At 40.5% G+C, this 97,335-nt stretch carries 80 protein-coding genes and 2 pseudogenes; 33 read left to right on the forward strand and 49 right to left on the reverse strand.

Annotated features, from left to right (window positions below):
- Nucleotides 1-484 (reverse strand): annotated as a pseudogene (locus UYI_RS0123465) (hypothetical protein); the annotation flags it as partial.
- A 100-nt stretch (nt 485-584) separates the two neighbouring features.
- The gene (locus UYI_RS0123470; RefSeq protein WP_016869117.1) at nt 585-3,305 is read right to left on the reverse strand and encodes a DEAD/DEAH box helicase; all 2,721 of its coding nucleotides are present in this window, start codon (nt 3,303-3,305) and stop codon (nt 585-587) included.
- 816 nt (nt 3,306-4,121) lie between these two features.
- On the opposite strand from UYI_RS0123470, the gene modA (UYI_RS0123480) reads away from it, so the two are divergent.
- The 4 genes from modA (UYI_RS0123480) to modA (UYI_RS0123495) are packed head-to-tail and all read left to right on the forward strand — an operon-like array spanning nt 4,122 to nt 7,477.
- Complete coding sequence (modA, locus tag UYI_RS0123480; RefSeq protein WP_016869120.1) at nt 4,122-4,934, forward strand: molybdate ABC transporter substrate-binding protein; 813 nt, start codon at nt 4,122-4,124, stop codon at nt 4,932-4,934.
- Entirely contained in the window at nt 4,934-5,575 is a 642-nt protein-coding gene (gene modB, locus UYI_RS39200; protein ID WP_016869122.1) for a molybdate ABC transporter permease subunit, read from the forward strand. Before modA (UYI_RS0123480) ends, modB begins: the two co-directional genes overlap by 1 nt.
- Nucleotides 5,576-5,609: 34 nt before the next feature.
- Nucleotides 5,610-6,677 carry a sulfate/molybdate ABC transporter ATP-binding protein gene (locus UYI_RS39205; protein WP_016869123.1) on the forward strand — a complete coding sequence of 356 codons (1,068 nt, stop codon included), beginning with the start codon at nt 5,610-5,612 and terminating at the stop codon, nt 6,675-6,677.
- A gap of 17 nt (nt 6,678-6,694) precedes the next feature.
- A complete protein-coding gene (modA, locus tag UYI_RS0123495; RefSeq protein ID WP_016869124.1) occupies nt 6,695-7,477 on the forward strand; it encodes a molybdate ABC transporter substrate-binding protein in 783 nt (260 codons plus the stop codon).
- Between the two features lie 49 nt (nt 7,478-7,526).
- Here the strand turns inward: modA (UYI_RS0123495) and UYI_RS0123500 are convergent, their stop codons facing one another.
- Nucleotides 7,527-8,471: an arsenic resistance protein gene (locus UYI_RS0123500; protein WP_016869125.1), complete on the reverse strand. Its 945-nt coding sequence runs from the start codon at nt 8,469-8,471 to the stop codon at nt 7,527-7,529.
- 119 nt (nt 8,472-8,590) lie between these two features.
- Here UYI_RS0123500 and UYI_RS0123505 point away from each other — a divergent pair, with 119 nt between their 5' ends.
- The 3 genes from UYI_RS0123505 to UYI_RS0123515 all read left to right on the forward strand — a co-directional run bounded on the left by UYI_RS0123505 (nt 8,591) and on the right by UYI_RS0123515 (nt 11,632).
- A complete protein-coding gene (locus tag UYI_RS0123505; RefSeq protein ID WP_016869126.1) occupies nt 8,591-9,763 on the forward strand; it encodes an MFS transporter in 1,173 nt (390 codons plus the stop codon).
- 227 nt (nt 9,764-9,990) lie between these two features.
- The gene (locus tag UYI_RS0123510; RefSeq protein ID WP_016869127.1) at nt 9,991-11,145 is read left to right on the forward strand and encodes a substrate-binding domain-containing protein; all 1,155 of its coding nucleotides are present in this window, start codon (nt 9,991-9,993) and stop codon (nt 11,143-11,145) included.
- Nucleotides 11,146-11,218: 73 nt separating this feature from the next.
- Nucleotides 11,219-11,632 carry a Rossmann-fold NAD(P)-binding domain-containing protein gene (locus UYI_RS0123515; RefSeq protein ID WP_016869128.1) on the forward strand — a complete coding sequence of 138 codons (414 nt, stop codon included), beginning with the start codon at nt 11,219-11,221 and terminating at the stop codon, nt 11,630-11,632.
- Between the two features lie 75 nt (nt 11,633-11,707).
- Here UYI_RS0123515 and UYI_RS0123520 read toward each other — a convergent pair whose 3' ends face one another.
- The 19 genes from UYI_RS0123520 to UYI_RS0123610 all read right to left on the reverse strand — a co-directional run bounded on the left by UYI_RS0123520 (nt 11,708) and on the right by UYI_RS0123610 (nt 35,132).
- Nucleotides 11,708-12,535 carry a hypothetical protein gene (locus tag UYI_RS0123520; RefSeq protein ID WP_235148007.1) on the reverse strand — a complete coding sequence of 276 codons (828 nt, stop codon included), beginning with the start codon at nt 12,533-12,535 and terminating at the stop codon, nt 11,708-11,710.
- A 2-nt stretch (nt 12,536-12,537) separates the two neighbouring features.
- Nucleotides 12,538-12,993, reverse strand: coding sequence for a hypothetical protein (locus UYI_RS0123525; protein WP_016869130.1), 456 nt, complete (start codon nt 12,991-12,993; stop codon nt 12,538-12,540).
- A 364-nt stretch (nt 12,994-13,357) separates the two neighbouring features.
- The gene (locus UYI_RS0123530; protein WP_016869131.1) at nt 13,358-14,200 is read right to left on the reverse strand and encodes a hypothetical protein; all 843 of its coding nucleotides are present in this window, start codon (nt 14,198-14,200) and stop codon (nt 13,358-13,360) included.
- Nucleotides 14,201-14,228: 28 nt separating this feature from the next.
- Nucleotides 14,229-15,647: a DUF6884 domain-containing protein gene (locus UYI_RS0123535; protein ID WP_016869132.1), complete on the reverse strand. Its 1,419-nt coding sequence runs from the start codon at nt 15,645-15,647 to the stop codon at nt 14,229-14,231.
- A gap of 73 nt (nt 15,648-15,720) precedes the next feature.
- Nucleotides 15,721-15,921, reverse strand: a complete 201-nt coding sequence (locus UYI_RS0123540; protein ID WP_016869133.1) for a hypothetical protein — start codon at nt 15,919-15,921, stop codon at nt 15,721-15,723.
- 4 nt (nt 15,922-15,925) lie between these two features.
- Nucleotides 15,926-16,732, reverse strand: coding sequence for a hypothetical protein (locus UYI_RS0123545; RefSeq protein WP_016869134.1), 807 nt, complete (start codon nt 16,730-16,732; stop codon nt 15,926-15,928).
- Nucleotides 16,733-17,033: 301 nt separating this feature from the next.
- Nucleotides 17,034-19,544 (reverse strand): hypothetical protein, encoded by a 2,511-nt coding sequence (locus UYI_RS0123550; RefSeq protein WP_016869135.1) that lies wholly within the window; start codon nt 19,542-19,544, stop codon nt 17,034-17,036.
- 86 nt (nt 19,545-19,630) lie between these two features.
- The gene (locus UYI_RS0123555; protein ID WP_016869136.1) at nt 19,631-21,418 is read right to left on the reverse strand and encodes a type IV secretory system conjugative DNA transfer family protein; all 1,788 of its coding nucleotides are present in this window, start codon (nt 21,416-21,418) and stop codon (nt 19,631-19,633) included.
- Nucleotides 21,419-21,560: 142 nt separating this feature from the next.
- On the reverse strand, nt 21,561-22,973 hold the full coding sequence (locus tag UYI_RS0123560) for a hypothetical protein (protein WP_016869137.1): 1,413 nt from the start codon (nt 22,971-22,973) through the stop codon (nt 21,561-21,563).
- A gap of 6 nt (nt 22,974-22,979) precedes the next feature.
- Nucleotides 22,980-23,804 carry a hypothetical protein gene (locus UYI_RS0123565; protein ID WP_026086135.1) on the reverse strand — a complete coding sequence of 275 codons (825 nt, stop codon included), beginning with the start codon at nt 23,802-23,804 and terminating at the stop codon, nt 22,980-22,982.
- Nucleotides 23,801-25,630 (reverse strand): TrbI/VirB10 family protein, encoded by a 1,830-nt coding sequence (locus UYI_RS0123570; RefSeq protein ID WP_016869139.1) that lies wholly within the window; start codon nt 25,628-25,630, stop codon nt 23,801-23,803. Before UYI_RS0123570 ends, UYI_RS0123565 begins: the two co-directional genes overlap by 4 nt.
- A gap of 24 nt (nt 25,631-25,654) precedes the next feature.
- Nucleotides 25,655-26,431, reverse strand: a complete 777-nt coding sequence (locus UYI_RS0123575; RefSeq protein ID WP_016869140.1) for a hypothetical protein — start codon at nt 26,429-26,431, stop codon at nt 25,655-25,657.
- A gap of 13 nt (nt 26,432-26,444) precedes the next feature.
- Entirely contained in the window at nt 26,445-27,596 is a 1,152-nt protein-coding gene (locus UYI_RS0123580; RefSeq protein WP_016869141.1) for a hypothetical protein, read from the reverse strand.
- 70 nt (nt 27,597-27,666) lie between these two features.
- Nucleotides 27,667-28,398, reverse strand: a complete 732-nt coding sequence (locus tag UYI_RS0123585) for a hypothetical protein (protein ID WP_016869142.1) — start codon at nt 28,396-28,398, stop codon at nt 27,667-27,669.
- A 113-nt stretch (nt 28,399-28,511) separates the two neighbouring features.
- The gene (locus UYI_RS0123590; protein WP_016869143.1) at nt 28,512-31,340 is read right to left on the reverse strand and encodes a hypothetical protein; all 2,829 of its coding nucleotides are present in this window, start codon (nt 31,338-31,340) and stop codon (nt 28,512-28,514) included.
- Nucleotides 31,341-31,382: 42 nt separating this feature from the next.
- Nucleotides 31,383-31,718 carry a hypothetical protein gene (locus tag UYI_RS0123595; protein ID WP_016869144.1) on the reverse strand — a complete coding sequence of 112 codons (336 nt, stop codon included), beginning with the start codon at nt 31,716-31,718 and terminating at the stop codon, nt 31,383-31,385.
- Between the two features lie 93 nt (nt 31,719-31,811).
- Complete coding sequence (locus UYI_RS0123600) at nt 31,812-32,435, reverse strand: hypothetical protein (protein WP_016869145.1); 624 nt, start codon at nt 32,433-32,435, stop codon at nt 31,812-31,814.
- A 371-nt stretch (nt 32,436-32,806) separates the two neighbouring features.
- Nucleotides 32,807-33,373: a DUF192 domain-containing protein gene (locus UYI_RS0123605; RefSeq protein WP_016869146.1), complete on the reverse strand. Its 567-nt coding sequence runs from the start codon at nt 33,371-33,373 to the stop codon at nt 32,807-32,809.
- Between the two features lie 124 nt (nt 33,374-33,497).
- Entirely contained in the window at nt 33,498-35,132 is a 1,635-nt protein-coding gene (locus UYI_RS0123610; RefSeq protein ID WP_016869147.1) for an ATP-binding protein, read from the reverse strand.
- A 182-nt stretch (nt 35,133-35,314) separates the two neighbouring features.
- Between UYI_RS0123610 and UYI_RS0123615 the strand changes: the two genes are divergently transcribed.
- Nucleotides 35,315-35,893: a hypothetical protein gene (locus tag UYI_RS0123615; protein WP_016869148.1), complete on the forward strand. Its 579-nt coding sequence runs from the start codon at nt 35,315-35,317 to the stop codon at nt 35,891-35,893.
- Between the two features lie 50 nt (nt 35,894-35,943).
- Here the strand turns inward: UYI_RS0123615 and UYI_RS39810 are convergent, their stop codons facing one another.
- Nucleotides 35,944-36,075, reverse strand: a complete 132-nt coding sequence (locus UYI_RS39810) for a hypothetical protein (RefSeq protein ID WP_016869149.1) — start codon at nt 36,073-36,075, stop codon at nt 35,944-35,946.
- Entirely contained in the window at nt 36,072-36,665 is a 594-nt protein-coding gene (locus UYI_RS0123620) for a TetR/AcrR family transcriptional regulator (RefSeq protein WP_016869150.1), read from the reverse strand. Before UYI_RS0123620 ends, UYI_RS39810 begins: the two co-directional genes overlap by 4 nt.
- A 72-nt stretch (nt 36,666-36,737) precedes the next feature.
- On the opposite strand from UYI_RS0123620, the gene UYI_RS0123625 reads away from it, so the two are divergent.
- The gene (locus UYI_RS0123625) at nt 36,738-38,219 is read left to right on the forward strand and encodes an amidase (RefSeq protein WP_016869151.1); all 1,482 of its coding nucleotides are present in this window, start codon (nt 36,738-36,740) and stop codon (nt 38,217-38,219) included.
- 58 nt (nt 38,220-38,277) lie between these two features.
- Here UYI_RS0123625 and UYI_RS0123630 read toward each other — a convergent pair whose 3' ends face one another.
- From UYI_RS0123630 to UYI_RS0123670, 10 genes are all read right to left on the reverse strand, one after another.
- Nucleotides 38,278-38,646 (reverse strand): hypothetical protein, encoded by a 369-nt coding sequence (locus UYI_RS0123630; RefSeq protein ID WP_016869152.1) that lies wholly within the window; start codon nt 38,644-38,646, stop codon nt 38,278-38,280.
- Between the two features lie 183 nt (nt 38,647-38,829).
- Nucleotides 38,830-39,279, reverse strand: coding sequence for a hypothetical protein (locus UYI_RS0123635; protein ID WP_016869153.1), 450 nt, complete (start codon nt 39,277-39,279; stop codon nt 38,830-38,832).
- Between the two features lie 427 nt (nt 39,280-39,706).
- On the reverse strand, nt 39,707-40,309 hold the full coding sequence (locus UYI_RS0123640; protein ID WP_016869154.1) for a siphovirus Gp157 family protein: 603 nt from the start codon (nt 40,307-40,309) through the stop codon (nt 39,707-39,709).
- A gap of 96 nt (nt 40,310-40,405) precedes the next feature.
- Nucleotides 40,406-40,573, reverse strand: coding sequence for a hypothetical protein (locus UYI_RS38130; protein WP_016869155.1), 168 nt, complete (start codon nt 40,571-40,573; stop codon nt 40,406-40,408).
- Between the two features lie 134 nt (nt 40,574-40,707).
- Nucleotides 40,708-41,007 (reverse strand): HNH endonuclease, encoded by a 300-nt coding sequence (locus tag UYI_RS35205; protein WP_071524687.1) that lies wholly within the window; start codon nt 41,005-41,007, stop codon nt 40,708-40,710.
- A gap of 322 nt (nt 41,008-41,329) precedes the next feature.
- Nucleotides 41,330-41,869 (reverse strand): hypothetical protein, encoded by a 540-nt coding sequence (locus UYI_RS0123650; protein ID WP_016869156.1) that lies wholly within the window; start codon nt 41,867-41,869, stop codon nt 41,330-41,332.
- Complete coding sequence (locus UYI_RS0123655; protein ID WP_016869157.1) at nt 41,866-42,429, reverse strand: GNAT family protein; 564 nt, start codon at nt 42,427-42,429, stop codon at nt 41,866-41,868. Before UYI_RS0123655 ends, UYI_RS0123650 begins: the two co-directional genes overlap by 4 nt.
- A gap of 27 nt (nt 42,430-42,456) precedes the next feature.
- On the reverse strand, nt 42,457-42,978 hold the full coding sequence (locus UYI_RS0123660) for a hypothetical protein (protein WP_016869158.1): 522 nt from the start codon (nt 42,976-42,978) through the stop codon (nt 42,457-42,459).
- Between the two features lie 261 nt (nt 42,979-43,239).
- On the reverse strand, nt 43,240-43,710 hold the full coding sequence (locus UYI_RS0123665) for a hypothetical protein (protein WP_016869159.1): 471 nt from the start codon (nt 43,708-43,710) through the stop codon (nt 43,240-43,242).
- A gap of 225 nt (nt 43,711-43,935) precedes the next feature.
- Nucleotides 43,936-45,018, reverse strand: a complete 1,083-nt coding sequence (locus UYI_RS0123670; RefSeq protein ID WP_016869160.1) for a tyrosine-type recombinase/integrase — start codon at nt 45,016-45,018, stop codon at nt 43,936-43,938.
- A gap of 279 nt (nt 45,019-45,297) precedes the next feature.
- On the opposite strand from UYI_RS0123670, the gene UYI_RS0123675 reads away from it, so the two are divergent.
- On the forward strand, nt 45,298-45,792 hold the full coding sequence (locus UYI_RS0123675; protein WP_016869161.1) for a hypothetical protein: 495 nt from the start codon (nt 45,298-45,300) through the stop codon (nt 45,790-45,792).
- Nucleotides 45,793-45,824: 32 nt separating this feature from the next.
- On the opposite strand, the pseudogene UYI_RS40260 reads toward UYI_RS0123675, so the two are convergent.
- A pseudogene (locus tag UYI_RS40260) lies at nt 45,825-46,088 on the reverse strand (SAM-dependent methyltransferase); the annotation flags it as partial.
- A 149-nt stretch (nt 46,089-46,237) separates the two neighbouring features.
- On the opposite strand from UYI_RS40260, the gene UYI_RS0123680 reads away from it, so the two are divergent.
- The 4 genes from UYI_RS0123680 to UYI_RS0123695 all read left to right on the forward strand — a co-directional run bounded on the left by UYI_RS0123680 (nt 46,238) and on the right by UYI_RS0123695 (nt 57,397).
- Entirely contained in the window at nt 46,238-49,276 is a 3,039-nt protein-coding gene (locus UYI_RS0123680) for a hypothetical protein (RefSeq protein WP_016869162.1), read from the forward strand.
- The gene (locus UYI_RS0123685; RefSeq protein ID WP_016869164.1) at nt 49,273-52,944 is read left to right on the forward strand and encodes an ATP-binding protein; all 3,672 of its coding nucleotides are present in this window, start codon (nt 49,273-49,275) and stop codon (nt 52,942-52,944) included. Before UYI_RS0123680 ends, UYI_RS0123685 begins: the two co-directional genes overlap by 4 nt.
- A gap of 236 nt (nt 52,945-53,180) precedes the next feature.
- Nucleotides 53,181-53,624, forward strand: coding sequence for a hypothetical protein (locus UYI_RS0123690; protein ID WP_016869166.1), 444 nt, complete (start codon nt 53,181-53,183; stop codon nt 53,622-53,624).
- Between the two features lie 152 nt (nt 53,625-53,776).
- Nucleotides 53,777-57,397, forward strand: coding sequence for an ATP-binding protein (locus tag UYI_RS0123695; protein WP_016869167.1), 3,621 nt, complete (start codon nt 53,777-53,779; stop codon nt 57,395-57,397).
- Between the two features lie 237 nt (nt 57,398-57,634).
- On the opposite strand, the gene UYI_RS37140 is transcribed toward UYI_RS0123695, so the two are convergent.
- The 4 genes from UYI_RS37140 to UYI_RS0123710 form a co-directional block, all read right to left on the reverse strand.
- Nucleotides 57,635-57,940, reverse strand: coding sequence for a DUF3155 domain-containing protein (locus tag UYI_RS37140; RefSeq protein ID WP_157226384.1), 306 nt, complete (start codon nt 57,938-57,940; stop codon nt 57,635-57,637).
- Nucleotides 57,909-58,241, reverse strand: a complete 333-nt coding sequence (locus UYI_RS0123700) for a GIY-YIG nuclease family protein (RefSeq protein WP_326930439.1) — start codon at nt 58,239-58,241, stop codon at nt 57,909-57,911. Before UYI_RS0123700 ends, UYI_RS37140 begins: the two co-directional genes overlap by 32 nt.
- Before the next feature lie 53 nt (nt 58,242-58,294).
- Complete coding sequence (locus tag UYI_RS0123705) at nt 58,295-59,404, reverse strand: hypothetical protein (RefSeq protein ID WP_016869169.1); 1,110 nt, start codon at nt 59,402-59,404, stop codon at nt 58,295-58,297.
- Nucleotides 59,405-59,476: 72 nt separating this feature from the next.
- On the reverse strand, nt 59,477-60,067 hold the full coding sequence (locus tag UYI_RS0123710; protein ID WP_016869170.1) for a hypothetical protein: 591 nt from the start codon (nt 60,065-60,067) through the stop codon (nt 59,477-59,479).
- 305 nt (nt 60,068-60,372) lie between these two features.
- On the opposite strand from UYI_RS0123710, the gene UYI_RS0123715 reads away from it, so the two are divergent.
- The 5 genes from UYI_RS0123715 to UYI_RS0123735 all read left to right on the forward strand — a co-directional run bounded on the left by UYI_RS0123715 (nt 60,373) and on the right by UYI_RS0123735 (nt 66,353).
- Entirely contained in the window at nt 60,373-61,317 is a 945-nt protein-coding gene (locus UYI_RS0123715) for a hypothetical protein (RefSeq protein WP_016869171.1), read from the forward strand.
- Between the two features lie 20 nt (nt 61,318-61,337).
- Nucleotides 61,338-62,138, forward strand: a complete 801-nt coding sequence (locus UYI_RS0123720) for a hypothetical protein (RefSeq protein ID WP_016869172.1) — start codon at nt 61,338-61,340, stop codon at nt 62,136-62,138.
- 14 nt (nt 62,139-62,152) lie between these two features.
- Nucleotides 62,153-63,001, forward strand: coding sequence for a hypothetical protein (locus tag UYI_RS0123725; protein WP_016869173.1), 849 nt, complete (start codon nt 62,153-62,155; stop codon nt 62,999-63,001).
- 399 nt (nt 63,002-63,400) lie between these two features.
- Nucleotides 63,401-64,375, forward strand: a complete 975-nt coding sequence (locus UYI_RS0123730; protein ID WP_016869174.1) for a hypothetical protein — start codon at nt 63,401-63,403, stop codon at nt 64,373-64,375.
- Complete coding sequence (locus UYI_RS0123735; protein WP_016869175.1) at nt 64,365-66,353, forward strand: RecQ family ATP-dependent DNA helicase; 1,989 nt, start codon at nt 64,365-64,367, stop codon at nt 66,351-66,353. The genes UYI_RS0123730 and UYI_RS0123735 overlap by 11 nt, the downstream gene beginning before the upstream one ends.
- A gap of 109 nt (nt 66,354-66,462) precedes the next feature.
- Here UYI_RS0123735 and UYI_RS0123740 read toward each other — a convergent pair whose 3' ends face one another.
- The 3 genes from UYI_RS0123740 to UYI_RS0123750 all read right to left on the reverse strand — a co-directional run bounded on the left by UYI_RS0123740 (nt 66,463) and on the right by UYI_RS0123750 (nt 71,325).
- Nucleotides 66,463-69,297: a DEAD/DEAH box helicase gene (locus UYI_RS0123740; RefSeq protein WP_016869176.1), complete on the reverse strand. Its 2,835-nt coding sequence runs from the start codon at nt 69,295-69,297 to the stop codon at nt 66,463-66,465.
- A gap of 342 nt (nt 69,298-69,639) precedes the next feature.
- A complete protein-coding gene (locus UYI_RS0123745) occupies nt 69,640-70,131 on the reverse strand; it encodes a PIN domain-containing protein (protein WP_016869177.1) in 492 nt (163 codons plus the stop codon).
- Between the two features lie 108 nt (nt 70,132-70,239).
- On the reverse strand, nt 70,240-71,325 hold the full coding sequence (locus UYI_RS0123750) for a helix-turn-helix domain-containing protein (RefSeq protein ID WP_016869178.1): 1,086 nt from the start codon (nt 71,323-71,325) through the stop codon (nt 70,240-70,242).
- Nucleotides 71,326-71,544: 219 nt separating this feature from the next.
- Between UYI_RS0123750 and UYI_RS0123755 the strand changes: the two genes are divergently transcribed.
- Genes UYI_RS0123755 through UYI_RS0123765 form a run of 3 tightly spaced genes read left to right on the forward strand, consistent with a single transcriptional unit; the run spans nt 71,545 to nt 73,452 of the window.
- Complete coding sequence (locus tag UYI_RS0123755) at nt 71,545-71,826, forward strand: multiubiquitin domain-containing protein (protein WP_016869179.1); 282 nt, start codon at nt 71,545-71,547, stop codon at nt 71,824-71,826.
- Nucleotides 71,801-72,985 (forward strand): ThiF family adenylyltransferase, encoded by a 1,185-nt coding sequence (locus UYI_RS0123760; protein WP_016869180.1) that lies wholly within the window; start codon nt 71,801-71,803, stop codon nt 72,983-72,985. Before UYI_RS0123755 ends, UYI_RS0123760 begins: the two co-directional genes overlap by 26 nt.
- Nucleotides 72,982-73,452, forward strand: coding sequence for a DUF6527 family protein (locus tag UYI_RS0123765; RefSeq protein WP_016869181.1), 471 nt, complete (start codon nt 72,982-72,984; stop codon nt 73,450-73,452). Before UYI_RS0123760 ends, UYI_RS0123765 begins: the two co-directional genes overlap by 4 nt.
- A gap of 222 nt (nt 73,453-73,674) precedes the next feature.
- Here UYI_RS0123765 and UYI_RS0123770 read toward each other — a convergent pair whose 3' ends face one another.
- From UYI_RS0123770 to yhhA, 5 genes are all read right to left on the reverse strand, one after another.
- Nucleotides 73,675-74,238, reverse strand: a complete 564-nt coding sequence (locus UYI_RS0123770; protein WP_016869182.1) for a hypothetical protein — start codon at nt 74,236-74,238, stop codon at nt 73,675-73,677.
- Nucleotides 74,210-74,686, reverse strand: coding sequence for a GNAT family N-acetyltransferase (locus UYI_RS0123775; protein WP_016869183.1), 477 nt, complete (start codon nt 74,684-74,686; stop codon nt 74,210-74,212). Before UYI_RS0123775 ends, UYI_RS0123770 begins: the two co-directional genes overlap by 29 nt.
- Nucleotides 74,687-74,707: 21 nt before the next feature.
- Entirely contained in the window at nt 74,708-75,739 is a 1,032-nt protein-coding gene (locus UYI_RS0123780; RefSeq protein ID WP_016869184.1) for a hypothetical protein, read from the reverse strand.
- Between the two features lie 130 nt (nt 75,740-75,869).
- Entirely contained in the window at nt 75,870-78,038 is a 2,169-nt protein-coding gene (yhhB, locus tag UYI_RS0123785; protein ID WP_071588873.1) for a cyclophane-forming radical SAM/SPASM peptide maturase YhhB, read from the reverse strand.
- A 16-nt stretch (nt 78,039-78,054) separates the two neighbouring features.
- Nucleotides 78,055-78,261: a YhhA family cyclophane-containing RiPP gene (gene yhhA / locus UYI_RS37770; protein ID WP_016869186.1), complete on the reverse strand. Its 207-nt coding sequence runs from the start codon at nt 78,259-78,261 to the stop codon at nt 78,055-78,057.
- A 514-nt stretch (nt 78,262-78,775) separates the two neighbouring features.
- On the opposite strand from yhhA, the gene drmD reads away from it, so the two are divergent.
- The 5 genes from drmD (at nt 78,776) to UYI_RS38450 (ending at nt 87,199) form a co-directional block, all read left to right on the forward strand.
- Nucleotides 78,776-81,925 carry a DISARM system SNF2-like helicase DrmD gene (gene drmD, locus UYI_RS0123795; protein ID WP_016869187.1) on the forward strand — a complete coding sequence of 1,050 codons (3,150 nt, stop codon included), beginning with the start codon at nt 78,776-78,778 and terminating at the stop codon, nt 81,923-81,925.
- 41 nt (nt 81,926-81,966) lie between these two features.
- Nucleotides 81,967-82,449, forward strand: coding sequence for a hypothetical protein (locus UYI_RS0123800; RefSeq protein WP_016869188.1), 483 nt, complete (start codon nt 81,967-81,969; stop codon nt 82,447-82,449).
- A 77-nt stretch (nt 82,450-82,526) separates the two neighbouring features.
- Nucleotides 82,527-83,117, forward strand: a complete 591-nt coding sequence (locus UYI_RS0123805; protein WP_016869189.1) for a hypothetical protein — start codon at nt 82,527-82,529, stop codon at nt 83,115-83,117.
- Nucleotides 83,118-83,184: 67 nt separating this feature from the next.
- The gene (locus UYI_RS39215) at nt 83,185-86,835 is read left to right on the forward strand and encodes an Eco57I restriction-modification methylase domain-containing protein (RefSeq protein WP_235148009.1); all 3,651 of its coding nucleotides are present in this window, start codon (nt 83,185-83,187) and stop codon (nt 86,833-86,835) included.
- Complete coding sequence (locus UYI_RS38450) at nt 86,819-87,199, forward strand: hypothetical protein (RefSeq protein ID WP_199332317.1); 381 nt, start codon at nt 86,819-86,821, stop codon at nt 87,197-87,199. Before UYI_RS39215 ends, UYI_RS38450 begins: the two co-directional genes overlap by 17 nt.
- Nucleotides 87,200-87,229: 30 nt before the next feature.
- On the opposite strand, the gene UYI_RS39220 is transcribed toward UYI_RS38450, so the two are convergent.
- Both UYI_RS39220 and UYI_RS39225 read right to left on the reverse strand, forming a co-directional pair.
- Nucleotides 87,230-87,508 carry a DUF4351 domain-containing protein gene (locus tag UYI_RS39220; RefSeq protein WP_016869190.1) on the reverse strand — a complete coding sequence of 93 codons (279 nt, stop codon included), beginning with the start codon at nt 87,506-87,508 and terminating at the stop codon, nt 87,230-87,232.
- Complete coding sequence (locus UYI_RS39225; protein ID WP_026086138.1) at nt 87,493-87,717, reverse strand: hypothetical protein; 225 nt, start codon at nt 87,715-87,717, stop codon at nt 87,493-87,495. The genes UYI_RS39220 and UYI_RS39225 overlap by 16 nt, the downstream gene beginning before the upstream one ends.
- 65 nt (nt 87,718-87,782) lie before the next feature.
- Between UYI_RS39225 and UYI_RS0123825 the strand changes: the two genes are divergently transcribed.
- The 6 genes from UYI_RS0123825 to UYI_RS33305 all read left to right on the forward strand — a co-directional run.
- Nucleotides 87,783-88,037, forward strand: coding sequence for a UPF0175 family protein (locus UYI_RS0123825; protein ID WP_016869191.1), 255 nt, complete (start codon nt 87,783-87,785; stop codon nt 88,035-88,037).
- Nucleotides 88,027-88,509 (forward strand): DUF3368 domain-containing protein, encoded by a 483-nt coding sequence (locus UYI_RS0123830; protein ID WP_016869192.1) that lies wholly within the window; start codon nt 88,027-88,029, stop codon nt 88,507-88,509. Before UYI_RS0123825 ends, UYI_RS0123830 begins: the two co-directional genes overlap by 11 nt.
- Nucleotides 88,510-88,627: 118 nt before the next feature.
- On the forward strand, nt 88,628-90,754 hold the full coding sequence (locus UYI_RS0123835) for a UvrD-helicase domain-containing protein (protein WP_016869193.1): 2,127 nt from the start codon (nt 88,628-88,630) through the stop codon (nt 90,752-90,754).
- Nucleotides 90,755-90,804: 50 nt separating this feature from the next.
- Entirely contained in the window at nt 90,805-94,908 is a 4,104-nt protein-coding gene (drmA, locus tag UYI_RS0123840; RefSeq protein ID WP_016869194.1) for a DISARM system helicase DrmA, read from the forward strand.
- 86 nt (nt 94,909-94,994) lie between these two features.
- On the forward strand, nt 94,995-96,881 hold the full coding sequence (drmB, locus tag UYI_RS0123845; RefSeq protein WP_016869195.1) for a DUF1998 domain-containing protein: 1,887 nt from the start codon (nt 94,995-94,997) through the stop codon (nt 96,879-96,881).
- Nucleotides 96,878-97,335, forward strand: a 458-nt coding sequence (locus UYI_RS33305) for a hypothetical protein (protein WP_026086139.1), incomplete at its 3' end; no start/stop codon positions are given. The genes drmB and UYI_RS33305, both read left to right, overlap by 4 nt.

Raw genomic sequence — 97,335 nt, forward strand, 5'->3', positions numbered from 1 at the left:
CTATTGCCATTGCTCTCACAGTTGGGTTATCTAATTTCATTAGGATATCTGGTAAGTAATGACATTGTTTGGCAATTACTTCTCGTGCGTAATTTATCAGCCAATACTCAGCTTCTCTTAAAAGAGCTTTTGATTCAAGATTTTGGCACACTTCATAGTAAACCTTAGACATTAAATATGCCCTTTGTTCAAAAACCATCCCATTAGTTCGCAGTTTTAAGTCTGATGGATAATTAATTATCAAATCGGCTAGTTCATCACTGATTTTGGGAAGAGGATATATATTATATTGTTGGGTTTCAGGATGGGATATTTTCACCTGATACCCTAGATTTACAGCATAATTTATAATAAAATCAATATTGTTAGACTCGACAAAATCTCCTATTTGAAAATTTGTTTCTATAAGTAAATATGATGGTGCATGAATAATTTGAAACCTTTTGGGGTTTGGATTTGAATCAGCTAATAGTTCGACGTACATCGCTTATTCTCAAAACTTTCATCAATCTTGTGCGTAAGCGATGTATGTGGTTGAATTACTAAAAAAATAATCCTACCCAAGCTGGATAGGATTATCTTAACTATTGATTAATAGTTCTTGTCTCTGTTGGATTGATTATTTCCTTTAGTAGAGATAGCCCAACTGATTTAAACAGTGCTTCGTTATCATCAGGGCAGCGTTGAATTGTTGTACAAGAAGAGCAGCCGTATTTACAAGGACAATTATCGACTAGAAACTTTGCTTTAATAAAGGCAGTCTCTAAATATTTGATGAGGGTATCGCACATACCTGTACCATGTTCACAAGTATCAAAGAAATAGCCAACTATTTTAGTATTAGACGGCACTTCTACTAACATGAAATCTATATCTCGACTGTTTGCTCCATGTTCGACAAGTGGTAAACTGAGTATAAGGTGATGAGCGAGAGTATGAACGCAAATTTGGGTTTCATTGCTTTCAAATAGTTGTTTCTCCTCATTGGTAATATATTTCTGTTTATTAAGTATCTCTTTTCTGTGATTTTTGACCACAACTGAAAAATATTTTCGTGCATCAGCGTTAATTTCAACCCTAACGCAGAATGTATTGTAGTTAAGAGCAAGTGATTCCTCGTATTTATTTTCCTCCAATAGTTCTACGAATTCTCGTTCAATCAGTTGGATTTTACAAGCAGGGCAAGTTTGTAAGTGTCCAGGTAAATTTAAATTGAAGTTGCGACATCTGTTATTAGTGCAAGTCCATTTTTGTTCCAGCCTGTACAAGTTGTAGCCATAAATTTCTTCTTTGATTTTGGCTGAAACAGGTGTAAATCTAGCAGCCCCTTGGGGAAGATGGATAATTTTGGCTTCCCCGATAATTTTAATTTCCTCGAAATTTAGGCTTCCTTCAGGACGACTAAATAAATTGGTTGCTTCAATTGGCTTGAGAATGGCTTTCCCTTCGGTTAAATTTAGCTCTTGTGATTTATACTGTACGGGGTTGCCATCAAAGTCTTGAGCAAGATATATAGCACCAGGGTAAACTTCTCTTAGTGCAGAAGATGCCGAACTTTCCTCAAACTCTTCTGAGCTATCTTGATTGATATAACTGATGTTTTGGTCAGTGTTGCCTCTAACTTTAATTTTTGAGTGGACATAACCGAGGTTTCGATTAGTTGTCAGTCTTTGATTGTAGCTGAAGATTAGTTGATTATCACCGATTAACTGTCGGGCGATCGCATTACCAGAACTACCAAAATGTCGGGCAATTTGAGCTTGTGTCGGTTTACTTTCTTTGCAACAAGCGAGAATATGCTGCTCCAAAGTTGTTTCATAATTGTGGTTAAAGTTGATAATTTCTGGAGGATCAGATAAAAGGCGTTCTGGGTAATTGGCGTAGTAAGAATCCATAATCGACCTTTTTGACGGAATAAACACCAATAGTCCTGCTTCCTGTCTCCCCGCACGTCCTGCCCTTTGGCGAAAGGCAAGAATTGAGCCGGGGTAACTATGTACGATAGTTGCATCAATAGACCCAATATCTAGACCCGCCTCCAAAGCACTTGTAGATATAATGAACTTGACCTTCCCGCTTTGTATATCTGCAATAATTTTGTTACGCTGATTTGCCTTCATGCTCCCATAAAATGCTGAGATGGTTTCTCCCAGGTGGGGCAGTTGCATCTCGATTAAAGCTTTACGTATGGCATTAGTTAAAACCTTAACTAGTTCCCTACTATCGCAGAAACAAATCCCGACTATGCCTTTACTTACGAGCATGGCTGCGACTTGGGCAGTTTGGTAAAATGTATTATTTCGTGGTTTGAGGCTAATAAAAGTAGTCTCTGAGCGTTTTGCCCCACTTTGGTCAATAATAGCAAGGTTACTTTGTTCTTCTCGATTAGATATCTTCTGGGCAATTTCGCTGCTGTTACTAATTGTTGCAGAAGCGAAGATGTACTGTAATTTTGAAATATCATTGCCGACAGATTCTATCATGAGTTGAGTTCGCCGATTAAGTAGTGCAAAATGCGAACCAAATATGCCTTGGTAAAAATGCATTTCGTCACAGACAATGATTGAAAGTTTTCTGATAGTTTCTCTAAATCCCCAATTTGAGTCAAATTGAAAGTTGTTAAGCTCGTGGTTCCATACATCAGGAGTCACGCATAAAATTGAGGGTTGATTGCTGTAAAGTTGTTTGCGCTCTTGGGGAGGAATATCACCATTAATATTGAGAATTTGGGGGCGAATATTTTCATCTAAGTGGCTAACAAAGGAACGTATTTTCTCTACCTGGTCAAATGCAAGTGCTTTCAAATTAAAGAATACTAAGGCTGATTTACCCTTTAGACACTCGTGAATGATTGGAATGAGAAAAGAGATACTTTTACCACTGCTGGTAGGAGTTTGGAGAATTATATCTTCTCCTTTTTTGTAAGCTTGCCATGCCTTGACTTGATGAGAGTATAGTTGGGTGATTCCTGACTTACTTAAAGCCAGTTTAACTAGAGGGTGAATATCATCTGGGATGGGATAAAGTTTAGCTTCTTGAGCAGGAATTACTTCACAGTTTTGTAGTTTTCCAGATCCATCAAGGATAGCAGCTACCTCTTGGTAGAGAATGCTTTTACCTGTTGGTGCTTGGTTTAGAGGTAATAAATTACCGCTATTTACCTCATGCTCCCAGTCAAAAATAATTTGGTTTAAACTACCCTTTTTAAAGTAAAGGTTTTTCTCAATGATGGCGGCGATATGGATAACACCATGTTCTTTGGAATAAACCTGCTTGTTTGCTTCTAACCATTCAGGCTGGTTCATAAAAAATTACCTACTTGCTGTTTTAGCAGGTAGGCGTTAGTCAAAAGTAGTGGTTTTAATTATTTATTAACTATAGAATCTGATTTTAGTTTCGCTAATTTATAGTGATAACCAATGTTACAATGTTATAACGCAGTTAGGCGTTTATTAAGACTTTATTGAATTGCTAGATTATTTGCTCAACGCGTTTATACTGGAGCAAAATTCATTTGGCTAAATTTTAAAAACGATATAATATCGCTAGTGAATAGCAATTCGTCATTTCAGTATTTTTGAAATTTGATATAAGAGCAAGTTTCTTAGAAAACAGGTTTTTGCTAAGTTTTAAATATATGATATTAGACCTTTGTTAATTATCAGTCACATATAACCACAAAACCGATCATAGTTGTTATCTATTTCTTTGCTATTATGACGCAATGATTTATCTGAAATCTATGTTCAAGTATGGGTTTTAGTGAATGTTTAAATTATTGCCTCTGCTTGTTAGCGTTTATCAATTAACTCTGATATATGGTTTTTCGCTAAGGCTTTAATACCAACTAAATAAGTAATATTAACTTAGTTATCAAGTTGATACCAATTAAGTAGGTATATTTGCTCTAACCATATATAGCCAAACAATAACTTGATAAAAGCTTTAGCTTTGTAATCTATGCGGGTGATTTTCCCTTTACTTAGCCAAAAGTGGTGAATCAGACTTGATTTTTTGTGCAAGCATTCTGTCATAATGTTAGTTACCTTTGCTACAGAATGTAAAATTACATTCATGTATCAATATCAACTAGCAGCCCGTTAGTCATAAACAACACTTGCATGAAAATCAAAAGACGGTATTTTCTCCTGTCAAGCCTAGTAGCAGTTCTAGTCACATCCTGGGGATTATTCCTCAATCCAGCACCAGCAAGCCAGACGCTATTATCTCAAAGGCCAGTTACACTCACCGTATCTGCGGCGGCGGATCTTAACTATGTGTTTAAAGAAATCGGTGCTTTATGGGAGAAAGAGACAGGAAACAAAGTCACCTTTAACTTTGGTTCTACAGGACAACTGGCTCAACAGATTGAACGAGGCGCACCAGTAGATTTATTTGCGGCTGCCAATAAGTCATTTGTGGAAGACCTTGACAAAAAAGGGTTAATAGTATCCAATACCAAAGCCTTATATGGACGGGGACGAATTACTGTGTGGACAAAAGAAGACAGTAAACTCAATCCCAAAGACATTAGAGAGTTAACCAAACCAGAATATAAAAGAGTTGCGATCGCCAATCCGGATCATGCTCCCTACGGTATCGCCGCCAAAGAAGCATTTCAGTCAGTGGGTATCTGGGATGTAATCAAGCCGAAACTGGTACTAGGCGAGAACATCCGCCAAACTCAACAATATGTGGAAACTGGCAACGTTGATGTCGGTATCGTCGCTTTATCTTTAAGCGTCAATAGACCTGGAAAATGGGAATTAATTCCCGAAAATTTACATAAACCCATTGACCAAATGTTAGCCGTAGTCAAAAAGAGCAAGCATCAGACACAAGCTAGACAGTTTGCCCAATATGTTAACGGTCCAAAAGGCAGACCACTAATGAAGAAATATGGCTTTGTTTTACCTGGAGAGGCGGCAAAGTAATGGATTGGTTTCCTTATATATTGTCATTGCAAGTCACAGCCCTAGCTACAGTATTGCTGTTAGTTTTTGGACTGGGACTAGCAATTTTCTTAGCCCGTGTTCGCTTCCCAGGGGAACTAGTGGTATCAACAGTGCTGAACTTGCCCTTGGTACTACCTCCCAGTGTGATCGGTTTCTACCTATTGTTAGCATTAGGTCGTGGTAGTCCGATACTAGAATGGTTCGGTATAGATATTTTATTCACATGGCAAGCAGCAGCGATCGCTAGTGCAATTGTCGCGTTACCTCTAATTGTAGAAGCAGCTAGAGCCGCAATTGTGGATGTCAATCCTGAACTGGAAGCAGCAGCACGTACTCTCGGTGACTCAGAGATACAAGTGCTGTGGCGAGTCACACTACCTTTAGCTCGTTCGGGAATTTTAGCAGGCTTTATTTTAGCAGTCGCCAGAGCTTTAGGTGAATTCGGTGCCACATTGATGGTGGCAGGAAACATCCCCGAACGCACCCAAACATTACCCCTGGCTATTTATGATGCTGTGCAGAACCAAGAGTATGGCAAGGCTAACTTGATGGTACTGGTGATGACCTTTTGGGCATTTCTGTTGTTGTTGTGGGCGCGTAGTCTAGAACAGCGTAGGTAAAAGCGTTTTACTGAGAAAATAATCAAAACTAAGAATGCAACTTTTAGTAGACATTCACAAACAACTAGCCAGTTATCCTCTAGAAGTGAAATTTAATCTAGAGGGGCGAGTCCTGGGAATATTGGGTGGTTCTGGTTCCGGCAAAAGTATGACTTTACGTTGTATCGCGGGGCTAGAGACTCCTAATCGTGGTCGCATTGTCGTTAACGGACGGGTTTTGTTTGACTCCACCAAACGAATTAATCTACCAATTCGCTCACGCCGTGTGGGTATTGTGTTTCAAAACTACGCCCTATTTCCGCATTTGACAGTCGCCCAAAACATTACCTATGGGTTACAAGATTTGTCGGGTGCAGAACGTCAGTGCCGATTGGCAGAACAAATTACCCAGTTACAACTTTTTGGACTAGAGAATCGCTACCCACAGCAGCTATCTGGCGGACAACAGCAGCGCGTAGCTTTAGCGAGAGCTTTAGCAGTAGAACCAGAAGTCTTGTTGTTAGATGAACCTTTTTCGGCTCTTGATACCTACCTGCGACACCAGTTGCAAGAACAACTGATTGAGACACTGAGTAGCTATCAAGGGGTAACGCTATTTGTCACCCATAATTTAGAAGAAGCTTACGAAATTTGTGAACAACTTTTAGTTATATCTGAAGGGCAGGCGATCGCCTACGATAGTAAACAAAGCATTTTCCAACATCCAGCTACTTATACTGTCGCCCAGCTAACTGGTTGTAAAAATTTCTCGCAAACCAGGGCAATTTCCCCCACCCAAATAGAAGCCAAGGACTGGGGCTGTACTCTCAAAGTAATCGAGTCAATTCCTGAATCATTAGCTTATGTGGGAATCCGCGCCCATCATCTCACCTTTACCAATGACCCCAACGCTGAAAATACCTTCCCCTGTTGGTTAGCACACACCAGGGAAACACCCCACAGAATGACACTTTACCTGAAGCTACATAATCCAGCAACTCAATCCAACGATTACCACATCCAAGCGGAAGTATTCAAGGAAAAATGGTCAACTATCAAAGACCACCCTTTCCCTTGGTATGTCAAGTTAGATCCGCTTAATCTATTTTTAATGCAAGTATAAACAACTGCGTCTTGTGTATGAAATTAAACAAAAAACGCTTTTTTACCCTAATTGTGTTGTTTTTAGCAACTCTAGCATTTGCCACAACAACAGCAGTTGCACAGCAAAGAGTATCTTTAACGGTATCATCTGCGATCGCTTTGCGTGAGCCTTTACAAGACATCAAAACAGCATACCAACGTCAACAGCCAAACACCAATATCACTTATAACTTCGGTGCTTCTGGTGCTTTGCAACAGCAGATTGAAAGTGGCGCGTCTGTGGATGTTTTTATCTCCGCAGCCCCAAAACAAATGGATGCGTTAGAAACCAAAGGACTTTTACTAGATAATACTCGCCGCAATTTAGTAACTAACCGCATTGTGTTGATTGTGCCAAAAGCCTCTCAAGGGATTTCTAACCTACAAGACTTGACAAAATCCCAAGTTAAAAGAATTGCCATTGGCAATCCTAAAAGTGTACCCATCGGTCAATATTCCGAAGAAATCTTCAAAAATCTTGGCATGACGGAGAAAATCAAATCTAGACTTGTATTTGGTAACACTGTCCGTCAAGTCTTAGGTTATGTTGCATCGGGCAACGTCGATGCTGGTATAGTTTGGGTCACTGATGCTAAAACATCAGACAAAGTAAAAGTCGTAGAGATGATAGCCGAAAATCTACACTCACCAGCAATTTTTCCGGTCGCGGTTGTGAAAAATAGTCAAAATCCTAATGCGGCTCGTGCTTACGTGCAGTTTTTATTCAGCAACCAAGCCAAAACTATATTTACAAAATACGGATTTCGTATAGCTTCTTGATCACCTACGGTAAGTAAAAATTTTGATGCAATCATAAACACCTAGTTTACTACTGCCATTGCCCTCGCCGTCGCATTAAGAGCAGTAGCTGAGAAATTAAAACCATAACAGGTAACTCAATCAAGGGGCCAATGACTAAAACAAGAGTAATTAAAGGACGATGGGGAAATGCAGAAGCAGCAATTGCTAGAGACAGTGGGGAATTACGAGCCAACGTAGTGCAGCTAAGACAAGCAACCTCTTGGTAGGAAAACTTTAAGTAACGTCCTATCAATTGACCTAAGACAAAATTAACCACGAAGAACAGAACAACAGGGATAAAAAGCTGAAATATTAATTCTGGATGCTGTATGACTACCTTTCCTTGTGAAGCGAAGATGGTAGCGATCGCTAAATTAAGGCAGATTACTTGAAATATTGCCATCTTTGCCACCACACCTTGCCATCTGAGGATGAATTGTCGGGAAATAGTTGCTACCAACAAAGGTAAAAATAATACCCAAAACAAACTCTCAAAAAGTTGAATTAGGTTGATTTCTACCAATGTCCCAGCAAAAAGCAATAGATACACTGGTAGCAAAATAACTTGTAACACTAAATTTAGTGGTAGTAGGGCAGTTGCTAAAGCCACATCTCCACGGGCTACACCTGTAAAAACAAGATACCAATCAGTACAAGGTGTGACCATCAACATAATTAGCCCCACCCTTAAATCGGGGCTATCTTGCAAAAATAGATAACCATTAATCCAAGTGAAGATAGGAGTCCAGAAAAAGTTAATGATCAAGCTTGTTGATGTCACTTTAAAATTCCGTAACCCCCGTCCCAAGCCCTTTAAAGGTATTGGTAGGAAAGTTGCATACAGCATCAAAGCCAATAACGGCACAATTATCTTTGGGGCTATATTCGCAAACCATCCTATCTGAGCTAATGCCAATCCCACAAAAACTGAAAGCATTACTAAAAATGGCTGCACCTTATCAAATAATGGCATTACTCTACTTTGGAGCTAATTACAGCTAATAGTAAAAAGATATCACTCAATCACGGCTACAACCTCGCCAGTAAAGAGGCTGTTCGTAAAAATAAGCACACTTAAGCAACGTAATAACTATGGCACAGGGTACATCTAATAAATCTGCTCTCAAATTTGTAGTGATCTTAGGTATAGTTAGCCTTTGTGCAGATGCTACCTATGAGGGTGCAAGAAGCATTACAGGCGCGTATTTAGGAGTTTTAGGGGCTAGTGGTTTTGTAGTTGGACTAGTAGCAGGTTTAGGAGAATTAATCGGCTATTGTTTTCGTCTTTTTATTGGCTATCTCAGTGACCAAACCCGTAAATATTGGCGAATTACCACCATTGGTTATGCACTCAACACCGCAGTTGTACCACTCTTAGCCTTAGCGGGAACTTGGCAAGTTGCGGCTTTGTTGATGATTGGTGAACGCACAGGCAAAGCAATTCGCACTCCACCTAGAGATGCGCTGCTGTCCCATGCGGCTTTGAGACTGGGAGGGGGTTTCGGATTTGGGCTACATGAAGCACTTGACCAAATTGGTGCAGTGATGGGGCCACTGGCTGTAGCGGCTGTAGTTTATTATCAAGGCGGGTATCGAGGTGGTTTTGCAATTCTGATCGTACCTGCTGTAGTTGGGATGATTGTGCTTTTGGTAGGACAGAGGATTTACCCAAATCCCCGTGATTTTGAACACCAAACCCCTACATTAGCGGACAAAGGACTACCTCGAAGATTCTGGATTTATTTAGGGGCTGTAGCATTTATGGCTGCGGGTTTTGCTGATTTCCCCTTAATTGCCTATCACTTTCAAACAACTGCGCTCGCCACAGGCAATACAATTCCCTTATTGTATGCTTTGGCAATGGGGGTAGATGGCATTGCTGCACTGGTATTTGGACGTTTATTTGACCGTTTTGGTATATCTATCTTAATTGTTGCAGCTGTTTTATCTTCCATGTTCGCACCCCTAGTCTTTCTCGGCAACATCAATCTAGCAGTATTAGGAATGGTGTTGTGGGGAATAGGCATGGGAGCGCAAGAATCAATTTTAAAAGCCGCAGTTGCCGCAATGATACCAATTGAAAAACGTGGCTCTGCTTTTGGCATATTTAACACTGGCTACGGTATATCTTGGTTTCTAGGTAGTGCTTTGATGGGAATTTTATACGATAGGTCAGTGAATACTCTAATTCTTTTCTCAGCGATCATTCAGCTTGCTGCTATTCCGATTCTGCTGTTTGTTAATAGGAGTGGATCGAGAAATTAAAATCATTGCTAATATTTTCGTATAAAATCTAACCATGATTGTGGTTTTTTAGTATTGCATTGGTACTGCGATCGCTAGTATAAATTGGGAATCAGAATCAGCGATCGCGTAGCGACTCCCCTAGAGTATTGCTTTCGTTAACTCGACTAAAAATCGAAATTTTACCTAAAATACTAGTTTGATTTACCCTGATTATATAATTTCAAAAAGACAATAACCAAGATGTGGTGAAACAAGAAGTTCTTCGTAATAACTTAAAACAAATTAGAACCCGCTTGGGGATGAACCAGCAGGATTTGGCTAACTTAGCTGGGGTGACTCGTCAAACTATTAGCGGCGTAGAGTCAGGACAATATGCTCCCTCAACCACAATTTCCTTACGTTTGGCGAAAGCTCTTGGCTGTCACGTCGAAGACCTGTTTTGGTTAGAGGAAGATTTACCAGAAATGGCAGCTGTGCCTGCTCAAAACTTACCAGTAGGACAGGACTTGCGCGTAATTTTGGCACGGGTAGGGGGACAATGGGTGGCACATCCTCTGATTGGCAAAGATGCCTTTCGGACTGAGATGATTCCTGCTGATGGTGCAGCAAATCGCTTGTCTTTAATGGATACTGTTCTGGTCAAACTTTTAGATGACCCCAAAAAGTTGTACAACACCGTAGTTTTGGCTGGTTGCTCCCCTGCACTCTCTCTATGGGCAAGAGCCGCCGAACGCTGGCATCCAGAATTACGGGTACACCTGACTTTCGCTAACAGTATGATCGCCTTAGAACGCTTATACCGGGGTGAAGTTCACATTGCGGGGATGCACCTATACTGTCCGCAGACAGGGGAGCATAATACGCCTTTTGTGCATCGTGTATTAAAAGATAAAGCAGCAGTGCTGATTAACCTTGGTGTTTGGGAAGAAGGACTTTTAGTACAACAGGGGAATCCCAAGCAATTAAAAACCATTGCTGACTTAGCACAACCCGGAGTGACGATAGTTAACCGCGAACAGGGTTCTGGTAGCCGGGAGTTACTAGAGAGGAAGCTTCAAGAGGAAAAAATATCTTTTACTGCTGTACAAGGATTTGATCACATCGTCAATGGTCATCAAGATGTAGCATTAGCTGTAGCTACAGGAAAAGCAGATGCAGGTGTGAGTTCAGCATCTATCGCTACTGCTTTTGGACTAGAATTTATTCCCTTACATCAGTCACGATACGACTTGGTAATTCTCAAGCAATATTTGGAAGAAGCACCTGTACAACAACTACTCAGTACTTTGGGACATCGACAGGTGATTTCACAGCTGCAAGCACTCGGTGGTTATGATACCAACTTGACTGGCGAGGTTGTAGCCACAGTAGAGGCTGCTACTAATGGTAAGCACAATTAGTAAGATAAATTTTCTACATTCGCTTGAACTGCTGGTGAGTATTGGTGTTTGGTGTCAATATTGAAAAACCACTATGACAAATTTAAATCAACAACAGCAGGCTGAATTAATTATCCAGCAAGCTTCCAAAGAAAATTTTACTGATAGCGAGACAGCTATTTACGATGACTTTATTCTGGAAGCGGGGGTAAAAAATCCAGCTAAGATGACTGAGGCTACTGCTGATGCTTTGATTCGATACCTTAATGGCTGCGAAGCATCTAACGAGTTTGTTGCTAATGTAGTTAATCGCCTCGCGCAAGTTGCCCCTGCTCATATCATGACCAAGATTCTTCTCAGCGATAATGATGGTGATGGTGTGCCTTTATACCAAGAACTCAAACTTGGTACAAAGGCTACTGTATTTAATACTCCGTCAGAAATAGTTGCTGCACAGCAAAAGCAATATCAGTTTTTTCCTATTCAGAACAGCGATATGGAATTGTAAGTTTAAGCCACCAATAAATTTTGACAGCGATCGCACTACTCCCAGCCTAAATAATCAGGCGATTCCCCTGTAACTTTAACTTTGGAAAATTACGCCAGTATCGTTATCTTCATCCCAAAACCACCAACCTTGAGATAATTCACAAAGAACGCGCATTAGTGCTAATTGTTGATGTGTGATTTCCCCACTACCGTAGCTGACGTTACTAGTGCCGTCCCATGATTTAAGAATTAATTCTAAATTGTATCCATTGCCCATAATCCAACTGGCGTAGAAGCAGTCTTTGGATATTTCTTCCATAATGGCCAGTAGTTCGAGTGCGGCATCAGGATTGGGTGATTTCATGGCTTCAAGTGCAAGGCGGAGGTTTTCTTCTCTGTCTGCAATAAACTCTGAAAAAGCTGCTCTATTTGATGGTAAATTGTCCTTTTCAAGTGTGATTAATTTTCCATTTACAATCTTGACTGGAGTTATATTTGAGTAGTCAGTTTGGTCATCTTCACTTGTCTTTTCTTTTATAGCTAAAGGATGCCAATGGATACGTTCAATTTTATTAGTCTGAGGATTTTTCCATGCCCAGAATAGTTTGTGAGATGCAGCACCCTTAACTGTAAGATAAGTTCTTTTATGTCGAATGGGATAGTCTACACCTTCTTCTTTTTTCGCTTGTAAAAATGCTTCTATTGACGGATATTCTTCATTGGGATAAGCCATTATACGTGGTGCTATCGCATGTGTGTAACCTGATATGCTGCTATCACCATTTTTACATGGTAACAAATTCCATTTTTCGTTTATTGGATTCTGTATCCAAAACTCAACTGATATTGTCTGTACAAACTGATCTAAAATCTGAACTACACAAGGATAGTAAAGTGTGAGTTGTTGGTTGCTATTAGTCATTATTATTCCATCCATTCGATAGGGGATATGGTTTCCTTTTTGGCGGGAAGTATTTTGACTTCATAGCCATAAAGAATTAATTCGTGCAAAGTTGCTAGTAGTTGCTTGAGTGATATACTGTCCCATTGGCTGCACTCTAATATATGTTTCAATACCTGAGCGGGAGCATTAACTACCCAAAGACTATGAATTCTTTTGTTCCTAAATCCAGCACATAATTGAACAATTGGTTGTAACTCAACTGTTATTTTTGGTATATGAATAATTGCTGAACTTATAGGGATTACTGGTTTATCTTCTAAATTTTTAGATTGTGAAAAATAGGGGTCACTGTACCATTGTCCGTCGATTTGGTATGCAATCATTAGGTATGGCAATGCTTTAATCGCATTTATAGTTCCCCATCTAGCAGTTTGTCCTGCATGAAACCAGATATAAGAGCCGTTGTGTATTATCATGTGCAAGTTTTATAATTTTGACTTGAGGCTTTGCTTGTTCAGCTAATTGATAACTTCGTCTGTGGTAGAAAGTTTAGTTACTTTGTCTACTGAACAATGATTTCGTATTTGTATGGATACGTGGTTTCAAATTGCAAATATTATTCATTGCAGTAAACTTTATACTCAGCTACAACACTTTAGATATTAGTGATTATTTCCTAAATTACTAATCATCAATGTCTACCTTGCTGATGTGTGTAACAATTGTGGTAATTAATCTACTATCAATTTGATGTGCTTTTTAAAACTAAATGCTTGCTATAAAATAAAAAGTGCGCCTTTTTAATTCGATGGCGCACTTTTATTAAAAATAAATTGATAGTTAAACGTGGTGAAGGATAATATTTATTGCGTCTTGAGTGCTAATTTTATATTGTGTAGCAAGTTTATTCATGTTGGCTTCACCATTTGCATGATCTTTGATGATTGCTCGAACAATGTTTGGTGAAACATTAATCTCACTATTGCTAACGACTGGTTTAGGTAAAGTTTGAGAAATAAAGAATTCTTTTCTTCTTAATACATGTATTTGACGATAATGTTCTTTTCTGGGTATCCACAGACAATTACCAGGGGCAAAGTCACTCTCTTGATCAATACGAGATATAACTGTTCCTTCCGGTGCTAATCCCATATCTTTTAGAAATTGGGTAAAGTTATCACGCCAGGATGCATCAACTTCAATTCCGCACCCGCCATGATATTTGTACTGATGGTGGTTCTTGTTATAGCAGATGCGCTTGATGTGTAACCAGGAGTTATACTCGTGGCTTTTGCAGTGACCGTGGATAGTTTTATCGGTCTTGAGGCTGTCCCGTTGCAAACATCCGCAACTTTGCGTAAGCCCTCTTTTTAAGCTATTTTTACTAACATATTTTTGGGTTCCGCATCTGCATAAGGTAAGGAGGAGTAGTTCACCTCTTTTCCCCTTAACTTCTACATCAGATATCACTGTTAGTCTCCCAAAATTTGCACCAACTGGGATAGATTCTTTTCTTTTCTTACAACCACAGTTAGTAGAGCGACCATTGGTGAGAGTGTGACTGTAGACAAGTTTTTGAATTCCACAATCACACTGACATAATACTTGCTTTCCTTGTTTTTCTAATACAGTCCAACTACCGAATTTTCCACTTATATTAATTACTCGCTTTGTAGTCTCCATAAATTATTTTGGTGTTATTACTGCTGGGTCAAATATTCAAAACAAGCTGTTTTTCTTGCTCCAGTTTCTTCTTTATCCAAGCAAGTTGCTGTCCAATGGCTAGGTGCTGCATGGGTACTTTTGTATCGTATCCCTTCGCTTGTAAAATGGGTGTTACCTCCTGTCTGTAAAGCTTGCCCGTCAAGAATACAAACTCTATTTCCAAAGGCGCAACTTGTATGAGTTTTTCTGCTACTTGTTGCGCCCATAGTATACGTTCCTGATGTGATAAGGAATAGGGGGATTTATCGTAGGGCTTGATGATTGTTTCTGGGTTAAGAACTTGATGTAAAGGTGACAGGATATACCATCTTGATTCTTTTTCTTCTACGTAGCGACGGCAAGCTTGAAAGTGCTGCGAACAATATAAGTCTTTGGCGGCAGCAGAGTAAGGAAGCTGCTTGCCACATCCAGCAACCAGGTAGATTTTTTCCTTGGGAATGAATTTTCTGTAAGTGCCGATCGCCAGATTGAGGTTGTGGACGATTCTTCCCATAGTAGGCGTCCGTCCTTTGTTTGTTAGCCGAGGGTCAATCCTATGTCGGTGGAGAACCCTGCAAACATGACAGTTGCACTTTGGCGTGCAGTAGGCTGGCATCCGAATTAATTTTTCCTCATGACTGACGAACATCCCACCGCCTAGCCCTTCTCGGATAAAAGTTGAACCATCAAAGGATAATCCCATCTGAGTAAAAGCTTTGGCATACTGGGGCGAACATAGTCCAAAAACGTGTAGATGAACATTTGGCTCGTGCGATACTCCTGTGGAGTCGCTGTGCGATCGCGAAACGCTCGCCTTGTCCTGTCGGACACGCTTCGCGAACGGCGATACTCGTTCCGAGTGACTTCGTGAACGCACAACCTCAGTGATTGTTTTGATAATGTGCAAGTTAGTTGAATACTCCCTCGCCTGGGAAACAAGCCCACCGATACCGAGATGGCGGTATCCTAGTCCCAGAAGATATTTAGCTACTTCAAGGCGTTCACTAAGAGACTGCCCGTGGATGACTGCTAGGGGGATTCTATTAGGAAGATAACTTTTAGCAAGTTGGATAAATGTTTTTGCTTGTTGAAGGTTATATTCTTGCCGTTCTCTAATATTTTTTCCTACAAGTAAATGGTCAGGACAAACAATAATATCGCCAACTTTTGAACGTTCTCGATATCTATGAATAGACCAATGAGCATCAACATATTTACCGTTGAGAGTAGGAATATCTTGGTCACGGTAGTTAAACGACCCACAGTCATGAATAATCAGACTATCTGGAACAATTTCTGCTTTTGTAGCGAGTGAGTATAGCCAGCCCGCAGGTTGATATTCAAGCAACTGCCAAATCGGGATTTTTTCACCCTTGATTTTGAGAAAATCACTCTTACCCAATACTGGATAGAAACATAATTTCATAATATTTAAACAAGCAAATTTTGAATTTTAATCGTTAAATTAACCCTCTGCTTGGAGAGGGCTAATTGTTCGATTACTTTCTGTATTTATTTGCAATACTTAGAAGATACTGCCGCCAACGATTAGAGATTTTAGTAGCAAGAGTTATAATATCACTTGCTGCAATTTCTTCTGCTTCAGTTTCAAAAGCATCATCAAAGTGAATCTTGGCGTGATACTCCTTGCCATCAAAGTAAATATTGAAGCTAGGGTTAAGTTGAAAATCTTGAATCATCTTTTTATCCTTCCTGGGGAAGATATAAACACTTATTCTGTTCTGCTAGTCTATTTGTTTCATAATTATCAAGAATCATTTTCTTAAATTCTTTCCTTGTTGCTCGCAAGTCGCGGAATATTTTGTTAGTAGGATAGAAGAATACCGACTGTTGACGACTGTAAAACCAGACTAGTTGATTGATACGATAGGTGTCATTGCTATCAAGCAGAACATAACTAATTTGTTGGTAAAAATTTTCTAAAGAAAAGGGACGCTTCTTGGCAGTTGTTCGTACATCAATAAGAGTATTTCCAGCGATTATCTGGCAATCAGCACCTCCAAGATATTCACTTAAAGGGTATGAAGCATTGCAGGTGATATTTCCACTTACTTGATTAGCTACAGTTTGCCAAGTACCGGCTAAAATACCAATAATTTGAGATGTATCTTGAATACTAGGAAGCCATTTTTTGAAATATTGTGGTTCAAGTTGAAGGGTTTTTTCTCCTTGTAGAAAGGGTTGAATAATTTCATGTATGTTACGGCTACGTGCATAATTCTCTAATGCACCCAGCAGCATACACTTTAGAGCTTCTTCTTCAAGGGAAGTTGAATTTGTAATGCAATAGTCGAAAGCATATTCTATTTTGAGGACTTTGGCTCCAACCTGAGCAAGACAATTAGTAAACCATCTTTTATCTTCATAGATGCTTCCTAGATACTTAGCAAGTGCTTTGGCGATCGCATTTCCTACCAATGGAAAATCTACACCATCAACTGGTCTGATAATTTCTTGATTTTCTAATAGTTGATTATGGCTAGTAATCATTTTAATAACTGTCTGGTTTAGTCTAGAGTCAAACCATGCCCTTATAGGTGAATTTCTATTTTTTAATTCAGATGTTAAGCTCACTTTTTGATTTTTCGCTTGAAATACTACATTGAGTATCTGCGTGAGCTTTGCGTAGTAATTTTTAATTAAATTGTGTTATTTAAAATAATTAACTGAGCCTTTAAATAAATAAAAAGATTGTTGAATTTGAAATTTGCAACTGAAGTAAATTTGCCTAACTTCTAAACCCAAGTTTTTATATTGTCAATGCTACTTTGCAAACTTGGTGACGGGTAATTTATAGTTCAATTTCTCTTGACTTGGTTTTAGGTGCAGCAGCAGCGACAGTTTGCTTTTGAGGGGAGGGTATGCGTTCAGTAGGGGTATATTGCTGCCGAATTTCTTCTCCTCGCCATACTTGTAAGTCATTCATAATATCTTTAAGCGGAACAAAATCGACGACTGTTTCTCCTTGCTTTTGTGCCTCAGTTGCTTTGTAGGTCATAATCTTGAAGTACATCTCTCGCTGGTCGGCAATTGGTAACTTGCCGTTGTTCTCATTTATCCGTTGTAGAATTTCTTCATTGCCTTGATTCATTGCCCCTCCCCAGTCAGGGCCACCATGCTTGACCATATTTGCCCATTCCTCAGCGATGTAAGGGTGAACTGTGACAGGCAAATCGCCAACTGCTTGTATTACTCGTTTTTTGGGTGTATCTGCGTTTGTGGAAGTAGATTGTTCGTTACCAAAGATTTGTTCCAAGTTGAGTTTGCTGGCGTTTTGGGCAATAAACTTAATTTGGTTGATATCGTACTCAGAGATGTTCATCTTGCTGACTTCTTTGGTAATGCCAGCTTCGGTTTTAGTTAGGTCAAACCGGACAAGTTCCTGAGTACTTTTTTCTTCAGTAGTTTTAAATAATTGCAAGCTGGCTCGATTTTTTTCGGGGTTGCGCGATCGCTTGATGGTAAATTCACCTATTGTAAGTTCTTCCTTATCAGCCTGGATGAGGACATTATTCAGGGTGTGCAACATCTCATTTTGTTTAAATACTTCCAGCGTTTTAATCGTGCCGGCAGGTGCAAGACTTCCCAAGCTGTTTGCTACATCACGGATATCGGCAGTGTTGAGGTCAGGTAGCTTGCCATTGTCGCCTAAGTATTCTGCCACAATGAGAAACTCCTGACGTTCAACAGGTAACATCTCTGTAGGCTTTTTCGTGATTTTGGGTTCCTCTTTTTTGTTGAGTTTAAAATCCATCAAAGAGTTCTCCCACCCAAATAATTCATCACTGCGGCGGTGAATGCTAAGAGTGTCTGCCTGTTGGCGAATCACATATGTATCGCTACGGTAAATACGTGAACCATCTTGTTCAAGAGTGCCGTATTTTTTTAACATTGCGATCGCAGTTTCAGCAATGTCTTTATTTTCCCCCTTGTAACGTTCCTCTCGCGCTTGTTTATCATTAATTTGATAAATAGGTACTTCAACCTGACGCGCCCACTGTTGTGCTGCTGGCTCTACATCTTGAGAATTAGCTACTTCTTGATAGGTAAATTCAGTTGCATATTTTTTTCGATTATTAGTTGCTTGTTCCTCTGGCTCTTGTGCAAAAAAATGATTGGGAGTTACATTTTTATTTACCTCCTCTTCAGCTTGATTTTGAGATTGATAGTTACTAGTAACTATCCGTCGAATTTGAATAGTTTCTTCGGACTGTGCGATTTCTTCTTGAAGATTATTGACGACATCATCTTCAAACCTGTTATCTACCTCTATTTCAACAGATAAGTTGATTTCTTGATTTATAGACGAACTGTTTTCGCTGTTTTCATCTTCTATGAATTGCTGTGAAGTATTTGATTCGACTGCTTGAATGTTTGTTTCAGATTGTTCGCTAAGTGTCTGCTCTACTGCTTCAGAATAGTTTTTGACTACAGGAGATTGATAATAATCTATATCTGGTGGGGAGTCAAAGTCGGGTGGATTACTAATATCGATATCATCTAGAAAACCTACCGCAGCTTCCTCTTCTTCGTAACACAACTTAACTGGTGTGGTTACAATTTCAGAATTTAATGGTTGATTATCCTCGTTCAGTGTTACTGATAAATTATTTACTGGTGGAGTTACTTCTGTGACATCTGAGTTTCCATTATCAAATAATAACTCTTTTGTATCTTTATGATTGTTAATAGTGTCAGCAGATGGAGATAGTAGCTTAACTAATGGTTCACTTGCCACATCTATTATTTCATCTGGAGTAAGTATTTCAGTGATCAGATTAGTTGTACATTTACCTTCGCTATTTTGTTCGTAGATAACGATTTGTTTTTCTGAACCATCTGACTCTAGATAAGCTGTAATTTTCAGAGTATTATCACTTGTTTGCTGATAATCACTATTGAAATTGGGTACATCCTCTACTAATCTTGCAGCAATTGTTTGTGCTTGATAGTCAGTAAAAGGTTCAGTTTCTATTGTGTATTGACCTTCTATCAATAAATCGGGCATTAACACAATATTAGTTTCTTGATTGCTTTTTATACTTTGGCTGGTTAAATCTACCTTTTCCCATTTATATGCACCAGGGGTAGATTCATCAGGTACAAGATTGTAGATATCTTTGCCAACTTCAACTGCAATTTTACTTGCTTCTTGAGCTTCTTTGAGTTTTTCGAGAATTACTTTAGTTATCTTAGTAAGTACATTGATGAGGCTTTTACTTAATTCTCGGCTTGTTTGAATTGCAGTATCGGCTGTACTTAAATATGATTCATTAATTTGAGTGTGCCTAGAGTCAAACATATATTAAATGTGGTGAAAATAATCTATAAATTCAAACAGTCTGACTGTGCTTTATAAAAACCAGTTGGTCATTAAACTTAAAGTTTTCAGAAAAAGCTCTTGTACGCATCAACAGGCAAAGGTGCATTGCCCGCTTGTACGGGTGCTTGTGGGATAGGGAACTTCCGATCTACTTCCTTGACTCGTAAATCTAAATCTTCCTGTGTGGGTTTTTTCTGGGTACTTTTCCTAGCAAGCTCTTTGATGAGTTTATCCCAGCGAGCGTCATTGTCTTGTTCTAATCCAATGATATATTTGGGTATTTTGATGTTTTTTAATAGTGGTACTGAACCCTCATTTTTATTACTATAAGCTGGGTTGATAAATAGACATTTACCAGGTGGTAATTTGAGGAATTGGGCTGGCTCGAATAGCTTGCGAGTCCGTTCTTGTTCGCTGATAGATGTGCTGGCTTTACCCCCTCCCGTTGAGCGAGATTTTTGTTTATATTTAATTTCCTCTTCACCTAAATATGCAGAAAATAATCGTGCTGATTCTTCTTCACCAGGATTAAAAACAAATTTTGTACCGCACGCGCCAAGGATAGCTTTAGAGATTTCTTTACCATAAATCTTTTCAAGCTGACCCATATTTTGCCAACCCAGGATACCGCAGAATCCTTCGGAACGAGATTCGTTAAGCCATCTAAATAAATCTGGAAGGAAGATACTTGGCAACTCGTCAAGACACACCACTAATGGGCCGTCTTCCTTGCGTTTTTTGGCAATACTGCGGGAAACTACCATGTGAAGAATACTGGTCATTAGGGGGCTGACAGCATCGCGGCGTTCGCGGTCTAACCCGAAGATAATCATCTGTTTGCGTTTTACCTCCAGGGGCAAGGTTGTTTTACCGACAAAGCATCCTAATGTACCCCTTGCCATGAACCGAGTGAACATCAATGAAGCACTACCAGCAATACCCGCTATAGTTTTCTCTGAGCCAGCCGAGCTAAATAATTGACCAAAAGCTATTCTAATCCAAGGGTTTAGTTCGGCTGCCATCAAGCGTTCGACCATCTTCTCGCTAGAAAGTATTGCCGCAGCCGTCATAATATCAGCGCGATGGCTATGCCCGCCGGAGGCATCGCCAAACTCTTTAGTTAGCATTAAAATAGCCTGGGTCAACTGGTCGCCGGCGGGGCCAAAGAAGGCATCCTCAGACGCATTACCTAACAGGCGGAAGTTTTTGTTAATTACCGTAGCTAACTGCCGTGCGGTTTCAGCATCGCTACTGTCGCGCAAGAAATCGATTGGGTTACATACCTCTGATTCGGGAAATCCCGGTGCAAAGATATGTACGTCATACCCCTTAGATTTGGCATAACTGGCGATTTTGGCTTGACTGGCATACTTAAAATCGTATAATACTATACCAAAACCTTGGTCAATTGCAGAGTAAATCATCGGGTTGATAGCCGAGAATGATTTACCACTACCAGGTGCGCCAATTACAGCAGTTCCCCGTTGGACATCGGGTACATAAACTGGAACTCCGCCACCCCCCTTGGGTAGTTTTTGACCCTTGTATTTGTGTACTCCAATATATAAACTGGCACTATCACATTTAGGAGCGACGATTTGCTTGAGGGCTTTTTTCTTAGCTTGGGCGGTTTCCTTTGCTCCACCCCAATAGCTAGTAGCAAGCTTGCCTTTTTTACCATTACTAAAAAGCTGTAAAAGCAATAATAAGCCAATTCCCCCGGCCAGTGCCAAACCTTGAGGTGACATGAACTTATCTGTATACTTACTAAAGTCAGTATTGCTATTTTTATGAGCAGCTTTTACTTCTCTAACTGTCTTAGTTGTAGCAGTTGCAAACAGATAATTATTCATATTAATCTGTATTAATTGTATGAGGAAATCGAAGAAATATGCGGTGAAGTGAAGTTGCATATTTCTTCATTAGTTATTTGGTGTGTCCTCTCAAGTCAAAAGTTAAAGAGGATAAATTCTTCTATGATTGCCTTTTTACTTGTTAATTTTTAGGTACGGTGAGGGGTGTACCAAGGATAATTGGGTCTATCTCGCGGTAGGTGAAGAAGGGAACTGGGCCAATGAAGTAAGGCGAGCAACCCAAATCAACCCATCCCCGCTTGCAGATACGGAAGAACATCGCGGTGGTGATACTGCCGTCCGCTTCGTTAATATCCCAGATGACTTGTTTAAATGATTTCCCAAAGGGGTGGCGACCTGTAGGTTCTTTTCCACCGTTGAGGCTGCCCAAGATGCCAAATCCGCCTTTAACTTTTTGGTCTTTGCCGGACATCCATTGTGCGCCAGTCACAATATCGCTTCCCGAAACTTCGATGTGACCACAGGTTTTCTCGCACGGGACATTAAACCCAGCTTGGTAACTACCACTTATTGACTTCCAACGTCCACTTTCAAGGGAACCGAGGGGTAAGTCTACTTTGCCGATAAAGCTAACATCGGGGATGGGAACACTGGGGAACCGATCGAACGGTACATCAGCTAATCCCGGAACCTTACCAATTGTTGTGTTTTGCCAGTTAGTAAAGTCTTTTAGCTGTGCATCCTGAATACCAGGGATGCTGGTTAGTTTATATTTATCAAGTTTGACATACTCACCAAGTTCCACTTCTCCCAGTTGGGGATAATTGTCCAGCACCTCACCAACAGTTTGGTAGCCTGCGGTGCTGCCCGTTACTTTGGTTACTAGTTCTTCAATTGGTGGGATGGCTCCGACTTCTGAATCTTCTAAATTAGGAATTGCTTCGGCGAGGTCTTCAAGTGTTTGCCAATCGAGTGTTTCAAAATCTGACAGTTTGAGATTTTTGAGTTGAATGCCCGTGATGTCAGCGATATCTTCAAGGGTGAAATCTTCAATATTGAACTCAGTTGCTTCAAAATCACCCAGTTCCATGACTTCAGCAAGGCTTTGCCCAGCACTCCAGGTGCGTGTCTCCTTCATACCAGGGTTTTTGATATTAGGGAATTCGACACTGCCAGCACCGCCAAATTTCATGTTTCTGAACGTGATACTGCTCCAATCGGGAGTAGGTGCGCCATTGACATATTTAGTTGCAACGGGCTGTGGTTGTTTGGTTTGTTTTGTCTTATCTATCGAAGTGTTCAAATTTGAATACTTCGATGAAACTGTTTGAGCTACAGCTTTATCGCCGAATAAGAGACTGCCGATATTATAGCTACCTCCATATCGGATTAACCCATGTAGAGCAAGTCCAGCAATAAGTCCTGCAACCATTAGGTAGCGTAATTTATTAAATTTTTCCATCCGATACTCAAGCCCTCGGTTGGTTTTGTTGTGAGTGCTTTCCTGGCTTGCAGCTCTCACTGGTACAATCGCAGTGACCTCTGCTGTAGTATCTAAAATTTGGTTGTTAGTGGCCAGATGTTCGTTATACATCACTATTTATTTAAAACTTGATTTACCTAGATTTGTTGTTGTGAGAGGGTTATTGCGCTGTGGTGGTATTTCTAATAAGCGCTTTCCACCCAACAGCATGAGTTTTTCAACCAATTGCATTGATACTCCAGTGGTGCTGGCGGCGACGACAAGTTCCTCTCCTTGCGATCGCAACTCCACAAGTTGGTTCAGACGCTTCCAAAGCTTGCTGTCTGTCGTAACCCACTGGTTTTTTAAGGCAACTTGCATTCCTTTGGCGATATGTCTGCTATCAGATAATGCGGTGTAACTAACCTTTGGTTTTACTTGTTCAGGTTTGCTGGGAGTGTCGCCAATAATTTCAATTTGACTGTACTCTGGTGTGCCACTGCCCGCTACAATCCGGAAGTGATAGCTTTTCCTTGTTGAACCAGATTCGGTAATCACCGTCATGTGCGCCCCGTAAGGAGCTTGTGGTAAACCGGGGATTTTGACTGTCTCAATGCGGCGAATGTGAATTAGTCCAGCACCCGTGCTGCTTCCAGAACACTTACCCAAACCTTCAAGACATCCGTCTACATCAAAAACAAACCTAGATGGGTCATCCAGCCAGATTTTCTTGATAATTTCTCTAGTGTTGTAGAACGATATTGATACCCCATGTCCAGGCCAGACCTTAACTGTCTGCAATTGGGCATTTTCCCCTGACACCTGAGAGGCTGCAACTTGACGGATAGTATTTGCTAGTACAAGTTGGTTTGGTGCAAGCACGGAGGTGATGGTGAGGCATCCGCTAAAGGCGATCGCCCAAGGCATCCTTAAACTAAAATCTGCTATATCTCTTAGTTTCACAGCTTGATTGACCTATCGACTTTGATTGTGATTTTGGTGTCTTTAGGCACATACCAAACATTGGGACGGCGGTTGATTTCGTCAGTAGCACGTTCTGTACGCTTGCTGACTGTTTCGCCAAGTTTACCAAAGGCACCTTCAAGGAAAGCAGCTGCCAGGTTGCGGTTGTTATTGCGGCTGCGAGTTCTTGTCCCACCTAAAGGCAAATCTTCTGTGACTTCTTCATCCGGCTGGTTGATAATTTCCCCTACCTTGGCAAGACCAGCTATAGTTCCCAAAGTGGCATCATATTTGGCAATTTCAGATCCCTTGTCGTCGTAGGGTCTGGCGATTAGGGGTGAACCCGCCTCTCCCAAAACCGATATCGTTCCAGGTGATAGAGGATATTCTGTACCGTCTTTGAGGATGGCCGTGACTTCGGCACGCACACCTGATGTGCTATCAACCGAAATCATAGCGATAGTTACCTGTGTTCCTGCGGGAATCGCTATTTCCCCAGTATTACTGTAAAGCGGCTCGTCCAACCGGGCGACAAACCGTAATGTATTTGTCTGTTCTTGGGAACGACTGTTATTACTGGTTTGGGGCATAACGAGCGGAGTTACCAAGGTTGCACTTGCAAACGAACCGACAACTAAATACTGTGGTTGTATTTCTTGGAGTATCTGCGCTTCTTCTGGCAGGTAGTTATTTGCAACTTGCTCAACTTGCAGAGTAGAGTTGTTTTCTTTATTACTAGCAAAACTGGATTCTACGGTCTTTTCTTTGTCAAGTTCTGAGCTGGTTTGTGGCTCTTTTAGCGAGAAGCTATAAATAACTGGCACGGCTGGATTGTTATCTTTGTCATCAGTATTGCCATACTCAGGAGTACTGTCATTTGTGGTTACAGGTTGCCAACGCGGGCGCAGTTCTTCAACTTGATTAGGAGTATTGGTAACTGTTTCGGTATTCTCGTTGCGTCGGCTACGGCGACGACGGGAGCGATCGCTATTTTGTTCTGCTGGGCGTAATGTTTCTTCAGTTTTAGCTGTAACTTCTTGTACTGTTGTGTTTGTAGGTTCACTGACAGTGGTACTGGCTAGCATATACTCAACTCGACCAACTGAACCCAGGTTACGCAGGCGTTCGAGTTCGGCTATTGGATCTTTGGCGACACTCTGGTTGCTGGCAACTGTTTGTTTGGCAAATTTTGGCAGAGGAGCGCTAGGACGCAGAGGTGGTATTGGCTGTGAAGCCACTACTCTACGTGTTGGTCTAACAGGTTCGGGTGTTACTTCCCGGTATACACGTCTTCTGGAAGTAGGGGTAGTTTCTTGAGCAACTACCCTTCGTTGTCGAATAGAACGGGTTTTCTCTTGGTTTTTGGCTTGTTCTCCTTCAGTAGCTTCTTTTTTCTCCTCTTTGTTTTCCGTATTAGCTTGACCATTTAGGGCATCCAGTTCTTCCTGTTGCTTGGCGAGGGCAAGCTTCGCATAAACATCGCCTTCTTTTTTCTCAGATGCGGCAACCGTGGGAGTTGGAGTAGTAGTTAATTCTGGTTTTTTGGCGTTTTTACCACCCCCATTCATCATGCCGTTGAGGACAACAAATATAACTAGAAACCCAGCACCAAATGCACCACCGATAATTCCTAATCTTGACCAGGGAGATGTAATAAAGTCGTGTTTAGTTTGGATTAACGCGGGGTCTTCTACTTCAGTTTCATCTTCTTCAACCACCTCAAATTGTGAATTTTCAACTTCATCTTCTTCTATCCTATCGATTGGTAAAAGACTATTTACGGAAGATATATGTTTATTGGAAGCCTCATTCTCTAGCTGTAACATAGTTCTATGCTTGATTAATAATTTTTATTTCTTACCGAGGTTATAATCAACAATTTGAGTAATTTCTAAACCTGGTTCTCGTACTAAATAAATTTTTTTATCGAGTTCAGTTGGCTTGTTTGGTAACTTAGGAGTATCGACAGCTTCGACAGTAATTGTTTTGTTAAAGGCGATTCCCTTGCCTTGGTTTTCGTTCCTATTAAAGCTTACGAGCGTAGCGATATAATCGACTTCCCACTGTCCATCCTTAATTTTTCTGGGTTCGGAGATATGGCGGGTAACGAGTGAAACTTGAACTTCACCGTTAAATACACCACTTGGAACGATTTCTGCTAATTTCTTGAGAAAGTTTGCTCGAAAATCTTGATTTTCAGATAGTGCAAATGCAGCTTCCCAGGCTCTAGTAGGAATTCTTTTTCTACTATTTTTTGTTGTTTGAATATCTATTCCCCTATCAGGTTTAGTAACATTTTCACCATTCTCTGTTGCTTCGATTATTCCGTTCCAGCCGAACATTTTAATCATGCTATCTGAGATAAAGCGTTTGATAGTTTCGGCTTCGCGTTCGTTGGGAGCAGCAAATTTACCAGGTGAAATAGACCCATCTTGGAGTTGAACTATCGTCATGCCTTTGACATGATGATTTGTGTTAGCACTCATGCCAATATTTATTATTTGCAATAGGGTAGATAAGATAGTTCCTCCTGCTGTTACGGCGATCGCCATTGCAATAGGTGTGGAGGTAGATTGCCCATAACTGAGGAGCCGAGCTAGTTGAGATTTAGACTTAGGTTTAAGCATAATTATTTGTTAATTACTTTCTAACTTTGATTTTGGAACTAACAAATTTGGTGGCGTTAACAGCAACCGTAGCAGTTGTACTTGCTCCACCTGTAGCGATTCCTGCTGCAATTTCAGAGCCAAATGCTACTGTTTTACCTAATCCTGTCCAAACAGCTATTCCACCACCTGCGGCTAATGCAGATGCAAGGATAGGAGAAACTAACCCAACAAAAAGCAGAAATATCATCGGTTGATTTTGTTCGGAATTAGCGATAAGTTGTCCGCACAAACCAATAATCATGTTGAAGCAGAGTTTCGCCATTCCAACGGTGAAATAACCAGTTAGCCAAGCGAAAATAGGTTTTGCGCCAAAGGGGAGTAGCGAACCGCCTATTGCCAACGGGCCAAGTAGGGCAGTTAAAAGCATCGTGAATTCGATACCCCACTGGTAAGCGTTATTGAGGGCGAGGAGGATCACTGCGACAAATCCGGTGATCATCGAACCGATTGTACTGGTGATAGTATTACCAATCTTTTCGGCAATTTGACCAGGGGAGAGATTTTCGAGCGCGTCTTTAGCATCAGATAAAGCCTGAAGTGGGTTAAATTCCCAACTACCGCTATCGGGGGCTTCTCCTTTAAATAGATCGGGCGCGGAGGTTTTAAGTTCTGCTTCTGCTTGTTGCAAACAGGTGATTGAATCTTGCGTGTTACCAGGGATGGAACGGCATCTTTCCATTGCTGCCCCTACTTGCTGCTGGAGGGCAATATTGCCGACTGCGCGGTTGAATGCTACTTCTAGGTTGGCTCCGGCAGCAGTAAATTCCAGGATGTCATTATTAACAGTATTAATGTATCCCCGGATGGCGAGTGTTCCACTTCTGAGTAAAGTGCCATTGTTAGCTAGTAGTCCGATCACCAGAATGGGCCATATCCAACTGGAGAGGGCTTTCATATCTTCTTGATTTATCCAGTTTTTGCCTAACTCAACCATAAAAAGGGTGAGTGTGGCGATCGCAAAAAACTGACCAACTTTGCACATCGAGCCGTACAAATTACCGTTGAGGGTTTCCTGCCAAAGTTCATTGAAACCTTCTGCTACTAGTTGCGCTCCAGCTGACGCATTTTCTAAAATGTCTTGCCCAAAAAATGGGTCAGTTGCAATTACAAGATGTTCTAACATGGTCTGTATTATGTACCTGATAGAGAGTTGGTCATCTCTGCAATTGAGATGACCAACTAATTAGGGTGAATTATTCACCGGCGGTAGTTTTGAGACTGCTAAACCCACTGATTTCGACATACTGGGCGCTAATACCGTCCATCATCAGGTTTTGACGGCGGCGATCGCTTGCCCCCTGTTCGGCAAGTTGAGATAGCATCAGGTTAGTTTGCTGGGCATCGTGCCGTGTTTGCAGTCCGTCAATGCGAGATTGACCCAACATTGAGACAATTTGCGAGTTTTGGGCAGCAATGACCTTGAGGATGTTTTGTGAAGCATCCATTGGTTGTGCAGATTCTGCGAGTTCTTTGGCCTCGGCTACAGTTTGTTCAGTTGCTTCTATCTCATTTTTGGTACGTTCCTGACCGACTTCCCCTAAGACGCTGGCGATCGTGGCGCGGGTGGTTTCTCTCTCCAGTTCGTTAGCTGCACTGACCGCAGCTTCAACTGTGTTGCTTTCATTCCAGTTACCCTTGCTCTTGAGTTGCTCTTTGAGCTTTTCGGCTGAGTTTACTGGATCTGGCATATCCATACTGCCAGTCTGAATAGCAGTTTTAGCTTCGCCTTTCATCCCACCCCATTTATTAGTTCCTGAAGTGAGTTCCTTTTTGGTTTCCTCAAAATAGTTATTGAATTTCCCTAAAACCTTGAAGAAGTCGTCAATTGAAAAGGCATAACTGGGTGCTGTACCGAGTAAAGTAACCAGACCAATTATTGACCCGATTATTACTCCTTTCTTAGTAAAGTTGAATTTTGGTTTCATACTTTTCGTGGATAAAATAATCAATGTGGCAATTTAAAGTTAAGCCACTTGTTTATGAGTTATTGATTCTTCTTGTTATAAATCCAGATTATTCTTAGTTTTTCTTCTATAATTTATGCTGACTTTAATTGCTGATTGTTATTGTTGTCCAGTAATTTTTGTGCTTCTTGACTTAACTCATCTCCCCGAAGCATCTGTATGTAGCTTTCTGAAAATTTCACCATACCCAGCATTGGATTATCGGCATATTTATTGAGAAATAGAGTGCGTAATTCTTGCTCATTCGGGTTATTTGCTACTGCTGCAAGTAAGCAATAAGCAGGATAATACCTACAGAAAGTTAGTTTGCCATTGTCATCAAGTAACCACTGTGAATAAATACTTTCGCGTTTTGGGAAGAATGCTTCGGTACTATTACGCGAGATAATTTCATAAGGGTATTTAAACCTGTTCACAAATGGGTCAACTGCCGATGTTTGAATCCGACCAATCAGGCGGGTTGTGATGTTAGCGAATATCTTGGAAGCAGACTTACTTTGGAAAATACTTTCTGGTTCTTGGGCAGATAAAATTACACGTATACCCGCTTTCGCTCCGTTAGCGCAGAGTCTACCAATTAGCTCGGCTATGCTCTCAAAATTGAATAAAATTGGTGCTTCATCTAAGAAAAATATTGATACTTTAGATGATAAAGCTCTACGTAAGGCTGCGGAATAGGCACTCAGGGCAAGGACTGCGGCATCGGCTTCACTCCCAAGCGATCGCAGCGCAAATACAAGCAATCGAGCATCAGTTCTAAAGCTAGATGGATTGGCGATTGATTGCCCAACTCGTGAATTTAGCCAAAACTTTAATCGCAATCTGATTTGGTCAAGGGCATCGAGAATTTCTTTACTATTATTGGTGATGGAATCGAGCTTGATAAATCCAGGCGAACAATAATTATAGAAATCTTTAAGTGTGGGAATATCTGCCCATTCAGGTGTTCCTAATCCATTTTCTAATGCTAGCTTGTACCGAAGTTTGATATCTTCATCGTTGTAAAAAGTTTCAATTGTGATTGTGATGATACTTTCAATATTTGATACTGTTGTCGGACTTACCCCTACAGGATTTGTCCCTAGTACCATAATCATTAATGTTGATTTCAAGAATTCCTTAAAATCGGTCATTCTCTCTTTAATAACTTCAGGCTCATACCCCCTTAAATCAGGTAATTCAAATAGATTGTTTGATTCTTTACTAATATCGAAATATGCCCCTTCCTCTCCCATAAATTTGGTGTAGTCGGTAAACGTACTAGTACCATCGGGTTTGGGATAATCAAGTGCAATTACGGGAATGTTTTGAGCCAAGGCAGGTGTTAATAGACCTGCTACTAAGACAGATTTACCCGCACGGGTAGTACCAAAAATGGCAAGATTTTTGTGCTGCTTGTACAAGTCAAGATGTACTGGGGTTCCTCCCTCTTCAGCAATTAGCTCAAACCCGGATTTATCTCCTGTAGCCGTTCTAACTATCGGCATGAGTCCGGGAACTTCTGATGAGAAATAAGGGAGGCGACGGTTAAAGGGTCTTGTGAGTAGATTTTCCCAAACAACAGGTACACATTGTAACCATGTTTTCCAGGCATACTCGATTTCTCGATCGACTACAGCAGGTCGCAAGAAGCAGCTAGAAAGGTATTGGCAAGCTTCATCAAGTTTTTGACGACTGTGACGATGGACACAAAAAACAACAGCAGTGTGGATGGGGAGACTGCCTCTGAGGATAGTTTCTTGTGCCTTAACTGCCTCCTCAATGTTCATATTGGCTTTTACGTCAATTGAACCCTTCTCAGAAGACATGGCGCTGGAGGTAATTGACTGTTTAGTAATTCGTTGCAGAGCAGTTTTGGCAAGTCCCTGGTTGGCTTTAGATAGCTGGCAGATAATCTCAGTGTCGGAGATTTTTTCTTTGGATATCACCTCCCAGAGGTATCGAAGCTGGGCGTATTCGTCTACCCAACCCTGGGGCTTTTCGCTAAACTGAAGAACGCCGATATACTTGTCTTGCAGTCTTACCCAGCTGCGATCGAGAAACGGGACAGATTTTTCATTCTCCAGCATCAGGTGGCGAATGTGGAAATCGCTAGTTTGAACTTCTCGAAGTCCCTCTTCATCTAATATGAGGGGATTGGGAACTTTGGGTGCATCGCTACGGTTAAATTGACTCCAAAGAATTGACCATACTTCCTCACTGGTGGCTGCTCGCACTGAAAGTCCCATCGAGTTTGTAAAAAGTTGTTCCCACCGTTGAAACCCAGAGGTAAAGCTATCCCGTAAGATTGTTTCGATTCTTTCTTGCCGAACACCGTGAATTTGTCCAGTAAATTGGAACCAGGCATTTTGCAATTGTTTGATAGTTTTTTCAATTGCATCATTTGAGCGACTGTCTTCAGAAGCCAGGACACTATAGGTACACCAGAAACGTAAAAACTTATTTTTACGAGTTCCTGCTTTAGTGAGTTCTCTTGCTCGCAGACGTTCCGATCGCACTAATAAAGTTAATTGCTCTAAGTCACATTTATCCTCTATCTTTTTTAGTTCCTGCTGCCGGAGAAAATCATCAGTGAACGAACCAAGATGAATTGTGAAGGTTTCGCGTTCGGGAAGTTCTTTGAGTCCACCCTCAATATTTTCAAAAATCGGGAGAATCTGTTCTTCTGGTAAAGACGGGTGGACTCCTTGTACGTCGAAGCAGAACTTAATTTGAATATCTTCTTTTTTCTGGAGGATGAGTGCGCCGATATCTCTACGACCAGCAAGCGAGATACTTGCAATCCCGGCTAAATGAGTAATATCCTCGAACGGTGTTAGGTTTTTGACAACACCTAATTGTTCGGTATCGAGGGATTTTTTACCAATTTTGTCCTTTATTTTCGTTGAGGCGGTCGAACTCATAGCCTGTAGTTTCGTTCGGTGATATTTTTTACTGGAGCAGCTTTATCTGCGTTTTTTCAGCTGGTGCTTTTTATGGGATTGAGGTTGTAAAGGATTAACGAGAGAAACAAAAGGTTTATAGCCACGGGTGATGCGCGGCGTGCCGACAAACTTACCAAAAAAAGCTTTGTTGGAACTTACCGTCCACCAAGTTGCCCATCCCCAAGCAGTTACAATTCCGGTTGTGAGCCAGGAAGCTTGCATAAAACCCTTGACTACCATGTAGGAGATGAGAGCGATCGCACTCCAGGGAACAATTTGGTCGGCGGGAAATGGCCCAAGGCGTGGCTGTTCTCCTAATACGCGGTTGACAGTACGAAATTCCCGTTCTCTGGCCATTATGACGAAAGACGAAAGTCAGTTTTTGAAATCTTGATGAGTGGCACTTGTGGAATTGTGCCACTCGTGGTGGCTTTTTTGACGAGTGACGTATCAGCCTGTTACCAGTCCTGCAAGCAAGTCTCCGACTACAACTGTGAGGGCAACGATAATTGGTGTACGGGCGATCGTTTGCCAATCTTCGTCGTTTCTGGCTGCTTGAACAACCCTAATAAGACCAATACCCAGGTAAATTAGGAACAAACCGCGCAGTACCGCAAATACGTACCTAATAATATCTTCATTGACACCAGTAAAGTATTCTGTGAAGAAGTCCTCTGCGTTTTGCATGAACTGGGCATTTGCGGGTGCAGTGGCGATATCCAACATAAATACTACACCTACCAAGCAGAACAGAACAGTATAAATATTGATGCCATACTTGCGCTGCCATTTCTCAAAGTTGGAAAGTAGCAAGTTTGCTTCCTTGGGTAGTAACGCTACAATACCAGTTCCAAACGCGAGTGATGCCATCACCATCTGGTGGAGTGAGATATCTGCAATCATCAAACCAGTACCAACTGCCATTAGTCCGGTGATGCTGGCGTTTTCTTTCCAGTTGCGACGGCGACGGCTGGGAGCGGGGTATCCGTATTCTTCGTAGGAAGGAACGCGATCTGCGCTTCGCAGCAGCGCTTCGCTATCGCTACCAAAATCAGATTCGTAGTCTGTTTTCATAAAAAGATTATTTCAGAAATTAGTGGATGAAACTTTGTAGAGTAACTAAGGTCGAAACACTGCTTTTTACCAAAGTTTTGATTGGAGTAAATATCTGCTCCAACTTCTCACTTGTGAAATTATTTTATGAGATTAATAACCGTGAAATCATCTAAAAATTTTCTATTTTTAGACACTATATTTTTCAGTAAATCATTCAATAAAAACTCAGACAAATTTGCTTGACAACTTCCAACAATTAAATCAGTGGTTTATTTCATAATGTTTGACCCCCGATATAGGCTATATCGAGGGTCAAAGATTGATATATGAGGTAGTGTAATTACGGTTATTTACCGCTAGGTTGTTGTGATGGATCAACTCTCCGTCAACTAATTCTGCATTATATTTGTGTTGAAATCGAGTTGGAGTTTCTTACCTACTTTGAGATTGAGGGTTTTAGTACTGTTAGCAGGTAGTTCAATAACCTGGTTAACAGGATAGACTGAATCGTACTTAGGACAGGTTTTGGTTTTGCAAGGGGGAGCTGCTTCTACAATTGATTTGATAACTCCATCTCGCAGGAATATCATATCTAAAGGAATATACGTATCCTTCATCCAAAGTTTAACTTTTTCAGGTTTGTTGAGGACAAATAACATTCCGTGATTTTCAGGAATCGAATTACGAAATTTGAGTCCGTGGGCATATTCCTTTCTATCGTCTGCTAATTCGAGTTGAACTGTTTGATTGTTACTGGTAAAGGTTGCGCCAATAGGTAAATACTGGGGCTGGCGAGTCCAAAAGTATAGCGGTAGGGGTGAGAGGGCAGCAGTAAAACCAGCAATTGGCCCAACAAATTTGATAAATTTGATGAATTTGTAAAATAGGCTTTTTTCTGGATTTTGTGCTTGTTTAGTTTGAATGTTGGTTTGAGCAGTTTGTCTTGTGACTTCCATAATTTTAGATAAATAAGGTAGTAAAGTGGTTAGAAATGGCGAGCATTATGAACTGTTGAAATGTTTTGGTTACATTTGCTTTCGTCCAAACATGATGAAACTTTAAATTGATTTATGAGGTGTGCTAGCTGAAAATATCAATGTTGCCAACAGCAAACTTGCTTTCGTCTAGGGGACTACTAGGTAAAGCTTGTTGGTCAGCTTTGTTACGCATCGATTCGACTCTATCGGCTTCGCGGATGGCAAGCGGGTTAATCTGACGGCGTTCTTCTAGTAATGCCTCGATTGTTAGTTCAAGTGTGGGGAGTTGGCTTTCTGAGTAGGTATCTTCTGTTATGGTTTCGCAGAATATGGTACTAGCGGCGCGTTCTACAATTGTCTGGATTTCTGCACCTACACAGCGATTGGTGGCTTTAAGAATTCTGCGCCACTGTTCCTCGCTCCAGGGGTCGCCGCCATTGCGAAAGCGTTTGTCAAATCGGGCAGCGTGCAGTTTGAAGATACTATATCTTTCCCCATTATTGGGCAGGTCTACTTTAAATAAATAGTCAAACCGTCCAGCACGGGTGAGTTCGGGTGGCAGCCATTCCATACGGTTAACTGACGCAATGACCAGTACATCTGACGTGCGCTCTTGCATCCACGTCAACAGCTGACCAGCCAGCCGTTTGGCGAGGTCATCATCCCCGGCGAAGCCTTTATCAAAGTCGTCGAAATACAAAATTACTTGATTGAGCCTATCTGCCAGTCGCAACAAGCGTTTGAGTTTCATTTCTGCTTGGTTGCCAAAACTTCTAAAGTTGCCCCAATCGACCATGATGAGGGGAATACCCATGTTCTGGGAACAAGCTTTTGCTGAGTGTGATTTTCCCGTCCCCGGTGGCCCCACAAGCATAATCCCCTTGGGTACGCGCAGATTGTATTGTTTGGCACGCGGGGTAAGCAATCGCTTGAACTTTTTGAATGACTGCTGCATGAGTTCTAACCCACCAAGTTGGACTTTTGGTGGAGGTAAGAATTCGATGTCATACAAGCGGTTAAGCAGTTGAATTTTTTTTGCTAGTAGAAGCTTTGCTATCTCACTGGAATTTCCTAAATCATGACTTTTTCTAATATCGGTTAGGCAATACATAATATCAGAAATATACAAACCAGCACTAGCGTTAGCAATTTCTAAATAGTCTTGATCCGTATATGTGAAAGAAAAATTTTTACTTTTAATTAAACTGTCAATAATTTCTTGTGCATCTGGTAGTTCTTGACTCCATAGGGGAATTTCTGCCGCTATTTCGCTTGCTATCTCGGCGTTGGCTCCTAGTAATATAGTAGTTTTACCACTATCTCTTGTATAAAATTTGAGATTGATTAACGACGACTTCATCCATTCTGATATAATAAAATCGATTTCTTTCGGTGTATCTTCTTTTATCCAAGGGAAGATATTCTCAATGATTAATACTCCCTTGCCAGAATAAATTTTCCAGAAATTGAGTACTTGAAAATAGTCTTCTTTATTTTGTTTTATCGAAGGTTTATAGTCGTCAAACTCTCGAAGAACGAGATTTTCTTCGGCGCTGACGGCTAGTTCTTTAATACTGTCCTCGCTGAGATTCCATATATAGGCTTTTTTGCCTGCTTGCTGACAGTAAGTAGTGATTCGGGTGAGGAGGCGGTGACGTTCTTGGAGGGGAGATTCGCAGGCGATGATTGGATAGTTGTCCGCAAGAAGGTCTTCTAGATAGTCAAAGCTAGACTTCATCTTAGTTGCTTGTAGCGTACTCAGAAGTAATCTTATCCAGAAGAGATGCTGTACGAGAACTGATAATTTTCTAATTCTTGCTTCCAAAAATTAGAAAAAAGTTGATTTACTTTCAGTATTTTGTTGATTGTGTAATCGCGTTGTGAATTTAGATAATTGCAGTATGAAGAGTTAGTGCAAGTATGGCAAAGACACCAGAATATCCAATTGTTGTTATCCCAGAGTTAGTTAAAGAAAAAAAACAGTTTACCCCTTTAGTTTTTCCTTCTGGACAGGGAGATGCACCAATCGGGGCAAGTGAGGGGCTGTTTGAAAATGTTCTCAAACACTATTTTGGTGAAATTGTTTCTCCCCAGCAGGTGATGCTTCCTCCAGGGCATCGACTACCATTTACGGCTGATTTTCTTATTATTGAACCAAATACTGGCTTACACATAGATTTGGAGGTTGATGAGCCAATTTCGTTTGCAACTCTTAAGCCTACCCACTCTATCGGCGAGGATGATTACCGAAACAAGTGTTTTGTCGATGCCAACTGGCTAGTCATTCGGTTTGCAGAGGAACAAGTCTCGTCTCAACCAGAACGCTGCGCTCGATTTATTGCTGGTGCGATCGCTCAACTAACGGGCAATGATACTTATCGCCAGAAGCTACTTCATGTGGAGAAAGTTACTCCTATGCGTCAGTGGTCAGCACGTCAAGCTTCCAAATTAAAGAAGAGTGATTACCGCCAAGGCTATCTTGTCCAAAGGAAGAACTAAGGATGTGAAAAAGTATTTCGAGACAATTTGATGAGAGCCATTAGCGTTCTTCAGCTTTGAAATTTATCGGTGAGGGTTTTGAGATTTTTGGTGGGGTGATCGCAAAGATCATCGAGTTGAGTTGTTAAGCTAGCCAGCAAAAAACAATTCAATGTCAGTTCAACTTGGTCGTTATATATCATGAGTCAACTTTTTGAATATGTTGGATTGCAACTACTAACGCGTCTATCATCACCTCATAACTAGCATCAGTAGAACGTTCTAATGTCATTAATCCAGCCTGTTCGATGGCGATAAAACCAGTAATTGCTGCGTTAACCATTCGCATTGCATCAATTAATTTTGTTTCACTGAGATTGTAGGATTGCAGCACACGTTTGAGGAAACGGAAGACTTCCTGAATCAGTGGTGCTGTTTCTGGATCTTGGAGATTGAGTTGAAATTGGGTCATAACTCGATAGCGGTTGGGGTAAGATCGCGCAAAGTCCCGCGTTGCCCGTCCTCCTGCCCGCAGTAATGCGTGGGGATCGTCCAAGCCATTGGTTCGTTGACGAGACCATTCAATATATTGCTGCCAAATGGTGAGTGCAACTGCCCGTCGCAAAGCTACATTGCCATCTAAATGCTTGTAAATCGCAGGAGGCTTAATACCCAATTCCCTTGCAACCCGATTCACACCTAAAGCAGCTTCCCCTTCTTGATCGAGACAGGCGATCGCAGCATTAATTACATGCTGCTGCGTCAAGGACTTTTCTTTGACTGGACGACCCATAAATAATTTAGTTAATGTAATTAACTAAAAGTGAATATAATTAACTTTATCAAGAACTACCTGTCTACGCGTATGAATAGCCTGACGTTTGCTCCTGCCCATCAGCTTGCGCGAATGATTCGCGATCGCGAAGTTTCTGCTGTCGAAGTTCTCAATGCTTACCTAGCTCAAATCGCCAAACATAACTCGAAACTGAATGCCATTTGCACGCTGGATGAAGACAATGCCTATCTTAGAGCCAGGCTTGCTGATGAAGCTTTAGCCAGAGGCGAAAACTGGGGTGCTTTACATGGCGTTCCCATCACGATTAAAGACATTTTTGAAACCACAGGACTGCTGACTACAGCGGGCTACATTCCCCTCAAAGACTACGTACCTCAACAAGATGCCACCGTCGTTGCCAGACTTCGAGCAGCCGGAGCAGTCATCCTGGGAAAAACAAACATGGCGGAACTGGCTGGTGATTACCAGAGTACGAATTCCCTCTTTCCACGGGTAAATAATCCTTGGAATCTTGACTACACTGCTGGCGGTAGTTCTGGAGGCAGTGCTGCGGCTGTGGCAGCAGGACTTTCAAGCTTGGATTTAGGTAACGATATCGCGGGTTCAGTGCGTCAGCCCGCTCACTTCTGCGGCGTGTATGGTTTGAAGCCTACGGATCGGCGCATTTCTACAGCAGGGCAGATTCCAGAAGTCCCTGGAATGCCAGTGTGTCTTCGGCAAATGATAACAGTAGGTTGTTTTGCGCGATCGCTTGAAGATATCCGGCTGTGCTTCTCCTTAATTGCAGGCTCTGACATTCGCCGTCCTGATGTGCCGCCAATTCCCCTCGATACCCCTTCTGGTAAGTCTTTGCAGAATCTCAAAATTGCTTGGATCGATGAATGGGCGGAGGTTCCTGTTGCGTCCGAAATTCGAGATGCAATGGCTGCGATCGCGCAGACCCTTTCTCAAGCTGGTGCCCAAATTGAACGCTGGCTTCCCAAAAACTTTGACCTATCAAAAACACTGAACCTCTACGGGCGGATGGCTGCATACATCAACATCTACGCTCAACCGATAGATCGATATAACGTGCGTCGCAGTTTGAAGCAGATTTTTCGTACTGCAACCCAAGGCGACAAAGAACTCCGCAAATTGGGGGATTTCAGCCGCCTTCTACCAGAGCTATTAAATCCACGCCTGAAAGGATATTTTGAGGTACTTACCGAGCGCGATCGCTTCACTGCCCAAATGGATGAGGCATTAGAACCTTGGAATGTGTGGCTATGTCCAGTTGCTGCAACCCCTGCCTTTACCCATCGTCCCGCTTGGAGTGCTATTGAGATTGATGGCCGACCCTACCCTCATGCAGTGGCAAACGGAGCTTACACCATGCCATTTAATCTGAGTGGACATCCTGCGGTAGTGATTCCGATTGGACAGACTCAAAATGGTCTACCGATTGGAATGCAAGTTGTTGGCAAACGGTGGCGTGAGATGGAGTTATTAGCGATCGCTCAGGAACTTGATAAAGTAATTAATGCTTTCCGAAGCCCATCTGAAATTATTTAACTAAATTTTATTTCTACGCCGACTCGTTTTCTTTTAGTTGGCTTCAGTTTATATTTTATTATGCTGACTGTTTAATCTCGGTTAAGGCTATTAACATTTCTTCTCGATTGAGATGTCGTTTCTTGCCTGTTTTAGATACTTGGATAGCGTAACTCCATTTTATTCCAGCCTGTGAGCATCTTTTTCTTAACTGTTGAACAGTGATATGTTTGTTTGTAGATCCTTGATTTTTGTTAGATATCCGAAGTTTGGATTTATCAGTTAAGTTTTCAATTTTACTTACAGTGGGTTTTATGGATGCAGTGCAGTTGCAGTGCTTTTCAAAAGCGATAGATATCTCTAGGAAGAATTGTAAAATGAAGAGAGTAGAAAATCCGTAAATAAGAATGTAGAGAAGCCCTGTTAGCATACATTGTGCTAATTCCATTGTTTTAACTCCTGTTGATATAATTAGTAACTGGCTATTTAATGAAGCGGTATACCAGCCTTCTATTTATATCAAAGCGTTAGCTTGTGTAAATTTACTCTGAATAAAAGAATCGATAATAAATTAATGGTGTAATAGTGATGAAATATCTTGGTCTTGGTTTGCTTAGATAAAGATGTCACTCTACATATATCTAACAACTGTTCTAATATTATCAACTAACTGTATTATCATATTCCAAATAGCTTTCCAGCCAAGTATCATTCCCAAAAATCCGCTAACAAATAGACCAAGTACTGATTTAAGGAAGATAACTCCCCTGTAATTTATCTCGACATTTGATTCGGCTCTGGCATAGATAACACCATCTCCAATTTTATTTTTCAAATTCCTCATTTTTTGCTCTTCTTCTCTAATTCTTCTTTCTTCTTGTACCTTCCAGCCCCAAGGGACAGATCCCAAAATGATCGAAATGGGAAGGTAGAATGGCCAGTTATATATATAGCCAAGGGAAGCATAGATGATGAAAAAGGTTAGCCCCAAACCAGTACGCCAAACTAAACACCAAATAATAAACAAACTGTTGATAATAGCGTTACGGATAACTATACTTCGATTTTGATGATATGACATTTGAAGATGTCTCCCGATGGCTAATATTTGATTTTTATTTATGGTAATTGCATACCTGAAGATTAACCTTAAAGCTAGTTTGAATTATCATCTGGTTAGTTGGAATTTATAAATACATAATCAATTACAATTACTTATTGAAATACACCAAATAATGTTGAATTTACCAAGCTATCATAACAATGTTTTTACTTAGTCCGGTATAGTTAATGTTGCTAACATTCATCTTTACTATTTTACCGATTATATCTTCACTGATTTTAAAATTAAGCAAAGTTTTGATGATTTTTTTAATAAGTTTAAAATTGAACTATAGTTTTTAGAAAAAATAAAAATGATTAAGATTTGACTCTTAACCATTTGCTGATATATTCTTAAAGTGATGGGATATACCTATGTTTGATTCACATGCTTGGGGCGTATGCCATTAGTTGTGGTTTTTCTTGTTGCGCCCCTTAGTAGCTGATTGCACCTTAAACCGTACCTGTTTCCCAATAGTTATCTCAGCAATATCGCTAATATCTTGACCAGATTTATAGGCTTCAAGAATTGCCTTATTATTAGCTTGGTACTTAATAACTCTAAATTCAGCAGGAAAATCTTCATCATCTACCTCTACTAGTAAGTTAGCGACTTTGGGCGGGTTATCCCTGATTTCAATTACCCTTTCCTTACCAATATTTTTGTCACTGATTAATCCAATCTCGTGTAGATGGATCAGGGTACGCTTGATTTGTTCAAGTTGAGTTTTACGACGTGAAATTACCTGGTCGTGGAGTTCGGCTACTCGTGCTTTTCTTTCTTCCCAGGTTTCAAGGTCAAGATTTAACTGATCTACTACCCAGGCGATCGCATCGATTTTGGTTTCGATACCATTTTGAACACCCATAAGTTCTTGTACGAGTTGTTCTACTTTACCTTCTTCGCCTAACTCGCTTACTTCTTCTATCTGTGACCAGAGTTTAGCAGCATCTAAGCTTAACTCTTTGAGCGTGAGTTGATTGATTTCGCGTTCAATTGCTTGAGTCATGATTTACTTTTTGATATGAAAAGCCAGTAGCAGTTAACTAGTTACCTGCTACTGCTTGTTGACTAGGAAGAGTTGATGCTTGAAGGGAGATTGAATCTAGTACCCGTACCGCAAGTGATAGTAATCTGACTTTTCTTGTGCTAATTCTGCTTCGTAGTCGTAGTAATCCGCCTCGCTTAGTAAGGTGCTTATTTGTTGAATTTGCTGGGCAGAGGTTACTAATTTTTTGTTAGCTTTTAGATTAGAATTAGTAGTAGTTTTCATGTCTATACAACTTCAATTTTTCAATGAAGTTATTGCGTCAGCAAATGTTGTGATCTTGACTTAGAAAGATAATATTTCTCTTTTACCTTTCTTATAACTATCTACTATTGATTTTTCTTTAACTACTGGCTTTTCTACCACAAAGATAGTTGTCCTGGTGATATGTTTCCCCGTCGTCGCGTATGGAACAGCAGATGACAAGCTGTGCATAAAGCCGCGAGATTCTCGACTCGATTATCTTCTGGCAGATAATTCCAGTGGTGAACCACTAAAGTTTTAATACTGCGTTCTCTACGATTTAACCCATCTCTTTTATCAGTTGGGCGTAAGCATTGTATACCACAGCGCGTGCATTTCCAGTCGGATTTTGATTTGACCTCAAGTGCGATAGTATCCCAGTTTGAAGAATAGCGACTGCGGGTTTTGCTAGTCATTAATCAGTCCTTTTGGGTTACACAAAAATAATTTTGATTATATCGTTAATGTTTATCATAATATACTTAATTTTTTTATATTCAGTTTGATTTATAAATTTATTTGCGTAGTTAGGGAACTCTTAATTTTTAAAAAAGGATAGATATGCACTGATTATTGTAATTGAATAACGCAGGTTATGCCAAAAAATAAAATATAAGTCTTTGATATCGGTATGGATTTCTAGCGGAGCAAGCTAATGATTGACGCAGAGGATCTACTACTTTTGCGGTTGCTCCTTTGATGAATTTAATGCAATATTGTTGTTTTTATATTGAGTATTTAAGCAGAAATTTTTTCGGAAAAATTCACCTGCGACATAACTTGTGCGCGTATTGAATTAGCAGCCGTCTCTGCAATTTCTGTTCTATCAGAATCAGTAAGAAGTACTGCAAGTAGCGATTTGAGAGCTTCGCGGTTAGATATAAACTCTTCACCGTATAAATCATCTTGCAGCAGTGTGGCTTCTAAGTAAGGTAATAGCTCAGGCGCAGGAGATAACAACCGTTCTTTAATGCGTCTCCTTGCAGTCTCTGTTGCCGCTTTTGTACCTACACCTAAATCCCATGTTTCAATTATTAGCCTGATTTCACGGTTAAGTGATACACGCAGCGTTGATAGGCGACCAAATAAAGGAAGGTTAAGCATTAAAGGTGGTAGTGCATTACCCCAATCCAAACCAGCACCAATAGTGCAATTGGCTTCATCTTCGATACGAACAGCTTCATCGAGCCATCCTTCACCAAAAAGTAAATCTATAGCTTCTTGGGTTGTTACTGGCTCATTCACCTGAGAATTATTATTTTGCTGTTGATGATTCATAAATTTTCCCCTGCTCTCCGTCTCAATACACCATACTCAAAGTAAACCAAATTATCGTATTCTTCTTCAGGCCCGCAGTTAAACATATTTTGTTTTTCGTAAAATCCTACAGACCTTGGTAAAGAATGTAACCCAACTCTACCTTCATACCCAAGCTCAACACTTCTAATTCTGGCAAAATTTAAAAGTGCTTGACCAACACCTTTGAATTGAGGCGGACGCTGAATTTCAATTCGGTTAGTGGGGGCAGTTGCAATACCATCAACATAAACTAGTCTCTTACCAATATTCAACCGGGAACCGTGCATTTGTGTTTCTATTATCATTAATCCTTGAGTTGTGTTTTCGCACTCAACTGCATAACCTTCAAGATTTGCTTGATTAGCAATATATCTTAATTTAAATATCCAGTCCCAGTATTTATCTTCTTGAGTAAATAACCTTAATTTTTCGACCCAATCATTTACATAATCATCAACGTGTCTTTGTCCTAAATCTACTAGATAGGCTTCAACAGGTGTATTATCAACACCCCTTTTTAACTCGATTTTTCGCTGCACCTAAAGCTCCTAATTGTCAACTGATTATTAAAGCTTGTGACTGCTATTTGACTGGTAGATAAAAGAGTAAATGTGAATGCGTATATCAATAGCTTTATGCCAACCAGCAAGCACAGCATCATCTGAAATGTCTCCAAGAACTACCAAACTATCTTCTCTATCCACATAGTAAGGTAAAGGTTCAGCCTCTAACCAACCATAAGCGATCGCTTGGGAGTTTTGCTCGTCAAAAACTGAAACTTTTAAGCACTGCTCGTACCTGAAGTAGTAATAGGGTAAATAGCAAGCTGGATATTCTCTTAAAGATTCGCGATTAACTGTGTATGATTGCCAACGTAGTCGCTCACCCTTAATTTCTTTTGGATTAGCTTCTAGCCAATCATAAAGTTTTTTAGCTTGCCGCAATGCGTGGTCTTTGCCTTCAAAAACAACGCTGGGAAGAAAAATCTCGCCGTCAAAATGTACCGCAACTTCAAATAAATCTTCATCCTCATCTTCGGCTTCGGCTTCTGTTACCTCAATGATTCCAGCCTTATATAGTTCAGTCATTTCCCTGCATTGCTTCGTCAGATATACCCCTACATTATTAAAATTTTAGCTTTCAGTTACAAAATAATCAGAACGCTCTGTTGGTTATAATCCCTTATCTGGAAGGAAATTTTGTTTGTGTACACCAGCCAGCACCGTAGTGTTAGCGCAGATCGGCATTATCTCCAGGAGGAACTAAAGCCCTATTCTTTTTCTTACCCGCGATCGCATTAACAGAGCGAATCAGTGTAAATTCAGAAATTCTTAAAATTAATAAAAATTTTAACTTGCCGGATGATATAACCCCGTATCCTGATTAAATTCCCATCCTAACCCGGCTCTATCCTTGCCTTTGCACCATCCCACAAAAAGCGGTGGTGGCAGATTAATTCGCTGCTCGCGTATAGTTTCTACACTTACACCAAGTCTTGAAGCTAAACCTTCTTCCGTTAGCGGTTGGATTCGAGGAGTTTGCCCTTGATAATATGAATTATTATTGTACGATTTCTTCTGCCGTTTCGGTTGGTTGTTGAGATAATTTTGAATTTTAATAATCGCCTCAGCAAATTGTTTCATTTGGGCTGTTATCTCTTCAGTTTTTTGTTCTAAAGAGTCCAAACGTTTATTTTCATTACCAGCAATTGCATCAAGGTCATCTAAAGAACCATCTAGGTATAGCTCAATAAAACGGGTGAGCGTCGCTGTTGCTGTCGTGCCTTTCGAGTTGCAACGGGCGATAAACTGCTCCCACATCTTTTGGTCACAGTTGAAAGATGCTAGCTTCTTTGTTCTCCCTGTATTGCTCATATCTAGGTAATATCTAGGTAATATCTAGGTAAACTAGTCCGCGGACAGGAACAACTGAGCGTGTTTCCATCTTGATAACTACCTTGACACTATCATGATGAGCGTATGAGTGCGATGGCCTAACCGCCCGGCGGAGGCGATACCTTCTGGAGGGAGACGCTTTTTTATTTTTTACCGATGTTTGCTTTTTTTACGCAGTGCGTGAGAAGTCCCAACACGCCCGACGTGGTGAATGTACTTTGCAGTTGTCGCCGGGGAAGCATGTCCCAAATCTGCTTGCAAGTCAAAATCAGAAGCTCCATTTTTCTTAGCCAGCGTCGCGTGAGTGTGGCGCAGAAAGTGGGCGCTGAACTTAATTCCCGCACAAGCAGAAATTTCCTCCATCATCAGTCGCAACCCGCGATCGCTTAAAGGTTTACCCCTGTCCCGCCGACTGGGACTAGGAAACACCGGCTGATCGTTGCCTGCATCCCCACGATAATCCAGTAGCACCTCACTAGTTTCCGGATCGAGGCTAATGGTTCTAGTTTTATTTCGTTTCCCCGTCACAGTTAACAATAGACAGTCCCCATCCTCCCGAAACTGCCGCCAAAATAATCCCGGCGTAATTACGCGCTTACCATAATCAGAAGTTTGCCGGGCAATTTCTCCTGCCCTCACCCCACTGTAAAACATGAGAGTAAACAGCAACCAGTGCATCTTATTAGTGTTGTGTTGCAAGTCTACTGCCATCGCCGCTTTTTCCAACTTAGCAATCTCGCGTTCCGACAGAATGCGCTCTGCGAGCTTATCGTCCCACTGGATGCTTAAGTCCTTGCCCAAGTCGATAGCAAAATAACCAATAGAAGCTCTAGTACCCCACTCCCACAAACTTTTAATCGCCGCCGTGTACTTAGCCGCAGTATTTTTACTAATTCCATAAGTATTTTTCTTTCCTCGTACTGGCTTTTCATCCTTGAGCCAAGCCAGATAAGCGTGTAGATGGAATAACGTTACCATCCTCAAATCAGATATCCCAAACCGCGACTGCATATAATCGACAAGCTCATAACCAATTTGCCGATATGCCCGTCGCGTTTGGTCGCTTTTGATAGTGACAGAATGCACCCATAGCTCAATTAGCTGCTGTGTGGAATTAATTTTCTGGCGGTTGGGAAAATAATAATCCACAAGCGCAACACGAGCTTCATCAAGCGGTAGAGTCACCACCTCCACAGCAAGTGATTCCACGCTTAGTACGGGTAAATTTTCCATAATAAAATTCCCCAACCCCCACTGATAATTATGATGCCGAGAACTGTAATTCCCGGTATCTTTATGATAGTTGTTTCCAGGACACGATTAAATTGCTCATCTAGAATCATCTATATCGTATATACGCGGATATCCCATATGCGATGATGGTAGTGAGAAGAGTAAGGGAAGTAGAGGTAGATGGGGAGGTAGGGGGAGTAAGTAAATATTAGAACTTGAAGCAAATGGTTAAAGAACTGGTTAGAAATCACTTCTCCACAACAAAAGCGCGAGGGACTGGTGGAATATCCGCAGATAAATATAAAACTTCTGTCTGAAGAAGACCGGGAGTTGGTGAAGCAGGCCAAGCAGCGTGCTGAGGAGTTGCGCCTCACTTTTAAGGAGTTTGTGCTGAATTGTATTAAACAAGCACTTGTGGAAGAGAGTCCCGATAGTGCAGATAGTGCAACTGCTGCCGAAATTGAAGCTTTGAAAGCTCAAATCGCCGCCCTGGAAGAGAAGGTGAATATTCCTTCTGCGACCAAATCGGAAGTACATACCCTCCAAGAGCGGTTAAATCAATTGCGGGTGGGGATTTCAAATGAAATTAAGAAGGATAGGGAGCAACTTGCTTCTTTAACGCTGGCGATCTCCCGACTTGAAAGCCAAATTGAACAGCTCATACCTTCCTTAAATCTTCAGGTGGATGGCGAAGGTAATGCCGACAGTGATAGCGACTGGATTTTTGGGGAAGGCTCAGGCAGTTTGGGAGGAGAAGATGTTGAGGGTTTTTGAAATTGGTCATAAAACAATTGTCTTGACCCAAAATAAGCCCTAATGAATTGAGACGCGCTAGTTTTAGTTGTGGATTTTCCCGTGATTGTTTTTTCCCACTCAGCCACAGATTCCAGAAACACTTTAGCACCCAACTATGTTTCAACTGACCAATCTTCGGCTAAAGCTTGTTCTGGATTGAGGATGTCAAACACAAAATGTCCACCTAGTTTTAAAACTTGTTAGACCTCAAGGATCGCAGCAGCCCAATATTCAAGTACAAAATAGCAACTAAATCAAGTGGCGATAGCTAAATCTGTCCCTACTTGCCTAGCATTGATTTCTTATGCTGTAATAGTGCAAATGTATTGCTTTTTAATGTTAAGAGCGCAGATGATGTAGTTTATATCGCCACTATCAATCAAGGCATTTTACACTATCTCAACCATTTGTAGGAGACATTAGGGTGAATATTATTTCTGAAGGTGACAATCATTTAGCTCCCTTAGATTACAGCAGTTTACTCAACAAAATCTTGGAAGTGCTGCCCAGTCAAAACCCATTCCAGTTCTCCCCAGATGACAGTCGATTGCGGATTAATATTGACAAAATCGCCGATCTGGTTGCTAATTCACAAGTGGAAAGCCCTTTGGCATCTGCTAGCGGGATTCGTTGTGCAACTATCAACCTTAGCGATCGCACAAGTAAAAATTTCCCAGAGCAAATCAGGCTAATCCGCGATCGTTTGCAAAACCTCTTGATTGCCGCATTACCACCAAACAAAACAGTAGAATCAGCGATTTCGCAATTACTGACAGATTTACAGTCTTTTCAAGGTACAAAGCCATCTCTGGGATTTACTTATCCTTTCGGAGAGTATACAGGTTTGCAAAAACAGCGGCTCAGTCTTCAGCGCCACCGTTCAGGCAGTGATTCTCTCTTGAAACTTCATAAACTAATCATCACAGTTAAAGATGTCAAGGGATTTGATTCTCAACTTTCTTCCAGTCTTGATAATTATATCCAACAAGAATTTAGCGAAGAAACTGAGAGTGATTTAGAGGAATTAAGCGACACACTAGAAGAACTGATTAAAAATCAAAAATCTGACTTTTACAAGCTCAAACGAGTCATGTATACCGAAGCTATTGGTATGCTCAAACGAGAGGCAAAAATCAGGTATTTAGAGTTTATTTTGGAGAATGTTAACGATAGTGTAGATGGCAAAATATATCTTCAAGATTTGATTCGACGGCTACGATTACTAGAAGAATATATCAATGATATCAACCGAGGGTATGGTCATTACCAAGTAAACTATGCCGGAAAGTCAGTCAACTACAGAGACTTATTTTCTCGTGCCGAAGCTTTAGATATTCTCCCCATTATTCCCTTAATCGAAGGGTATTTAGGAGAAACAAAAGATGATACTAAAGGAGAGCAGCAGTTTATTTTTGGTTTCAAACTAAAATTTGGCGGTACAGTTCAAGCTTACGGAGACAAGCCACTTTATGTACTGGATTATTACCTCAACCTAATCGACCCAGAAAGTCAGGAACATAAGGCGGGATTAGGGGACTCTTTTAAAAGTGATTATTTCAAAGAAAAAGTATTAAAAATAATATTTTTATACTATTTTATATTTGCTTCTAGGAGTAATCCTTTAGCAGATAACTACCAAGAAAATTCAGAGCTAAATTATGAACCTGTTTCGGTCTTTGAGCAACAGGTATTACCTGTACTCAAAGGTTCTGACGAAGAAGCTAAAAAGAAAATATTTGCCAAAATTAAGGAAGGAATTGAAAAATTTAACGTCAAAATAAAAATTGAAAAACTCAGGCAGTTACTTAAGGATTTGCTCAAAGATAAGCCTATTCTAAAAAGACGAGAGTATCCGCTTTATCTCGGCGTTAAAAGAGGCATTTTAGAGCGCGATTTAGACCGCATTTTAACTGATGTTACATTTTTCAAGCCTGTCTTTGGTGAGAGGTCACGAGAAGCCCTAAAGTATATTTCCATCAGGGAGCCTCATGTTGATAGCAGCTACCTTTGCAATCTTTCTGTCAGTATTGCAGTAGAAGATATTCGCTATTTCCCCACTGATGACCGCCAAATATTTAGCATGGCGTATGATATCACAAATATTAAAGCACTACCAATTCTTTTGGTTCCTTTTACTGAAGAAACCTGTCAGAACATCTACAATAATTCTTTCAAAGATCAAAAACCAATTTTATTCATCTACAATCATAAAAAGTTACGAGAGCAAATTTTCAACAATCCTGACTCCCCCAAAGCGTTTATTTACCGATTTACTTTTTCTCTGCTTATTTATATCTGCCTGAAAGTACTGCTTGAGTCTGTCAAAGATAAACTGTTTATTCCCATTGTGCGGTTACAACTGAATACTAAGCAGAACTCCACACCAGAAGAAGAATTTATGCGCTCGCTCTCTAAAACTTTATCCCACTTATTGAGCGAAGAACATCAATCCAGTACTCAAGGATTCTGTGTCAAAAACCTGAATCCTTACAAAATTGAAAATGGTCTAAGTTCTCTTTACTCTGTACTGCCCAAAAAATTTAAATTCAACGCTTCTTCTTACAACACCCAGCTAGACAAACTAGCAATTATTATAGTCTCCAGCCGTGAGAGTGATGCCAGTTGGCGAGGTGGAGAACGAATATCAAACTTGTTAGGAGAAGTTGTAGGAGTAGAGCGTCTACAGGATGGCACAGTTCGCTTAGAAAGGCTCAACACCTTCGCAGCAAACTATGAACATCAGCAGATGTTTCAAAGACCTACTATTGTCATTGATGAAGTGGACAAATTGTACCGCCAGGGCTATCGGCACTTTATGTATATTGCCAAGTCTCCATATTCTAGCACTCTCAATATGACTCAGAGTGATGAAGATGAATCACTATTTTTCATGTCTACACCTGTACTCAAGGCTTTAAAGGGAGATAGAGACGACATCAAAATATATCCAGTATTTTTTGATAAATATTATGTGGTAAATCTAGGGCAGACTGTTAGTTCTTTGTACATACAAGACACGCTTGAACTAACAGGCTTAGTTGAAGATCCCAGCAAGAAAGCTGTTGTCTTTTTCAATCTCTTCAATGGAATTAAAGTCGGTCAAGATGACGAGCGTTACTACAACGGGGTAATTTCCTACGCCACCTTGCTAAATGTCTATGATGACATTCTAGATGATGAAGATATCCGTAGGGGACTAATTTATGACCGCGAAAACAATCCTATCAAAAATGATATCTTGCAATATCTAACCTTATTCCACTTTTCGCGTTACGAAGCTGTTCCCAGAAAGAATCGGAACATTAGCTTTAAACTTGACCCTTACGAAAACATCATTGGAGATGATGCCGTTGGTAAATTATCAGTTTTCAAGCATACCACTAGGAGTGTAAGCTTTAACTCTTTGGCGTTTTTAACTGAAGTTAGACGTGCCTTGAATGTAGAAGGAGAGGAGCGGAAATGATTGCGGAAGATTTAGGAAGATTATTTGAAATCGGCTTCAATGTTGGCATCCTTGCTTATATTCAGCAAAACCAATTGAATCACCGATTCGGAGATTTATATCAATGTGACTTACAAGCATTGCGGTTTCCACAACTGCATCGACGTATAGTTGACCGCGCTAACGTAATTAATGATAGTGATAGTAAAATCATTGCTAAGTGGAGTATATTTTTTCTCCAAAAGGGGTTTTTATCCGGCTTAAATTTCTTTAGGGAGTACCTGGAATCAACAGGTTGGAAACAGCGAAAGCTGGAAATTTTATACTACCAGTGTAACTTTTGTGATGACAACAGCCTTGGTACTCTTGTTAAGGGTGAGGAACAAGTCTTTAGAGATATCTTGTCACAATTAGGAAATATCAAGGTTGATATCGGTCGCTATAAGCAGCAAGGAGAGTTTCTTAGGGCTGATACTTTAATGCTGCTGCACAACGGCAAACAGTTTCGTATTCTCTCAGTGGATTTATCAGTGTTCTCGATTAAGTCAGCTGAAGATATTAAAGATTTAGATAATGTAGAAGTTATACGGCAATTACTGCTCAGTGAAATTAGTTATTTACGCTCAAAAAGTGTTTTCTCTGGACTTAGTATCGATACGGGAACAGACACCACAAAACTTGGATTAACCTTTTCTGAAGGGATTGCTCGTTATTTCACAGCTTTCAAGCGCAAGGACAAAGAGAGTGTCAAATTAATCCAAGCAGCCAGTTATGCTCATAGCTTCTATGAGTTTTTACGACAGCACTCTCTTCTCCAAGAAGCTGATCCCGTGATGTTTAGCATTATGGGTTACACTGACCGAGGTGTTAGTGCGATGTCAGTAAATCGAGAAAATTTAGATATCTTAAATACCTGCCACCGCATTTATAAGCAGCAACAAAGTGGTCAAGCGATCGTCGAAGCTCGTCAACAAGTTCTCAGAATCGTCAAAAGGAAAGCAGCTGAGAGTTTTGTTAATGGCAAGACATTTATAAACTCTCTTTTAGCAGTACCACCTGATACAACTACTTTGGTTACTCACCAGGAGCGAGTAACAGGGTTTTTTAACTCAAGCGGGGAAGTGCCACCTCAATTAATGGCTCAACTCGGACTGAGTGGTAGTCTAGACCTACGTTCGGCTCACACCGCACTAATTAAAACTGCCCTGACTAATGACAATCCTTATCTTTTCTTAACTGGCAATCCTGGCATTGGTAAAACCACAACCATTGTAGAATTTCTCAAACAGCATCTCGACGATGGCTTTTTGTTCTTCTATGTCAGTCCCAGAAAAAACGTTAACAAGGACGTAATTGAGAAGTTCAAGAGTCAACCGGGAGAATCATTGGGCGGGAGCATTGCAGCACCATTGGAGAATCACGGACTGTTTTGCATCAATACCAATGCAGACATTATTCAAGCTAATGGTGGACACTGTACTGTGCAGTATTTCTCTGATTTACAAGAAGGGGACTTTACAGAACAAGCTGTTCATTTTATCGATGGTCAGGCTCTTATTGAGCGCAGTCTCTCTACTTCTCAAAGACTCCAGCGCAAAATGGAGGATTTAATTCAGGATGCTGGTGAGCAAACTAAAGGAGTTTTAGATAGCATTTGTGAAGCTATTTACACAATTATAGACCGTCAACTTTCCAATAATATAGTGGCAACAATTTCGCTGCAATCTTTGAAAAAAACGGGTAACGGTCAAGACACTCTCCGCCATTTTGAGAAGATATTTAGGAACGCCTATAACCAAAGTGAAGGTTCAGTCATTCCTGACCAAATGAAGAAAATCTCTCAACGCATTAAACATATATTCATCATGGTTGATGAGATTACAGGAGACCATAGCGGTGTAGAATTTTTAAACCGCATCAGTTCTATCCTTCGCCAATATGAGTTGACTAATTCCCAATATGGCTTTAATACCAAAATTATTGTAGCTGATGCTTCTATTGTTGACCCAGATGTCATTCAACAGCATCTTTCTACTACAGTTTCAGAACCAGACAAAATCTTTTATCGGCGAGCGTCAGAGAACGACTCACCCCTTTCAGTACAAAATTTTAAGTTTAAGGGATTAGGCGCAACTGTCATCAATTCTAACTCTTACCCTGCTCGTAGTTTAAACATTACTTACAAAGTATTTATTGACTCTTTTAAATTTAGCAATTCAGCTTTTTTAGAGAAAAACAATAGCTTAGTTAACCGTGTACAAGCAGAGATTGCTGAAGATATTAATTCTTTCTTGGATAACCCAGAAGCTGGACAGATAATTGTATATATCCAGGATAAGCAGAGATTAAAAGAATTGACTGAATATCTAAAAAAACATCGACGTAATTTTCAGTTATTTACGGATTATTTAGAAATTCACGCTAATATTTCAGAGCAGGAAAAAGAAGAAATCAAAAAATGTAATAACGAGGTGAAAGTGGTCTTTATGACCGCCTCAGCTAGTCGAGGGTTATCATTTCCTAAAGCTAAACATATTCTGGTTGATATCCCTCGCTTTGCCATTGAGCAAAACTTAATGGAAATTATTCAGGTAATTTACCGGGGTCGCGGTAACTACCTTGAAGATGGAATGACCAAAACCTTAGATAATGAGGAGAAAGATTTAATTCTTTACTTATCAGAGCGGGCTGTATATTACGCTGATGACCCGGAGCTTTCTTTACAAGAAAGTGTGCTGAGTCTTGTGAATATTCTATTAATTTTCAAGACATCTGTCATGACAAGAATTTCTGGGTCTGGGCAGATAGGTAAAGATCATTTTATGATGATTCCTATTGGGGGAAAGTCGGTATTTGCAGCAGGTGAAACCTTTACGGGTAAGATATCTGGTTTAATCAAAGAACTAAAGAAAGAGCATATTCGTCGTCGCAATGACAAACTTTTGAAAGAGGTTTATACGAGCCTAGAGCAACTGTTAGGTCGTGTAAAGATTATCTTGAGTGATTTAGACAATTCCCCGCCGACAAAAACCCTTTCTTATCTGTCAATGCGAGAGTCATTTGCAGACCAGTTTGTGAAGTTGGTAAGTAGTGGTTTGGATCAGCTATTAAGCTTTGGCCCTGTAGAACCCAGCCACATTAGTGGCAGTATGCTAGTAGTTTCTTTAGCTAATAAAGCACTTCAAGAAAACTATGAAATGCGTCTAGAGCGAGAACTCAAACCTTATGCTAATAATGAACTTTTAAAAAAGTTATATTCTATTAATTCTAATCAAGCCTATCCAGAAAATTTGCGTTCAGCAAGTTTTGGAGCAATTGAGCTAGTTAATTTACTTGGAAAACAAATGAGGCGGACACAGTGGTTTGAGCAAAATAGTCAGCGTTTTGACCAGTATTATGCAATTCCACTATTTATATTTACCAGCAATGAAGCGATTAAAGACTATTTTTCTAGGGGTGTAGAGGAGCCAGATGGAGAATCATTCCGAGATATTTTAGCTGAATATATCCGTTGTATGTTTCCTGTAGACAACATTTTGCCCATTAGCTCTCAGTACGGAGAATTTCCATTTGTTGTTTTTAGGAGCTATAGTTTAGGCGAAATTAGGGGTAAGTTATTCAAAGACAAGCAGCTTTTAACTTCCCGTGAATTGAATATATTAAATTTGATTCTTGCTCAAGAAGACTAAGCAACTTCTGTGATGCGGTTTCTTACTTAAAACTCGAAAGCCTGATACAGTTCGGGATTGGGAAGATAAAACTTTGCACCACTGTTACCCAGCATTCGCTCAAAGTGATTCTTTAGGGTTATGTTAAAAAAGCCTGTTTTGATAGTATTTCTATTTAGTTGCTACTATAGCAGGGTACTTGGAAATTACATAAATATAACTCTTTTCACATTTACTGTTCAACTGTCGGAGAAAACATGGCAATAGATGTAGCAATATTAACCAAAGAGTTAGTTGATTTCCTGGCTCCCATAATACCTTTTCTTGAAGAAACGACTAAGAGAGTTGTTGCAGGGGAGGCTATTAAGAGATTTGGTACTACAGTATGGGGGCAGGCTCAATCCCTGTGGACAAAACTCCAGCCTAAAATGGAAGCTAAACCCAGCTTGCAGGAAGCTGTAAAGGACTTAGCGCAAGATCCTGCTGACGAAGATGCTCAGGCTGCGTTGCGTCACCAATTGAAAAAACTGTTAGCTGAAGATGCAATCTTAGCCGAGGAAGTAGCGCGGTTTTGGCAAGAGGCAAAGCCAGCCAATGTATCTATCATTGCTAGTGGTAATAACTCCGTAGCTACCAGTGGTAGCGTAAGTGGCATTATTAACACAGGTGATAATAATACAAACGTTATGGGGACGAAATGAGCAATAATCGATGTTTGTGGCAATCATACTACAATAATGTAAATACGAACGCTACAATCAAAAGAATTCTAGCGATCGCCCAATAATTCCAAATCATGGTGTTCGCGACAACATAAGAACATCTGTAAGGCTTGAGCCAAAAGGCAGACTCTGTGACAGATATTAATGATCTGAGGAGAATCCTCAACCTACTAGCAGCAAACACTTGTAATAATGCTGACTTTGCGAGACTATGCCAAATCCTTGACAGTAAGCAGATTATCTTCGTTCCAGGTGAACGATCTGTAGGTGTGGGCGGCAGTATAAGTGATTCTGTGATTATTACTGGCGATAACAACGTGGTCTATAAAGGCCCTAATGCTGAAGTCGTTTACCAAATCGTTCAAGATGTTTTGGAATCGTTTAAGGTTTCTGCCTTACTCACACACAGCGAATTTTCCAAATCAGCGGTAATAACAGCGAAAAAGCTAGCTGGCTATTGGGAAGTTTTGGTAGGACGGGACGGATTACTTGCTCAGATTCAATCCCTCCTTGCTGAGTCACCAGATGTGATTGTATTGCATGGACCTGGGGGGATTGGCAAAACTCGTTTTTTGCTAGAGCTTCCTAAAATTATTCCTACTGGAACGTCTGTGCGGTACGTTCGCATTCGAGCCGAGTCTATAGAGTATGACCTAGCTTCATTGGATTGTAACAGTCGTCATGTAATTGTTGTAGATGATGCTCACCGCTTTGGACTTTTACACCAATTGGGAGAAATTTTGATAAACCCCGCACTAGCCGGCAAAGTCACACTTGTCTTAGCTACACGTAGTCTTTTCAAAGATTCAGTCATCTACAAATTAGGCTATTTGGCTGGCTATAAAGTCAATGAAATTGAGGTGCAACCTTTAGAAAACATTGATATAGATCAACTCCTACGAACCCCACCCTACGAAATTACTCACGACGATACACGCCATATTTTAGTTCGTATTGCTAAAGGAGATCCCCTGATTGCTGGTGTCGCTGCTCGTTTAGTTCAACGTGGTGAGTCAGTAATAAATCTCAGCCGCGAACAAGTACTTACCAGCCATTGTAATGACATCATCCGCGACCTTAAAGGTGAATTTAAAGATGAGTTTAAAGAGCAGTATTATATTGGCTATCTGGAGATTCTGGCGGCTTTAGGGACAATTGATCTAAATAATCAGGAGTTACGAGAGAAAGTTCAAAAAGTTGTGAATATATCGCAATCTGATGAAGACCGAGTAATTTCTAGATTAGTGGAAGCTGGTATAGTAGAACGTTACTGGAAGACTATAAAAATTACCTCCGAAGTTCTGGCTGACCATATTTTGCTTCACCATTTCTTCCAGACTAAACAAGCAGACTATCAAAAGAAAATTATTGAACCATTTTTTGAATTAAAACCTAAAGAGATTTTGACAACTTTAGCAGAAGCAGAAGTTAAAGGAGAGGCTCAAGCTGGTCTTTTACTAGATTGCAAATTAGATGAATTGCGTAAAATCTTAATTCAAGGAGACTACCTGACTCGACTGTCTGTTTTGGAATGGCTACAAGATTTAGCTTATCTGCGCTCCGATGATGCACTGTCGCTCGTAGCAGATATCGTGGATGAACCTGACAAGCCTGCTGAGTTTTATCAGGGTAGTTTTGGTGGGGATAAATGGGAAATTAAACATGATTGGTTGTTAAGTAAAGCTGTAGAAATTCTTCGTTATACCTACCTAGGAAGTCTGCAATATTCTATAGTTTACCTGCACAAACTGGCTAGATATCGACCATTAGCAACAGAGTATGCTAATGTTCGTGATAAAGCAAGTAAAGCATTAGTTGAAATTGCTGAGATTAAAGTTAATAAATTATATGATGTACAGTTAACGCTTCTTAAGAATATAGAAGTGTGGCTAAAACAAGATTTTACAAACAACTTAGAACTGAGCATTTCTTTGATTCAATCTATGCTCAATATGGTGGTTGATAATACAAAACAAGATGCCACCAAGTATATGCGAATAATTATACAGCGTGGTTGTTTACAACCATCTGAATCTTTACGGCAAGTTCGAGAACAAGCTTTAGAGATATTATACCAAGCATATAGTCAAGCATATAGCCTACCAGAGCGATTAAAAATTATCAAATCTCTAGAATTACAAATATTATTACCTCTTTCAACGGATTTTAGAGAAGTAACATCAGAAACTTGGGTTTGGCTAAAACCTGACTGTCAAAATACAGTCAAATTTTTCTTAAACATAGTGATTCCAAATGCTGAACTACCTATATTGGATGCTGTAGCAAAGTGGATACGTGATGCACTACACTTTAATCGTCACCAATTAGATGAATTGGAACTGTTAAGTCAGCAATTAAAAAATAATAATTTATATCAACTATATCTATCCTTATTTAGGAATAAGCTATGGGATGATTCCGAGGATGATTATCTAGATTGGAAAGCCCTAGAAAAACGCCATCAACAAGCAATTCATCATTATTTAGAAGGATTTTCTCCTACAACAATAGAAAAGGCAATCTGGGAATTAGAGTTGATGTTATCCCAATGTACAATTGCTGGGGAAAGTAGTACATCTTGGTTTGAAACTTTGTTTTATAAGGTGGGAGAAAATTATCCCGAACTTGTGCCGCAAATAGTAGAGAAGGCACTGTCTGAGAATTTAATCATTAAACAGCAGCTTGGTCGCTTAATTGGAGGATTATATCGAAATAATCTAGAGGCGGGTTGGTCTTACATACAATCATGGATTGATGGTGATGATCTAGTTTTGTGGCTGGCTGTAGCAGGTAGTTATCATTTTTTAGATTGGAGCGTGTTTCAGGATAAAGAATGGGAAGTTTTATACCGTCTTATAAATAAAAAATCTTCACAAGTTGATTTAAAAATTCTTGAGCTTATATCGCGGTTTGCACCACATAATCCACTACGTTCAATTGAGTTTCTCAAAATAATTGCTAATCGTAGTGATGAAAATGTCCTACTGCGTGTAGCGGAAGTTCTATCTTGGTCTTTTAAATATTCTCAAGATGGATGGGGGAAGCATTTCATAACATCTGAGGATTTGTTAAACATTGTTCAAAACTTTGAACGCCTTTCACGCCTAGACTATGCTGCTGAAGAGTGTTTAGCTATTATGGGTAAAATTGACCCCATGAATGTTATAGATTTTATAGAACGCCGAATTATAATTCAAGCTGAACAGCATAGAATAACTGAGTATTATGAGGCAATTCACTTACCTTATTCACTTGTTGCAAAAAGCATACAGTCTAGTACTGAATACTCTAATGTACTGCGTCGAGTGCGTGACTGGATGCTACGCGAGGATGTTTGGCTATATAAGGCTCCCAAAGTATTAAAGGAAATTGCTGGTAGTTTATCAGAGCCTTTATACAGTGTTTTAATGGAGTGGGTAAAATCGGGTGACGTTCAGAAACTACATGCAGTAGCTAAAATTTTGCGTGTTTTTAATAGTGGTCAACTTTTCTACTCTTTGAGTCGAGAAATTATTTGTATTACAAATAATGAAATCATACTGAGTTATATTAGTACTTCTATTAACTCAACTCCGGGAGTAATTGTTGGAGGATTTTCAAATCACCCCAGACAACGCCAAGAAGAAATTTCTTCTTGGTTAGAAGATGAAAATTTCCGCGTTCGGCGCTTTGCAAATAGAATGAAACAATCTCTACAGGAATACTTAGAACGTGAGTTGGAAACAGAAGAATTCGAGGAACGCAATTGGTAGAGACAATCAGCTTTCTGTGAAAATTTATTGTCGGATGAAATCTTAGAAAATTTGGAGAACACTAAGTTTGCAAACACGCGTATTATAATTCCTCAATCACTTTACCTCCTGCGGACTGCCGCCCCATCTTGAGTTTACGGAAGGTGCGTGAGTGAGTCATAATCTAGCTTAGATTCCTATCTAAGATATTCGCCTGCCATATTTGACAGGCTGTAGTAGATTCAAATTATAGCTGATTTAACTAGCGATTGACGCTATTTCTGGTGAGAATAATTTGTGATTCTCAATGGCATATTTATAGCTAAACAATCCATTGTTTGACAAGAAAAATTTTTCTTCACTACCCGATATCTTGAGTACGGTGATAACGCATGGTGGTTGAATATTATTATTGCGAATGAATTTCCTTGCAGTTGTACAGGTTTTTTCTTGATGGTTTTGTTGATAGCAACTAAAGCTTGTAACTTTTGATAGCAAAACTTTCCCACTTAACTTACGTCTCAAATGGTATCTACCTAGTTTTTGTCGAATTCGTTTTGGCATTTTGCATTCTCCTTAATAATTGTGCATGGTTCTTATATCGTTTAAGTTGAATTTCAAGCTGACGGGCTTCCTGTTTACTTGAGGTTTTCCATACGTAAACAATTTTGAATTCAATGCCGCGTTTTATCGCAGCACGAGTAAATGCTGCTCCAGATCCTTGTAGATGCTGCTGAAATCTTTTCTTGAGGTTCGCGCATGAACCTAAGTAGTAACGAGCTTGATGTTTCTCGTTCCCAAGCGGACGAGATAGCTCAATCATGTAGCAGCAAGGAATTGAGGGTATCTTTCCTGACAATTCCATTTATGGTTTTTTAGATTAATTTGAAAGCTGAGGCGTTAGCTGATTGTGGTGGTTTATGTTGTTACGCAGTTGAGCCTTTCTTGTTCTTGTACCCAACTAATTACATTGGATTTACTAATGCTTACAGGCTTATCTTCACCTGCAATAAATACTTGAAACCAGCCAGTTTCTAACTCATAGTAGTCAATAATTAAACCTGCTTTTCTGGCTGTTTGGAGAGCTAATACTTCCTGGGGTAACAATCTTTCAATTTTTAACTGTTCTTCTGGGGAAAGCTGCTTCCAAGCTTCATCTTTAACAACCAGATGCCTGTATATAGCAGTTCTAATTTGATAATAACTGGTAGCTGATTTGAGTTTTTCTGCCAGCATTAATACTTCTTCCCCAACTGGCTGCTGTTCTGTAGCGTTACTGGTGCTGGTTTGTTCCTTTTGTTTTAGCCTAGAGTTAACTTCTATAGCTTTTTCGCTCTCTGTTGGGGATGTTTCTAATTGTGGAAGCATACTCGACTCAACCACTTCAGATTCAGCAGTCTCTTCCTGCGGCTGCTCTTTTTCTTGGGATTTGATTTTGGCGTGATAGTCTGCGATCGCAGCGCGGAGAATTTGCTGGGGAAGTAGTCCATATCCATCAATCAATTCCTGTGTGAGTACTCCTGTTTGGTGATCTTCTTCCCACTGAGGAGGGAACTGACAGTAGCGATCGCCTTTTGGAGTTCTGCGCCAGATTGATATCTGTCTTTGTTGTTCCTGCTTTTGGGTTTTAAGGAGGGCTTTCCTTTCTTCGATTAACTCCAGTACCAGTTTGCAGGTCAATCCCCCAATTGGATAATCCTGTAGCTGGCTGATAATTGGTTTGTATTGAAGAGAACACAATCTGAGAAGTATTGTTACTGGAATTGCGGCTAGGTGTTGAGGACAAGTTAAAAATTGTTGGAAGTTTTCGGCTATTTTGATCGCTCGTTTTTCCTCAGAGCTTCCTTTATCCCAACCGTATGTATCGAGCAAGGTTCGGTATTCTTTCTTGCTGTAGGTGGTTTTGTATTCGTAGAGTAGGAAAGCGGCGTGCAAATATTCTAGACTGCTGGTTTCGATATGTGCGGTTGGATTCGGATCTAATTGATGTTTTTGGAGATAAGAGATTGATGTGATAGTTCCTGGCATGATAAAATTCTCTTTGCATTAATTTCGTTGGTCTTAAAAGACCACTTACCTATTTAATTCACTGCAAATAATTCAGGCTGCTTGTTTGTCCCAAGCTTTTGATGATTTAGAAATAGCAGCCAAGGCATAGCCCAAGGTGTGTTTGTGAATTTTGGGCATTTTGTGAAACGACATATCCTGACCCCAATCTTGGACTGACTTGGTGCCAATATGTAATACTTGCGTGAGAGTTTTGACACAAGTTGCGCGAAAATTGGCGTGAGAGACTGTTTGTAGTACTTGTTGTTCGCTTAACCCTTCGAGGAGTATTTTTTCTAGAAAGGTTTGAGCATTTACTTCTGGTGCGTTGTATTCTCCTCTCAAGATGCTCTTTAGCTGCTTTGGCACGATTTCGGCGGCATGAATGTAAGCAAGTGAAATTTTGCAGTAGTTGGGTATTCCGTCAAAGTTGAGATCGCTTCCCCACTTACGAACTGTCGGTCTTTGTACCCCTAAGACGGCACATAGTACGGTGATACATTTTTTGCGGTATTGCGAATCTGTTTCTTCTTCGAGAAGTTCTGGGGGGCTGAGTTCGGCTATACCGAAGCAGTAGCGTAGAAATTGTCTGGGTTCTAATCCTTGCTTTGGTAGTATTTCTACCACTTTGTAGCTCTTTTGCATCTTTATTAACTCTTACGGGATTTTTACCGAGTTAGCTTGATTTATCTCAAGCCCTTGTTTTGTGCTTTTTAGGTAAAGTTTACCGATTCGCAAAATTAGTGATGTATTAAGTTAATAATATTTAATATTTAATGATGCACTAAATTCAGTTAGTGCATCATTAAATTCAAAAGGTTTATTGAGGGTAAGTCATTTAGTTGTTGTAGTGATATGGGTTTTGATATAAAAGTTAATGTTTGTAACTAAAAACCCAGTTGTTTCTATAAACTGAAGAGAAACCTAGATAAACCAAGTTCAAAAAACGTGTGTCAAATCAGCGCGAACGCTTTTCTGGAGGGGATACTGACCGGGTATCCTTTACCCTTGCACCCGGTGTGCGGCAAAAGGTAGATGATGTACTGCCGATATTGGGTGGCACTTTAGCAAAAACTCTAAGGCGTTTAGTTGATTTGGGTTTGGATTTAGTTGACCTAGCTCAAAAAAGTGGTAAACCAGTTCCTCAACCGGGTAATTTGGAGCAGATGTTTTCGGGTTATACCTCTTTGGGTATAGAACTGATATTTGCGTGCGAATCCTTGGGTTTACCAGTACCTGAAGTGGGTCAGGTGGGAGTTTGGTTTGTAGATAATCTCTCCCTTGGTTTGGGTGATATTGAGGGGATTAAGAAAGATAATGATTTTAGGGCATCACGTATATTTCGTTTAAGTCGAGAAATTCAGAGGTTTTTTCAGCAGCAGCTTAATGTACTATCAGAAGATGAGTATGCTGCATTTTTGAGGAATTTGCATCGGGAAGCTATTATTGGGCAAGAGTTTGTAGCTGCTTGTCAGACGCTGGGTTTGCAGTTACCAGAGACAGGAAAACTACAGGAATGGTTACAAGATTTGGTGGAGCGATCGCGCAGCCTGTCTACAGTAGAATCGCAATTATCAAATGAGTTATTAGAAGAATGTGAGCGATTGGGGATAGATCCGCCAAAACCTGGTGAGGTTGGAGCGTGGCTACAAAATACCCGCCCTGCGGTATTTGAGGAGCCAATGCACGAACATAGGTTACCTTTTACAGATGATGGTTTGCCTTTAGGGGGGTCACAACCGTTTTTGGAGCATTTACTGACACTAAATGCACCGCCAACTGAAGATGAGGAGTATGACATTGCTCATAGGTTTGGTGTAGACCCAGCGCATCTGAAGGAACTCATATCCCGTATGAGATTTGACAGGAACGGACAGACAAATAATTGTCATTAATAAGCTTCGGGGATAAATGCATGGATGCCATTGAAGATGCCTCAACATTGTGGACTTTATTATCTAGACCTGGATGGGAGATTAAGCCGAACCCAGTAAAGCATTTACTCAAAATTAAAGCTCCTGACTACCAGGAAGCATTAATACTTTATACTAACTATCGAAAATTTCTAGCGACGTGGGCTGCATCCCTCAACTGTACCTGTGCTTTGATTGGAATTCAGGGGATGCGTGGGTCTGCATTCAAAATTCTTGCAGCAACGCCAGCATCGCAGCAGAAGTTATACGAAGACTTAATTTTTGCGAGCTTACAAAAGTCGGTTCGTTTTGAATTTAATGGACTGGCCGAAAGCGATCGCTACTTTGAGGATAATATCTACGAATCTCCAGGCTTTTACATTGCCGAAACTTTTTTGTACCCTGAACTCAGACCAATTGTTGATGAAGTATTTTCAAACCCAGAAAAGAAACTTGCTTTAACACGAATGTCTGACAATTTTCAATTGATCGTGTCTGCATCAGCAGCACGGGCAATGAGTTCTGACTCACAAGATGTGGTGCGTCGTCGAACCACAGATTTTTGGCACGCTAGAGACTACCAGATTTTCATACAGAAGTTTAAGCAAGATGGTAGCACAGGTTTTGAAATCACTTACCAGGCAACGACAAATTTGCCCAAGACTAATCCTTTAGCAGCGTGGGCACAGTTTACTACGAGTTATAGGTTTTTTGAGATTGATATAGGCGGACGCAGGGAAGTTTACCGTTTGGGTGAAGGTAAGGATATTACACCCATCAGTCGTCCCAAGGTTGTTTCATAAGATAGCGAGGTTTTATGGCAGTAAGATTCCTAGAAAACAAGGGCAGTGGCAATATCCTAGAGATTAGTAAAGCTAGGCTTTTAGAACTTACTCCTAATGTTTATCCCCTTACCTGGGAAGCCATTCTTTCAGGTAAAGGTGATAGTGTAGCTATCTTGGGTGCAGGTTTTGCTGAGCGAGAAGTTTTTTTTGGTTTTGAAGGAGTTGACCTAACGCGCTACCAACTTCCGACAATCGACTGTTACGACATTGCTACTAATCCGCCAGAAAAGTTTTTAGCTTTACGCAGCCAATACCCAAATCTACAGTTAAATTATTTTTGCGATCGCAATTTAGCAGAACTTGAACTGACAAAACTTTACGCTCCTAATAGCCTACGGCTAGTCTCAGTTCATGGAGTCTTAGATTACTTACAACCACATACAGTTACAAGAACATTACTTGATATTGTGAAAGTACAGCCAGAGGCAATATCGATACGCCTATTTTTAATAGGTAACCCGTGGTCGCGGAATTTTGCAAGTATAGAGCAACTGGCAATGGAATTAAATTCAATTGAAATGGCTATAAGTGGCTTAGTTAAGTCGATTGATTTTGATATATTGTGTCGTACAGGTATTGTGCAATTAAATATTTCAGACAAGGATAAAATTGAACATAATTTATTACCAAGTTACGGTGCATCTCATATAATGCCTGATAAATTAGTTGGTTATTTAATTAGTCAAGGTTATCAGCTTGTTGCGGCTGACGTGTACTCACTTTCAAATCAGGATTTACAAGGTGACGGCTCAAAAAATCATAGTAGTAAAAATGTATTTTTAGATAATCCACATGGAATGTTGTTATTTTTTAAAAGATAAAATGCTTATTTGAATCGAGCTAATTAATAAAGATAAAATTGTTGACAATAATAGTTAATAAAATAATGTTATTGCAAAAACGCTACATTGCTCAGAATAAAAGAATTTAACTACATTAACATTGCAGATAATGTAGTAACGAACTGAATCAAAAAATTAAAACTCCTACAAATATAGTATTGCTTTATTCCAAGAAGAGGCATAAAGCAATACTTTTGCTTACCAGCTTAAACTTGGCAGCGGGTGTTATATTTACTAAGTTTGTGGGAACACTAAGAATACGAGTTTTAATACCGTTATAAAAATATAAGCACAATTATTATACACAAACGATACGGCAAGTGTAAAAAATGGCCCGTGTAGCCAGAAGAAAATTAACTAAGAGGCAAGATATAGAATATGTATTATCCCAACGATATTGAAGAAATTTGTTACGAGCAAAATCATATTGAAAAGGTATGGGATGAAATGAAACAAGTTATCCCGACTTACTTTCAACAATATATTGATACAGAAAGTGGACACTCAATCCCAGAAAGCGAAATTGAAAAGCTCGCTGTTAAATTTGGTTCTACCTGCAAACTAAAAAGTAAGCTAAAAGATACAAAAAAAATTCTGGAAAGGCTTTTTAAAGAATCAATCAAGGATTATGAAAAAGACCGCCAACGTTATCAAGATATTCTTGATTTGGAATCATTGGCAGAATACAAATTCGATGTAAGTGCCTTCAAGAATACAATTTTAAGAAATCAAATTCCGATTATTAATAAAACACTGAAAAATATACATGCAAAGGAACTTGACAAGTTCCGTGCTGCATTTAATACTATACAACCAGGAGACTTGTTTAAAGTAATTTATAACATTGTTCAATTAGCAAATGAATGGCATAATGAGTGGTATAAAGAAAAAGAATTTGAAGAAATTGATACCTGCGATGGCTTGGAATATTATGAGTTAGATAAAGAAGCCTACATAGCATATGGAGTAATTGGCGGGGGAATTAAAAGTCATTTCATTTACAAGCTTTTTCCTGAAATGTATCCAAATAGAAGCAGAGAAGCTGTTTGGGCATTATATTATTTAAGCAGTAAGAAAAAGTTTGGTTGTAAAGAAGACTCTCAGTTTCTTATGATCAATGCGAGAGAAGGAACAACTCAGCAAAATTATTTTTATCCGTATGCCTTGTTTTCATTTTACGCTATTAGAATTTATCGGCAACTAAAAGAGCTTTATGCAAAGCATGGAGTAAGCTTACCTATTGAATATAGATTTGTTCTAGTGGATAGCTTTCTCTCATTTGTCGCAAGAACTCATCAGGCTGAAATTGACGATTTAAAGAAGAAAGCAGAAAGCTATCATTATGAATACTAAAGCAAAAGAAGTTTTTGAAAAAGAGTTTCCTGCTTTAGCAGGTGTGTTTTCTTTAAAACCATTTCAAGAGAAAGTAATTAACCATCTTATAGAGAATGGTTCAACATTAGCAGTAATGCCGACAGGTGGTGGAAAATCCCTCATTTATTGGGTTACTGCAAAAGCACTAAAAGGAACTTGTTTAGTTATTTCACCATTGATAGCACTTATTGACGAACAGGCAGAAAAACTTGAAAAAGAAGGTTTTGAAGTCTTAGCTATTCACAGTGGTATGGGAGCTTCAGAACAAATGAAGCAATTAAAAAAATTTACTCAAGTTGAATCTAAACCTGATTTCATTTTTGCTAGTCCAGAAAGGATGGCGACAGACGGATTTTTTGAATACTGTATTTCGTTGCAGATAAATAAAATCAAATTAGTCGTTATTGATGAAGTCCATTGTATAAGCCAATGGGGATTTGATTTCCGACCATTTTACAAGCATATACCAACTTTTCTTAATTCAGTTTTTTCAGATAAATGGCCAACAATTTTAGGTTTGACAGCCACAATAAATCCAAAAGAGCTTATCGATATTACTACTGATTTTAAAATTAAAAAAAGTTCTATCATCAAAGATGATGTATTGTTAAGATTTGATATTGATTTGAAAGTTGAGAAGTTATCAAACGAAGAAGAAAAGAAAGAGCGTCTTTGGCAAATAATAGATAATCACACCAACGAGAAAGTATTGGTTTATTTATATCGTAAATACCACAAAGGTGGTGTGGAAGATTTGTGTGAAACTGCAAATCAAAAGGGACTAAAGGCATTATCATTTCATGGAGATATGAGTAGCTCCGAACGGCAAAGTGTTCTAAACGAATTTAGAGATGGTTCAACCAATTTAGTTTTTGCAACAAATGCCTTTGGAATGGGTATTGATATTCCCAATATTCGAGTTGTAATTCATTTTATGATACCCGAATCTATTGAGCAATATTATCAAGAAATTGGACGTTCAGGAAGAGACCAAAATGGTGCTATTTCGTATATGCTTTATTCTAATAAAAATGTTCAGGTAAGAAAAACACACTTTATCGACAAATCATTTCCTCAAGGGAATCAAATCAAAGAATTGTTCAAAAAGGCAACCAACAATGAAGTTGGTAAAAAGACTTTGCAATATTTTGCAGAAGAAGAATTACAATCGGCTCTACCTTATTTTTTGAATTGCGGTGCAATTACAATAGAAGGCAAAGGCTTTACAGGCTTAAAAGTTTTCAAAACTAACTCAAACCCTATGTTGAAGTCAATAATTGAATCTTCAAGAACGGGAATGGTTGTTCCTGTATTGTTAAAACCCGAATTTTCAAAACTTACTTGTCGAGAATTTTTCAACATAACCTATAAAGCATTAGTTGATAATGAGGCAAAATTAGCTAAAAATCTTGACAAATGCTTAATTATCGAAGCAACAGAAGAATACCTTACTGATGAGCAAATTGAAACAATTAGTAATGAAACTGCAAGTAAAAGAGAGTATAAACATAATCTCTTAGATTATCTCGTTTATCTCCTTGATAACTTTGACAGTTCAATTTCAATGCACCAAGATATTGGAAGATATTTAGGCGTAAGTAAACATTCACTAAATAAGATACATCAGACTGAAAATGGTATTTGGGTTCGTTCAAAATCAGAAGTGATAATTGCAAATATTCTTTATCGTTCAAATATTGATTTTAGATATGAAGAAAAACTTTTTTATAATGAAACTCAATGGAAAGAACCTGACTTTACAATAAGACATAATAACAATGTTTGGTATTGGGAACACCTTGGGCTTTTGGGTAACGAGCAATATAACGAAAATTGGCAGGAGAAAAAGCAAATTTACAAAAAACTTGGAGTACTTGACAAAGTATTAACGACAAAAGAAAGTACGGTTTTGAGCAATCAAGTGAATGAGTTAATTAAAAAAATTAAAATGTCATAATAATAACAAAACCTAGAATTATATTTGGTAAATTTCTATATTTAGAAATGGTGGATTATTTGGTAAAATTAAATTTGTTTTTGTCAAGTCATATTAGTGGAATAGCTCTTTAGGTGTTCTGCGTTGCTTGACTTATCGCATCCAACAAAAATAAACCCAAATCTTTATGCAGTGCTTCATTGTGCTGCGGACAACCAGTTGAATGTAAACACCGTGGACAACCTGCTTCACAATCACATTCAGCTGCTAGCGCATATGCTTTAGCAGCGAAATTGCTCAAGTCAGAAAAGATAGCTTCTGCTGCTCCATTACCACCTTCACAAGTGTCAAAAAAGTAGCCAATTGTTCTAGTTTCTTTTTGCGTAACTATTCCATCCACATCTAGGCTAGAGGACAAAACTACCAGGGGTACAGCTTTTACTATCTGGTGTTGGATGCTATGGACTGCTGTAAAATCAGCACTACTAGTCCATAGTGTTTGATATTGTTCAGGAACTTCACCTCCTGTGGAGGTTATAATATCTTGTTTGTATTTGTTGACTTGTACTTGTATCGCTTTTTGTAGGGTTTCATTTATTTCTACCAGTACGCAGGGTGCTTGGTATTTTGTAACATATGGCTTTTCAAATGCTACTTCTGACTGAAGTTTTGTTACTTCAGCTGCTCCTAGAGGATGCCTACACAAGGAGCAAGTTTTCCCTTCAAGCGGTTTTTTGTAGTTACCACAACGCTGATTTTTACAAGTCATCCCGTAAGTGCGTTTCATCAACCGATAACCTGTAACAGAATTAGTAATTTCTCCCCAAACAAGGGTTAAACGCAACCGAGCATCTTTGATTTTGGTGGGGATAATTTTGGACTCCGCCAGTGTAGAAAGTGGTTGAATATCTAATTCTGATTCGGCTTCAGTAAATAAATCTGTATCTTTACCTAAATAAGCTAGTAATGCTTCTCCTTTCTCTTCATTTAGACTTTCGCTGCGGTAGGCTATTAACTCGCCGCTGTCATCTTGTACCATATATACTGCTTGCGGAAATACCTCCCGATGGGCAAGCGAAAGTGACATAATTTCTAAAATTTCGCCTGTGTGCTTCTCAATTAAGGAAATCGAGGTTTGAGGGCTGCTTCTGAGGTTGATGTCTTTGTGCGGATAACCTCTTCCCCAAAGTTTTCCATTATTACTCAGAAAAATTTTGTTTTGTTGTAAAAGAGAACCTGCAACTGCGTCGGCGGCTTTTCCGAAACGGCTATTGAGTTCCTTTAAAGCCAGGCTACTTTCAATGCAGCCGCATTCTAAATGTTTGCCTAGAATTGTGGGATAGTCTGGGTTAAAAGCAGCAGATTCAACTTCTCCCGATAGTAACTGTTCGCTATGCCGAGCGTAGAATACATCAATAGGATTTTGTCCCAAGGGTAGATAAATTACAAGTCCATGCTGCTTGCGTCCGGCTCTTCCTACTCGTTGCCAAAATGACATTAAACTACCCGGAAACCCACGCAGCAAACAGCAGTCTAGCTCAGGTAGATCAATTCCCGCTTCCAAGCTAGAGGTTGAGATAATTACTTTAATTTGTCCAGCTTGCAGTTTTTGAATAATTTCTCGGCGGCGATCGCCCGTTAAGGAACTGTAGAAGACTGCGACCTTGCTTGTTAAATAACCTAACCCAAGGCGTTGTGTTTCTCTTAGAATTAAGCCTAGTAAACCTTTGACAGCAGCACGGGAATTACAGAAGACAATACCACTGAGATTATGCTGCAACCAGGAAATCACAATTTTGGAAGCTTCAACATTAGCTGCACTATTTGGAGCAAGGCATAACAGGGTACGTCCTGCACTACCAGCGCCGCTGCGTTCAATTAAGTGTAGTCTTTGGGGTTGCTGGATTCTGCCACTAAAGCGCAACGCCATCTCTTGGGGATTGCCAATTGTGGCACTTGAACAGATAAATTGCAGTCTTTGGGAATTACCGCCAACAGCATCAACTGCTAACCTCAGCCGCCGCATCAAATTAGCAAAGTGCGCGCCAAAAGCACCAATATAGGTATGGCTTTCGTCAATTACACAATAACGTAACTGTCTTAAAAACTGCCGCCATCCTTCTCCCTCATCTCGACGGCGCACATTATAAAGATAGTGGTGCAACAAGTCGGGACTAACTGCCAAGATGTTTGGTGGATTAGGAATAAACAAACGCTGTCGTTCGGATGTGGGTGTATCCCCCGTCATTAATGCGAGTTTGATGCGGTTGTTGGGCATTGCCTTAACAAGCGATTGCAACTTTCGCATTTGGTCAAGGGCTAATGCCTTAAGTGGAAAAATATATAATGCCGTTGTTTGCGGTTGCTTGATACAGGATTCGAGGATGGCGAGATTGTAGCACAGCGTCTTTCCGCTGGCTGTGGGCGTGGTAATACTTAGGTCAAACCCAGCACGTAATTTTGTCAGAGCTTCTAGTTGATGAGAATAAATGTTGGTGATACCGTTATTTTGCAACGCCAAACGTAAAGCAGGCGGTAAATCGCTGGGTACGGGGTGAACGATCCCTTGGTTGGGATTTTTGATATCCACCGCCGTGATGCTTGCAATCAATTCTTGAGCTACAGACTGAAATGCCAGGTGGGGGATTTGGTGAATGCGTTCGGAAACTGTTGCAGCTCTTGTATTAGTTTCTTCAATCAACGTTGTGGAAGAAACCAAGTTAGCGTTACTTGATTGAATTGAGCCAATGGCGATCGCTTCTTCCCAATCGCCAAATTGAGTTGGAGTAACCTCTTCAACAAACTTAACAATTAACCGCCTGCCCAATAACGCCATAACTTCGCCTACTCCATACTCTGGGGAGTAAACTTGTTTACCCACAGTTAGCCATTCAGGTGGTTCTGGAACAGTTTGGTTAGCAGCGCGGATAATAGCGGCGTAATCAGTTGGTTTGTTGTTAGTCACAACACTAGGTTTTTGCTACTGGTGCTACCCACCAGTATAAAGCTAACGAGATTAGCCCAAGGCTACACTGATTTATATTTTGCTAACTTACTCAACTGGTTATTGACAGACTCGAATTTGCGCGATCATAACAAACCTGTCTTCTATCACGTTACCCTTTACTTCATCGATTTTTAAATGACAGTAGATATTTTTGACTGTGATTTCATTTGGCTGAAATTTAAACTGTCCTCGCTTAAATTGCACAAAGCAATGGAACTATTACAATAATTATTGCCCGATATAAAAATTTTTATATTATCAATAATCATATTTTTTACTTATTTTATAAAAGCTGATTTTTTACGTAATTTTAGATAAAAAATATTTTGCTTGCTCCCTTAACAAATAACAACGAGTCATTGCCTTAATATTGCATAATCCCTGTTGGAGAAAATCTAAAGCAATTACTTTACGTTCAAGCATTAACTCAAACAGAAAGCTTAGTAAATAATATTTAATTCCCTTTGTTTCAGCTAATTTTGCTAATTCAGGGTTAATAATCAAAAGGATAAAGTCTAATTTATGAGCTAAGGCAAAAGCATATTTTTCATCATAGCATAAATTTATATTTTTTTGACAATTTTGCATAGCCAAAGTTGCAATCTCAGAATCTAAAGATTGGATCTTTAAGCCTAATTTTAATAGTTTTTGCCCATCGTAGTCTCTTAGCTCACGTTCGTAAAGGAGATCCGTGACATTGACTTCGATAGGTAATTTGAAAAGTGGCTCAATTAACCCCGCTTGCTTTAACGCTATCAATATTGAAGGATTTGATACTAACAATCGAATCATATTGTAATTAAATTAATAGGCGTTATAAGAAAAATAAACATAAAACTTGTAACTGCTAAATAACCGTAAGTTTCACATAAATTGAACTAATCAATTAGCGTAAATTTATTAATGTATATCAAGATTTGAAATAGATTGTTCTTGAGCAGAATCCATCCTGTTTATCAAATCACACACCGATATATTCAATAATTCGGCTGCTTTGGCTTCAGAGATAGCATTTTCTGATAAAGCCCTAAAGCAAAGCCGTTCAAAGCGATGTGGTTGTTCTTTAGGTATCGGGAATGGTTCATAGGGAGGAGTTCGCCACCCTCTTCGTCCGAATTCAGCAAATAAAGTTTGGAAAGTTGTATGATCAATAATTTCTAATTCCTTACATCGATAAGTTAAAGCCTGCATACTAACGCCTAGTAACTGCTTTAGCCGAGAAAGTTCTGCAATTGTTAAGCGACTACGGTGTTTTCCAATTTCCATCCATAAAATTGAGGCTGGCATTAGGAATGCACTAGCAACTCGATGAGCAACTTTTTCTACATCAAGATCGGGGGCAGTAATCAGCACCATGTGTCCAAGTTCATGCACTAATGTAAAACGTTGTCGTTCACCGTTATCATTTGCATTAATTACAATCACTGGAACCTGCTCACGATTACGGCGTTTTACCCAGCAAGTTAATCCTGAAACATTATTGTCTAGAGGCAGAGACAAAATTTTAATGCCTTGAGATTCAAGTAATTCAGCCAAATTAATAATCGGGTCTGTCCCTAATTGCCAATGGACACGCAAGCGTTCAGCCACAAGTTCGGCATCGTTTAGAGAATTTACAGGAAATGGAGCTTCTCGTGGTGCTTCCCACTCCATACTTGGAGCATAAATAATTTCTTCAATTTCTAGATATCGCTCAACATGGCTTAGGACAGCTGCTACAACGTGAGTCTCTTCTCTTTTGCTAGTGATTTTTTTCTTTCTAAACTCTAAACCTTCAATTTCTAGTTCACTTTGTCCTAGTAAATAAGTTTCTGAAACTCCCAAAGCTTTGGCTAAAGCTATTAAGGTCGTCGAGTTGGGCATCATCTTGTCCTGCTCGTACTTTCCGATCGCCTGAGCTGACACTAAGTTTCCAATTTTTAACTCTAGTTCTCTTAATGACAACCCACTTCCTTGCCTGGCTAGCTTCAATCTCTTACCAATCATGTATTTATCCGTAATTCTACTAGTTTACATTTCAGGTTTTTTTGCACTATTTTGTAAACACGTTTTCTAAATTATCCAATAACTTTTTTTGGGTACTCTTGTCAACAAGATGGCGTACTGTGATTCAACTTAATTTACCTCAAGGAAGTTGTATGTTCACAGATCGTTATCAATAGAAATTTGCTGCTCCATTGAGTTAACTACTGTAAGAGGAAATAAATGAATAGCCCACAAGAAAACAAACACGAGGAAAAAGGGAGCAACAAAGACTTCACAATCATTGTGAATGCTCGCCAAAAGGTAGTAACAGCAAAACATTTGTCATTTACCGAAATCGTCGCATTGGCCTTTGACAACCTTCCAACAGGACCAAACATCGTTTTCACCGTTACCTATAGAAAGGGAGAAGGTAACAAACCTGAAGGAACACTTGTTGAAGGAGAAACAGTCAAAATCAAGGACGGAATGATATTCAATGTCACAGCAACTGATAAATCGTAGTCCCGATCTCCTGCGAATGCGAAACGAGGGCTATGACATCGAAGTTAGGTCTAACTATCTGATAGTCAAGAATGTTCCTTATGTAAACTCCAATAAAGAGATCAAACTTGGAACTCTCGTTTCAGAATTGAGTTTGGCTGGTGATGTAACAGTCACACCCAGTACTCATGTTGCTTATTTTTCAGGAGACCACCCTTGTAATAAGGATGGTTCAGAGATAAACAAGATTAAACACAACAGCACCCAGCAGCTATTTGCTCAGGATCTCGTAGTCCATCATTCATTTTCGAGCAAGCCGCTTAACGGTAACTACAAAGACTACTACGAGAAGATGACAACATACATTGCGATTATCTCCAGTCCGGCTCAATCACTTGATTCCAGCGTTACAGCAAAAACCTTTCCGATTATTGAATCCAGGGAAGAAGAATCGGTGTTCAATTATATTGATACGGCCTCAAGTCGGGCTGGGGTCAACGCACTCACCAAGAAATTGGAGATAGAAAAGATTGCAATTGTGGGCTTGGGTGGTACTGGATCTTACGTGTTGGATCTGCTTGCCAAGACTCCAGTAAAAGAAATCCATCTTTTTGATGGGGATAAGTTTTTACAGCATAACGCATTCAGATCGCCAGGCGCTCCGTCTGTTGATGAGTTGAGGGCAGGTTTACATAAGGTGTCCTACTATGCAAACCTGTATTCCAAAATGCGTAAAGGTATCTTCCCAAACCCTGTCTATGTTGATGCTTCAAATATTGCTCAGTTGGACAGAATGAATTTTGTGTTCCTTTGTCTTGATAAAGGTGGAGCTAAAAGGCTGATTGTCGAAAAACTAGAGGAGTTTGGTATCTGCTTCATTGACGTGGGTATAGGCTTAAATCTAGTTGATGATGCGTTGCTTGGCGTTATGAGGGTAACGACCAGCACTGTTGAACAGCGCGATCATGTCAGTGCTAAGAGCAGAATCCCTTTTTCAGATGGTGATGACAATAATGAATATTCTCGGAACATCCAAATTGTCGATCTTAACGCTCTCAATGCTGCGCTGGCTGTCATCAAGTGGAAAAAGATATGTGGCTTTTACGTAGATTTGGAGAAAGAGTATCACAGTACATACACCATAGATGGCAATATGTTAACTAACGAGGATCAGCTATGAAGCAAGAGATAGTCCTCACACACGAATTCGTTGAATACATTCCTAATGATTTAAAGGAGCGAACGATTTATGTGTCGATGGCTTTCGCGACAGTGGTCCATAAATGCTGCTGTGGATGCGGGAACGAGGTTGTTACTCCACTTTCTCCTACAGATTGGAAACTAATCTTTGATGGGCATTCAGTTTCGCTCCATCCATCGATTGGAAACTGGAATTTCGCTTGCCAGTCTCATTATTGGATAAGAGGTAATAAGGTCAAATGGGCATCACAATGGTCGCAAGAAGAGATTAACGCTGGAAGATTCCATGATTCCTTAGCCAAGGAAAAATACTTTAGCAGCACCAAGACCCTAGATGTTCATGATGCAATTGTCAGTAGTAGAGAAGTGGAAGCAGGAACAGGCAAACCAAAAAGGAGCCTTTGGCAGAAACTGAAGAGATGGTTGTTTAGGGCAAACGCATCTTAACTTTGTTTTATCAATCTGGAGAAGCTATTTTCTGAAAGCATCCGCAACTTTACAGTTTTAGTTTTTGGCTATGAATTTTAGTTTTTCTTAGAAAAGAAAGCTTTAAACCTTGATTAAATGAAAGTTTCAGAGGTGAGTGAAGTGATGATTTATGGTTCTTTGCTTCGTTTTATAATCAAGCAATTAGGTACTTAAAATTTACTTTGCCAATCAGCTTTCAGGTTAATCCAAATTAGTTTTTAACCAGAATAACCAAGGAGAAATAATTGCTTCATCATGATTAGCTTGTATGAAACTCAAAGCTTGTTCAGCTATTCTTAGTGACGCTAAACATTTTGCAGAACAAGGTAGATGACAAATTAATGACTTTCCATCTAAATAGCCGCTCGGGTTAATCAAACGGAAACGCCCAACAAATAACCACGTAGCAACTTCTGCTGCAATAGTATCAATATTTGCCTCACCAATTACGGATACAAAATTACAGCAACAAGCAGGATAACCCAGAAGCTTTCCAAGCCTTGATTCATGAGGCTCTAGGCTTCGATCAACAGAAAGGATCATGTTTGCCAAATGTATGTCACGTGCTACGCAAACATAGCCTTCATCATCCACTTGAAAGGCAAAGCTGTATTGTTCACACCAAGTAGCCAGTTTTGTCAAACCGATCGCCTGTTGCACCCTTACTCTAACGGCAGGTTTATTACATACGACAAAATGCAGAAAGTCAACAGTTGCTGAGGCAGGTAATACTTCTTTAGGAAATGAGCGTAGTGCTTGAAGCATAGTCATGTTTAGGTTCACGTCGCCAAATCATAGCTAGTTGTGGGATACTTGTATCCTCAACAACTTGAAAGTCAGCCGCCTCTGCTGCCCGTCGGGAAGCTATATTAGACTTCCGCATATGAGCAATCACTTCATTATGTTCACTCTGTTCACAGGCTTTCCGATATGCAACACGTCCGATGTGTCGTCCTTGATGTTGTGCGTTTACTTTAATTTGTAGCGAAGCATGGCGACCAAAAGGTGCTTCATCTATGATATTTATGTAAACATAGCCAACACGTTGGTCAATAACATTGATATGCCAGTACGCTCCTCCAGGATCTCCCCCACGACCTTTGCTACCTTTTCCTTGCACTAGGTGAATATCTTCTGGATGAACTGGCTCTTGTTGCTTTTTAGACACTGAATTGTGAGGTTTTCGTTTTGCCGAACGCTTTTGAGTTGCCATTAATAGTTTAACTTTGAAAGTTTAAGCAGCAGAATTTATCCCTAACTTGTCAATATGATAATTAATCCGCTCTGTTGCTTTCGACCAAAACTCTGCTGGAAAAAATCCAGGTGATAAAGCTACTGTTACATTTACAATTCGCTCAAGAACTCCTTGCAAATATAAGGCATCAAAAACCGAATCGATGTCCTTTAATATTTTGTGGATAGCAGGATCGTGACGAGAGCTATGCAGTTCCCAATCTGAATCACCATTAAAACGATTGTTAAAGTAATCTAAGTCAATATGTAACAGAGTGGGTACATTAGGCAAGCTATGCAACCAGTCTTCTGGTTTGGCACTTACAGAATATGTACTCAAGTTGCCAAGGTTATCGTTAATTGGCTCCAACATACCTTCTAAACGTACAGATGGTCTCAACATATTTGGATTTAACAATTCATCAACTTTAGTGGCTCGTTCAAGACGATACATACCACAACGACTAGAGCTATATCCTGTAGCACATAAATGACGAATATGCAGCCGAGGAATTTGGTAAAGCAGGGGAACAATAAAACTTCCAATCCCAATTGCTCCACTGTTAATTGCAGCAGAAACTGTTTCTGGCATCAATAAGTCTACACATTGCTGAGTAACAACATCGTTCCACCCACCTGGGTTGAACCACAGTCGGGGACTCATAAGATCGTCATGATCATCTACATGAAGCAGTACCACATCTGTCGGTAACGCATTATTAGCGGCACACACAGTTAGCCAACGACTCCATGAAAATAGTGTCCATGAATCATTCAGCGATAATTGCCATTGCCGCTCTTGCCTTACAGAAAAAGGAATATCTTCCACGTCTACATTTTGTGACCACCAATGCAATCCCTTTGTCAGGTTTGGATCAACATAAAATTCAGCAGTAGTGGGCCATTTAAGAGTAATCGACCAACCTTCATCAGTTAAAGTACTCGTAACAATTTGATTTGGGAAATAACTACGAAGAAGCTCAGCGCGAGCTTGTTGATCATCAGGTAATAGATGGTGTGGGACAACTATCATTAAAAAGTCTCAAAAGTAGTTTGTTAATGGTACGCGATAAGTATGGTTCTTTTCCTCGTGACATTATTATCTGTCCATGACAAAGGAGTAACTAGGAGAGTTTTGAAATCAAAGATCAGTGTTATGAATTTCACACTTTAATAGCTCCCATATTAGTTGTAAGTTCTTCTAATTGCTCAACCATCTCTCTACCTGCTGTGGTTAAATGAGTGCGCTTGAGTGTGGGTATTGCTACTAAAAGACGTGTGCGTATTGTTTCAACTTGATTTTTAGCACGGACTTTTATTTGATCTTGTCCTTCTCTAGACAAATAAGCCCAAAACTCCAACAAATGTGTGAACACAAAAATTGCATGTAATAAACCACTGGGAGGTCTTAAATCTTCCCGCCACGGAGAAGGTACAAGTGGTGCATCAATTTCGATAAGAGGAATGGAGCGTTGTAATAAGTAGAGCTTTTGATGCCGATGCTCGTGGATTAAAGAATCTGCAAGGTCGTATTGGTCAATATATCTGCTGCCTTGCCTGATTGACACATAAAGCGCACCCGGAACAGAATTATCACTAAATGACACTACTTTGTCTGGATGGGCTGTTGGGTCTTTAATAAATTGAATCTCTGGACTGATTGTTATAATTTCTGACAATAAGGCTGGCCGCCAAGATTCGATCAATTTTAGACTTTCATGCACAATAGTTGTGCCAATGTTTCCAACTTCATCGCTTTCAAATAATATTCGTTGACCAAATGGGAGTCGTAGCCAGAGATCATCCCTATTAATATAGGGTACGCCTTCATTTGGGGATTTCAGCGATTCCGCAAGCTCCTCAAGGTAGTTGATGTCTGGTGCAATTAATTCACCATCAATAGAATGTATTGTAATACCATTAGATGCTTGTAGCATCACGGTAGTCCATAAAACCACAGACGGACGAAGTACCAGTTTGTTCAAAATTTCAGGCGGACAAGTCTGAAATTGATTAATAATATCCCGTTTCCCTGGCTCCTTTTCAAGAACAGCCATCAGTGCTTTTTCAAATTCCTTTCGAGCATCGGCCGCCCAGTGTTCGAGAAGTTGTTGAATACTAGCACTTGATGTTAAAGGTGATTCAAACGCAGCAATATCAATAAAAGCAATCCCTTTAGTTTGGCGGTTAAGCTGCTGTTTCTCAATTTCATCATCCAACTGTTGCATTAATCGATTACGGGCGTGAGTAATGAGTGCAAACATTTCACGACAGTATACAGTTTGATGTAAAAAACCATCTGATCCGTATCGATGAGGTACTGAGCCTCCCCCACAAATTTCTACAACAGAACACTTTTGACATGTTGAAGCCAAATTCTCTCGACGCAACAGCTTCCTATGTTCTTGAAGTTGGGGCAAAGCGGCAGCATCAGCAATAGAAGCTGTTTCTAATCCAATCCCTAATGCTGTAGCTCCTTCTATTGTAATTTTTAATACATCTAAATCATGATATGTTCCATCGGTTTCTATTGTTAAAAGGCTGATATCACCCAACCCTAGTGCATCAGTTTCACTGGGTAGCCCGGCCAAGGCATTTAAGATAGCATCAAAACTTCTTATTGGTAGATGAGGATATTTATCAAACCAAAGGTCAAAAGCTTGAATTAACCACGATACGTATAGTTCAGGAATTTCATTTCGTCCTGGAGGTAATCGCAGGTAGTTCGCATCAGGCAAAAGAAAATCAAGACGGGGAGGCTGGTGGGCATTAAAAAATTCTAATAATTCCTGTGGCGACACTGCTGGATCAATGACAGCAATTAGCCCAGCATAAATTTGAGAATAATCTTTTAAACGGTTTAATGCTGCTTCAACTGCTCTAAATGATGACTTACCTTTATGATCGAGTCGGTGTAAATCGTTTACTTTTTCTGGCCCATCAAGACTTAGGGAGACACCGATATCCTCTGCTGCAAAAACGTTAAGAGATGCTTCATTAAGCAACACACCATTTGTCTGAAGCGAAAAGCTCACTTTGCAGAAGGGTGTTACCTCTGAGCGAATCCAACTAACTGTCTCGACAATCCGCTCAGCACCAGCTAAAAGTGGCTCGCCACCATGAAACACAACAGCAATTTCCTCTATATTCTCACTTTGAACATATTCTGCAATACGCTTAGCAAGTAGTTGGCGGTGTTTCTCCGACATAATCGAAGGTCGAAGTCGCCAACTCTGATCTGCATGACGATACATATAACAGTAGTCACATGCAAGATTACAGCGTGAAGCGATTTTGACTAAAAAACAAGTGAGACGAGGATTACTCTGCATTAGTGTTTACAAAGAGCTAAGAGCGATTATGACGATGATGCATCCGATCATAGCTAGTAATAGCAGTTTCAATTTTTTCAACGGCTAGCAGTTTAGCTCGAACGCGATTAAGTGCTGGGTGTTTAGGGTTGAGACTTTTTATTATTTGAGAAAATTCTGATGAGGTGGCATTATTTAAATTTTCTTTATGATTTGAATTGGATTGTGATGTCGTGTGCAACATTATTATCTTCTGGTTTATTTACTCAATTGATAAGTTTTATTCTACTTAAGTGGTCTCAACTTAATTTGTGTAAAACAAGACTTACGCTACTATAATAAATGCAATTAGCTTTGACTGCCATAGCAGTGATACTCATTATTTTTTGCTTGCTAGAGGAAAACATCTCAACTGGAACAAATAAGCTAAAGACGTTGGTCATTCTCCGTGCATAACGGCGAGATTAGATTTTGCCCTCCTGACTGACTTATGCAGGTGATGCCTACAACAGGCTGCACCTACGCAAACTTACACATAGCCCCACTAAGTAAAAAATCTAACGTAAATTCCACATTTTGATTTACTGCGTGTGTTTCCATAGCAGATGCTTTGCAACACTATTTTGAGAATACATCACAGAGAATTTTGACTGTATTAGAAAATAGCAGTAACAATAGTAACAATATAAAGCTGTCTTCGGGAACTGGTGATTGGTAATTACCTATTCCTCCTTACCTAATTCCTCGCTCCCCAAACTATGGCCATAGTCAGAGCTATCCCAGAACAAGGTCAACTGGTTAACGTTCGCTCCCGGCAGTTCGTTGTTACGGATGTGCGTAATACGACTTTACCCACCAATCCAATGCTGAGTGCAGTGGAAAAGACCCAGCATTTGGTTAGTCTATCCTCTGTTGAAGATGATGGTTTGGGAGAAGAATTACAAGTAATTTGGGAATTGGAGCCTGGGGCAGTAGTTTATGAAAAGATGGAGTTGCCCAAACCCACAGGATTTGACCCACCTGCAAGGTTAGATGCATTTCTCGATGCCGTGCGCTGGGGGGCAGCATCAACAGCTGATATTCGTACTTTACAATCCCCCTTTCGCAGTGGCATTGATATTGAAGATTATCAGCTTGACCCAGTAGTGCGAGCAATTCAAATGCCTCGCGTTAATTTGCTGATTGCAGATGATGTCGGATTGGGTAAAACCATTGAGGCGGGGTTAGTTGCTCAAGAATTAATTATCCGTCATCGCTGTCGGCGCATTTTGATAGTATGTCCATCTTCACTGCAAATTCAGTGGCGAGACCAAATGCGCGATAAGTTTGGTTTGGATTTCCGCGTCGTGGATAGTGCCTTAATGAAGGAACTGCGGCGGAAGCGGGGAATCCACGTCAACCCCTGGCAACATTTTCCCCGGTTGATTACTTCGGTAGATTTTCTCAAACGCGATCGCCCTCTGCGCTTATTGCGCGAAATCTTACCCGCAGAAGGCGAACCAATGTATCCCCGGCGATTTGATTTGCTGATTGTGGATGAAGCACATAATGTTGCTCCCTCTGGTGGCGGGAACTATGCTGTGGATTCCTTGAGAACGGCTGCTATTCGGTTTTTAGTGCCGCATTTTGAACACAAGTTATTTTTGACAGCGACACCACATAACGGCTATCCCGAAAGTTTTACTGCACTGTTGGAATTACTGGATAGCCAACGCTTTGCACGGGGAGTAGCACCAGACCGTAAGCAGTTACAAGTAATCATGGTTCGCCGTCTCAAATCGGAGATCAAAGGTTGGGACGGTTCTGACTTATTTCCACAGCGTTTATTAGAAGCGATTCCTGTAGATTATCCCGCAGCCGAACGCCAAGCACACGCTGCTCTCAAGCGTTATACCGAATTGCGCTGCAAGGGGGTAAAAGATAATACAGAAAAATATGCTACTGAATTTGTGCTGAAACTGTTAAAAAAGCGGCTGTTTTCCTCTCCTCAAGCCTTCGCTCTCACTCTCGCCCAGCATGAAGAATCTCTACAAAATGCCCGTCGCCGCAGTTCTAGCAGTTTATCTCGACCAACCGAAGGAATTTTACGCCGCCAGTTAGCACAAATTGAAGAAGATTTTGCAGATGATGAGGTTTATGAAGAATCGGCAGATGAGGCAATTACTAATACCACTCGGTTATTTAGAGAACTGAGTGCAGAAGAACAGACCTTGCTGCGGCAGATGCGAGAATGGGCAGAGACAACATCAAATACTTTAGATACCAAAGCTAGAGAATTACTGAATTGGATTAATACCTACATTAAACTAGGTGGTAAATGGTCTAACGAAAGAGTAATAATTTTTACAGAATATCGAGCTACACAGAAATGGTTATATAACTTATTTGCCACAGAAGGGTTAGTAGATGGCGATCGCCTAATGACGCTTTACGGCGGAATGAAGTCAGAAGACCGAGAGCAGGTAAAAGCAGCGTTTCAAGCATCCCCTGATATTTCCCCAGTCCGAATTTTGCTGGCGACGGATGCAGCGAGTGAGGGTTTGGATTTGCAGAATTTCTGTTCACGCCTCATTCACTACGAAATTCCTTGGAACCCGAACCGCATGGAACAGCGTAACGGACGAATTGATCGTCACGGGCAAAAAGCTAAAGAAGTGAGGGTTTACCACTTTGTGGGTAAAGATTATCAGCATAATGCAACGACTGGTCTACGTCCTGGGGAGTTGGAAGGGGATTTAGAATTTCTCATGCGGGCGGCGTTGAAAATTAACAACATCCGCGAAGATTTAGGTAAGGTGGGGCCAGTGATTGCGGCGCAGGTGGAAGAAGCGATGATGGGGTATCGCAGCGTTTTGGATACTTCAGTCGCAGAAAGGGAATCTGAAGTTGTACGGCGGATGTTAAAGTTTGAGCGTCAGGTGCGGGAGCAAATTGAGAAACTCAGGGAACAGCTAGATGAAACGCGCCAGCATTTGCGGCTGACACCAGATAATATTGAGGCGGTAGTCAAAATTGGTTTGGAATTAGCCCAACAACCAGCTTTGATTGCTACCGAGGTAGAGGGAGTAAATGGACAAGTATTTTACCTACCACCATTAAAAAGTAGTTGGGCAGTTTGCAGCGAAGGTTTAGCCCATCCCCACACTAAAAAAATTCGTCCGATTGTTTTTGACCCGGAATTAGCACATGGTAGAGATGATGTAGTGTTAGCACACTTAAATCATCGTTTGGTGCAGATGTGCTTGCGCTTGTTACGTGCTGAAGTTTGGTCAAAAGAAGGTAGAAAAGCTTTGCACCGGGTAACAGCGCGTTTAGTTCCAAATTCAGTGTTGGATACACCAGCAGTTATAGCTTACGGTCGATTGGTGATTTTAGGTAGTGACCAGCAACGATTACATGAGGAAGTAATTACGGCGGGTGGGTTGCTCAAAGAAGGAAAATTTAGCCGTTTGGGTGTAATGAAAATTCAAGAAGCTTTAGCAAGTGCCTTACCAGAATTAGCACCGGAGAATATCACGCAGAGATTAGCCCAGTTATGGGATAGCCACGCATCGGCTTTAATGCAAGCTTTGGAGGCGCGGATGCAAGACCGTAGTAAAAGTTTACAACGAGATTTAGGCGATCGCGCTGCAAAAGAGGCAGCTGATATTACGGCGATTTTGACGGAACTGCGCCAAAGCATCCTTAATGAATTGGATGAACCTGAGTTTAAGCAGTTGGAACTGTTTAACACCACAGAAAAAGAACAGTTCGAGCGTAATATTAACAGCCTTAAAGCCAGAGTTGAACAAATACCCGCAGAAATTGAGCGTGAGGTGGCTGCAATCCAAGCGAGGTTTGCTAACCCAACACCAAGATTGTTTCCTTTGGCGGTTACTTACCTAATTCCTCAAAAGTTAGCACGGTGAGTATAACTGTAAATATAATTACAAAGTAATTTTGTGCGAATATGGCCAAAACACATTCGTTTGCAATTCTTGCACCTGTTCCAGAAATGCACTTGCTTTCAGCAATGGAGACAATAACTCAATTAGAACGTGAACTAGGTAATGAAGCGGTTAAAACGGCTTTTGGTAGTATGGATTTTGAGTTATTTCGGAAAGTTGATGAGTTACGGGGGGATAAAAGTGTCGAAGTATTAATTTATGCTTCTCACTCAGATACAGATCAACCTTTGGACTCAGAAGTGTCTTGGAAAGCTTTATACATCGGTCATGTAAATTCTCGTAATGGTAGGTATCCTGGTAACGCTAGGTTTCGTCCACCATCTACTGCTAGTGATAAGCCCACTTGGGCTAGTTTTTGGGAAGTGCAAGATTTGAAACCACTAACTTCTCCTAAAAAAATTGGCTCTTTAAAAGGTTTAGGTAAAAAGTCGTACTATAATCCTCGCTTTATTCCTGAAAGACCATTGTTAATTGAATACCCCTGATATTCTTATGATTTAAATAGATAAATAATTCTAGTCCATATCAAGTTACTAACTAATAATATTAAAAAATTAAAAATATGAGTACAAAAGGACTTGTTGTTTTAGTACCTTACAAAACCGGACAAGAATTTTATTCCGACTATGAAGATGATTATGAATATGGAAATGAAGACGATGAAGAAAATGAAGAGTTTTTAGAAACGAATAAAGATGATGAAAACGATGAAGACGATGAAAAATTTTTAGAAGCGGATGAAGATGAGAATTTAGCTTATCTTCCTGTTTATGTTGAAACAGAGGATGAGGATTTAGCTTTAATGTCTGTCGCTTATGAAGCGTGTCAATGTAGATACGTAACTTTCTCATCATCAGTTACAACAGCACAAGAATGGGAAGATAGAGGTTATCCTGGAACGGTAGAAAATCCAGGAGTGGATTTACCTCCTAGCTACGAAGCCTTTGAAATTCCTGAACCTGGAGATTGTTTCTGTTGCGCTAGTATGGAAGATTACGAAGTTGTTACTCCAGAAGAAATGATCAAAAGATTAAAGATATCAAAAGCAGATTATATTCTCGTGTATTTAGAAGACGATGATGACTTATGGGAACAGTTCAATAATTGGTGTGTTAAATTTTTGAATTATTCTATTTTCCGACCTCACAAATAAATCTATTTAGGTAAATTTTCAGTTTAAAAACTAAACCCTATTCCCCATTACCCATTACCAATTCCCCATGTCTACCGCCCGTCATCACGCCGAATGGTTATCTTTAGTTGAAGCTTCTGGCCCATTTCTTAGTTTACCCGTACTGGTAAAAGCATTTCCTAATGGATTGGATGCTCACGATCCAGAACACTTGAAACTACTGCGGTTGGCTTGCGAGGAATGGCAGGATAACCAATTAGGCGCACGTCCTGACTCAGCGATTCATCGGGCTTGGGTGGATTTTGTGCTGCGGCAGACTTTGGAATTTACAGATGAGGTGTTGCTATCAGGGCAGCGCATTTCTACGGGGCTGGCTGCGACTATTGCAGAACATGGGGAAACCTTACGTCCTGACTGGGTGGTAGTAAATCCTACGGGAACACCAGACGCAGGGACACCTCGGTTGCTGGTACAAATTGTACCGCCTGAGCAAGATTTAGAAAAACCCCTGAAAGACCGTCGATGGAAAGCCAGCCCAGCAACGCGGATGATGGAGTTGCTGCACGCCTGTAATGTGCGGTTGGGGTTGGTGACGAATGGAGAACATTGGCTGCTGGTAAACGCGCCACGGGGGGAAACGACTGGTTTTATTTCCTGGTATGGGGTGCTGTGGCTGGAAGAACACATTACGCTGCGGGCGTTTCGGAGTTTGCTGGGTGTACAACGCTTTTTTGGGGTGGATGACTCCCAAACCTTGGAGACTTTGCTAAAAGAAAGTGTTACCGACCAGCAAGAAGTTACCGACCAACTTGGCTATCAAGTCCGCAAAGCAGTAGAGGTGTTGGTAGAGGCGTTAGACCGCATTGACCAAGATAGAAACCGCACTCTCCTGCAAGGTATTTCGGAAACCCAACTGTACGAAGCTGCGTTGACAGTGATGATGCGGCTGGTGTTTTTGTTTTCGGCGGAGGAACGGGGTTTGTTGCTACTGGGCGACCCGCTTTACGACCAGTATTATGCTGTTTCGACGCTGCGGGAACAGTTGCAGCAACGGGCTGATAAAGAAGGTGAGGAAGTTTTAGAACGGCGTTATGATGCTTGGTGTCGGCTGTTGGCGACATTTCGGGCAGTTTATGGCGGTGTTCAGCATGATACTTTGCAGCTTCCCGCCTATGGTGGTAGTTTGTTTGACCCTGACAGGTTCCCATTTTTAGAAGGTCGAATGACGGGGACAAGCTGGGAAGCAACTCCCGCCGACCCGATTCCAGTAAATAACCGGATTGTGCTGCACCTGTTGGAAGCTTTGCAAGTATTACAGGTGAAGGTGGCTGGTGCTGTAGAACCACGTAGGCTATCTTTCCGGGCATTAGATATTGAACAAATTGGTCATGTTTATGAAGGTTTACTCGACCATACAGCAGTCAAGGCAACTTCGCCTGTTTTGGGTTTAATGGGAACACGGTATCAAGAACCGGAAGTTGCTTTGGCAAGGTTGGAAGGGATAGAGAATGGGGAATTAGTTAAATTTTTGAAGGCGGAAACAGGGCGATCGCAGTCAGCTTTGCAGAAAGCGTTACAGCAGGAGTTGACACCCCATGAAGAACAACGTTTGTTAACGGCTTGTAACAATGACCAGGAATTATTTAACCGGGTGTTGCCTTTTGCTGGGTTAGTAAGATTAGATACTTTAGGTTATCCGGTGGTGATTCCCACGGGAAGCGTGTATGTGACGCAGGGAAGCGACAGGCGGGAGACAGGGACACACTACACGCCGCGCAGTTTGACGGAAGAAATTGTGCAGTACACCTTGGAACCGTTGGTGTATGAGGGTGTGGCTGAGGGTAAGCCGAAAGAACAGTGGAAACTCAAGTCAGCAGCAGATTTATTGAAGCTGAAAATCTGCGATATGGCGATGGGTTCGGGTGCGTTTTTGGTGCAGACTTGTCGCTATTTGGCGGAACGGTTGGTTGAGGCGTGGGAAAATGCGGAAAAGGCGAATCCTGGTAAAGTGGTGACAGCACCGGAGGGAACTTTATCTAAGTCGCGTCCAGAGGAGTGTGTAATTCCCAAGGATGCCGATGAACGGTTGATGGTGGCGCGGCGGATAATTGCGGACAGGTGTTTGTATGGGGTGGATAAAAATCCCTTAGCGGTGGAGATGGCGAAGTTATCGCTGTGGTTGATAACACTGCAAAAGAACTGTCCATTTACGTTTGTGGATCATGCCCTAAAGTGTGGGGATTCGCTGATTGGGGTGAGTTTGGAACAATTGCGTTATTGGAATTTGGACACGACTGGGACACCAGAGTTATTTGCCGATCAGATTCGGCGGGAAGTTGATAAGGTAATTGAGTTACGGCGAGAGATAGCATCGCTTCCAGTGTTGACGAGGGAAGACCAAAATCGCAAGGCATATTTGTTAGCCCAGGCGAATGCGAGAAGTTTTGATTTACGTAGAGGTTGCGATTTATTGGTTGGTAGTTATTTTAATGATTGGTCTGAGAAGGAACGGGAAGGTTTAAGGAAGACTTTGTTAACTACATTTCGGGATGGTGTAGATATTCCTGAAGGTATGGGTAAGGCTTTACCTGATTTTGAAAAGTTGCGTCCTTTTCATTGGGAGTTGGAATTTCCTGAAGTATTTATTGATGAAGAAAGACAGGGGTTTAATGCAATAGTTGGTAATCCACCTTTTATGGGTGGAACGCTAGCTTCTGCGGTGTTAGGTGAAAATTATATGCGTCACCTTCGCAACCAAAATCAACCTTGGCATGGGAAAGCTGATTTAGTTGGACTATTTTTAAGAATAGGCTTTCGCTTGCTTACAACAAAAGGTTTTATTGGAGTATTAGCTACTTCTTCTCTCACTCGTGGCGAAACTGTAGAAAGTACATTAGTTCCCTTACTACAAGCAAACTCTGTTATTTATCATGCTCGTTCACCATTTCCTTGGCCAGGTAAAGCACAGGTTAATGCGGTTATTGTATTACTTACAAATTCAAAATGGCAAGCAAGTATTATTTTGGATGAGTTGGAAGTCCCAAGTATTACTGCTGATCTTGAAGCAACATTTGTTAATAATTCGGAACCATACGAGCTTGTTGATTTTTATTTAGAAGGCTACATGGGTATAAAACTTTCTCCTAAAAATGTATCTCTTACTAAGAGCGATATAAATAAGCTACCACAAAGAATTTGCAAGGCTTTTTTGCCTGCTGTAGGAGGGGAAGAACTATATCAACTCATTGATCTTAGTGAAAGTCATTATTCATTTTCTTCTGATCTGTTATCACAGGAAGATTTGGAAGAATACTGTAAAATAACAGGGCAAAGTCTCTCTATCAATGATATTAATCACTCCCGTCCTGCTAAAGAATTGAGATTAAGGCTAAATATGAGCCAACTTAATTTTGCTTGTGCAGAAACAACTTACGGTCAATTATCTTTTGCAAAAATACCTAGTATTGGAATTATTCCTAAGCATAAGATTATAGTGTTTCCATGCCAAAGTTGGGCAAGTTTTTTAATATTGCAATCAAATGTTCATGATATTTGGGCTTGGAAATATGGAGTTAGAAGAGGCGATAGTTTAGGATATTCTCCAAAAAGATGTAGTAATACTTTTCCATTGCCACAAATATTATATGAAGAAGATAAAACAGTTGTGTATAAACAGCTTAATATAAGCGGTCAAGAGTATTATAACTTTAGATTTAGTATGAATGACAGCAAGGTCTGAAGGATTAACCAAAACCTACAACCGCTTCCACAACCCCGACGACACCGCCGCCGATATTCAACAATTGCGCGAATTGCACATAGAAATGGATAATGCTGTAGCTGCTGCTTACGGTTGGCAACATTTAGAATTATCTCATGGTTTCCACCAAACTAAACAAGGCTTACGCTTCACCATTAGCGAAACTGCACGGCGAGAAGTGCTAGATAGATTATTAGAATTAAATCACCAACGCTATGCTGAAGAGGTAGCACAGGGTTTACATGATAAAGGCAAGAAAAAAGCTAAATCTGGAGGTAAGAAAAAGGCGCAAGTACAACCTAAAAAACAAGATAATGATAGTGAGCAATTGAGTTTGTTTTAGGGAATAGGGAATAGGGAATGGGAGGATAAGCTAATAATTTCCTATCTTTTTTACAAAGCGATTTTCCCAATTTTTTTCATGTTCATATTCATCCAACCAAACCTTTAAATCAATTGCATCGGTAAATTCCATAAAAGCTATTGCAAACCCTTCCAACTGTTGCAGATTCAATCCGCTAATGCGTTCGGAGATTCCAGGTATTTCTTCCTCAAGTTCATCAAGAGTACCAAAGCGACTACGAAATAAACAAGTAAATAAATGATACGCACCAGGATATAAAATATCATCATTATTTACTGACTCTTGCATAATATCCTCTCTAAAAATTGCTGAATTAAATCTTTTTCAAACTTCAAACCTGCTAATATCTCTGTGTAAGCTGCGATATTCTGCTTTGTCTCCCTATCCGAAATTTTAGCAACACTTTGGGCAACCTGCGATAATAACCTCTGGGGTGAATCTGTCTGTGTTAAAGGTGCTAACGGTAATAATGCAGGATTATCTAGAAAGAACGCCAAATCTTCAACATTCTCACAACACGATAGCAGTGATGTGTCATTCTTACTAAACTGAGGAAAAATTTATGCGAACAGTACCAATCCAATTACCCGAAACAGTATTTTCAGCACTCCGCAAAAATCCTGAAGAATTTATTCAAGAAATGCGAATTGCAGCAGCAGTTAAATGGTATGAATTAGGCGAAATATCACAAGCCAAAGCAGCAGAAATTGCTGGACTAACTCGTGCTGAATTTATTCATGCTTTATCACGCTACAAAGTAGATTTTATGCAATATACTGCCCAAGAGTTAGCTGAGGAATTGGCAAATGTCGATTAATCGTGCAATTATTAATTCTTCACCGTTGATTGTGCTTTTAAAAAGTCAACAAGCGCAATTAATTCCACAATTATTCACAGAAATCTTAGTTCCATCGGGTGTTTTTGAAGAAGTCACCACAAAAGATGATGTAGCATCAACGCAATTACCTAGTATCTCTTGGATACAAATAGTAGAAGTTAATACTATTGCACCTGAAGTAGCAGCTTGGGATTTGGGAAAAGGAGAATCACAAGTATTGAGTTTGGCACTAAAAAATTCAGATTGTGCGGCTATTGTTGACGATAGGGCAGCACGGCGTTGTGGTCAAGCTTTAGGTGTTAGGACTATTGGGACAGGAGGTTTGCTGATATTAGCAAAAAGACGTGGACTGATCCCCAGCATATCTCCTGGTATTCAAGCTTTGCGTGACGCTGGGTTGTGGTTATCCGATACTTTGGTTAATTTATTGAAACAACAAGCTGGGGAATAGGGAATGGGTAATTGGTGATTGGTAATGGGTAATGGGTAATGGAGAAGTATATAACTAACCAGTTTCAGTTTTATTTTATACAATGAATTTAAGCCTTGTATAGAAATAGCCATTTACCATGACCTTCGAGATCATCCACAAACCCACCTTCACTAACCAACTCTTGGCTATTCCTAAAGAGTATGTAGTGCAAATCTTAGAGAAAATCGAAGTATTGCGCGATGATCCCAAACCCCACGGTAATTTAAAGAAGAAACTACACGGCTATAAGGGTGATGTCTATCGCCTACGTTCAGGAGACTATCGCATAATTTATACTTTTGGCGATAAATGGGTAGCCTTGCTGGGTGTTGATGCTCGTAAAGATATATACAAAGGTGATAAGCTCGTTGCTGAAACAACTGATATCGATATCAGCAACCTACCAGATGTAGAAGCAATGCTGACCGTTAAACCAACTTATACCCCAAGCTTTGCTTTACCTAATGTCTCCAGCACAGAAACGCCGCTACCTGTGGAAATTACAGAAGATTTGCTTCGTAGGTTGCGAGTACCGGAAGAATATTGGTCAACATTAACTGCTTGTCGGACATTAGATGATTTGATGGCAGTCAATTTACCCGGTAAATGGTGCGATACTCCTACGGAGTCGATTATCGAACGCATTTTTGATTGTATTGCTGAACCCAATTTTGACCAAGTTCTTAATCAACCCAGCTTTGTTACAGGTAGCACCGATGATTTACTGCGCTTCACTGAAGGTGAGTTGCTGGGATTTTTGCTGAAACTCAACCCTGAACAAGAGAAATTTGTCAGTTGGGCAATTAATGCCAGTGGCCCTACCCTATTAAAAGGTGGCCCCGGTACAGGTAAAAGTACCGTCGCACTTTACCGTGTTCGTGCGTTACTAGAAACACTTCAAGCCAACGGGGTCGAAAAACCCAAGATATTATTCACAACCTATACAAATGCGCTAGTTGCGTTTTCTCAACAACTTTTAGCAAGTCTCTTAGGCGAAGACATCCGGTATGTTGAGGTAAAAACTGCCGATGCCATAATAGCTTCAATAATTTCCCAAAGCACCGGAAAACCCAATATTGCTTCTGGTGAAGTTCTGCGAAGAACCATGAAGCAGGCGTTAAATAATACTATTGATTCTCTCGAAGGCAATCTACTACAACGTCAAGCCCAAGAACAAACGTTAAAACGCCTAAGCATCGATTATTTAATTGATGAAATCGGTACAGTTATCGAAGCACGCGAACTCAAAACCCTCGATGCTTACCAAGCAACACCACGAAACGGTAGAACAATTTCTCTTAATAAAACACAACGTCAAGCAATCTGGCATCTGCGTCAACAATTCTACCAGCTGCTAGAAAAACAAGAACTCGAAACTTGGCAGCAACTCCGTACCCGTGCTTTGTCAACATTGCAGGAGATGGATAACCCGCCAATTTATGATGCGGTAGTGATTGATGAAGCCCAAGATTTAGACCCCAACACTTTGCGTATCCTCACCCGGCTTTGCCGTTACCCTAACCGTCTGTTTATTACCGCCGATGCTAATCAATCCATATATGGTAGTAGCTTCCGATGGACTGACGTTAGCCAAGACTTGAAATTTGTTGGACGCACAGGAGTATTGCGTGTTAACCACCGCACTACCCGCGAAATTAACGAAGCGGCGATTTTGTACTTGACTAACGGTGCATTGGATGAAATTGAAAATACACGGGACTATATTCACAATGGCCCACCGCCGGCTGTCCGTGCTGTAAACAATCCTGGGGATGAAGCAGAATTGCTGGTACGCTTTTGTAAAAGTGCTGCCCGTGAATTTCGCTTGGGTATTAACGCTTGTGCGGTAATTGTGCCAACAGAGAGTGTTGGTACAAAAATAGCTGCTCAACTTTCATACTTAGGCTTAGAAGCGCATTTCATGACGAGCAAAGACTTAGATTTAAATAAACAAGGTGTTAAGGTTATTACGCTGAAAGCTGCCAAGGGGTTAGAATTTCCTATCGTAGCGTTAGCCGGATTTTTGGATTCACCCTATCCGACAATTGCCAAAGGCACACCGGAGGATGAAGTTCTAGAAATTTTGGCACGCGAACGCCGTACTTTGTTTGTTGGTATGACTCGTGCTATGAGGGCATTACTCATTATTGTTCCTGCAAGCAAATCCCCTGTTCTCCTCGAAAACTTTGATTCTCAATTATGGAATTTAGGGAATAGGGAATAGGGAGAAAACTAACTACTAATTACTAATTACTAATTACTAACAACTAACGAATGATTATCCAGCTACCTTCCGTACTTCCAGGTGAATTAGATTTACTAGATATCAACAAACAACTGCGGGAACATAAAATTCAGCTTGATTGGAGTGCGGTAGTGTCTGCACCGGAGCCTCAACTGGCGATTTTGCTCCAAGGACTCGACCTGACAAATGATGCAGATTGGTTGGGAGTTGAGGGTGCGATCGCTGATAATGTAGCTGCTGGCATTCTGCGTTATTTTGCACAGCACAAGCAACAAGCAAAGAAATCGCGTGCCAAGAAAAAGCCACAAGAAACCAAAGTTACACCACAAGTGTGGACGCAGGGGAATTTATTAGAGACACAATTTGTTCCCTCTCAAAACGAAGGTCAATTATTAAAAGAACAATTTATACCTGCTAGTAATAATTTAGTTGTTGAAGACCAGCCAGAAACAATAGAAGCTGAAGTTTCCAACATTCTTGAATCAAAGATACCTACGCCCTATGAAATCCGTGATGAATTAGAAAAGGCAGTATTGGCAGATTTACTGGGGCCTGCGGGTGGCGAGGAAGAAGAGGTAGATGAGGATAGTGTAAGCGATCGCTATCTTGTAGGGTTACTCGCACCACTACAACGCAGCATGAGTGCTGGGACTATTAATAAATCGGCTGTTGCTGGTAGCCTAGCGTCTCCTAGAAAAGGAACGGAAGTCACAGCACCTGTCAATTCCGAACTGCCAAACCCAGAAACCGAAATACAAGACGAACCCTTCAGAGAAGTTGACTGCCAACAACCAGAAAATCTCGATGAATTAGCTGTAGTTGGCAAAGGTACTGCGGAGGAAGGCACGACCGAAGTTAGTGTACCACCTGCTGAAACCATGTTTCCCTCTTCCTTCGGTATGACTTTCTGTGTTAGTGGTACAGCTAAAAAATTACAAATTAACGCAGGTTGGGGGCAATATAAACGCGAAAAAAGCGAAACTATTACTAAAAAAGATGACACACCCAAAATGGTGTGGAAACGCCAACAAATTCGAGAAAATTCACCTCCCATTTCTTTAGTTGAGGGAGACATTGCTACTTGGATAGTGCATCCTGATTATCCTCAAGTTTATGTCCAAGGAAAAATTCGCCAACAAATTAACGGAGATTGGATTGTTAGCTTGTTTTTAATTAACGGACAAAAAGAACCCGCCAAGTTACGTGATGAAGCGTGGTTATTTCAACCAGAATTAAGCGTACAATCAGCAGATCCTCAATATTACGACATTTTTCTCAAACGCAAGGAACCGCGTCAGGCAGGTAAGCTTGACCCGGTGATTTATGCTGAAGAAAAAGCAATGTCAATGCTTTATCGTAAACAAGTAGAATTCGCCATTGGTCATGGGGTAAGTGTCCACGCCGAAACAGCACAAAACACTAAAGAACGTGCTGTTAAATTATCTACCAGTGTAGTACCTGTATACGAAGTTCCCAAAACCTCTCCACCTCAAGCAGATGAAATCCCTGAATTAGCGGGACTGGTTTTAGATATGAAGGAATTGGGGGAAACTGCTACCCCAGATTTTATCAGTAAACTAAATCCCCTGGTCACAGCTTACACAGTCTGGATTCAACAACAAGCACAACGCATCTCTGACCCGAATGAAGGATTAGTGGATTACCAAGATGTTGCAAAAGAAGCGATTAAAAAATGCGATCGCACTCTGCAACGTATTCAAGAAGGTTTGACGCTGCTGCAAACTAACCCCCAAGCAGCTGAAGCTTTCCGATTTATGAATCAAGCCATGTACTTGCAGCGTCTTCGTTCCATTTACTCAGAACAAGTACGCCAAGGTAAAACACCAGATTTGGATAAAATACCACTACCTACTTGGTTTCCCTTCCAGTTAGCCTTTATTTTACTGAATTTACCCAGCATAACCGATTTACACCATTGCGATCGCAGTCATGAAACCGATGCTGTTGCAGATTTACTGTGGTTTCCCACTGGTGGTGGTAAAACCGAAGCTTACCTGGGTTTAACCGCATATACTATTGGACTGCGGAGGTTACAAGGGGTAATTGCAGGACGTTCCGGAGAATATGGCGTTGCAGTGCTGATGCGCTATACCCTACGCCTGCTTACCCTACAACAATTTCAACGCGCCACCGCCTTAATTTGTGCTTGTGAATCTATCCGCCGAGACAACCCAGCTAAATGGGGCAACGAACCATTCCGTATCGGTTTATGGGTAGGTCAGCGTACTACCCCCAACCACACTGACCAAAGCGAAGAATTTTGCAAGCAAGCGCGAGGACAGTACCAACAAAGTGCTAGCGGTTCCCCTCACCAACTCACAAATTGCCCGTGGTGCGGTTCTAAAATCGACCCAGGTAAAAATATTGAAGTCGAAGCTTTTAGTAAAGGTCGCGCCCGTACCCTAATATACTGTGGCGACTCTTTGGGGCGTTGCCTGTTTAGTAAAAAACAATCTTCAAACGAAGGTTTACCCATTCTCGTAGTTGATGAAGAAATTTACCGTCGCTTACCCACACTGCTAATTGCTACTGTAGATAAATTTGCCCAGATGCCTTGGAAGGGCGAAATTCAAATGCTTTTTGGACAGGTAGACGGTTACTGTGAACGGCATGGGTTTCGGACTTCGGATATTGAAGATACTGATTCACATAAAAAAACTGCGTATTTACCCGCAGCTAAAACAATTCCTAGCAACGCCCTACGTCCACCCGATTTGATCATCCAAGATGAGTTGCACTTAATTAGTGGCCCCCTTGGTACATTAGTGGGACTTTATGAAACCGCAGTAGACCAGTTATGTTCCTGGGAAGTCGATGGACAAAAGGTTCGTCCCAAAGTTATAGCTTCTACCGCCACAATACGTCAGGCAGAAACTCAGATGCATAACCTTTTTCTGCGGAAAGTACAAGTGTTTCCACCGCAAGGCTTGGATGTAGGAGATAATTTCTTCTCACGCCAGCGAGAACCAAATGAGACTAATCCAGGACGGCGTTATGTCGGTATTTGTGCCACAGGGCGACGGTTAAAAGCTGCATTAATTCGAGTTTATGTTGCTATCCTTGCGGCATCTCAAGACCTGTATGAAAATAAACAATATGGCAACCGTGTTGACCCCTGGATGACATTAGTTGGTTACTTCAACTCTATGCGGGAACTAGGAGGTATGCGACGCTTGGTAGATGATGACATCCGCATCCGCCTTGCCAAAATGGATAGCCGGGGACTAGCGAAACGCCTACGAATTAACTTAGAAGAACTAACATCTCGTAAGGATTCCACCGATATTCCCGTAGTTCTAGATAGACTAGAAACATCCTTCGATCCAGTGCGAGAAGCACAAATCAAAGCCAAACGCAAAGCTGGGGAAAAAGTCGAGCAGCTTGAACCACTGGATGTTTTACTTGCTACTAATATGATTTCCGTAGGTGTAGACGTGAAACGTTTGGGGGTGATGGCAGTTACAGGTCAGCCAAAAAATACCGCCGAGTATATTCAAGCCACCAGCCGTGTCGGACGGACATTCCCTGGTATCGTATTTACAGTTTACAACTGGGCGCGTCCTAGAGATTTATCACACTACGAACGTTTTGAGCATTATCACGCTACATTTTATCAACACGTAGAAGCGTTATCTTTGACTCCCTTTGCGCCTCGTGCCATTGACAGGGGATTAGCTGCATTGTTTATATCCCTTGTGCGTTTAGCGGGTAGAGAATTTAACGGTAACAGCCAAGCAGGACGAATTGAACGCAACCATCCTTATATACAATCTGCCATTAATACAATTTGCGATCGCGCTAATTTAATTGCAGGTACGGAAACCCAAAAACTTGTTAAACAAGCCCTGGAAGCTAAGTTAGATGTCTGGCTAAGTAAAGCACAAAACTTGATTGGGGGCGGTACTCTCAAATATCAAACAGACAAGCGCGATGGTTTGACCATTGAATTATTAGAGTCGGCAGGTCAAGGAATTTGGCAGGACTTTACTTGTTTAAACTCCCTACGAAATGTCGAACCGACAGTGGGCTTAATTTTTCAAGACCAAGTGCCGGATGATGACTTTAGTCGCTTGCCTCAACCAATGAAAGAAGAGGTAATCGGTAATGGGTAAACTTTCAATTACCAATTATCAATCACTAATCAGCAAACCCTAATCCCTGATTACCAATTACTAATCACTAATTACCCATTACCAAAATGAGCCAATCTAACTATAAATACAGAGTAGGTGAACTGCGACCCAGCCAAATTTTATTTTCCTTTGGTGTAGGTGCTGTACTCGACCTGCCCAATCTTTCAGTTATGGTTATGGGTTTGGAAGACTGGAATACACAACAAGGGGTAGTTGAGTTGGGGGAACAACGTCTCCTTGCAGCTATTCGCCGTGAATTGGGTCAACAAGTTAAAAAACTACTTGCACCTCCAATACCTGCTGAGGATGCTTCCTCCGGAAGCCCATTTGACGAATACGCCAGAACAGGAATTCCTGTTGCGCCCTTTCCTGGATGGATGGTATGCCCAAAATGTCGTTTGTTAGCACCTTTATATCCTTATTTCCAACTTAAAGAAAATCCTTATCGTCCAGACCAAACCCGTTATGTTCATCTCAACTGTCCCAAAAGTCAAAAAAAAGACCCAACAGCAATACCATCGCGCTTTCTCGTCTCTTGCGATCGCGGACATTTAGATGATTTTCCTTGGTTATATTTTGTTCATCGTGGCAATACAGCCTGCAAGGGTCCATTAAGGCTAGAGGAATACGGTGTATCTGGTTCCCCTTCAGATATTGTAGTTAAATGCAATGGCTGCAATAGTGAACGTCGATTGTCTGATGCCTTTGGTGAACTAGCCAAGAAAAATATGCCGCGTTGTCGCGGTCGTCATCCGCATTTACGCAATTTTGATGAAAGCTGTGATGAACAAATGAAAACCATTTTATTGGGGGCATCTAATAGCTGGTTTCCAATTACACTCTCAGCTTTATCAATTCCCATAACTTCAAATCAATTAGAGCAGTTGGTTGAACAAAACTGGACTGTTTTAGGAAAAACTAATAACCTAAACGCCTTAGAAGTATTATTACAAGCGTTCTCCGCTATAGGACAACTTCAGGAATTATCTAAGTACAAAACTGATAGAATTTGGTCAGTAATTCAACAAAAACAACTTCAGCAGCAGAGCAATATTGATGATGAAAGTGCCAGAGATTTGAAAACACCTGAATGGCAAGTTTTTTCATCTGCTGACCCAAATCTTAACACTCCAGATTTTCAGCTACGCCCTGTAAAACCACCATCCGGGTATGAAAATTACTTTTCGCAGGTAGTGTTAGTAGAAAGATTGCGAGAAGTGCGTGCCTTAATTGGTTTTACACGTATTCAATCCCCAGGGGACTTTATTGACTCTGGCGAAATTCTTACAGAACATAGAGTGCATTTAAGCCGCAGCAATCCTAAATGGGTACCAGCCAGTGAAGTCAAAGGCGAAGGTATTTTTATCCAGTTCCAAGAAACGACACTTCATCAATGGGAAAAAAATCCAAAGTTACAAGATTATAAGCTTCAAGCTATCGATGCTCATAGAAACTGGTGTAGAGTCCGTTCTCTCGATCCAGACAAAATTCACTTTCCTGGTGTACGCTACATTTTACTTCACTCCTTCGCTCATGCCCTAATGCGGCAAATGGCTCTTGAGTGTGGTTACAATGCTGCCAGTTTAAAAGAGCGAATCTATTCCAAACGTCCAGAAGATGAAGGTGGGCCAATGGCAGGTATACTAATTTATACTGCCGCACCTGATAGCGAAGGTACTTTGGGTGGTTTAGTCAGTTTGGGAGAGCCTAAAACACTTGGATATCATATAGACCAAGCTTTAGAACAAATGCGCTTATGTGCTTCTGACCCATTGTGTGCAGAACATACCCCATTTAAAGGAGCTACATCTTTGCATTGGGCAGCTTGCCATGCTTGTCTGTTTAGCCCAGAAACTTCTTGTGAACGCGGTAATAAATATCTTGATCGCGCAGTTTTGATTCCCACTGTCTTAACTACAGATTTGGCATTCTTCCCAGAGGTAAAAGTGTGAGTTTCTTGCCGCCGCTTTTATTAGCTCAAATTCGCACTTGTGCCAAACAACTTCCATATCCTGTTTTGGAAGCTGTGATTGATTTGTTGACAAACAGTCCAGCAAAATATTGTAATTTTGAATTGAAAGCATCTATCTTGAAACAATTGCCCAATGCTAACTTTCGCCGACTGGTAGGGGAATTGTTAGAAACTTGGTGCCGGGAAGCTGTTTATTTAGACAGTACTGCGATCGCTGCTGCCCTTTCTACAGCAAGCTACTGTGAAGTAGCAGCACGGGATGAGTTATCGGTTGAGTTAGTATGGACTGGGCCTGCGACTGAAGGAATGCCTCTACGCAGAACTGAACAGGTGTTGCTACAAATGATTCGGGAAGCCAAACAGGAATTTATCCTGATAAGCTTTGCCGTATATAAAATTCCAGAGATTACAAAAGCATTAGTAGCTGCTATTAA

Origin of the sequence: Fischerella muscicola PCC 7414, from assembly GCF_000317205.1 — a bacterium.
Lineage (GTDB): Bacteria > Cyanobacteriota > Cyanobacteriia > Cyanobacteriales > Nostocaceae > Fischerella > Fischerella muscicola.

Excerpts from the sequence above, each read along its gene's own strand:
- UYI_RS0123650 (WP_016869156.1), bottom strand. The coding sequence starts at position 41,869 with ATGAATCATCAACAGCAAAATAATAATTCTCAGGTGAATGAGCCAGTA.
- UYI_RS0123520 (WP_235148007.1), bottom strand. The coding sequence starts at position 12,535 with ATGACTAATAGCAACCAACAACTCACACTTTACTATCCTTGTGTAGTT.
- UYI_RS0123745 (WP_016869177.1), bottom strand. The coding sequence starts at position 70,131 with ATGATTCGATTGTTAGTATCAAATCCTTCAATATTGATAGCGTTAAAG.
- UYI_RS0123560 (WP_016869137.1), bottom strand. The coding sequence starts at position 22,973 with ATGTATAACGAACATCTGGCCACTAACAACCAAATTTTAGATACTACA.
- UYI_RS0123765 (WP_016869181.1), top strand. The coding sequence starts at position 72,982 with ATGAAGCAAGAGATAGTCCTCACACACGAATTCGTTGAATACATTCCT.
- UYI_RS39220 (WP_016869190.1), bottom strand. The coding sequence starts at position 87,508 with ATGCAAGAGTCAGTAAATAATGATGATATTTTATATCCTGGTGCGTAT.
- UYI_RS0123500 (WP_016869125.1), bottom strand. The coding sequence starts at position 8,471 with ATGCCATTATTTGATAAGGTGCAGCCATTTTTAGTAATGCTTTCAGTT.
- UYI_RS0123835 (WP_016869193.1), top strand. The coding sequence starts at position 88,628 with ATGACCTTCGAGATCATCCACAAACCCACCTTCACTAACCAACTCTTG.
- UYI_RS0123585 (WP_016869142.1), bottom strand. The coding sequence starts at position 28,398 with ATGAAACCAAAATTCAACTTTACTAAGAAAGGAGTAATAATCGGGTCA.
- UYI_RS0123735 (WP_016869175.1), top strand. The coding sequence starts at position 64,365 with ATGAATACTAAAGCAAAAGAAGTTTTTGAAAAAGAGTTTCCTGCTTTA.
- UYI_RS0123615 (WP_016869148.1), top strand. The coding sequence starts at position 35,315 with ATGGCAAAGACACCAGAATATCCAATTGTTGTTATCCCAGAGTTAGTT.
- UYI_RS0123620 (WP_016869150.1), bottom strand. The coding sequence starts at position 36,665 with ATGGGTCGTCCAGTCAAAGAAAAGTCCTTGACGCAGCAGCATGTAATT.
- UYI_RS0123690 (WP_016869166.1), top strand. The coding sequence starts at position 53,181 with ATGGCAATAGATGTAGCAATATTAACCAAAGAGTTAGTTGATTTCCTG.
- UYI_RS0123725 (WP_016869173.1), top strand. The coding sequence starts at position 62,153 with ATGGCAGTAAGATTCCTAGAAAACAAGGGCAGTGGCAATATCCTAGAG.
- drmB (WP_016869195.1), top strand. The coding sequence starts at position 94,995 with ATGAGCCAATCTAACTATAAATACAGAGTAGGTGAACTGCGACCCAGC.
- UYI_RS0123670 (WP_016869160.1), bottom strand. The coding sequence starts at position 45,018 with ATGGAAAATTTACCCGTACTAAGCGTGGAATCACTTGCTGTGGAGGTG.
- UYI_RS0123575 (WP_016869140.1), bottom strand. The coding sequence starts at position 26,431 with ATGCTTAAACCTAAGTCTAAATCTCAACTAGCTCGGCTCCTCAGTTAT.
- UYI_RS0123825 (WP_016869191.1), top strand. The coding sequence starts at position 87,783 with ATGCGAACAGTACCAATCCAATTACCCGAAACAGTATTTTCAGCACTC.
- modA (WP_016869120.1), top strand. The coding sequence starts at position 4,122 with ATGAAAATCAAAAGACGGTATTTTCTCCTGTCAAGCCTAGTAGCAGTT.
- UYI_RS0123720 (WP_016869172.1), top strand. The coding sequence starts at position 61,338 with ATGGATGCCATTGAAGATGCCTCAACATTGTGGACTTTATTATCTAGA.
- UYI_RS0123705 (WP_016869169.1), bottom strand. The coding sequence starts at position 59,404 with ATGCCAGGAACTATCACATCAATCTCTTATCTCCAAAAACATCAATTA.
- UYI_RS37140 (WP_157226384.1), bottom strand. The coding sequence starts at position 57,940 with ATGCCAAAACGAATTCGACAAAAACTAGGTAGATACCATTTGAGACGT.
- UYI_RS0123685 (WP_016869164.1), top strand. The coding sequence starts at position 49,273 with ATGATTGCGGAAGATTTAGGAAGATTATTTGAAATCGGCTTCAATGTT.
- UYI_RS38450 (WP_199332317.1), top strand. The coding sequence starts at position 86,819 with ATGACAGCAAGGTCTGAAGGATTAACCAAAACCTACAACCGCTTCCAC.
- modB (WP_016869122.1), top strand. The coding sequence starts at position 4,934 with ATGGATTGGTTTCCTTATATATTGTCATTGCAAGTCACAGCCCTAGCT.
- UYI_RS0123730 (WP_016869174.1), top strand. The coding sequence starts at position 63,401 with ATGTATTATCCCAACGATATTGAAGAAATTTGTTACGAGCAAAATCAT.
- UYI_RS0123555 (WP_016869136.1), bottom strand. The coding sequence starts at position 21,418 with ATGAATAATTATCTGTTTGCAACTGCTACAACTAAGACAGTTAGAGAA.
- UYI_RS0123580 (WP_016869141.1), bottom strand. The coding sequence starts at position 27,596 with ATGTTAGAACATCTTGTAATTGCAACTGACCCATTTTTTGGGCAAGAC.
- UYI_RS0123525 (WP_016869130.1), bottom strand. The coding sequence starts at position 12,993 with ATGATAATACACAACGGCTCTTATATCTGGTTTCATGCAGGACAAACT.
- UYI_RS39810 (WP_016869149.1), bottom strand. The coding sequence starts at position 36,075 with ATGATATATAACGACCAAGTTGAACTGACATTGAATTGTTTTTTGCTG.
- UYI_RS0123775 (WP_016869183.1), bottom strand. The coding sequence starts at position 74,686 with ATGGCAACTCAAAAGCGTTCGGCAAAACGAAAACCTCACAATTCAGTG.
- UYI_RS0123540 (WP_016869133.1), bottom strand. The coding sequence starts at position 15,921 with ATGATTCAAGATTTTCAACTTAACCCTAGCTTCAATATTTACTTTGAT.
- UYI_RS0123625 (WP_016869151.1), top strand. The coding sequence starts at position 36,738 with ATGAATAGCCTGACGTTTGCTCCTGCCCATCAGCTTGCGCGAATGATT.
- yhhB (WP_071588873.1), bottom strand. The coding sequence starts at position 78,038 with ATGCAGAGTAATCCTCGTCTCACTTGTTTTTTAGTCAAAATCGCTTCA.
- UYI_RS0123805 (WP_016869189.1), top strand. The coding sequence starts at position 82,527 with ATGAGTACAAAAGGACTTGTTGTTTTAGTACCTTACAAAACCGGACAA.
- UYI_RS0123545 (WP_016869134.1), bottom strand. The coding sequence starts at position 16,732 with ATGATTACTAGCCATAATCAACTATTAGAAAATCAAGAAATTATCAGA.
- UYI_RS0123535 (WP_016869132.1), bottom strand. The coding sequence starts at position 15,647 with ATGAAATTATGTTTCTATCCAGTATTGGGTAAGAGTGATTTTCTCAAA.
- drmA (WP_016869194.1), top strand. The coding sequence starts at position 90,805 with ATGATTATCCAGCTACCTTCCGTACTTCCAGGTGAATTAGATTTACTA.
- UYI_RS0123630 (WP_016869152.1), bottom strand. The coding sequence starts at position 38,646 with ATGGAATTAGCACAATGTATGCTAACAGGGCTTCTCTACATTCTTATT.
- UYI_RS38130 (WP_016869155.1), bottom strand. The coding sequence starts at position 40,573 with ATGAAAACTACTACTAATTCTAATCTAAAAGCTAACAAAAAATTAGTA.
- UYI_RS0123750 (WP_016869178.1), bottom strand. The coding sequence starts at position 71,325 with ATGATTGGTAAGAGATTGAAGCTAGCCAGGCAAGGAAGTGGGTTGTCA.
- UYI_RS0123800 (WP_016869188.1), top strand. The coding sequence starts at position 81,967 with ATGGCCAAAACACATTCGTTTGCAATTCTTGCACCTGTTCCAGAAATG.
- UYI_RS0123530 (WP_016869131.1), bottom strand. The coding sequence starts at position 14,200 with ATGGAGACTACAAAGCGAGTAATTAATATAAGTGGAAAATTCGGTAGT.
- UYI_RS0123710 (WP_016869170.1), bottom strand. The coding sequence starts at position 60,067 with ATGCAAAAGAGCTACAAAGTGGTAGAAATACTACCAAAGCAAGGATTA.
- UYI_RS0123770 (WP_016869182.1), bottom strand. The coding sequence starts at position 74,238 with ATGCTTCAAGCACTACGCTCATTTCCTAAAGAAGTATTACCTGCCTCA.
- modA (WP_016869124.1), top strand. The coding sequence starts at position 6,695 with ATGAAATTAAACAAAAAACGCTTTTTTACCCTAATTGTGTTGTTTTTA.
- UYI_RS0123505 (WP_016869126.1), top strand. The coding sequence starts at position 8,591 with ATGGCACAGGGTACATCTAATAAATCTGCTCTCAAATTTGTAGTGATC.
- UYI_RS0123590 (WP_016869143.1), bottom strand. The coding sequence starts at position 31,340 with ATGAGTTCGACCGCCTCAACGAAAATAAAGGACAAAATTGGTAAAAAA.
- UYI_RS0123515 (WP_016869128.1), top strand. The coding sequence starts at position 11,219 with ATGACAAATTTAAATCAACAACAGCAGGCTGAATTAATTATCCAGCAA.
- UYI_RS0123760 (WP_016869180.1), top strand. The coding sequence starts at position 71,801 with ATGTCACAGCAACTGATAAATCGTAGTCCCGATCTCCTGCGAATGCGA.
- UYI_RS39205 (WP_016869123.1), top strand. The coding sequence starts at position 5,610 with ATGCAACTTTTAGTAGACATTCACAAACAACTAGCCAGTTATCCTCTA.
- UYI_RS0123550 (WP_016869135.1), bottom strand. The coding sequence starts at position 19,544 with ATGTTTGACTCTAGGCACACTCAAATTAATGAATCATATTTAAGTACA.
- drmD (WP_016869187.1), top strand. The coding sequence starts at position 78,776 with ATGGCCATAGTCAGAGCTATCCCAGAACAAGGTCAACTGGTTAACGTT.
- UYI_RS0123605 (WP_016869146.1), bottom strand. The coding sequence starts at position 33,373 with ATGGAAGTCACAAGACAAACTGCTCAAACCAACATTCAAACTAAACAA.
- UYI_RS0123780 (WP_016869184.1), bottom strand. The coding sequence starts at position 75,739 with ATGATAGTTGTCCCACACCATCTATTACCTGATGATCAACAAGCTCGC.
- UYI_RS0123470 (WP_016869117.1), bottom strand. The coding sequence starts at position 3,305 with ATGAACCAGCCTGAATGGTTAGAAGCAAACAAGCAGGTTTATTCCAAA.
- UYI_RS39215 (WP_235148009.1), top strand. The coding sequence starts at position 83,185 with ATGTCTACCGCCCGTCATCACGCCGAATGGTTATCTTTAGTTGAAGCT.
- UYI_RS0123595 (WP_016869144.1), bottom strand. The coding sequence starts at position 31,718 with ATGGCCAGAGAACGGGAATTTCGTACTGTCAACCGCGTATTAGGAGAA.
- UYI_RS0123830 (WP_016869192.1), top strand. The coding sequence starts at position 88,027 with ATGTCGATTAATCGTGCAATTATTAATTCTTCACCGTTGATTGTGCTT.
- yhhA (WP_016869186.1), bottom strand. The coding sequence starts at position 78,261 with ATGTTGCACACGACATCACAATCCAATTCAAATCATAAAGAAAATTTA.
- UYI_RS0123600 (WP_016869145.1), bottom strand. The coding sequence starts at position 32,435 with ATGAAAACAGACTACGAATCTGATTTTGGTAGCGATAGCGAAGCGCTG.
- UYI_RS0123635 (WP_016869153.1), bottom strand. The coding sequence starts at position 39,279 with ATGTCATATCATCAAAATCGAAGTATAGTTATCCGTAACGCTATTATC.
- UYI_RS0123640 (WP_016869154.1), bottom strand. The coding sequence starts at position 40,309 with ATGACTCAAGCAATTGAACGCGAAATCAATCAACTCACGCTCAAAGAG.
- UYI_RS0123700 (WP_326930439.1), bottom strand. The coding sequence starts at position 58,241 with ATGGAATTGTCAGGAAAGATACCCTCAATTCCTTGCTGCTACATGATT.
- UYI_RS0123660 (WP_016869158.1), bottom strand. The coding sequence starts at position 42,978 with ATGACTGAACTATATAAGGCTGGAATCATTGAGGTAACAGAAGCCGAA.
- UYI_RS35205 (WP_071524687.1), bottom strand. The coding sequence starts at position 41,007 with ATGACTAGCAAAACCCGCAGTCGCTATTCTTCAAACTGGGATACTATC.
- UYI_RS0123570 (WP_016869139.1), bottom strand. The coding sequence starts at position 25,630 with ATGTTACAGCTAGAGAATGAGGCTTCCAATAAACATATATCTTCCGTA.
- UYI_RS0123755 (WP_016869179.1), top strand. The coding sequence starts at position 71,545 with ATGAATAGCCCACAAGAAAACAAACACGAGGAAAAAGGGAGCAACAAA.
- UYI_RS0123610 (WP_016869147.1), bottom strand. The coding sequence starts at position 35,132 with ATGAAGTCTAGCTTTGACTATCTAGAAGACCTTCTTGCGGACAACTAT.
- UYI_RS0123665 (WP_016869159.1), bottom strand. The coding sequence starts at position 43,710 with ATGTGGGAGCAGTTTATCGCCCGTTGCAACTCGAAAGGCACGACAGCA.